Origin of the sequence: Arthrobacter sp. 'calajunan' (genome assembly GCF_046940185.1) — a bacterium.
Classification (GTDB): domain Bacteria; phylum Actinomycetota; class Actinomycetes; order Actinomycetales; family Micrococcaceae; genus Glutamicibacter; species Glutamicibacter soli.
Map to the genome: position 1 here is coordinate 1 of NZ_JBKZDY010000008.1, position 114,235 is coordinate 114,235.

Annotated in this window: 103 protein-coding genes, 1 tRNA gene and 1 riboswitch (1 of these 105 cut by a window edge); of the genes, 63 read left to right on the forward strand and 41 right to left on the reverse strand. The window is 65.6% G+C overall.

Features of this window, described 5'->3' with window-relative positions; all coding sequences use genetic code 11:
- The 5 genes from glyA to RF641_RS12885 all read left to right on the forward strand — a co-directional run.
- On the forward strand, positions 1–989 hold a 989-nt coding region (glyA, locus tag RF641_RS12865; protein WP_424573343.1), incomplete at its 5' end, for a serine hydroxymethyltransferase.
- Positions 990–1,166: 177 nt separating this feature from the next.
- Positions 1,167–2,576, forward strand: a complete 1,410-nt coding sequence (locus tag RF641_RS12870) for an L-serine ammonia-lyase (protein ID WP_424573344.1) — start codon at positions 1,167–1,169, stop codon at positions 2,574–2,576.
- A 419-nt stretch (positions 2,577–2,995) separates the two neighbouring features.
- A complete protein-coding gene (gene mgtE / locus RF641_RS12875) occupies positions 2,996–4,351 on the forward strand; it encodes a magnesium transporter (protein WP_424573345.1) in 1,356 nt (451 codons plus the stop codon).
- An 82-nt stretch (positions 4,352–4,433) separates the two neighbouring features.
- Complete coding sequence (locus RF641_RS12880) at positions 4,434–5,543, forward strand: NADH:flavin oxidoreductase/NADH oxidase (protein WP_113607540.1); 1,110 nt, start codon at positions 4,434–4,436, stop codon at positions 5,541–5,543.
- A 139-nt stretch (positions 5,544–5,682) separates the two neighbouring features.
- On the forward strand, positions 5,683–6,813 hold the full coding sequence (locus RF641_RS12885) for a baeRF2 domain-containing protein (protein WP_047119942.1): 1,131 nt from the start codon (positions 5,683–5,685) through the stop codon (positions 6,811–6,813).
- An 86-nt stretch (positions 6,814–6,899) separates the two neighbouring features.
- On the opposite strand, the gene RF641_RS12890 is transcribed toward RF641_RS12885, so the two are convergent.
- Positions 6,900–8,078, reverse strand: coding sequence for a CPBP family glutamic-type intramembrane protease (locus RF641_RS12890; RefSeq protein ID WP_181728125.1), 1,179 nt, complete (start codon positions 8,076–8,078; stop codon positions 6,900–6,902).
- Positions 8,079–8,229: 151 nt separating this feature from the next.
- On the opposite strand from RF641_RS12890, the gene RF641_RS12895 reads away from it, so the two are divergent.
- From RF641_RS12895 to RF641_RS12905, 3 genes are read left to right on the forward strand one after another with little or no spacing between them, the layout of a single operon-like run.
- Positions 8,230–9,507, forward strand: coding sequence for a YibE/F family protein (locus RF641_RS12895; protein ID WP_424573346.1), 1,278 nt, complete (start codon positions 8,230–8,232; stop codon positions 9,505–9,507).
- Between the two features lie 45 nt (positions 9,508–9,552).
- A complete protein-coding gene (locus RF641_RS12900; RefSeq protein ID WP_053798669.1) occupies positions 9,553–10,533 on the forward strand; it encodes a metal ABC transporter solute-binding protein, Zn/Mn family in 981 nt (326 codons plus the stop codon).
- 20 nt (positions 10,534–10,553) lie between these two features.
- Positions 10,554–11,672, forward strand: coding sequence for a CDP-glycerol glycerophosphotransferase family protein (locus tag RF641_RS12905; RefSeq protein WP_052772472.1), 1,119 nt, complete (start codon positions 10,554–10,556; stop codon positions 11,670–11,672).
- Positions 11,673–11,681: 9 nt separating this feature from the next.
- On the opposite strand, the gene RF641_RS12910 is transcribed toward RF641_RS12905, so the two are convergent.
- The 4 genes from RF641_RS12910 to RF641_RS12925 all read right to left on the reverse strand — a co-directional run bounded on the left by RF641_RS12910 (position 11,682) and on the right by RF641_RS12925 (position 17,378).
- Entirely contained in the window at positions 11,682–13,172 is a 1,491-nt protein-coding gene (locus tag RF641_RS12910) for an aminobutyraldehyde dehydrogenase (RefSeq protein WP_424573347.1), read from the reverse strand.
- Positions 13,173–13,209: 37 nt separating this feature from the next.
- Positions 13,210–14,655 (reverse strand): NAD(P)/FAD-dependent oxidoreductase, encoded by a 1,446-nt coding sequence (locus tag RF641_RS12915; protein WP_047119938.1) that lies wholly within the window; start codon positions 14,653–14,655, stop codon positions 13,210–13,212.
- 358 nt (positions 14,656–15,013) lie between these two features.
- Complete coding sequence (locus RF641_RS12920; RefSeq protein WP_424573348.1) at positions 15,014–15,481, reverse strand: hypothetical protein; 468 nt, start codon at positions 15,479–15,481, stop codon at positions 15,014–15,016.
- Entirely contained in the window at positions 15,456–17,378 is a 1,923-nt protein-coding gene (locus RF641_RS12925; RefSeq protein ID WP_424573349.1) for a primary-amine oxidase, read from the reverse strand. The genes RF641_RS12920 and RF641_RS12925 overlap by 26 nt, the downstream gene beginning before the upstream one ends.
- 129 nt (positions 17,379–17,507) lie before the next feature.
- Between RF641_RS12925 and RF641_RS12930 the strand changes: the two genes are divergently transcribed.
- The 4 genes from RF641_RS12930 (at position 17,508) to RF641_RS12945 (ending at position 22,121) form a co-directional block, all read left to right on the forward strand.
- Positions 17,508–18,101: a TetR/AcrR family transcriptional regulator gene (locus RF641_RS12930; protein ID WP_047119935.1), complete on the forward strand. Its 594-nt coding sequence runs from the start codon at positions 17,508–17,510 to the stop codon at positions 18,099–18,101.
- 105 nt (positions 18,102–18,206) lie between these two features.
- Entirely contained in the window at positions 18,207–19,136 is a 930-nt protein-coding gene (locus tag RF641_RS12935; RefSeq protein WP_424573350.1) for a helix-turn-helix domain-containing protein, read from the forward strand.
- 111 nt (positions 19,137–19,247) lie between these two features.
- Positions 19,248–20,678 carry an APC family permease gene (locus tag RF641_RS12940; RefSeq protein WP_424573351.1) on the forward strand — a complete coding sequence of 477 codons (1,431 nt, stop codon included), beginning with the start codon at positions 19,248–19,250 and terminating at the stop codon, positions 20,676–20,678.
- A 30-nt stretch (positions 20,679–20,708) separates the two neighbouring features.
- Complete coding sequence (locus RF641_RS12945; protein ID WP_053798663.1) at positions 20,709–22,121, forward strand: aldehyde dehydrogenase family protein; 1,413 nt, start codon at positions 20,709–20,711, stop codon at positions 22,119–22,121.
- 57 nt (positions 22,122–22,178) lie between these two features.
- Here the strand turns inward: RF641_RS12945 and RF641_RS12950 are convergent, their stop codons facing one another.
- Entirely contained in the window at positions 22,179–22,637 is a 459-nt protein-coding gene (locus RF641_RS12950) for a hypothetical protein (RefSeq protein WP_424573352.1), read from the reverse strand.
- A gap of 167 nt (positions 22,638–22,804) precedes the next feature.
- Positions 22,805–23,023 carry a DUF2188 domain-containing protein gene (locus tag RF641_RS12955; protein WP_053798661.1) on the reverse strand — a complete coding sequence of 73 codons (219 nt, stop codon included), beginning with the start codon at positions 23,021–23,023 and terminating at the stop codon, positions 22,805–22,807.
- A gap of 328 nt (positions 23,024–23,351) precedes the next feature.
- Between RF641_RS12955 and RF641_RS12960 the strand changes: the two genes are divergently transcribed.
- Entirely contained in the window at positions 23,352–23,798 is a 447-nt protein-coding gene (locus RF641_RS12960) for a transporter substrate-binding domain-containing protein (RefSeq protein ID WP_424573353.1), read from the forward strand.
- On the forward strand, positions 23,795–24,769 hold the full coding sequence (locus tag RF641_RS12965) for a cation diffusion facilitator family transporter (RefSeq protein WP_424573354.1): 975 nt from the start codon (positions 23,795–23,797) through the stop codon (positions 24,767–24,769). The genes RF641_RS12960 and RF641_RS12965 overlap by 4 nt, the downstream gene beginning before the upstream one ends.
- 7 nt (positions 24,770–24,776) lie before the next feature.
- On the opposite strand, the gene RF641_RS12970 is transcribed toward RF641_RS12965, so the two are convergent.
- A complete protein-coding gene (locus RF641_RS12970; protein ID WP_424573355.1) occupies positions 24,777–26,216 on the reverse strand; it encodes a phytoene desaturase family protein in 1,440 nt (479 codons plus the stop codon).
- A gap of 33 nt (positions 26,217–26,249) precedes the next feature.
- Positions 26,250–26,741 carry a hypothetical protein gene (locus RF641_RS12975; RefSeq protein WP_047119927.1) on the reverse strand — a complete coding sequence of 164 codons (492 nt, stop codon included), beginning with the start codon at positions 26,739–26,741 and terminating at the stop codon, positions 26,250–26,252.
- Between the two features lie 304 nt (positions 26,742–27,045).
- Here RF641_RS12975 and RF641_RS12980 point away from each other — a divergent pair, with 304 nt between their 5' ends.
- From RF641_RS12980 to RF641_RS12995, 4 genes are all read left to right on the forward strand, one after another.
- Entirely contained in the window at positions 27,046–28,158 is a 1,113-nt protein-coding gene (locus tag RF641_RS12980) for a carboxylate-amine ligase (RefSeq protein ID WP_424573356.1), read from the forward strand.
- A gap of 136 nt (positions 28,159–28,294) precedes the next feature.
- On the forward strand, positions 28,295–29,323 hold the full coding sequence (locus RF641_RS12985) for an iron-containing redox enzyme family protein (RefSeq protein ID WP_424573357.1): 1,029 nt from the start codon (positions 28,295–28,297) through the stop codon (positions 29,321–29,323).
- A complete protein-coding gene (locus tag RF641_RS12990; protein ID WP_047119925.1) occupies positions 29,320–29,523 on the forward strand; it encodes a CDGSH iron-sulfur domain-containing protein in 204 nt (67 codons plus the stop codon). The genes RF641_RS12985 and RF641_RS12990 overlap by 4 nt, the downstream gene beginning before the upstream one ends.
- Before the next feature lie 156 nt (positions 29,524–29,679).
- Entirely contained in the window at positions 29,680–30,492 is an 813-nt protein-coding gene (locus RF641_RS12995) for a shikimate 5-dehydrogenase (protein WP_424573358.1), read from the forward strand.
- A gap of 58 nt (positions 30,493–30,550) precedes the next feature.
- Here the strand turns inward: RF641_RS12995 and RF641_RS13000 are convergent, their stop codons facing one another.
- The 3 genes from RF641_RS13000 to RF641_RS13010 form a co-directional block, all read right to left on the reverse strand.
- Positions 30,551–31,009 (reverse strand): HtaA domain-containing protein, encoded by a 459-nt coding sequence (locus tag RF641_RS13000; RefSeq protein ID WP_052772469.1) that lies wholly within the window; start codon positions 31,007–31,009, stop codon positions 30,551–30,553.
- A 148-nt stretch (positions 31,010–31,157) separates the two neighbouring features.
- Entirely contained in the window at positions 31,158–32,522 is a 1,365-nt protein-coding gene (locus RF641_RS13005; RefSeq protein ID WP_424573359.1) for an aspartate aminotransferase family protein, read from the reverse strand.
- Positions 32,523–32,527: 5 nt separating this feature from the next.
- Complete coding sequence (locus RF641_RS13010) at positions 32,528–34,030, reverse strand: CoA-acylating methylmalonate-semialdehyde dehydrogenase (RefSeq protein ID WP_424573360.1); 1,503 nt, start codon at positions 34,028–34,030, stop codon at positions 32,528–32,530.
- A gap of 122 nt (positions 34,031–34,152) precedes the next feature.
- On the opposite strand from RF641_RS13010, the gene RF641_RS13015 reads away from it, so the two are divergent.
- Positions 34,153–35,682: a PucR family transcriptional regulator gene (locus tag RF641_RS13015; RefSeq protein ID WP_053798656.1), complete on the forward strand. Its 1,530-nt coding sequence runs from the start codon at positions 34,153–34,155 to the stop codon at positions 35,680–35,682.
- 126 nt (positions 35,683–35,808) lie between these two features.
- Complete coding sequence (locus RF641_RS13020) at positions 35,809–37,665, forward strand: HNH endonuclease signature motif containing protein (RefSeq protein ID WP_424573361.1); 1,857 nt, start codon at positions 35,809–35,811, stop codon at positions 37,663–37,665.
- A 752-nt stretch (positions 37,666–38,417) separates the two neighbouring features.
- Here RF641_RS13020 and RF641_RS13025 read toward each other — a convergent pair.
- Positions 38,418–39,056 carry a TetR/AcrR family transcriptional regulator gene (locus tag RF641_RS13025; protein WP_424573362.1) on the reverse strand — a complete coding sequence of 213 codons (639 nt, stop codon included), beginning with the start codon at positions 39,054–39,056 and terminating at the stop codon, positions 38,418–38,420.
- Positions 39,057–39,291: 235 nt separating this feature from the next.
- Between RF641_RS13025 and RF641_RS13030 the strand changes: the two genes are divergently transcribed.
- Complete coding sequence (locus RF641_RS13030) at positions 39,292–40,032, forward strand: glucose 1-dehydrogenase (protein ID WP_047119920.1); 741 nt, start codon at positions 39,292–39,294, stop codon at positions 40,030–40,032.
- A gap of 19 nt (positions 40,033–40,051) precedes the next feature.
- On the opposite strand, the gene RF641_RS13035 is transcribed toward RF641_RS13030, so the two are convergent.
- From RF641_RS13035 to RF641_RS13050, 4 genes are all read right to left on the reverse strand, one after another.
- Entirely contained in the window at positions 40,052–41,980 is a 1,929-nt protein-coding gene (locus RF641_RS13035; RefSeq protein WP_424573363.1) for an acyl-CoA dehydrogenase family protein, read from the reverse strand.
- A gap of 91 nt (positions 41,981–42,071) precedes the next feature.
- Positions 42,072–43,130 (reverse strand): ImmA/IrrE family metallo-endopeptidase, encoded by a 1,059-nt coding sequence (locus RF641_RS13040; RefSeq protein WP_424573364.1) that lies wholly within the window; start codon positions 43,128–43,130, stop codon positions 42,072–42,074.
- A 108-nt stretch (positions 43,131–43,238) separates the two neighbouring features.
- A complete protein-coding gene (locus RF641_RS13045) occupies positions 43,239–44,618 on the reverse strand; it encodes an aspartate aminotransferase family protein (RefSeq protein ID WP_113607533.1) in 1,380 nt (459 codons plus the stop codon).
- The gene (locus RF641_RS13050) at positions 44,615–45,082 is read right to left on the reverse strand and encodes an Lrp/AsnC family transcriptional regulator (RefSeq protein WP_053799458.1); all 468 of its coding nucleotides are present in this window, start codon (positions 45,080–45,082) and stop codon (positions 44,615–44,617) included. Before RF641_RS13050 ends, RF641_RS13045 begins: the two co-directional genes overlap by 4 nt.
- A 220-nt stretch (positions 45,083–45,302) precedes the next feature.
- Between RF641_RS13050 and RF641_RS13055 the strand changes: the two genes are divergently transcribed.
- From RF641_RS13055 to rpsN, 9 genes are all read left to right on the forward strand, one after another.
- Positions 45,303–46,532, forward strand: a complete 1,230-nt coding sequence (locus RF641_RS13055; protein ID WP_113607532.1) for an ABC transporter substrate-binding protein — start codon at positions 45,303–45,305, stop codon at positions 46,530–46,532.
- Between the two features lie 16 nt (positions 46,533–46,548).
- Positions 46,549–47,772: an ABC transporter substrate-binding protein gene (locus tag RF641_RS13060; protein WP_424573365.1), complete on the forward strand. Its 1,224-nt coding sequence runs from the start codon at positions 46,549–46,551 to the stop codon at positions 47,770–47,772.
- On the forward strand, positions 47,769–48,908 hold the full coding sequence (locus tag RF641_RS13065) for an ABC transporter ATP-binding protein (RefSeq protein WP_113607530.1): 1,140 nt from the start codon (positions 47,769–47,771) through the stop codon (positions 48,906–48,908). Before RF641_RS13060 ends, RF641_RS13065 begins: the two co-directional genes overlap by 4 nt.
- Entirely contained in the window at positions 48,905–49,831 is a 927-nt protein-coding gene (locus RF641_RS13070; RefSeq protein ID WP_113607529.1) for an ABC transporter permease, read from the forward strand. Before RF641_RS13065 ends, RF641_RS13070 begins: the two co-directional genes overlap by 4 nt.
- Complete coding sequence (locus RF641_RS13075) at positions 49,832–50,623, forward strand: ABC transporter permease (RefSeq protein WP_047119911.1); 792 nt, start codon at positions 49,832–49,834, stop codon at positions 50,621–50,623.
- A 287-nt stretch (positions 50,624–50,910) separates the two neighbouring features.
- The gene (locus RF641_RS13080) at positions 50,911–51,411 is read left to right on the forward strand and encodes a MarR family winged helix-turn-helix transcriptional regulator (RefSeq protein WP_053799457.1); all 501 of its coding nucleotides are present in this window, start codon (positions 50,911–50,913) and stop codon (positions 51,409–51,411) included.
- A gap of 330 nt (positions 51,412–51,741) precedes the next feature.
- Positions 51,742–51,978 (forward strand): 50S ribosomal protein L28, encoded by a 237-nt coding sequence (gene rpmB / locus RF641_RS13085; protein WP_047119910.1) that lies wholly within the window; start codon positions 51,742–51,744, stop codon positions 51,976–51,978.
- 2 nt (positions 51,979–51,980) lie between these two features.
- The gene (gene rpmG, locus RF641_RS13090; RefSeq protein ID WP_022874359.1) at positions 51,981–52,151 is read left to right on the forward strand and encodes a 50S ribosomal protein L33; all 171 of its coding nucleotides are present in this window, start codon (positions 51,981–51,983) and stop codon (positions 52,149–52,151) included.
- Between the two features lie 3 nt (positions 52,152–52,154).
- Positions 52,155–52,460, forward strand: coding sequence for a 30S ribosomal protein S14 (gene rpsN, locus RF641_RS13095; protein WP_047119909.1), 306 nt, complete (start codon positions 52,155–52,157; stop codon positions 52,458–52,460).
- A gap of 60 nt (positions 52,461–52,520) precedes the next feature.
- On the opposite strand, the gene RF641_RS13100 is transcribed toward rpsN, so the two are convergent.
- Positions 52,521–53,132 carry a DnaJ family domain-containing protein gene (locus RF641_RS13100; RefSeq protein ID WP_424573366.1) on the reverse strand — a complete coding sequence of 204 codons (612 nt, stop codon included), beginning with the start codon at positions 53,130–53,132 and terminating at the stop codon, positions 52,521–52,523.
- 134 nt (positions 53,133–53,266) lie between these two features.
- On the opposite strand from RF641_RS13100, the gene RF641_RS13105 reads away from it, so the two are divergent.
- The 11 genes from RF641_RS13105 (at position 53,267) to RF641_RS13155 (ending at position 64,928) form a co-directional block, all read left to right on the forward strand.
- A complete protein-coding gene (locus RF641_RS13105; protein ID WP_424573367.1) occupies positions 53,267–54,259 on the forward strand; it encodes an SDR family NAD(P)-dependent oxidoreductase in 993 nt (330 codons plus the stop codon).
- A 169-nt stretch (positions 54,260–54,428) separates the two neighbouring features.
- Positions 54,429–54,713 carry an HU family DNA-binding protein gene (locus RF641_RS13110; RefSeq protein WP_047119907.1) on the forward strand — a complete coding sequence of 95 codons (285 nt, stop codon included), beginning with the start codon at positions 54,429–54,431 and terminating at the stop codon, positions 54,711–54,713.
- A 271-nt stretch (positions 54,714–54,984) separates the two neighbouring features.
- Entirely contained in the window at positions 54,985–55,269 is a 285-nt protein-coding gene (locus tag RF641_RS13115) for an HU family DNA-binding protein (RefSeq protein WP_047119907.1), read from the forward strand.
- A gap of 141 nt (positions 55,270–55,410) precedes the next feature.
- Positions 55,411–56,019 (forward strand): hypothetical protein, encoded by a 609-nt coding sequence (locus tag RF641_RS13120; protein ID WP_183043069.1) that lies wholly within the window; start codon positions 55,411–55,413, stop codon positions 56,017–56,019.
- A 50-nt stretch (positions 56,020–56,069) separates the two neighbouring features.
- Complete coding sequence (locus RF641_RS13125; RefSeq protein ID WP_161447463.1) at positions 56,070–56,654, forward strand: copper resistance CopC family protein; 585 nt, start codon at positions 56,070–56,072, stop codon at positions 56,652–56,654.
- A 94-nt stretch (positions 56,655–56,748) separates the two neighbouring features.
- Positions 56,749–57,318 carry a copper chaperone PCu(A)C gene (locus RF641_RS13130; protein ID WP_047119904.1) on the forward strand — a complete coding sequence of 190 codons (570 nt, stop codon included), beginning with the start codon at positions 56,749–56,751 and terminating at the stop codon, positions 57,316–57,318.
- Entirely contained in the window at positions 57,311–58,477 is a 1,167-nt protein-coding gene (locus RF641_RS13135) for a Dyp-type peroxidase (RefSeq protein ID WP_424573368.1), read from the forward strand. Before RF641_RS13130 ends, RF641_RS13135 begins: the two co-directional genes overlap by 8 nt.
- A gap of 98 nt (positions 58,478–58,575) precedes the next feature.
- Complete coding sequence (locus RF641_RS13140; RefSeq protein ID WP_424573369.1) at positions 58,576–60,660, forward strand: cytochrome c oxidase assembly protein; 2,085 nt, start codon at positions 58,576–58,578, stop codon at positions 60,658–60,660.
- On the forward strand, positions 60,653–61,393 hold the full coding sequence (locus RF641_RS13145; protein WP_424573370.1) for a hypothetical protein: 741 nt from the start codon (positions 60,653–60,655) through the stop codon (positions 61,391–61,393). Before RF641_RS13140 ends, RF641_RS13145 begins: the two co-directional genes overlap by 8 nt.
- A 176-nt stretch (positions 61,394–61,569) precedes the next feature.
- Positions 61,570–63,477 carry an NHL domain-containing thioredoxin family protein gene (locus RF641_RS13150; RefSeq protein ID WP_424573371.1) on the forward strand — a complete coding sequence of 636 codons (1,908 nt, stop codon included), beginning with the start codon at positions 61,570–61,572 and terminating at the stop codon, positions 63,475–63,477.
- A 197-nt stretch (positions 63,478–63,674) separates the two neighbouring features.
- Positions 63,675–64,928 (forward strand): MFS transporter, encoded by a 1,254-nt coding sequence (locus tag RF641_RS13155; protein ID WP_244910892.1) that lies wholly within the window; start codon positions 63,675–63,677, stop codon positions 64,926–64,928.
- 33 nt (positions 64,929–64,961) lie between these two features.
- Here RF641_RS13155 and RF641_RS13160 read toward each other — a convergent pair whose 3' ends face one another.
- The 8 genes from RF641_RS13160 to RF641_RS13195 all read right to left on the reverse strand — a co-directional run bounded on the left by RF641_RS13160 (position 64,962) and on the right by RF641_RS13195 (position 71,909).
- On the reverse strand, positions 64,962–65,984 hold the full coding sequence (locus tag RF641_RS13160; RefSeq protein WP_424573372.1) for a hypothetical protein: 1,023 nt from the start codon (positions 65,982–65,984) through the stop codon (positions 64,962–64,964).
- Between the two features lie 61 nt (positions 65,985–66,045).
- A complete protein-coding gene (locus RF641_RS13165; protein WP_424573373.1) occupies positions 66,046–67,782 on the reverse strand; it encodes a helicase HerA-like domain-containing protein in 1,737 nt (578 codons plus the stop codon).
- Between the two features lie 46 nt (positions 67,783–67,828).
- Positions 67,829–68,602 (reverse strand): amino acid ABC transporter ATP-binding protein, encoded by a 774-nt coding sequence (locus RF641_RS13170; RefSeq protein ID WP_424573374.1) that lies wholly within the window; start codon positions 68,600–68,602, stop codon positions 67,829–67,831.
- Positions 68,589–69,254 (reverse strand): amino acid ABC transporter permease, encoded by a 666-nt coding sequence (locus tag RF641_RS13175; RefSeq protein ID WP_047119895.1) that lies wholly within the window; start codon positions 69,252–69,254, stop codon positions 68,589–68,591. Before RF641_RS13175 ends, RF641_RS13170 begins: the two co-directional genes overlap by 14 nt.
- A gap of 75 nt (positions 69,255–69,329) precedes the next feature.
- On the reverse strand, positions 69,330–70,136 hold the full coding sequence (locus RF641_RS13180) for an amino acid ABC transporter substrate-binding protein (protein ID WP_424573375.1): 807 nt from the start codon (positions 70,134–70,136) through the stop codon (positions 69,330–69,332).
- A gap of 130 nt (positions 70,137–70,266) precedes the next feature.
- The gene (locus tag RF641_RS13185; protein WP_047119893.1) at positions 70,267–71,196 is read right to left on the reverse strand and encodes an AEC family transporter; all 930 of its coding nucleotides are present in this window, start codon (positions 71,194–71,196) and stop codon (positions 70,267–70,269) included.
- 64 nt (positions 71,197–71,260) lie between these two features.
- Positions 71,261–71,331: transfer RNA gene (locus RF641_RS13190), tRNA-Gly, on the reverse strand.
- A gap of 92 nt (positions 71,332–71,423) precedes the next feature.
- The gene (locus RF641_RS13195) at positions 71,424–71,909 is read right to left on the reverse strand and encodes an SseB family protein (RefSeq protein WP_424573376.1); all 486 of its coding nucleotides are present in this window, start codon (positions 71,907–71,909) and stop codon (positions 71,424–71,426) included.
- A gap of 110 nt (positions 71,910–72,019) precedes the next feature.
- Between RF641_RS13195 and RF641_RS13200 the strand changes: the two genes are divergently transcribed.
- Together RF641_RS13200 and RF641_RS13205 are read left to right on the forward strand one after the other, a co-directional pair.
- Positions 72,020–73,726 (forward strand): fumarate hydratase, encoded by a 1,707-nt coding sequence (locus RF641_RS13200; RefSeq protein WP_113607518.1) that lies wholly within the window; start codon positions 72,020–72,022, stop codon positions 73,724–73,726.
- A gap of 238 nt (positions 73,727–73,964) precedes the next feature.
- Positions 73,965–74,303: a hypothetical protein gene (locus RF641_RS13205; protein ID WP_053798634.1), complete on the forward strand. Its 339-nt coding sequence runs from the start codon at positions 73,965–73,967 to the stop codon at positions 74,301–74,303.
- A 3-nt stretch (positions 74,304–74,306) separates the two neighbouring features.
- Here RF641_RS13205 and RF641_RS13210 read toward each other — a convergent pair whose 3' ends face one another.
- Complete coding sequence (locus RF641_RS13210; RefSeq protein WP_053798633.1) at positions 74,307–75,176, reverse strand: M15 family metallopeptidase; 870 nt, start codon at positions 75,174–75,176, stop codon at positions 74,307–74,309.
- A gap of 177 nt (positions 75,177–75,353) precedes the next feature.
- On the opposite strand from RF641_RS13210, the gene dcd reads away from it, so the two are divergent.
- On the forward strand, positions 75,354–75,935 hold the full coding sequence (gene dcd, locus RF641_RS13215; protein WP_047119889.1) for a dCTP deaminase: 582 nt from the start codon (positions 75,354–75,356) through the stop codon (positions 75,933–75,935).
- Positions 75,936–75,995: 60 nt separating this feature from the next.
- Here the strand turns inward: dcd and RF641_RS13220 are convergent, their stop codons facing one another.
- Complete coding sequence (locus tag RF641_RS13220) at positions 75,996–77,333, reverse strand: MFS transporter (protein ID WP_424573377.1); 1,338 nt, start codon at positions 77,331–77,333, stop codon at positions 75,996–75,998.
- A 224-nt stretch (positions 77,334–77,557) separates the two neighbouring features.
- Between RF641_RS13220 and RF641_RS13225 the strand changes: the two genes are divergently transcribed.
- Genes RF641_RS13225 through mnhG form a run of 6 tightly spaced genes read left to right on the forward strand, consistent with a single transcriptional unit; the run spans position 77,558 to position 83,893 of the window.
- Positions 77,558–80,533, forward strand: a complete 2,976-nt coding sequence (locus RF641_RS13225; RefSeq protein WP_424573378.1) for a Na+/H+ antiporter subunit A — start codon at positions 77,558–77,560, stop codon at positions 80,531–80,533.
- Positions 80,530–80,979 (forward strand): Na(+)/H(+) antiporter subunit C, encoded by a 450-nt coding sequence (locus RF641_RS13230; protein ID WP_047119886.1) that lies wholly within the window; start codon positions 80,530–80,532, stop codon positions 80,977–80,979. The genes RF641_RS13225 and RF641_RS13230 overlap by 4 nt, the downstream gene beginning before the upstream one ends.
- Complete coding sequence (locus tag RF641_RS13235; protein ID WP_424573379.1) at positions 80,976–82,577, forward strand: Na+/H+ antiporter subunit D; 1,602 nt, start codon at positions 80,976–80,978, stop codon at positions 82,575–82,577. The genes RF641_RS13230 and RF641_RS13235 overlap by 4 nt, the downstream gene beginning before the upstream one ends.
- A 13-nt stretch (positions 82,578–82,590) precedes the next feature.
- Entirely contained in the window at positions 82,591–83,223 is a 633-nt protein-coding gene (locus tag RF641_RS13240) for a Na+/H+ antiporter subunit E (protein ID WP_082123963.1), read from the forward strand.
- Positions 83,220–83,486, forward strand: a complete 267-nt coding sequence (locus RF641_RS13245) for a monovalent cation/H+ antiporter complex subunit F (protein WP_047119884.1) — start codon at positions 83,220–83,222, stop codon at positions 83,484–83,486. Before RF641_RS13240 ends, RF641_RS13245 begins: the two co-directional genes overlap by 4 nt.
- The gene (gene mnhG / locus RF641_RS13250; RefSeq protein WP_047119883.1) at positions 83,486–83,893 is read left to right on the forward strand and encodes a monovalent cation/H(+) antiporter subunit G; all 408 of its coding nucleotides are present in this window, start codon (positions 83,486–83,488) and stop codon (positions 83,891–83,893) included. The genes RF641_RS13245 and mnhG overlap by 1 nt, the downstream gene beginning before the upstream one ends.
- Before the next feature lie 65 nt (positions 83,894–83,958).
- Here the strand turns inward: mnhG and RF641_RS13255 are convergent, their stop codons facing one another.
- Positions 83,959–84,210 (reverse strand): DUF4235 domain-containing protein, encoded by a 252-nt coding sequence (locus tag RF641_RS13255; protein ID WP_047119882.1) that lies wholly within the window; start codon positions 84,208–84,210, stop codon positions 83,959–83,961.
- 74 nt (positions 84,211–84,284) lie between these two features.
- Positions 84,285–84,403: riboswitch (TPP riboswitch) on the forward strand.
- Positions 84,404–84,467: 64 nt separating this feature from the next.
- Here RF641_RS13255 and RF641_RS13260 point away from each other — a divergent pair.
- Entirely contained in the window at positions 84,468–85,088 is a 621-nt protein-coding gene (locus tag RF641_RS13260; RefSeq protein WP_047119881.1) for an ECF transporter S component, read from the forward strand.
- On the forward strand, positions 85,085–87,409 hold the full coding sequence (locus RF641_RS13265) for an ATP-binding cassette domain-containing protein (protein WP_424573380.1): 2,325 nt from the start codon (positions 85,085–85,087) through the stop codon (positions 87,407–87,409). Before RF641_RS13260 ends, RF641_RS13265 begins: the two co-directional genes overlap by 4 nt.
- A gap of 6 nt (positions 87,410–87,415) precedes the next feature.
- On the opposite strand, the gene RF641_RS13270 is transcribed toward RF641_RS13265, so the two are convergent.
- Positions 87,416–88,291 (reverse strand): aminodeoxychorismate lyase, encoded by an 876-nt coding sequence (locus RF641_RS13270; protein WP_113607509.1) that lies wholly within the window; start codon positions 88,289–88,291, stop codon positions 87,416–87,418.
- Positions 88,292–88,482: 191 nt separating this feature from the next.
- On the opposite strand from RF641_RS13270, the gene cls reads away from it, so the two are divergent.
- The gene (gene cls / locus RF641_RS13275; RefSeq protein ID WP_047119878.1) at positions 88,483–89,979 is read left to right on the forward strand and encodes a cardiolipin synthase; all 1,497 of its coding nucleotides are present in this window, start codon (positions 88,483–88,485) and stop codon (positions 89,977–89,979) included.
- A 447-nt stretch (positions 89,980–90,426) separates the two neighbouring features.
- On the opposite strand, the gene RF641_RS13280 is transcribed toward cls, so the two are convergent.
- The 5 genes from RF641_RS13280 to RF641_RS13300 all read right to left on the reverse strand — a co-directional run bounded on the left by RF641_RS13280 (position 90,427) and on the right by RF641_RS13300 (position 96,777).
- Complete coding sequence (locus RF641_RS13280; RefSeq protein WP_424573381.1) at positions 90,427–92,298, reverse strand: alpha/beta hydrolase; 1,872 nt, start codon at positions 92,296–92,298, stop codon at positions 90,427–90,429.
- Positions 92,299–92,981: 683 nt separating this feature from the next.
- Complete coding sequence (locus RF641_RS13285; protein WP_424573382.1) at positions 92,982–95,009, reverse strand: chorismate-binding protein; 2,028 nt, start codon at positions 95,007–95,009, stop codon at positions 92,982–92,984.
- Positions 94,996–95,505, reverse strand: a complete 510-nt coding sequence (locus tag RF641_RS13290; protein WP_424573383.1) for a low molecular weight protein-tyrosine-phosphatase — start codon at positions 95,503–95,505, stop codon at positions 94,996–94,998. The genes RF641_RS13285 and RF641_RS13290 overlap by 14 nt, the downstream gene beginning before the upstream one ends.
- 103 nt (positions 95,506–95,608) lie before the next feature.
- Positions 95,609–96,232 (reverse strand): LysE family transporter, encoded by a 624-nt coding sequence (locus RF641_RS13295; RefSeq protein ID WP_047119874.1) that lies wholly within the window; start codon positions 96,230–96,232, stop codon positions 95,609–95,611.
- Positions 96,233–96,306: 74 nt separating this feature from the next.
- Positions 96,307–96,777 (reverse strand): MarR family winged helix-turn-helix transcriptional regulator, encoded by a 471-nt coding sequence (locus RF641_RS13300; protein WP_047119873.1) that lies wholly within the window; start codon positions 96,775–96,777, stop codon positions 96,307–96,309.
- 110 nt (positions 96,778–96,887) lie between these two features.
- On the opposite strand from RF641_RS13300, the gene RF641_RS13305 reads away from it, so the two are divergent.
- From RF641_RS13305 to RF641_RS13315, 3 genes are all read left to right on the forward strand, one after another.
- The gene (locus tag RF641_RS13305) at positions 96,888–99,047 is read left to right on the forward strand and encodes an MMPL family transporter (protein ID WP_424573384.1); all 2,160 of its coding nucleotides are present in this window, start codon (positions 96,888–96,890) and stop codon (positions 99,045–99,047) included.
- 340 nt (positions 99,048–99,387) lie between these two features.
- Positions 99,388–100,914 carry a DEAD/DEAH box helicase gene (locus RF641_RS13310; RefSeq protein WP_424573385.1) on the forward strand — a complete coding sequence of 509 codons (1,527 nt, stop codon included), beginning with the start codon at positions 99,388–99,390 and terminating at the stop codon, positions 100,912–100,914.
- Between the two features lie 216 nt (positions 100,915–101,130).
- Complete coding sequence (locus RF641_RS13315; RefSeq protein WP_053798622.1) at positions 101,131–101,601, forward strand: small multi-drug export protein; 471 nt, start codon at positions 101,131–101,133, stop codon at positions 101,599–101,601.
- A 98-nt stretch (positions 101,602–101,699) separates the two neighbouring features.
- Here the strand turns inward: RF641_RS13315 and RF641_RS13320 are convergent, their stop codons facing one another.
- Complete coding sequence (locus RF641_RS13320; RefSeq protein ID WP_047119869.1) at positions 101,700–101,930, reverse strand: PLDc N-terminal domain-containing protein; 231 nt, start codon at positions 101,928–101,930, stop codon at positions 101,700–101,702.
- 251 nt (positions 101,931–102,181) lie between these two features.
- Between RF641_RS13320 and dnaK the strand changes: the two genes are divergently transcribed.
- From dnaK to RF641_RS13340, 4 genes are all read left to right on the forward strand, one after another.
- Positions 102,182–104,032, forward strand: coding sequence for a molecular chaperone DnaK (dnaK, locus tag RF641_RS13325; RefSeq protein WP_113607499.1), 1,851 nt, complete (start codon positions 102,182–102,184; stop codon positions 104,030–104,032).
- A 13-nt stretch (positions 104,033–104,045) separates the two neighbouring features.
- Positions 104,046–104,618 carry a nucleotide exchange factor GrpE gene (locus tag RF641_RS13330; protein WP_047119867.1) on the forward strand — a complete coding sequence of 191 codons (573 nt, stop codon included), beginning with the start codon at positions 104,046–104,048 and terminating at the stop codon, positions 104,616–104,618.
- Positions 104,619–104,704: 86 nt separating this feature from the next.
- The gene (locus tag RF641_RS13335; RefSeq protein WP_047119866.1) at positions 104,705–105,673 is read left to right on the forward strand and encodes a DnaJ C-terminal domain-containing protein; all 969 of its coding nucleotides are present in this window, start codon (positions 104,705–104,707) and stop codon (positions 105,671–105,673) included.
- 107 nt (positions 105,674–105,780) lie between these two features.
- Positions 105,781–106,209, forward strand: coding sequence for a heat shock protein transcriptional repressor HspR (locus RF641_RS13340; protein WP_047119865.1), 429 nt, complete (start codon positions 105,781–105,783; stop codon positions 106,207–106,209).
- A 66-nt stretch (positions 106,210–106,275) separates the two neighbouring features.
- On the opposite strand, the gene RF641_RS13345 is transcribed toward RF641_RS13340, so the two are convergent.
- A complete protein-coding gene (locus RF641_RS13345) occupies positions 106,276–106,908 on the reverse strand; it encodes a GNAT family N-acetyltransferase (RefSeq protein WP_342352854.1) in 633 nt (210 codons plus the stop codon).
- 56 nt (positions 106,909–106,964) lie between these two features.
- Complete coding sequence (trmB, locus tag RF641_RS13350; protein ID WP_047120874.1) at positions 106,965–107,822, reverse strand: tRNA (guanosine(46)-N7)-methyltransferase TrmB; 858 nt, start codon at positions 107,820–107,822, stop codon at positions 106,965–106,967.
- A gap of 130 nt (positions 107,823–107,952) precedes the next feature.
- Here trmB and RF641_RS13355 point away from each other — a divergent pair, with 130 nt between their 5' ends.
- Entirely contained in the window at positions 107,953–108,363 is a 411-nt protein-coding gene (locus RF641_RS13355; protein ID WP_047119864.1) for a YccF domain-containing protein, read from the forward strand.
- 94 nt (positions 108,364–108,457) lie between these two features.
- Here the strand turns inward: RF641_RS13355 and RF641_RS13360 are convergent, their stop codons facing one another.
- Together RF641_RS13360 and RF641_RS13365 are read right to left on the reverse strand one after the other, a co-directional pair.
- Positions 108,458–109,642: a TerC family protein gene (locus RF641_RS13360; protein ID WP_047119863.1), complete on the reverse strand. Its 1,185-nt coding sequence runs from the start codon at positions 109,640–109,642 to the stop codon at positions 108,458–108,460.
- A 246-nt stretch (positions 109,643–109,888) separates the two neighbouring features.
- Positions 109,889–110,392, reverse strand: a complete 504-nt coding sequence (locus RF641_RS13365) for a DinB family protein (RefSeq protein WP_424573386.1) — start codon at positions 110,390–110,392, stop codon at positions 109,889–109,891.
- Positions 110,393–110,538: 146 nt separating this feature from the next.
- Between RF641_RS13365 and clpB the strand changes: the two genes are divergently transcribed.
- Positions 110,539–113,130, forward strand: a complete 2,592-nt coding sequence (clpB, locus tag RF641_RS13370; protein WP_047119861.1) for an ATP-dependent chaperone ClpB — start codon at positions 110,539–110,541, stop codon at positions 113,128–113,130.
- Between the two features lie 104 nt (positions 113,131–113,234).
- On the opposite strand, the gene RF641_RS13375 is transcribed toward clpB, so the two are convergent.
- Positions 113,235–113,885, reverse strand: a complete 651-nt coding sequence (locus tag RF641_RS13375; RefSeq protein ID WP_147407163.1) for a septum formation family protein — start codon at positions 113,883–113,885, stop codon at positions 113,235–113,237.
- A gap of 224 nt (positions 113,886–114,109) precedes the next feature.
- Between RF641_RS13375 and RF641_RS13380 the strand changes: the two genes are divergently transcribed.
- Positions 114,110–114,235, forward strand: partial view of a DUF3073 domain-containing protein gene (locus RF641_RS13380; protein WP_082123962.1) — the 5' portion only. It continues 93 nt past the right edge of the window; only the first 126 of its 219 coding nucleotides appear in the window; the start codon lies at positions 114,110–114,112; the stop codon falls past the right edge of the window.

Here is a 114,235-nt window from a genome sequence, read left to right on the forward strand (position 1 = left end):
ACGCGTCGGTTTACCACGCGCTGGTGCGTCCGGGCGATACCGTGCTGGGCTTGAACCTGGCCCACGGCGGGCATTTGACCCACGGCATGAAGATCAACTTCTCCGGCCGCCTGTTCAACATCGTCCCGTACGGCGTGGACGAGGAGACGAACCTGGTGGACATGGACGAGGTCGAGCGCCTGGCCATCGAGCACCAGCCGAAGATGATCGTGGCCGGCTGGTCGGCCTACCCTCGCCAGTTGGACTTCGTCCGCTTCCGCGAAATCGCGGACAAGGTCGGTGCGTACCTGTTCGTGGACATGGCGCATTTCGCCGGCCTGGTCGCGACCGGGCTGCACCCGTCGCCGGTGCCGCATGCGCATGTGGTCACCTCGACCACGCACAAGACCCTGGCAGGCCCTCGCGGCGGTATCATCCTGTCGAATGATGCGGAGATCGCCAAGAAGCTGAACTCGGCGGTGTTCCCTGGCCAGCAGGGTGGCCCGCTGGAGCATGTGATCGCGGGCAAGGCGGTGGCGTTCAAGATCGCCGCGTCGCCGGAGTTCAAGGAGCGCCAGCACCGCACCTTGGCCGGTTCGCGGATCCTGGCCGAGCGGTTGACCCAGGCCGATGTGGCCGCCAAGGGCATCAGCGTGTTGACCGGCGGCACGGATGTGCACCTGGTGCTGGTGGACCTGCGCCACAGCGAGCTGGATGGGCAGCAGGCCGAGGATCTGCTGGCGCAGGTGGAGATCACGGTGAACCGCAATTCGGTGCCGTTCGACCCGCGTCCGCCGATGACTACCAGCGGGTTGCGGATTGGCACCCCGGCGTTGGCGACCCGAGGGTTCTCCGAGGAGGCGTTTGCCGAGGTTGCGGAGATCATTGCGCAGACCCTGATTGCCGGGGCCGAGGGCAACACCGGGGTGTTGCCGGAGTTGAAGGCCCGGGTTCTGGAGCTGGCCGCAGCCCACCCACTGTACCCGGAGCTGGCCAAGGTTTCCGAGTAGCATCTTCAAACGAAGATGAGGGCCCGGAAAGCGGCGAAAAAGCGCTTTTCGGGCCCTCAGTCTCTCTACTGCCGAAAATACGCGGCACAAGAAGGACGGCAGGGGGAAGAACCCTGCATGACAGACAAGCCGATCCGGGTTTCACCCGGATCCCAAGATCTAAGGATGTGATCCGCTATGGCGGTAAGCGTATTCGATCTCTTCTCGGTAGGCATCGGACCATCGTCCAGCCACACCGTGGGACCAATGCGTGCGGCCCACGCTTTCATTGCGCATCTGGTGCGCGAGGGGGAGCTCCCCGCGGTGGAGAGCATCCGCGTTGACGTCTACGGTTCGCTGGCCGCCACCGGCCGCGGGCACGGAACCTTCACCGCCATCATGCTGGGGCTGGAAGGCTTCGAGCCGGAAAGCATCCTGCCGACCCAGGTTGATTCCCGCCTGGCGGACATGGACGCCAGCGGCGTGCTGCGCCTGGCCGAGCAGCTGGGGCACCGCAAGGACCTGGACTACCGGGTCGAGGACATGATCCAGCACCCGCTGACCGTGCTGCCCCGCCATACCAATGGCGTGAAGTTCATCGCCTTCGACGCCCAGGGCGCCGAACTGTCCAATGAGACCTTCTTCTCCGTCGGAGGCGGCTTCATTGTGCGTGAAGGCGCCGAGGAACGCATCGAAAAGAGCCTGGAAAAGAAGCTCAAGCAGCAGCCCTATCCGTTCACCACCGCGTCCAAGCTGCTGGAGCACTGCCGCGAAACGGGCAAGTCGATCGCTGAAATCATGATGGCCAACGAGGAAACCTACCGCACCCGCGAAGAAATCCGCTCCGGCCTGATCCACATCTACGAGGTCATGGAGGAGTGCAAGAACTCCGCCCTCGAGCGAACCGGCGTGCTGCCCGGCGGCCTGAAGGTCCGCCGACGCGCGCCTGAATGGCACAAGCGCCTGCGCAAGGAAGACAAGGACCGCGATCCGGTGTTCTGGCAGGAGTGGATCAACCTCGTGGCCCTGGCCGTCAACGAGGAAAACGCTTCGGGCGGCCGGGTGGTGACCGCCCCGACCAACGGCGCCGCCGGCATCATCCCCGCCGTCCTGTTCTACGCAACCCACTACGCCCCGGGGGCCAAGTACTGGAACGCGGAAGAAAAGCACGACGCCGTCGTGAACTTCCTGCTCACCGCCGGCGCGGTCGGCGTGCTCTACAAGGAACAGGCCTCGATCTCCGGCGCCGAGGTCGGATGCCAGGGCGAAGTCGGTTCGGCCTCCTCCATGGCCGCCGGCGGGCTGGCCGAAATCCTGGGCGGAACCCCTGCACAGGTGGAGAACGCCGCGGAGATCGCCATGGAACACAATCTCGGACTGACCTGCGACCCTATCGGAGGACTGGTGCAGATCCCATGCATCGAACGCAACGCGATCGCCGCTTCCAAGGCAGTGAACGCCGCGAAGATGGCGCTGATGGGCGACGGCGAACACCACGTCACCCTCGACGAAGTCATCATCACCATGCGGGAAACCGGCAAGGACATGAGCGACAAGTACAAGGAAACCGCGATGGGCGGACTGGCCGTCAACGTCGTCGAATGCTGACGCACTGACAATCGTGCACCATGCGCCGGCAGGGCGGAGCTTCATCGAAGCTCCGCCCTGCCGGGCTTCCGGACCCTATGAGCTCAGGCACCATGGCGGGACATCAGCAGGCAAGGATGATAGAACTGGAGATAGACGGTGGCCCACGCGCCACCCTGTCCGCAAGGAGGTGATCACATGGACGACGGCCCTAGCCGATCTATGTTCACGCGATCTCTCCGGGACGATTCGTAGCGCCCAAGCCTCTTTCGGCTTCCCTGCGTGCACGTCTGCGAGTTCGCGACCGGCTCTCATTCACGTGCGCAGAACACCAGCCAAATCAGGAGATTTATCTCCTCTTTTTTGATGCTTCCGGCCTTCGGCTTACGGGGCAGAATGCTGATGTTTCCGCGCCAAACAACACGTTTGGACGACTTGCCATGTACACCACTCCAAAAGTAGACTTCTCAACTAATTCTCGGGAACTGCACGCAGCCTTGAAAGCGGAGGAGCTCGGCGCATTGGCCGCGCAGCTTCGCCGGCTGGAACCGGCGGAAATCATCGAACACCTGGACACGCTCAGCCTCTCCGAAGCCGCCATCGCCTTCCGCCTGCTGGACAAGCCGCGGGCGTTGAGGGTGTTCGAAAAGCTCGACGCCCCGCTGCAGGCCGACCTCATCAAGGGCCTCCAGCAGGACGCGGTTGCCCAGACGCTGGCCGGTATCGGAGCCACCGAGCGGGCGGCGCTGCTCGACGAGCTTCCTGCCACGGTGGCTTCCAGCCTGCTGCAGGCACTGGACTCCACGACCCGCGAAGAAACCCGCGTGCTCCTGGGCTACTCCGCGGCCTCCACGGGACGCTTCGTTTCGACGCGCTACATCAAGACCTACCCGGAGTTGACCGCAGAGCAGACCCTTGAGCGCGTCCGCCAGCAGTTGGCCGAGCGCACCAGCGCAAACCTAGTGCTCGTGGTGGACCACGAGCGCCGCCTGCTCGGCGGAGTGGAGCTCAGCCAGCTCATCGCCGCTGATCCGCAGTGCCTCGTCGGGGACCTGCTCACCCCGATGTTCACCGCGACGGTCGCGGATCCCGCGGTGCAGACCGCGCGCCGCGTGGTCAACCGCCAGCTCGAAATCGGCGCGGTGCTCGACCAGGAAGAAAAGCTGGTCGGGGTCCTGAGCTGGGCTCAGGCGCTGGAGATCCTGGACGACGCCGACGAGGCGCGGACCGCACGCACCGCCGGTTCCGAACCGCTGAACCGGCCGTACCTGAGCACCCCGATCGGCGGCATGGTCCGCTCGCGCATCCTCTGGCTGCTTGTGCTGGCCATCGGCGCCACGCTGACCGTGCAGGTGCTTTCCAGCTTCGAAGAAACCCTCGAATCCATGGTGGTGCTCAGCCTGTTCATTCCGCTGATCGTGGGTATCGGCGGCAACACCGGCAACCAGGCGGCGACCACCGTCACCCGCGCCCTGGCCATGGGGGAGGTGCGGATCTCCGACATCGGCCGCGTGCTGCTGCGCGAGGTCCGCGTGGGCTTCGTGCTGGGGCTCAGCCTCGGGCTGCTTGGCTTCCTGCTGACGCGGGTGATCTTTGATGAACAGGTCGCCTGGGTGATTGGTCTGACCCTGATGGTGCTGTGCACCGTGGCGGCAGGGGTCGGCGGCATCATGCCGATCATCGGCAAGTCGATCAAGGCCGATCCGGCGGTGTTCTCCAACCCGTTCATCTCGACCTTCGTCGACGCCGCGGGGCTGGTTGTCTACCTGAGCATCGCGGTGCTGGTCCTGGGCTGAGGCTCCGGCCCGCGCCGGGGCGAAATGTTACGCCGCATCTCGGCGGCGGAATAAGCGGCCGGGCCGGAACGTCATACCTAGCATGCCTCAAAGTAAACTCTTCGCTCCCACGACCATCCCTACCCGCGCCGGAGAAGGCCTGGCGCTGCGCAACCGCGCGGTGCTGCCGCCGATGTGCCAGTACTCCATCGAGCAGCGCGACGGGATCCCGACCGCCTGGCAGCTGGTCCATCTGGGCGCCCACGCCCAGGGCGGATTCGGGCTGGTCATCGCCGAGGCCACGGCGGTGGCGCCCGAAGGCAGGATCTCCGACTTGGACGTCGGTTTGTGGAACGAGCAGCAGGCCGAAGCCTGGAAGCCGGTCACCGAGTTCATCCATTCCCAGGGGGCCGCCGCCGGCGTGCAGCTGGCCCACGCCGGAGCCAAGGCCTCAACCTACGGCTGGCTCAAGGAATACGAGGACGCCGGGAAGACCGGAAGCCTCGCCCCGGAGGACGGCGGCTGGCAGACCCTGACCTCGACCCCGAGCGACCTGCACGGACTGGCTCCGGCAGCCCAGATGTCCGGGCAGCAGATCGCCGACTCGGTGCAGGACTGGGCCGAGGCCGCGAAGCGCGCGGACCAAGCTGGATTCGACCTGATCCAGATCCATGCAGCGCATGGCTACCTGATCCACCAGTTCCTCTCCCCGCTGGTGAACCAGCGCACCGACCAATACGGCGGCAGCTGGGAGAACCGCACCCGCTACCTGCGTGAGATCGTGCAGGCAGTCGCAGCCGTGTGGCCGCAGGAGAAGGCCCTGGGCATCAGGTTCTCCGGAGACGACTGGGTCGAGGGCGGCTGGCGCATCGATGACACGGTGCGGCTGGCCACGGAACTCTACGCGGCGGGCGTGCGGGCCTTCGACCTGTCCAGCGCGGGGATCGGGCCCTTCCGCGGTCCCAGCGGACCGGGATACCAGGTGCCGCTGGCCCAAGCTGTCAAGCAGGCGCTGCCCGAGGACGCGTTCGTCACGGCCGTCGGCGGGATCACCGATCCAGTGCAGGCCGAGCAGATCCTGGTGACCGGCCAGGCCGACGGCGTGAGCGTGGGACGCGCCGCCCTGGGCGACCCGCAGTGGCCTAACCGGGCTGCCAAGAAGCTGGGCGCGGCCACGGCATCCCCGGCGCAGTACTGGCGCGGCCGCTGGTAGATTCAGGGGGCCATGCTCATTTGCGCGGATCCGCGGCTTACTTTGCGCTTACCTCTTCCTGCATCTGAATAGTGATGTTAGGTTAGTGCCACGGATCAAGTCGCATCGCGGCGAGAGTCGCGTGCGGAAGGGAGTCAGCATGGCACTACGCGCGGATTCTAATGGAATCGACGCTTCGCTCTACCGAAAGCCCGGCCCGTGGAGCACCGCACTGGTCGATGCTTCGCTGGGAAACACATCCGCCCAAGAGGCAGCAGATAATCTTCCCGACAAGGTGGCGAAGCTACTCAAAAGCCAGCAGGCAAGCGCTGGGGATATCAGCGCCGTCACCGGTGCACTTGAGCCAGCGCAGGGAATGCGCGCACCGGTAGCCCGTTTCATCGCAGTGCATGACGGCGAGGTGCTGTTGAACGAACTGCTCCCCGGGCTGAAGGTTGAATCGCCGTCGGTCGACGTCGGACCGTTCCCGAACTTCACTGCGCTGGCGCGATCCCGCGGCGGCTCGTTCTCCTACCTCGTGGCAGAGGTCGGACGCGACGGCGGAGAAGTCCATCTCTACAACACCACTTCACCCGAACGCATCGCCAGCCGCGGCATCGTCGGCGCACCGGAGGAAGTCCGCCACGCGCGCAAGGTGCCCGGGGAATACGACCAGCCCAAGGCCCAGGCCGCTGCGGATGAAATGATTCGGCGGAACACGGAGGAAGTCGCCGAGCTGATTGAGGACATGTGCCGCGACAACTACGTACGGCTGATCGTCCTCTCCGGGGACATCAAGGCCCGCGAAGCGGTCGCCAGCGCGCTGCCGGCCAACCTGCAGGACTATGTGGAAGTCATCGACGCCCACACGCGCACCGGCGGCGCGGATACCAAGCAGGTGCAGCAGCATATTTCGAAACTCGTGGACGAGGTGAAATCGGCGGCCGTCGCGGACCTGGAGGCCAAGGTCACGGCGCAGGCAGGCAACGGGAGGTCGCTGCTGGCCGTGGGGCTTGACGAAGTCGTCACCGCGCTGCAGTCGGCCCAGGCCGAAGTGGTGCTGGTCGGCCAATACCAGGACGAGCACACCCTGCGCGCGCTGAGCGCCGAACCATGGGTCGCACACCAAGAAGGAGATGATCACGCAGACCTGGTAGTCGGCGAATGGCCGGCCCCGGAAGTCCTGCTGCGGGCCACTGCCCTGACCGACGCAACGATCCGCTACGTCCCGGACATGGCCATGCCCGACGGTGCCGGCATCGCCGCGCTGCTTCGGTGGGCCAAGTCCTAGGAACCAACCGCACTTAACCAACCAAGCGTGGGAACGCCTCGGCGATCCCACGCTTGCCTATGCCTGCCGTCGCGCATGCGGGGCGGCTACCGGTAGTTCCGGTCCGGTTCCTGTCCGGCTGGTCCGTCCGGCCCCTGCGCTCCGGGCTGCCCCGGTTCCATCGGCGTCTGCGGGAATCCGTCCGGCCCGGGCTGGTGCTGTCCGGCGAAGTTCCCGTTCTCCTGCGGCGCCCAGTAGGCCTGCTGCTGCGGGCCCATCGGGTAGGCGATGGGCCACGGCTGCAGCAGGTGCTGCTCGGCGCGGCGGCGCGGCGCCGGCCCGACGCTGCGCTGGATGTCCTTCTTCTGCGCGAGCTTGACCAGCAGAACCGTCAGGATTGCGGTCATCGCGCCGGAGATGAGCAGCGAAACCAGGTCCGAGCCCTTGGCGTTCAGGTCCACCAGGCCGACCGAACCGAGCAGGAACAGCGAGGTGTTGTTCACGACGTGGATCGCGATCGCGGCTTCCAAGCCGCCGGTGCGCCAGGTCAGGTAGCCGGCGGCGATGGCGAAGATCGCCACGTCCAGCAGGCCGTAGACGTCGTACAGGTGCCCGGCGGTGAACAGCGGCACCGGCAGCAGGATCGCGAAGAGCGGGTGCTTGAGCCAGCTGCCGATGACCTGCATGAACGCCCCGCGGAAAACAAGTTCCTCGGCTGCGCACTGCAGCGGGGTGAGCAGGATGACCAGCAGGGCGTAGAACAAGGGGCTCGGCGGGATGCTGCTGGCAGGCACCTCGACGCCGCCGCCCGCATCCAAGGCGTCCAGGATGAACGTCAGCGCGAAGTAGGCGGCGTACACGATGCCGCTGACCGCGAACGCGGTGCCCATCCAGCCCCAGCGGATCTTCCCGGCGACCGAGACCAGCAGGCAGACCGGCTTGGCTCCGAGCAGCAGGTAGGCGAACCACACCGAGGGGATCATCACGATCAGCGAGATCATCACGATGGAGAACATCATCGGGTCGGCCATGTTCATCACCGTGAGCTGCTCCAGCGCCGCGGTGTCGCCGCTCCAGAACGCCGGATTGGACATCATCATCACGAAGGCGATGACGCCAACCACGATGGAGAGCACCGCGAAGAATCCGGAGGCAGTGCCCAGCAGCGCCAGCGGACGCCACCAGCGGTAGTTCTCGTCGCGCCGCAGGAGCCTGTGGAACTCGTAGCGCGGTTCATCAACGTTTTCCGTCGGGGCCGGAAGCCCCGCATTTGATGTCATGCTCATGCTTCCATTCTCCCGGTGAGGCCCACCCAAACGCATGAACCTTCCGGAGGATCTCTGCGCTCATTCCGAAGGGGCAGGCATCCGGGCTTGCCACTGGCTGATTAGACTTGGGGACGACAACTTCGACTCGAGCGATGCGGAGAACGCACCCGTGGGCCACCACCATCACGACGAACCCATCCTGCAGGACCCCAAGCGGCGCCGCCGTGCCTCGATCATCCTCTGGGCCCTGCTCGCACCGGTCGGCGCCCTGGCGCTGGTCATGGTCATCGCGCTGTGGCCGCAGGGGAACTACGACAAGTTCGCCCTGTCGGGATCCACTGACACCACCGGCGGCGCGGTGATGGCCACCGGCACCGTGACCCGTTCGGTATTCCAGGAATGCCCGTCTTCGCAGGGCCTGGAGGACGTGGGCGGCAAGGTGCTCGAATGCACCGTCACCTACGTGATGCCCGATGACGGCGGCGCCGAGATCCAGCTGGAGATCCCGCAGGAGACGCTGCAGTCGCGCGAAGCGCGGGCGGGGGATTCGCTGCGCTACCTGGACCTGTCCAAGGTGGGCTCCAACTCCGGGACGGATTTCGTGTTCGTTGACTTCGTGCGCACCTTCCCGATGGCCCTGCTGGCGATCGCCTACGGCCTGGTGGTCGTGCTCGTGGCAGGATGGCGCGGGGCCCGCGCCATGATCGGGCTGGTCGGCGGCATCGCCTTCATGATCGTGTTCATGGTCCCGGCGCTGCTGGAAGGCGGCAATCCGATTGTGGTGGGCCTGACCGGTTCGACTGCCATCATGTTCGTGGCGTTGTATTTCGCGCACGGGCTGAATGCCAAGACCTCCACCGCGCTGCTGGGTACGCTGTTCGGCTTGGGGGTGACGGCCGGACTGGCGCTGTGGCTGACCGACGCGGCGGCGCTGACCGGGGCGCACGACGAGGCCGCCATGACGCTGTCCACCGTGGCTCCGCAGATCTCGCTGCCGGGCCTGCTGATCTGCGGCGTGCTGATCGGCGGCATGGGTGTGCTCAACGACGTGACCATCACCCAGTCGGCCACGGTCTGGGAGCTGGCAGAGTCCGCGCCGAAGGCCAGCGCCACCGAGCTCTTCCTGCGCGGCATGCGCATCGGGCGCGACCACATCGCCTCCACGGTCTACACCATCGCCTTCGCCTATGCCGGCGCGGCGCTGCCGGTGCTGGCCATCGCCGCGCTGAGCAACCAGGGCTTCGGCACCACGCTCAGCTCCGGGGAAATGGCCGAGGAAGTCATCCGGATCCTGATCGGCTCCATCGGCCTGGTGCTGGCGATTCCGGTGACGACCGCCATCGCGGTGCTGGTGGTCAAGGCCACCGGAACCGGGGGAGCACACGGCAAATCGCTGGGCGGCAGCGGCCGCCGAGCGGCGCTAAGTGCGAATCATTCTCACGAGTAATGTAGAATAGTTCTCAATAGCGAACCTGAACTAGAAAGCTTCCTCGTGAAAAACCGCTCAATTCTCGCCTCACTTGCCCTCGTTCCCGTCGCCGGCCTGCTGCTGTCGGGATGCTCCTCCGATGCGCAGAGCGCGCCGGGAGACTCGGGTGTGAGCATCGTGGCCACCACGAACGTCTACGCGCAAATCGCCCAGACGGTAGCCGGCGAGCATGCGGAGGTCAGCGAGATCATCGCCTCCACCGCGCAGGACCCGCATTCCTACGAGCCGACGGCCCGCGACAAGCTCGCCGTCTCCCAGGCCAGCATCGTGCTGGCCAACGGCGGGGGATACGACTCCTTCATGGACACCCTGGTCCAGTCGCTGCCCCAGGAGCAGCGCGACAACCTCTCGCTGCTGCATGTGGTCGACTCCTCGCCGGTCGCCGCCGAGGAAGCCCAGGGCCACGGGGACGAAGCCGAGGAGCACGCCCACGACGAGGGCGGGGAGCACGGGCACGAGCACGCCGAGTACAACGAGCATGTCTGGTACGACCTGGACTCCATGAGCGCGCTGGCCGATGCCCTCGCCGCCGAGCTGGGCAAGCAGGACGCCGCCAACGCCGCCGACTACACGCGCAACGCCCGGGAATTCGACGCCGGCATCGATCAGCTGGCCGGCGAGCTGTCCGCCGCCGGGCTGGAGGGCAAGAGCTACCTGATGACCGAACCGGTGCCGTTCCACCTGCTGGAGGACGCCGGCATGGTCAACAAGACCCCCGCCGGGCTGAGCGAAGCCATCGAGGAAGGCGAGGGCATCGCCCCGCTGACCCTCAAGAACGCCGAGGACCTGCTGGCCGGCAAGGGCGCGGACGTGATGGTCTACAACGTGCAGACCGAAGGCACCGAAACCAAGGCCCTGAGCTCGGTGGCGAAAGACGCCGGGGTGCCCGTGGTGGAACTGACCGAGACGATCACCGACGGCTCGACCTACCTGGAATGGATGCAGGGAAACATCGAATCCCTTGCCTCCGCGCTGAAGGGCTAGCGCTTACGTAGACTTAACGCATGCCGTTGATTCCATCCCCAATCAATCAAGCCGCTGGAAAAGCCAAGTCCCTGCTGGCCGAGCGCTCGGTGCGAGCCCAGATCGCCGAAGCCTCCCGTGGACTGGAACAGGCGGATGTGGTCCTGTTCTTCGCTGAAGGCCCGGGCCAGATCTACCAGCTGGACACCTGGCTGGAGACCTTCGAACGGCTGGCCGACCAGGGGATGAGCACCGGGGTGGTGCTCATGGACGCGCTCAGCGCGCGGCAGGCGCTGGACTCGACCAGCCTGCCGCTGCTGTTCACCCGCTCCATGGAGCAGATCGAGAAGCAGCTGGCCGCGATGGGCACCAAGGCCATCTGCTACGTGAACAATTCGCAGCGCAACTTCACCATGCTGCGCTTCAACGGCCCGGCGCACATCCACCTGAACCACGGCGAGAGCGAAAAGGCCTCCATGGTCTCCAACCAGCTCAAGGCCTACGACTACGCCTGCGTCGCCGGCCCGGCGGCGGTCGAGCGCATCCGCGAGGCCATCCCGCGCTTCGACCTCGCCCACCTGGTGCAGATCGGCCGCCCGCAGCTTGATGCGCTGACGCCCAGCGGCCCGAGCGCCAGGATCCGGGTGCTCTATGCGCCGACCTGGGAAGGCGATTCCCAGGCCATGGCCTATTCCTCCATCACCGCGCTGGGGGAGCGGATCCTCGCCCAACTGCAGGCCGACGACCGCTTCGAGGTCCGCTTCCGCCCGCACCCCAAGACCGGTGACGTGTCGGGCGAAGCCCGCAAGTCCATCACCGCATTGAAGTCCAACTACACCTCGCTGCTGGATCCCACCGCGGACGCCGGCCAGTCGCTGGTCTGGGCCGACGTGGCGATTTGCGACATCTCGGCCATGTCCTACGACGCGGTGGCACTGAATGTGCCGCTGCTGCTGGCCGGGGACCGGGACTGCAAGCTGCGCCAGGGCCTGCCGGCGGACCAATTGCTCGGCCACGCCAACGGGCTGGCCGACCGCGTGGCCGCGCTGGCGGCCTCCGGGGTGTCCGGACGGCAAAAGCAGCTGGCCCAGTATTTCTTCGCCACCACCGAACCGGGGGGCGCGACGGAAAAACTGGGCCAGCTGCTGCGCAGTGTCTGACGCTTCGGGCTAGCGCTGCTTGAACACCGTGTCCTGCCATTCGCGGTGGGCCGCGGTGTCATGGGCGATCAGCACGTGTTTGACGTTCGTGTACTCGTCGAAGGAGTACTGACTCATGTCCTTGCCCATGCCCGAGGCCTTGTAGCCGCCGTGCGGCATGTCCGAGACGATGATGATGTGCTCGTTGATCCACACGCAGCCGGCCTGGATCTCGGCGCTGGCGCGCATGGCGCGGTTCACGTCCTTGGTCCAGGCGCTGGCGGCCAGGCCGTAGGGGGTGTCGTTGGCCAGCTCGATGGCCTGCTCGTCGGTGTCGAACGGCAGCGCCACCAGCACCGGGCCGAACACCTCGTCCTGCACGATCTCCGAATCCTGCGCCGCCCCGGTGATCAGGGTCGGGCGGTAGAAGTTGCCCGGACGGTCAACGCGCACGCCTCCGGCCAGGGCGGTGGCCCCGGCGGCGACGGCGCGCTCGACCATGGCCGCGACCTTGGCCGCATGCTGCTCGCTGATCAGCGCGCCCATGTCGGTGTCCTCGTCGGTCGGACCCCCGACCACCATGGCGTCCATCAGCTCGGCCACGCAGGAGGTGAACTTCTCGAACACCGAGGAGTGCACGTAGGCGCGAGTGGCGGCGGTGCAGTCCTGGCCTGCGTTGATGGTGGAACCGGCCACCGCGCCGTGAGCTGCTGCCTCGATATCCGCGTCGTCGAAAACCACGAACGGCGCCTTGCCGCCCAGTTCCAGATGCACGCGCTTGCCGCTCTCGGCGGCCATGGACATGATCTTCAGGCCCACCGCGGTGGACCCGGTGAAGGAGGTCATCTTCACCAACCGGTGGCGCACCAGCGGCTCGCCGACCTCCACGCCGCCGCCGACCACCACGTTGATGACGCCGTCGGGCAGTCCCGCGTCCTTGGCGGCCTGCGCGAACAGCAAGGTGGTGCCAGGGGTGAGCTCGCTGGGCTTGAGCACGATGGTGTTGCCCGCGGCGATCGCCGGCAGCACCTTCCATGCGGCCATCTGCAGCGGGTAGTTCCACGGGCTGATCGAGCCGATCACGCCGATGGCCTCGCGGCGCACCATCGAGGTGGTGTTTCCGGCGTAGTCCCCGGCGGCCAGGCCCTGCAGGTTGCGGGCCGCTCCGGCGAAGAAGTTCACGTTGTCGATCGAGCCCGGCACATCGAATTCGGTGGACATGCGGATGGTCTTGCCGGTCTGCGCGGTTTCCACCTGTGCCAGCAGGTCGGCCTTGCCCTGCAGCTCGCGGGCCAGGGCCAGCAGGTGGTCGGAGCGCTCGCCCGGGGTGAGCTTGGACCAGCTGGAGAACGCGGCGGCCGCTGCCTGCACTGCCTGGTCGACCTGGGCGGCGGTGGCGGTGTCCACGTCCATCAGCTTCTGGCCGGTGGCAGGGCTGGTGCGGGTGATGGCAGGGCCTTCGCCGCGCACGAACGCGCCGTTGATGAACTGGTGGCCCTCGGTGAATTCAAAGGTAGTCATAGGTGGTTCCTTGGATAGGTAGTGGCTGGCGGCGGGCTCAGGAATCGAAGCCCATGCCGATCTTGTCCATGAGCTTCAGGAAGGGCGAGCGCTTGCCTTCGTTGCGGTCGGCCTTCACCAGGTGGCTGGTCATCAGCTTCACGCCGACCCAGGCGGCAGGCTCCGGCGGGAACGGGATCGGCTTGGTGCGCACCAGTTCCAGCTCGGTCAGCTCGGTCTTCGCGCCGGAGAGCAGGTCCAGCATGACCTTGCCGCCGAAGCGGGTGGCGCCCACGCCCAGCCCGGTGAAGCCGGCGCAGTAGGCGACCTTGCCGCCGTAGGCCAGGTCGAAGAAGGAGAAGAAGCGCGAGCAGGTGTCGATTGCCCCGCCCCAGGCGTGGGAGAACTTCACCTCGCGCAGCTGAGGGAAGCTGCCGAAGAAGTGCGAGGCGAGCTTCTCGAAGGTTTCCTGGTTGGTGTCGTAGCTGGAACGCACCTTGCCGCCAAAGTGGTAAACCGCGTCGTAGCCGCCGTACAGGATGCGGAATCCGCCCTGCTCGTCGATGGTCGGGCGGGAGTAGTGGAAACGGTTGTTCATGTCAGCCAGTCCCACCATCGGATCCCAGCCGATGGCGGCACGCTGTTCTTCGGTCAGCGGCTCGGTCATCAATGCGTAGTCGTAGACCGGGATGACGTGGGCGCGGTGGCGCTTGAGCAGCGAGGGGAAGACGTTGGTGGCCAGTGCGACGTGCTTCGCGGTCACCTGTCCGTCGGCAGTCAGCGCGCGCATGGTGGCGCCGTCCTCGACCAGCTCGGTGACTTGGGTGTGCTCGTAGATCTTCACGCCAAGCTCGGTGCAAACCCGGGCAAGTTCCCAGACCAGCTTGGCGGGGTGGACCAGCGCGGAGCTGTCCTTGTCCCAGGCGCCGGCCAGGAAATCGGGGGAGTTGATGAGCGTGCGGGTACCGGCGGCATCCAGGACCTCGACGCCCTCGGATCCGGCTTCCTCGGTGACCCATTCGATCTGGTGGGGTTCGGTGGCAACGTTCAGCACGCCGTCGCGGGTGAAGTCAACGTCCATGGTGTAGCGTTCGACGGTTGCCTGCAGCTCGTCGAGGTTCTGCGCGCCAAGCTTTGCCAGCAGCGCGTTCTCCCTGGGCAGGTGGTTCTCGCCGTTGGTTTCGCCGTGGACCAGCGAGGCTTCGCAGAAGCCGCCGTTGCGTCCTGAGGCGGCCCAGCCGATGCGCTGGCCCTCGAGCAGCACGACCTCGCGTTGCGGGTCGCGCTCCTTGGCCTGCAGCGCAGTCCACAGGCCGGTGTAGCCGCCTCCGACCACCAGCAGGTCGGTGTCGACGCTGCCGTGCAGCGCGGACTTCGGCGCCGGGCGCTTGTCCGTGTCCAGCCAGTAGCTGGTGTGCTTGGCGTCGGCCAGCGAGGCGGAGATGTGCGCGCGCGAGGCCTTGGCCTCGTGGCGGTCGAATGAAATCGGGTTGGTGATAGCCATGGATGGTCCTTGGTCTGAAAGGTATGGGGTCGGGAAGGAATGCGGGTTCAGGCGCGGTGCGTGGCGCATTCCAGTGGTACGACCAGGGGACCTTGGGCCTTCGCGGTGAACTGAGCGCGGGTGATCTCGGAAGATTGCCAAGGGGCAGTCAAGGGTATCCCTCTTCTCAAGGTCAAGATCACGAATAGAATGTGATTCATTACATATTCAATCGTTCCGCGGTAGCGGTGTCAAGCCAAACCCGACCAACTGGTCGGTTTGTGACGAGCCAGTCTTTTAGCGACTTCAGATGTGCCCTGTTGCAGGCAGGCAAAAGCCCCCGGGCTGTTTCGAATGAAACAGCTCGGGGGCTTGGGTATCAAGGTCGGCTGAGCGCGGCGGGAACCGGAAGATTCGCCGCGTTGGCCGCCCCGGCATGCCGGCGGCGGACCACTAGCGCCGAGGCGAACATGAGCGCGAACTCCATGAGCGCGATCAGCAGCATCGGGACCGCATGGCTGGCTGGGTGCCCCGAGTGCCCATCGTGATGCCCGGTGAACCAAGGCATCCCGACAACCATCGCGATATGCGCCGCTCCCATGGCCGCGCACATGCCCAGCAGTTCCAGCGCGTTCCCGCCGCGCAGCACGCACCAGGCGCACTTAAGGCACCAGGCGGTCATGGCCAGCAACAGCGCCGTCCACAGCGGCGCGTGCGGGATGAGCGCCAGTACCGCCAGATGCACTACGGCCGAGCCGAGCACGGCCGCGCCCAGCACGCGGTTCCCGAGCTGCACCCGGGCCGGTGCTGCCGGGGCGGCGCTAGCCGTTAGAACCGCAGCAGCCATCGGCTTCGGTGGTGGCGCAGCAGCCGTGCTTGGCAGGCTCCGGGACATCCAGCACCGGCGAGCGGTCGAAGAAGCCCTCGGGGCGGATCTTGAAGCCGACGGTGTCCACCGGCATGATCGGCCAGTCCTCGGTGCGCGGGAAGTGGGTCAGCGCGAAGGTGTGCCACAGGCTGATCTTCTCGCCGTCGATGCTCTTGTCGTCCTCGATCCAGGAGCCGATGCCGTCCACGCCCGGGTTCTGGTTCACGAAGTCGCCGGTCGGGTAGCGGTGGGCGGCGTTGCGCTGGGTGACCCACAGGGCCTTGGAGGCGAACTGCGCGCGCTGATGCACCGAGGAGCCTTCGGCGGCCAGCAGGGTTGGCAGGCCCTGGGGCAGCAGCTTGAAGCCCACCGGCTTGCCCAGGTAGTTCTTCTTCTCCGGGTTGGTGACCACCCAGGTGCGCCCGGCGGCCTGGTTCGCGTCGCGCACCGCCTGCTTCTCGGTGGCCAGCACGGTGTGGCTGCGGGTGAAGGCGTTGCCGCGCGGGTTCTCCTCGCTGATCGGCAGGCGCACCGCTTCTTCCTCGATGACCTGGCTCGGCCCGCCGTCCAGCGAAAAGTCGAGGCGGGCGCCGAACAGGTGCTGGTGGAACGGCGCACCCAGGCCCGGGGCCATCTCCGAGGCGAAGCGCTCGTCACGCATCGCGGAGGTGAACACGATACCGGTGGCCTTGGCCTCGAACTCGATGGTGCCGTCCAGGTACAGGTACCAGTAGAAGCCGTAGTCGTAGTTGCCCACGGTAGTGAAGAAGCTGATCACCAGGCGGCGGTTGCGGCGGGTGTACTTCACGCCCGACCAGTCGTCCGAGTGCTTGGAGAGGATCGAGGCGTCTTCCTCGTGCATGCAGATGCCGTTGGTGATTCTCTGCGCGTTGCCGTCGGCGTCGGTGATCACCGGGGAGATGTAGTGGATCTCGCCCAGGCAGTCGCAGCCCAGTTCCAGGGAGTTGGCGAAGCGGCCGACCAGGTACTCGCCGGTGTCGAAGTAGTTCTGCCAGCTGCGCACCGGCGACGGATCGCCGTAGGGGACCACCATCTCGGCGATGGACGCGCGGTCAAGGATGCGGCGGCGCTCGCCCGCATCGTCGAAGCCGATGTTGTAGAGCACCAGGCCTTCGCGCATGTCGAAGCCGATGTCCAGCGACCACTTCTCCCACTCGACGTGGTTGCCCTCGGTCACGGTGAAGCTGGCGCCCTGCGGCTGGGTGATCTCGATCGGCTTCTGGGAGGTGCGGGCCGGACCGGTCAGCTCGGGATCGGTGTAGTTGCCGTGGGTGGCAGGGATCTCGACATTGCCGAAGTCCAGCAGCTGGTCGACCTTCGCGGCGATGGTGTCGATGTAGACGACCAGGCCGTCGATCGGGTGCGCCCAGGCGGAGTCCTCGGCGAAGTCCTGGCGGAAGGCCAGGCCGCGCAGGATGCGGCGCCCGGATTCCTCCGGGTACTCGAACACGCCGGCGGACAGCGGGGCGACGCGCACCTGGTCGGTGCGCAGCCCGCGCTTGGCCAGCGCGGCGGCCCACTGCTCGTCCTCGGCCAGGATGGCTTCCACCATCTCGAATTCCTCGACCAGCACCGGCAGCTGCCCCACCGCGGCCGGGTCGAGGTTGATGACCGAAGCGACCTCGCCCCGGGTCAAGTCCAGCACCACGTCCTTGGGTTCGTTGCGCAGCTTGTCCATGAGCATGACGCGCACCAGGCGGTCGGCGTTCTGCTCGCTTGGGTCCTCAAGGCCCATGTAGGCGATGCGGGTGTGCTCGGTGAACAGCCGGTTCTCGACCAGCAGCGCCTTGGCTGCGGCGATTTCCTGCTCGGCGAGCAGGGTGAAGTTGGTGTCCACGGAGGTGGTTTCAGTCATGATGCTGGAGCCCTTCGGTGATGGGATGTGATCCACAACATTTTTGTTCTCTGGGTGTAGAGAATACGGCGCTGTGACCCACGACGCAAGCCCTGCGGTGAAACGCGTCATTTCGCCTAGGCTTAAGCCATGCCGAAAATCGTCGACCATGACCAGCGCCGTCGCGAGATCGTAGAAGTCACGTGGAGGTTCATCGCCCGCGAGGGCATCGCGAAGCTGAATTTGCGCGACCTGGCCGCGGCCGCGGGCTACGCCAACGGCGGGCTGAAAATCTATTTCCCGACCAAGGATGCGATTCTTGCGGCCACCTTCACCTACGTCGCCGAGTCCACCGATGCGCGGATCGAGCGCAGCGCCGGCTCGCTGGAAGGGCTGGCGGCCATCGAGGCCTTCGCCCACGAGGTGCTGCCGCTGGACGAGCTGCGCCGCGACGAAGCCCGGGTTGCCGTGCACTTCTGGCACCTGGCGCTGGGTGATCCGGCGCTGGCCGAGGCCAATGCCCGAACCATGCAGGGCTGGCGCGACGCCCTGGATGCCTGGCTGGAGCAGCTGCTGGGCGCCGGGCACCCGGAGGCTTCGGCGGCGCGCGATGCGCTGATCAACTTCCTGATGGGCGCCCAGGCCGGAAGCGTGCTCGACGAGCAGGCCAATACCGTGCAATCGCTGCTTGAGCAGCTCGAACACCATCTGGCCGGGCTGTCGCGGCTGGCCGAAGCCCGCTGATCTTTCCTCTACGTAGGAAGAAAAACCGTGACTTTTCGGTCTTTGTGGGCTACCCTCGAACGTGTCGCCCGGCACATTCGCGGGCGCAGAGCACAGGGGGCGTGGATGTATCAGGTGCAGCATGTTGACTCGTTTTCCGCATGGTCGGCGCTGATCTCCGACGCCTTCGTGCAGCTGCGCAGCGAACAGGTCTCCCGCGGCCACTTCGCCGCCACGCTCGGGGCCAACATGCTCGGGGACATCGGCCTGATGCGCATCACCGCCAAGCCGCACGCCGTGCTGCGCACCGAGGACCTGAGCACCAGCGGGGACGGGGACTACTACAAGGTCTCCTACCAGCTCGACGGGCACGGCCTGCTCATCCAGGACGGGCGCGAAACCGTGCTGTCCCCGGGGGATCTGGCCATCTACGACACCCAGCGCCCCTACACCCTGTCCTTCGACAAGCCTGCCTCCGTCATGGTTGCGCTGGTGCCGCACGACCAGTTCAGGCTCTCCCCGCAGCAGGTCGGGCAGATCACCGCTGTCGCGCTGAAGGACGAGCACCCGCTGGCCGGCACCGTCACCCCGCTGCTGCGCCACCTGGGCAACAACCTGGCCGCCTGGGACGAATTCGGCGGCTACTCGCTGGCCCGCAACACCGTTGACCTGATTGCCACCGCCCTGGCCGGCGCGCTGGGCGGGGAAAACCAGGCCGACTCCAAGGCCGCGCAGCGCCAGCGCATCACCGCCTACATCGACGCGCACCTGGACGAACCCGAACTGGACCCGGCGCGCATCGCCGCCGCGCATTTCATTTCGGTGCGTTCGCTGCACGCGCTGTTCGAGCACGAACCGCGTACCGTCGCCGCGCTGATCCGGCACCGCCGGCTGCAGCAGGCACGCACGCTGCTGCGCGATCCGCTGCTCGGGCAGGTCTCCGTGCAGCGCATTGGCGCGAAGGTGGGCATCCCCGACGCGGCGGGCTTCAGCCGCATGTTCTCCCGTGAATTCGGCCTCACCCCGGGCCGCTTCCGCCAGCAGCAGGCCGCCTGAACGCACAGGCGGCGAACCTGCGCCCAAGCGCAAGAGCGCTGCACGCAATGCCAAGGTGATCCACGCCATACCGGGGGATCCTAGAGTTACCTACTCGTAATGGGGGATCCAATGGGACTCGAACAACGCAAACTGGGCGTGCCGGCCCTGGTCGTGATGATCATCGCGGCCAGTGCACCGCTCACCGCCGTCGCCGGCGGCGTCACCACCAACTATGCGGTCACCGGCATGCAGTCCGTGCCGCTGTCATTCCTCGTGGTCGGCGCGATCCTGTTGGTCTTCAGCATCGGCTACACCGCCATGAGCCGCCACATTCCCAACGCCGGCGCGTTCTATGCCTACATCGCCCAGGGCCTGGGCCGGGCCTCCGGCGTGGGCGCCGCGATGATCGCGGTTGTCAGCTACAACCTGATGCAGATCGGCATCTACGGCATGTTCGGCTTTGCCGCTTCCTCCTTCGCGAATTCCATGATGGGCACGCAGATCCCCTGGTGGGTCATGGCCTTGGCGGCCTGGGTGCTGATCGGCCTGCTGGGCGTGAACCGCGTGGACTTCTCGGTCAAGGTGCTGGGCATCGTGGTGGCCGCCGAGTTCCTGGTGGTTGTCATCTACAACGTAATGGCCTTCGTCATCTCCCCGGAGGCCCCGGCCCCGGGTGCCGCCTTCGACCTCTCGGACGCGATCGCACCCGGCATGGGCGCTGTCATGGCGTTCACCATCGCCGCGTTCATGGGCTTCGAATCCGGCACCATCTACAACGAAGAAGTCAAGGACCCCAAGCGCACCGCCCGCACCGCCACGATCATCGCAGTCATCGTGATCGCCTGCTTCTACGCCTTCTCCGCCTTCGCGATCTCCGTGGGCGAGGGCGCCTCGAACGTGCTCGGCGCCTCGGCCGAATTCGGCCCGGATCTGATCTTCGTCTTCTTCGCCACCCACGGCCCGGCCTGGTTCGTGGACCTGGCCAACCTGCTGTTCATCACCAGCCTGTTCGCCGCGCTGCTGGCGTTCCATAACGTGGTTGCCCGCTACTTCTACTCCATGGGCCGCGGCGGCGCACTGCCCGCCTTCCTGGCCGGCACCTCCCGCCGCACCCACGCCCCGGTCGCCGGCTCGCTGGCCCAGTCGATGCTGGCGCTGATCGTGATCGCGGTCTTCGCTGTCATCTCCACCGGCGAAGACCCGATGTTCATCGTGTTCACCATGTTCACCTGGCTGACCAATTCCGCGGCCTTCGGCCTGGTGCTGCTCATGGCGCTGACCTCCTTCGCGATCATCGGATACTTCGCCACGCACCGCACCAGCGATTCGCTGCTCACCCGGGTCATCGCCCCGCTGCTCTCCGGAGCCGCACTGGTCTTCATCTTCATCCAGATCGTCATCAACTTCGACGTTTTGCTCGGCATGGAAGAACCGGGCATGCTGGGGTACATCCTGATGGCCATCGTCATCGTGCCGGGCATCATCGGATTCCTGGTGACCACCGCGGCCCGATCCAAGGCCGTCATCAAGACCGACGCCGACCAAGTCCCAGTCCTCTAACCACACCACCCACGTAAAGGAGCCAAATCAATGGCCTACGCAAATGCCCAGGAACTGCTCGCGGCAATCTCGCCGGCGACCGGCGGCACCGAAGTCCTCGACCCGGCCACCGGCGAGCTTGTCGGCCGCGTGGCGGAGAAGTCCGTCGCCGACCTGGACTCCGCCGTCGCCGCGGCCCGCGCCGCCCAGCCGGCCTGGGACGCGCTGGGGCACGATGAGCGCAAGCGCCTGCTGAACGCCGCCGCGGACAACATCGAGGCCAACGCCGAGGCCCTGGCCGAACTGCTCTCCCGCGAGCAGGGCAAGCCGTTGAACGGCCCGAACGCCCGCTTCGAGGTCGGGGGAGCAGCCGCCTGGCTGCGCGCCGCCACCGCCTACGACGTGGACCCGGAAGTCGTGGTCGACGACGGTGAAACCTACGCCGCCAAGCACTACCGCGCCCTGGGCGTGGTCGGCGCCATCGGCCCGTGGAACTGGCCGATGATGATCTCGATCTGGCAGCTGGCCCCGTCCCTGCGCATGGGCAACACCGTGGTGATGAAGCCCAGCGAATACACTCCGCTGTCGGTTATCGCCCTGGGCCACATCCTCAACGAGGTCCTGCCGGCCGACGTGCTGCACGTGGTGGCCGGCGGGCGCGAGGTCGGCGAGAAGCTCTCCGCCCACCCGGACATCGACAAGATCATGTTCACCGGCTCCACCCGTACCGGCAAGGCGATCATCCGCTCCTCGGCCGACACCGTGAAGCGCCTGACCCTTGAGCTCGGTGGCAACGACGCCGGCGTGGTCATGGAGGACGCCGATCCGCAGGCCATCGCCCAGGACCTGTTCTGGGGCGCCTTCATCAACACCGGCCAGACCTGCGCCGCCCTCAAGCGCCTCTACGTGCCGGAATCCATCTACGACCAGGTCTGCTCCGCGTTGACCGAGGTCGCCAAGGCCATGCCGATGGGCGTGGGACTGGACGAGAACAACGTGCTCGGCCCGCTGCAGAACAAGGCGCAGTACGACATCGTCGCCGACCTGGTGAAGGACGCCGTGGACTCCGGCGCCACCGTGCTGCTCGGCGCCAACCCGGATGATTCGGCGGCCGGCTACTTCTACCCGACCACCCTGATCTCCGACATCGACCCCGGCAACCGCCTGGTCACCGAGGAGCAGTTCGGCCCGGCGCTGCCGATCATCAAGGTCAAGGACAGCGCCGAGGCCATCAAGCACGCCAATGCCCTGGAGGTCGGCCTGGGAGCCTCGGTCTGGGGCTCGGACCGTGCCAAGGCGTTGGAAGTCGCCGCCCAGCTGCAGGCAGGCACCGTGTGGATCAACTCCCACGGCACCATCGACCCGCGCATCCCGTTCGGCGGTGCGAAGCAGTCCGGCTACGGCCTGGAATTCGGTCTCGACGGCCTGAAGTCCCTGGCCCAGCCGCAGGTCATCAAGGGCTAGCAACCGCATGCCAGGGCGCCGCACCGCAAGGTTCGGCGACCTGGTATTTTTAACGCGTCATCCCCGGGGTTTCGGGTGGTAGTGGTACCAGAGGTCCTCGATGAATGGCTCGTTGCCTGCGCGGACGTCCACCCGCGCATTGCTGAAGCTCGTGCCGTCATCCAGCGTGATGTCCGCACTCATCCACGAGCCGTTGAACGTGCCGAGCTCGAGTTTCGCCGGATTGTAGAGCTGCTCGATGTTCGACTGCAGATTCCGGGCCGATGAGGTGTAGCCGAGCACCGCAAAAATGCCGAGTGCCGCCATCAGTGACAGCACCAACCCGCCAGCGACGAGTTCGGCACGGATGGAAGAGCGCAACTTGTAGGTCTGGTAGCCATCTGCCAGCTGCTCGAACTTCTTCCGACGGTACCAGCCGTGCAGCAGCAGCGGCACGCATCCGATGAGCAGCACGGCGGCTACCCCGAAGCCCAGCACCGGGGTGATGAAATCCACGTTCAGGTATTGCTCCTCCATAACCCCACGTTATGACGGTACTTTCCCTTGTGCGACCTCATTTCGGATGATTTCTCCGCTGGCATCGAAAGTGCCCGGAGGCGATCGGACCTTTCCGGCGCGTGCCGAGCATGCCGAACAGCTGCCGTTTCTCGGTGCCAGGCGCAGACAGCCGAGCAGCATCCGGGTTATCGGTCTTCGCGCCGTGGGGTATGGATGTTCTCACGGAATTCGAGTTCCCCGGTCGCGTCATGGACGAAGATTTCGCCCGAACCGAGCTCCTCGGCTTTTTTGCAGGCAATGTCATAGGCTTCGGCTCGTGAGCGGCAAGTTGCCAGGTGCTTCCCGCTGAGAGTCACGACCCAGGCCTCGCTGTTGGCCAGAATTTGGAAGTGGTTGGCGCTCATGCTCTTTCCTTTCTCGGGGGCTATGGGGAAGCGTTTGCTTCGATGTGAGATCTGGTCACTGGGTGGGACGCCGGAAAAGATCGGCCTTGCCTCCACCATTCCATGCTGATTTCCGGGCTTCCAGATGGTTCAGGGAATATCCAGAGTAGACCCCTCGCGCGATGATCGAGGATTCTGGATATTTCCTCTGATATCCAGATCGGGCATGAACTGTCTCGCTTTCCGTCCTACATTGAGCACATCACCGTTCGGTCGCCACTGGACGGCACGAGAAGGAGAGAAAGTAGTGCGGGTTAAGGCAAGGACATTGCAGAAACTCCTACCGGGCATGGCCGTGCTGCCCTTGCTGGCCGGCTGCGGCGCACAGATTCCCGTGGATCCCGAGGGAACGCTTGAGGACGTCAGATCGGGGACCATCAGCGTCGGAGTATCACCGAATGCGGACTTCGTGGAGGTTTCGAACGGGCCGTTGCAAGGTTCCGAAATCCAGATCATCCAGAATTTCGCCGAAAATCTCGATGCTGAGGTGGAATGGACGGTGGGAGGCGAGGAACAACTCGTCTCGGCTTTGGAAAACGGTGATCTGGACCTCGTGGCCGGAGGGATCAGTTCCAAGACTCCGTGGGCCGAACAAGTCGGGATGACACGGCCCTATACGACTCACGTGGATGTTGATGGCAAGGAAAGCAAAATCGTGCTGCTGGTGCCGCCCGGCGAGAATGCTTTCCTCTTTGAAGTGGAACGCTTTCTCGACCGGACACAGGAGATGCCATGAATAGCTCGCCCGGAACCCATTTGCCCGAGGAACAGAAGCGACTGATGCGCCGCGCCGCCAAGCTGGAGTGGATCAGCGTTGGATACGCGGTTTGCACGATCACAGTCGTCGCCCTGGTTGTTGGGAATTCGCAGGCTATGAGGACGGCTTGGGTTGAGGACATGCTCTCGGTGCTTCCGCAGCTTGCCTTCCTCATCGCTCTGCGCTGGACGCGCAAGCCACGCAGGCCACGCCAGCCGTACGGCTATCACCGTTCCATGGGTGCCGGACATCTCGTCGCAGGCGTGGCGTTGCTGGTGGTAGGCGCCATGCTGGCCTACGAATCGATTACCGCGTTGGTTAAGACGGAACATCCCACCATCGGAACGGTCAATCTGTTCGGCCACACAATCTGGCAGGGGTGGCCGATGATTGCGGTGATGACGGTTATTGTCATCCCCGCGCTCATCCTCGGTCGGCTGAAGATCAAGGTTGCCAAGCCACTGCACAACAAGCTGCTGTACGCAGATTCAAAGATGGCCAAGGCCGACTGGCAGACCAACGCAGCTTCCATCGTGGGTGTTGCCGGAATTGGTCTGGGAATCTGGTGGCTGGATGCCGTGGCCGCATTGGTCATCTCGCTCGGAATTCTCAAGGACGGCTGGGACAGCACCCGCTCATCGACCTCCGACCTGCTCGACAGCCGAGCATCCGACCTTGACGGCACCGATCCGCATCCGCTGGTGTCGCGGATCGAGGAGCAGCTGGCCCGAATGAATTGGGTCGAGGAATCAGCGGTCAGGGCTCGTGAACTAGGCCAGGTTCAGCACATCGAGGTTTTCGTGGTTCCGCATTCGGGGCAGGTCGGTGTCAAGCAGGTCGCTGAGGCCTGTGCTGAGCTGGAGGAGCTCGATTGGCCGGCCTACGACGTAGTGATGATCCCCGTGAGTTCGATCCCGGACTATTTAAGCAAGGTTCCGGCCAGGGTGTGAAGCCCTGCTAATGGGCACCCGTGGCACGAATGCCGTGGTCCTGCAGGGCGGCGTACGCGGCATGCCAACCGCCCATGCCGTGAACGCCCCCTCCTGGGGGCGTGGACGAGGAACAAAGATACAAGCCGTCCGGGGCCAGACGATAGGGATTCAGGGAGACGGTAGGACGCAGGAACTGCTGCAGTCCGCGCAGCGAGCCTCCGCCGATATCGCCGCCGACGAGGTTCGGATTCCAGCGCTCCAAATCCGCTGGGCTGCTCTCGCGGCGCGAAATGACGCGGTCGGTAAATCCCGGGGCGAAGCGTTCGATCTGCGCATCGATAAGAGCACCGGCACGGCCTGCATAGCCATTGGGCACGTGCGCGTACGACCAGACGACGTGCTTGCCCTCGGGAGCGCGGGTGGCATCCGCGCTGGAAGGCTGGACAACCATCACGAACGGCTTGTCCGGCATGCGTCCCCGGTTGACCTCTCCCTCCGCCCGGGCGATCTCGGGTGCATCGCCGCCGACGTGCACCGTGCAGGCTTTTTGTGCGCGCTGATCGGTCCACGGAATTGGTCCGTCCAGCAGATAGTCGACCTTGTATACGGCAGTTCCGTATCGCCATCGGGACAACTGTTGGGCATAACGCGTCGGCAACCTGTCGCGTGCGATCGACAGGATCTGTCGCGGTGTCAGGTCCATGATCGTGATGTCCGCGGGCGGAAGCTCGCCGAGGTTCCTGACTTCATGACCGGTATGGATGCGTACCGAGCGGGATTTCGCGGCGCGGCCCAGGGCTTGGATAATCGATCCGGTGCCGCCATGCGCTACCGGCCAGCCCCAACTTGAGCCCAGCGACCCGAAGATGATCCCGAACCCCGAGGTGAATGGATGGGATTGGGGAAGCATGGAGTGCGCACTGGTTCCGGAGAAGAGGGCCCGGGCTTGTCGGCTGCGCAAGACGCTGGAGGCCATGACGGCCGTTGGAGGTAGTGAGCGCAGACCGAAGCGTGCCATCAGCACAGGGTTCGGTGGCACGCGCAATAGCGGGCCGGTCACGTTGTCCAGCAGCTGCTGCGCACGCTTGACGAAGGGGCCGTGCAGGGCCGTCCAGATTTTCCGATCCGCTGCGAATTGGGCGGTGGTAGCCGCAAGCGTTTGGTGCAGGAACACGCTCGGTGCGTCATCGAGCGGATGGGCCAGCGGCATGTCGTGGAAATCCCAGCTCAGGCCGTGGCTTTGCAAGTCCAAGTGCCGGAACGCCTTGCTGCCGTAGGCAAAAGGATGGGCCGCCGCACCCAGATCGATCAAGGCCTCGCCATCAAATGCCCGGGCGCTTGCGGCCGCACCCCCGATCTCCTCGTTCCGTTCGTAGACATCCACTTCGATTCCGTTTTCGGCAAGGATCGCAGCGGCGGTCAGGCCATTGGGGCCGGAGCCAATAACATGGGCGCGCAGTGTCATATAATTTGTTTCCGTATCTCAGTTCGGTCAAACTCAGCGAAAGCGCTCGGCCCATGAACTGTCGCTGAACTCCGATAGTTGGCGAATCTGCGATTCGGCACGCAACTTCAGATCGCTCAGCAAGGCTTGGTCCAGCGTCGGCTCTTCACCAACCATGAGCAGCAGGGTGCGCCACATGCTGTGCTTGGCATTCAGCAGGCCGGTCAGCACATCGAGCTGTGTCTGAGCCAGCGTCTTGCGGCGCTGCCGCAGGGGATTGAGCAAGTTGATCTTGCCCAGTAGCTTAGCCCATGGCTCGGCAAGCAATGCAAGGCCGTGGGGCTCACGGCCCAGCTTTTGCAAGATGCGCTCGAGATCCTGCTGGTCTTCCTTAACCTGCAACCAGAGGGAGTGGAAGACGTCCGCATGTTGAGTATCGGCCCACATCCGTTTGGCGCTGGCGAAATGTTCCAGCCCGGCAGCGGAACCCAAATGGTGTTCACTGAGGTATTTATGCAATTTCTCGTGATCAATTGGCTTCTTCACTACGTGGCATCCTCAAGAAACTAGGCGATTTCATCCACCCGGAAAGCTATTAATCCGGTTCCTTGTGCACCAGCGTAGGGAGAGTCCGGTGGCGATGTTATGCATGCGACGCGAACTCATGGGAAATCACCAGAAACCCGTGGCAGCTCTGGTGGAATTCGGGCGATGTGGAGGAAGACGCAGTTCGCGGAAATGTTGCGTTCTTCTTTGCGTTTCCTGTGATTCGGAGCCGGCATGCCGAGCCGAGCCGCAAGCCCGCATAAACTCCAGCTGAAGCAGAATCGACATCCCGGAAGGATAGTGCATGCCCAGAACTTTCGGGATCGAGGAAGAGTTTTTCCTCGTGAATCCCCAGACCGCGACTTTGGCCACGGTCCCGCCCGGCTTACTGGGGGATCTGCAGGGCGAGAACCTGGCTGGGGCAACGCTTGTCCCGGAGCTCCTCCGTCCCCAGGTGGAACTCGTATCCGGAATTTGCACCAGGGCATCCGATGCCTTGGAAAGCTTGCTGTTGGGTCGACAGAAGCTGCAGGAAGCGTGTGCGGGTGCAGGCCTGGCGGCAGTAGCAACTGGCACGCCGCCCTTCCTTCCCGGAGCGACGGAGGTGTCCGAGGGGCGACGTTACGAGGATATCCGCCAGTTCGTGCCGGGGATCGTGCGCGAGCATTACATCAACGGGCTGCATATCCATGTGCATATCCCTGACGCTCCAACCGGGCTGCAGGCCATGAACGTGCTGCGCCCGTGGCTTCCAGCACTGACTGCCATTGGGGCGAACTCGCCGGTCTGGAACGGTGAGCTTTCCGGATTCGAGTCCTGGAGGATGGTGCATTACCGCCGTTGGTCCGTGATAGGCGTTCCTCCGGCGTTCGACTCCATGGAGCACTACCAGCGGATGCGCCGGATAATGCTCGATTCCGGCGCCCTGCTCGACGCTGGACATATCGGCTGGGCCGTGCGCCTGTCCGAGCGCAACCCCACCATAGAGGTGCGCACGGCCGACGGGCAGTTGACGGCCGACGAATCGGTGGCCATGGCCATGCTGGTTAGGGCTCTGGTGGATACCGGTCTCGCGCAGGGAGGCGTGGCCAAGACCGTGGAGGACCGGCTGCTGGATCTCGGTCTGTGGCATGCCTCCAAAATGGGCCTGTCAGGACCGCTATTCGATGCGGGAACCGAAACCAGACTGGAGCCGGAGCAAGTGCTGGGGCAATTGCTCGACTATGCCGGCGAACATCTGGCGGACAACGGCGATCTCGATTTCGTGCAGAACTACTTCGCGCGGATCACCTCTGTCGGGAACGGCGCGCAACGGCAGCGCGCAAGCTGGGCACGCGGGGGAGGCACGGCACTCGTCCACGACGCCCAGCAGGAATTCGCCCGGGAAACGATTTCGGAACTCCGCAGCAACCCATGACTGGCTGGCGCGTTTCGAGCTGGCTCGAATGCCTCGTGTGAATTCTCTGGTAATCCGTACCCCGGCCCGGTCAACCGGTTGGCCATTGCCTATAGTCGTTTTTTCAGTATGTGTGCATTAAGGAGCAGGTGGAGAAGTGGAGCTTCCAGAAGACCGCGGCCGGATCAGCGAATCTCTTTTCGAGGTGCTGAGAACTTACGACCCCGATGTCGATCTGTCAGGTTTGGAACATGAGGCCTTCAAAGTCCTGGACTCGGAAGACATCCTCCATAGCGAGGACATCCAGATTGTCCTATTCGTCCTCTACGAACTGCACTACCGCGGGTTCGATGGCATCGATGCACGCTGGGAATGGAACCCGCCTCTGCTGGGCCTTCGGGCAAAGATCGAAGAACAGTTTGAGGCACGATTGCGGCAGATCGCCGGGGATCCAAGTTTCTCGCTCGGATCTGCCCAGGATACGGCTCGACAACTTTTCGCCCTTGCCAGTGCGGACGACGGACCATCGGTCTCGACCTACATATCCCGGCATGCGACGGTTGAGCAGGCGCGTGAATTCCTCATGCACAAGTCCATCTACCAGCTCAAGGAAGCCGACCCGCATTCGTGGGCGATTCCACGCCTGACAGGGCGCGGAAAGTCCGCATTGATGGAGATCCAGTTCGACGAGTACGGGGCAGGCAGGCCCGGCGCCATGCACTCCGAGCTGTTCGAGACCACCATGCGGGGGCTGGGGCTCGACTCCGAGTTCGGAGCCTACATCGAGTCGCTGCCTGCCATCACGCTGGCGTCGGTCAACATGATGTCGTTCTTCGGCCTGCATCGTCGATTGCGCGGCAGCATCGCCGGCCACCTTGCCATCTACGAGATGACATCGTCGATCCCCAATGCCAGGTATGCACGCGGATTCCGGCGACTGGGCTTCGACTCCCCAGTGACCGACTACTTCGATGAGCATGTGGAAGCCGATGCGGTCCACGAGCAGATCGCCGGGCGCGATCTGGCGGGCGGATTGATCGAGCAGGATCCCAGCATCGCCGAAGCGGTGTTCTTCGGCGCGCAGGCGGCTTGCGCCATCGACGCGCTGGTGGGAGCCCACCAGCTTGAGGCGTGGGGCCAGGGCCGTTCGTCCCTGCGCCAGCCGAAAGTAAAGGTCGAGGCATGAGCGCGGAGGGAGCGCAGATCGTGGTCTGCCCGCAGGGGCCGCTGATTCTCCGTGGCGACTTCGAGATTCTCGACGCGGAGGGCGAAGCTGTTCCGACAAGCCGTGAAACCGTGGCGCTGTGCCGTTGCGGAAGCTCGGCCATCAAACCGTTCTGCGACGGTACGCACAAACTCAAGAAGTTCGAAATGCCACGTGACTGACGGCGAGTCCCCTCCAAGCCCGACGGAGCTGATGCGGCCAGATCGATGGAGCCGGAGGACTCGGAGCGCAAAAATCATCTTTAATGCCCCGGGGTCGCTTGCAGCCGCCGTATATTAGGTGGAGACCTCGTCCCCCCGACTCCGGAAGAGCTCTGCATGCCCATCCTGAATAAAGACATGACCCTGTGCATCTCGCTGTCCGGCCGGCCGTCGAATATCGGCACCCGCTTCCACAACTACCTGTACGAGGAACTGGGGCTGAACTTCATCTACAAGGCGTTCTCCACCGACGACTTGGCCGGTGCGATTGCCGGCGTCCGCGCCCTGGGCATCCGCGGCTGCTCGGTGTCCATGCCTTTCAAGGAGGACGTCATGGCGCTGGTGGACACCATCGAGCCTTCGGCGGCGGCCATCGACTCGGTGAATACCATAGTGAACACCGACGGCCACCTCAGCGCCTCCAACACCGACTTCGAGGCGATCGCCACGCTGATCGGGCGCCACGAGCTGGACCCGTCGGCGAACGTGCTGGTCCGCGGATCCGGCGGCATGGCCAAGGCGGTGGTCGCGGCATTCCGCGATGCCGGCTTCGAGAATCTTACGGTGCTCGCGCGCAACACCGCCGCGGGAGGCGCGCTGGCGCAGAAGTACGGCTACGCATTCATCGATGCCGATCCGGAACCGGGCCACCAAGTGCTGGTCAACGTCACGCCGCTGGGCATGGACGGAGAACAGGCCGCTATCCAGTCATTCAGCGATGCGCAGATCGCCGCGGCGGAAACGGTGTTCGACATGGTCGCGTTCCCCAGCGAGACCCCGCTGGTCGCCGCCGCGCGGAAGCAGGGCAAACAGGTCATCACCGGGGCTGAGGTGATTGCCCTGCAGGCCGCCGCGCAGTTCGAGAAGTACACGGGACATGCGCTCAGCGAGGATCAGGTCGTCCGCGCCTCCGAGTTCTCCCGCCAGTAGGAACTGAAAAACCCTCCACCGCGCTTGCGGTGCAGGGTTTCCCTGTGATAGGCGTTTTCTAGCCGCGCAGGGTGACTTCGACTTCTTCCATCGCCTGCCCGGCAGGGTACTGCCCGTTGAACATCTTGGAGCCGTCTTCAGTCACCACGGCCGAGAACCGGGTTCGGGTCATGCCCATGGCGTGCGAAACTCCGGTCTCGGTCAGTTCCGCGATGGCGGTGCGGCCCTCGGGGGTGTCGATGGTCAGGAAGATCGACTCGCCCTGGTTCTCGATGCGCGGTTCGTTCAGCTCGAGCTTCATCATCCCGCCGTGGCCCGAGAAAGACACGCGCCCGTTGAACCAGATCTCGTTGTCGGGAACGTCCACCGCCGGGTGCACGGGGAAGGCCAGCGCGTTGCCGACCTGCCACACGCCATTCGAGGCCTCGATGCGGCCGTCAGCCAGCGATGCAATGTATCCAACGAACGAGGCCTTGACACCCCACTGAAGATGCGGCTGGAAAGCGTCGCCTGCCATGAGTTCCTCCATAAAGATTTGCGGTTGACCCCAGTATTTCACAGCACCAGCGGGAGCCTGCGGCCCATTCATCTGCCAGCGAATTGTTAATACCGAATATTAAAAAGCACAGCTGGCAGGGGGATTCCTGCCAGCTGTGCGGGGTCGGCTACTTGACGAAGCCGTCGGCGACGACGAGCGCCTGTTCCAGCTTGTCCAGCGCCTCGATGAGCACGTCGTCCGGGATGTTCAGCGCCGGCACCACGTGCAGGCGGTTGAAGTTCGCGAACGGCAGCAGGCCTGTGGCGCGGGCCGCGGCGATGACCTGGTTCATTTCCGGCGAGCTGCCGCCGTAGGCGGCCAGCGGTTCGCGGGTTTCGCGGTTGGTGACCAGTTCGATCGCCCAGAACACGCCGGTTCCGCGCACGTCGCCCACCGACGGGTGGTCGACCTTGAACTGCGCCAGGCGCGGGCCGATGATCTCATCGCCCAAGCGCTTGGCGTTGGCAACCAGGTCCTCTTCCTCCATCGCTTCGATGGTGGCAACCGCCGCCGCGCAAGCCAGCGGGTGGCCCGAGTAGGTCAGCCCGCCCGGGTAGACGCGCTCGCGGAAGGTCTCGAAGATCTGCGGGGAGATCGCCACGCCGCCCAGCGGCACGTAGCCGGAGTTCACGCCCTTGGCAAAGGTCATCAGATCCGGAACAACGTTCCAGTGGTTCACCGCGAACCATTCGCCCGAACGGCCGAAGCCCGCCATGACCTCATCGGCGATGAACACGATGCCGTACTTGCGGGTCAGCTCGCGCACGCCTTCCATGTAGCCTGCCGGCGGCACGTAGATGCCTGCGCTGCCCGGGATCGACTCCAGGACCAAGGCGGCGATGTTCGATGCACCCTCGAGGATGATCGTGTCTTCCAGGTGCTTCAGCGCGCGCTGGGTCTCTTCGGCCTCCGTGGTGGAGTTGAAGTAGGAGCGGTACGGGTAGGCGGGGAAGAAATGCACGACGCCGTCGGAGGCGTTGTCCGAGGCCACGCGGCGTGGATCGCCGGTGACGTTCACCGCCAGGTGGGTGCCGCCGTGGTAGCTGCGGTACGCGGAGAGCACCTTGTGCTTGCCGGTGTGCACGCGGGCCATGCGGATGGCGTGCTCGTTGGCGTCGGCGCCGCCGTTGGTGAAGAAGATCTTGTTCAGGTCGCCCGGGGTGTGCGAGGCGATCAGCCGCGCCGCCTCGGAGCGAGCGTCGTTCACGTGCTGCGGGGCGATCGTGGCGATCTTGCCCGCCTGCTCGATGATCGCCGCGACGACCTTCGGGTGCTGGTGGCCGACGTTCGTGTTCACCAGTTGGCTGGAGAGGTCGATGAGCTTGTTGCCCTCGCCGTCCCACACGTACGAACCCTCGGTCTTCAGGATCGTCATCGGGTTGAACGGGCCCTGCGCCTGCCAGGAGTGGAAAACGTGCTTGCGGTCAAGCTCGTGGGCACGCTGGCCGGCTGCGATCTGCTCGCTGGTGATGTCGCTGATTTCGGTAGTCATTGGTCCTAGTCGTTCTGTGGGAAGCCGAGGTTGATGCCGCCGTGGCTCGGGTCCAGCCAGCGCTTGGTGACAACCTTGTTGCGGGTGAAGAACTTGAAGCCCTCCGGGCCGTAGGCGTGCTGGTCGCCGAACAGCGAGGCCTTCCAGCCGCCGAAGGAGTGGTAGCCCACCGGTACCGGGATCGGCACGTTGACGCCGACCATGCCCACCTGGATGCGGTTCTCGAAGCGGCGGGCGGCGCCGCCGTCGTTGGTGAAGATCGCGGTGCCGTTGCCGTACTTCGAGGAGTTGATCAGCTCGACGCCCTCGTCGAATGACTCCACGCGGACCACGGACAGGACCGGGCCGAAGATCTCGTCCGTGTAGATGCTCATGTCGGTGGTGACGTTGTCGAACATGGTCGGGTGCAGGAAGAAGCCTTCGCCGTCGGCGTCCACCGTACCGGTGCGGCCGTCCAGGGCCAGGGTGGCGCCGGCGGCGATGCCGGCGTCGATGTAGCCTGCGACCTTGTCGCGGTGCTCGCCGGTGATCAGCGGGCCCATGTCGCAGCCGCGGGTGCCATCGCCCACGCGCAGGGTCTTGGCGCGCTCGACGATCTTGGCGACCAGCTGATCGGCGATGCCCTCCAGCGCAACGACCACGGAGATCGCCATGCAGCGCTCGCCGGCGGCGCCGAAGCCGGCGTTCACCGCCATGTCGGCTGCCAGGTCAAGGTCTGCGTCGGGAAGCACCAGCATGTGGTTCTTCGCTCCGCCGAAGGCCTGCACGCGCTTGCCGTTGGCAGTGCCGGTGGAGTAGACGTACTGGGCGATCGGGGTCGAGCCCACGAAGGAGACCGAGGAAATGCGCTCGTCGTTCAGCAGGGTGTCGACCGACTCCTTGTCGCCGTGCACGACGTTCAGCACGCCGGCAGGCAGGCCTGCCTCGGCGAACAGCTCGGCCATCCAGTTGGCGGCCGACGGGTCCTTCTCCGAAGGCTTGAGCACCACGGTGTTGCCCGAGGCGATGGCCACCGGGAAGAACCACAGCGGCACCATGGCCGGGAAGTTGAACGGGGAGATGATGGCCGAGACGCCCAGCGGCTGGCGCATGGACTGCACGTCGACGCCGGTCGAGGCGTTCTCCGAGTACTCGCCCTTGAGCAGGTACGGCGCGTTGCAGGCGAGCTCCACGACCTCCAGGCCGCGGGCGACCTCGCCCAGCGCGTCGTCGAGCACCTTGCCGTGCTCGGCGGTGATGATCGCCGCCAGCTCGCCCTTGCGCTCGGTGAGCAGCTCGCGGTAGCGGAACATGATGGCGGTGCGCCGTGCCAGGGAGGTGTCGCGCCAGCCCGGGAAGGCTGCGTGCGCGGAGGCGATCGCTGCCTCGGTGGTTGCCTTGGAGGCCAGTGCCACCTCGCGGGCGACCTCGCCGGTGGCAGGGTTGTAGACCTTGCCGGTGCGGTCGTCTGCAACGTAGTTGGTGTTGTCGATCCAGTGCTGCAGGGTTGATGTCAGCGTCGTGTTCATCGTGGCTCCTTGTTGTCCTTGAATGGATTCCTGAATTCATCATCGGGCACGAACATGGCCTGCGACACAGGCAGTATGTAATGATTTATCGTGACGCTGCGACGATGTGTAAAGGTGCGAGGATGCTGACTGTCAACGACGTGCTGGCCCTGCCGGTGGTGCAGGAGGCCGATCCGCAGCTGCTGTGCGCCGACGGGTTGGACGCGGAGCTGCGCTGGGTGCACGTCACCGAGTCGGAATCCAACGTTGATCTGCTCTTCGGCCGCGAGCTGGTGCTCACCACGCTGCGCAACGTGACCGACGTTCGCGGCTTTTTGGAGCAACTGCGCGACGCCGGCGCGGCGGGCGTGATCATCGAGGCACCGGGCGAAGCAGAACTGCAGGTGGCAGGGCTCGGGTTCCCCGTCATCAGGCTGCGCCGCAAGGTCCGTTTCGTGGCCATCACCGAGGTCATCCACCAGAAGCTGGTCGCCCAGCAGCTGGCAGACCTGCAGTTCTCGCGCAGCGTGCACGAGATCTACACCGAACTCTCGCTCTCGGAGGCCGACGAGCAGGCCATCGTCGAGCGCACCGCCGGGCTGCTTGACGCTCCGGTGGTGCTCGAGGACGTGCGCCACCTGGTCCTCGCCCACGCGAACGCGGATCTCGACGACTGGATTTCCCGCTCCCGCTTCGTCGGCTACCTGGAGCACACCGGGCGCTCCGCGGGCGCCGAGAACTGGCTGCAAACCCCGGTGGGGGCGGCCCGCCGCCGCTGGGGCCGGCTCATCGTCCCGGCCGCGCTGGAGGACGATGCCAACGCCGCGCTGGTGCTGGAGCGCGCCGGCCAGGCGCTGACCATCGCCCGGCTTTCCGGGCGCGACGACCGCGAACTGCTCTACCAGGCGCGAACCTCGATGCTGCACGAGCTGCAGGCCGCGCACGGCTACGGCGACAAGGAGATCGCGGTGCGCGCCCAGTCCCTGGGCTTGGACGCCGCGCCCTACTACGTTCCGCTGGTGCTCTCGCTGGCTGCCGGGGAGCGCACCCCCACGGAGACCCAGCTGGCCGAGCGCGCCGCGCTGGAAGTCATCGAGCAGCTGGCCGACACCCTGCACCTGGGGGTGCTCGCCGGGTCGCTGAAACCCGGCTACCTGGCGGTCATCCTGCCGGTGCGCGCCCGCGAGCTGGTGGATTCCGCGTTGCAGGGCTTCACCCGCCGGCTGGCCGAGCAGCTGGCCGAGCCGGTGGCGATCGGCGTCGCCGCCGAGGGACCGCTGGCCGCCTGCCTGGCCCGGCTGGACGAGGCCGCCCATGTCGCGCACATCGTCCCGCACCTGCCCACCCGCGCCCAGCCCTACTACCGCTTCGCCGACCTGCGCCTGCGCGGGGTGCTCTCCGCGATGGGCGCCGATGCCAGGCTGCGCGCCTTCGCGCACACCGAGCTGGACGGCCTGCTTTCCCCGCTCGACGAGGACGGGCTGCAGCTGCTGGAGCTCTACCTGGCCCACGGCGGCAACAAGTCCGCCCTGGCCAAGGCCGGCTATTTCTCGCGCCCCACGCTCTACGCCCGGCTGGCCAAGCTGGAGGACAAGCTCGGGGTCTCGCTGGAATCCGCCGAGTCCCGCGCCAGCTTGCAGGTGGCGCTGCTCTGGTACCGCATGCACGGCTAAGCGTACGTGTCCAAGCCCGCACGCCTGTTACAGGGCCAGGCACGCCGGCAATCACCGAGCACCGGGTTATCCCCACCGTGCAGTACTGTCGCCCCGAGCCTGCCGCCGCCCGGGCACGCTGGATCCATGAGCACCAGCAGCGAAGCACTGATGAACCTGTCCCAGGCAGACAGGCTGCTCGGATCGGCGGTGAGCGCCCTGTCCGACCCCGACGTCCCCGCAGGGCACGCCGCCTATGCGGCGCTGCTCATCGAGCACCTCGCGCAGCAGCTCAGCCGCGCCCAGCTGCGCGCCGCGGAAGCCGTGCGCCGCACCGGCGCCCACAAGCTCGACACGGACTCGCTGCAGGCCATCGCCGACGGGGGCCTGGAGCCCACGCCCCAGGACGTCGAGGCCGCCGCCGGCCGCACCACCGTCGCACGCACCCACTTCAAGAAGGCGCTGGACCTGCTGGCCGGCTGGCTGAACGTGCCGGTCTCCACCGCCCGCGACCGCCTGGCCGCCGCCGACAGCCTGATCGCACAGGTCACCGACGCCGGCGAGCCGGCCGGCCCCGCGCTGCCAGTGCTGGCCGCAGCCTTCGACGATCCGGACACCGACCCACGCCTGGTCATCTCCGCTGCCCGCAAGATCAGGGCCGCGGACAAGGACCTGGGGACCGGGCCCGAGGCGGAGCAGACCCGGGCCGAACTCCAGGAGCTCTCGCTGGAACTCATCCGCAGCCAGCCGGCCACCGCGCGCAAGCACATCTCCGCGCTGGTCGCCCAGGCGGTGGGGGAGCGGCGCCCGCCCGAGGCCCTGCTCTCGCAGATCGGTGTCTACCCGCTGGGCATCCGCAACGGGCTGGAGCGCTTCCTGGTCAAGCTGCTGCCCTCGCAGGGCGAAACCATGCACGCCATCTTCCGCGCCGTCGACAACCCTAAAACCATGGCCGGCAACCGCGACGCGCTCGCCGAGCAGGCCGCCGCGCTCACCGACGACGACTCCGCCCCCGGCTGGGACGACGAGTCCACCATGCCGGACTGGGCCAAGGCCGGCTCCGCAGCCGACGACTCCGCTGACGACGACCCCACCGGCGACCACTCCGCCGGCGACCACTTCACCGACGGCACCGGAGACGAAACGCCCGACGACGACTGCCCCAGCGGCTTCGATGCGGATATCTGCCCCGAGGATGACGACAACGAGTGCGGAAACCGCCGGGAAGCAGACCGCGAACCCGGCACGGACGCCGAGGCACCTTCCGGAACCCCGCCCGGCGCAGTTGGCGGCACGGCGCGAACGGCTGCGAATGACGCGGCGGTTCCCGGTCCCTTCGAGGATCTGCGCCCTGAATTGCGGCATCTGCTGGGTCTGATGGCGGTGCTGCAGGCCAACGGACCGGGCGCCCTGGCGGCCGACGGCCACGCGGTGATCACCCCGCAGATCGGTGTGCTGCTGGACTACGACAAGATGCTCGAAACCGGCCGGGACTTCGCGGTCAGCACCTCAGGCATCCCGATTCCGGCGGGCCAGGCACGCGCCATGGTGTGCAACGCCGGGCTGTACCCGGTGGTGCTCAACGGCAAGAGCCGCATCCTGGATCTCGGGCGCACCCAAAGGCTGTTTTCCAAATCCCAGGCCCGGGCGATCCGCGCCGCCTACCGCGGCTGCGCCTATCCGGGGTGCAGCATGCCGGCGCACCGCTGCGAGCTGGACCATCTGGACAAGTGGGAGCTCGGCGGCCGCACCGACATCGAGACCAGCGATCTGTATTGCGAAATCCACCATATCGCCCGGCATTGCGGGCTGTTCCACGCGGTGAAGGTCAAGGGCTCGCGTCCCATGGTGCTGCTGCCCAGGGAGCTGGACCCAGAGCAGCGCCTGCAGTTCAACACCTACTTCTTCTCGCCCTCTGAAGCCGTGCGGTTGGCCGAGTGGGCGCGGCAGGCCACGGTGCTGTGGCGGGCGGGCAGACTGGACGCCAGCATCGCTGACCCGTAGGTCCTGCAAGGATCGCTGACGTTGGCCCCGCAACGGAACCGGGGTTGCACGGCCGGACTCGGAAAATCCCGGATCAACTTTTCAGAAGGGGCCCGGCGCTCGTGGTCATGCCGGTGCCCTCGAACCCGTCCAGCCATTCGGGGGAATGCCCGTGCACGTCGTCCGGGGGTAAATTGGTCCGACGTCGCGGCAGTGAATCGGTGCACGAACACATCGCGCCCAGCTACCGCCCCGGCCGAGCAAAGTCGAAGGCGCAAAGCTTGACCGGCTTCGAAGGGCACAACAGCCCGCATGGCAGTGGGTGTGGATACCATCGACGGTGCGACCCCAAACGCCGTCTGGAAGCCCGAAGCGGTAGAAGCTGCCGATTCGGTGAGTGCGGTGCTAGTCGGCCGCAAGACGCGCTCAGTCAGTGCAAACCTTGCTACGGAGCGGGCATCCCGAATAGATCGCTCGATTGCCGGACACGGGCATATGCTCCTGAAGACGGGACGATGGCAGTGATCCGAGGCGCCCCCGGGAGAACGTGACAACTCTGGCGAGAACCGAATCATCCAGTGAAGCAATGACGATCAAGGAAAGTCGCGCGAGCGGAGAACCGCTAACCTGCCTATTCCCGCCGGTAGCTCGCACAAATGGATATGGACACCGACCCACTATCTTGTTTTTCTGAAAAGTTTACTATTCCGATCAGATGGCGGCTGGTTAGAACTACGGGGTGACCGCGTCCCAGGCAGTGGCCAAGGCATTCGTTAGTGGTTCGCCGAGCCCGGCCGAAGATGTTCCACGGCCATGGCGGTCCAGCTTTGCGCGGTGAGAACCGCCAGCCGTTCCTCATTGACCGGCGTGCCGAACGCCCGTCGCCGGAAAGCAATGAACAGCGGCGCCATGAAAACCATGGCCATGGCGTCGGCGGTCGATTCATCGGGGCACACCTCGGCATCGACCAGGGCCCGGGCCAGCGGCTTCGAGCCGGGAAGAGTCTCCGGCAGCAGCTGTTTGGCCAGCATCCGGTCCTGGTCTGCGGCGTCGAAGACCGGGCGCATCAGCACCGCTGCTTCGGCCCAGCGGGACAATCCCCGGAGCAGCCACTGCTGGATTTCTTCAACCCGGGGATCGCGCAGCAGCGAAACAAGTTTCCGGTAGTCAGGTTCGAAATCTTGTTCCGCTCGGTGTCTCAGCTCGAAAAGCAGATCGCTCTTGCGGCGGAAGTGCAGGTAGAAAGTCGCCCGGCTTGTTCCGGCGCAGGAAGCCACCTCGTCGATCCGGCTGTTCTCATAGCCCCTGGCAGCGAAAACCACCACTGCCGCGTCGATGATCAGCTCACGGGTCGCTGCCTTCTGGCGTGCGCGCAGGGACGGAGTCGCAACGGCATTTCGGTACGGTGACATGACCCCATGCTAGACAAATTCCGGTTTTCGTCTAGTCACTCGACGCCGCGCCGGGTGGATTGACCGTGTCTCAGGTGGATGGTTTGGTGGAACACACCACGTGCCCGGACGTGCGGAACCGGAAAGACGGCGGGCGTCCTTCCCGCTGCAGGGTTTTCCGGTGCCGCCAAGGACCGGACGGGCGCCGGGCCTTCCCGCCGGAACGACGGCAACTCCACACGGAAAGAAGCAACACATGAGACTTGCAGGGAAACGCGCGCTGATTACCGGAGCGGCTTCGGGGATGGGTGCCGCGCACGCACGCGCCTTCATCGCGGAAGGCGCCACCGTGCTGCTCGCTGACATCAACGACGAAGCAGGACGTGCGCTGGCGGCCGAGCTCGGAGACCGCGCCAGCTACGCGCACCTGAACGTGGCGGACGCCGGGGACTGGGAGGCCGCGGTTGCGCAAGCCGTGGCGGAATTCGGCGGGCTGGACGTGCTGGTGAACAACGCCGGTATCCACGACGACGCGCCGCTGGAAGACACCACGCTGGAAAGCTGGAACCGGGTCATGGACATCAACCTGACCGGCGCCTTCCTGGGCATGCGCGCGGCGGTTCGCGAGCTGAAGAAGTCCGGCGCTTCCTCGATCGTGAACGTGTCATCCACCGCCGGACTGGAAGGCTACCCGAACCGGCACGCCTACTGCGCGTCGAAGTGGGGCCTGCGCGGGCTGACCAAGTCCGCGGCGCTGGAACTGGCCGACTTCGGTATCCGGGTCAACTCGGTGCACCCCGGCGCGGTCGCGACGGCGCTGACCCAGGCGCTGCGCCCGCTCACCGAGGAGGACCTGGCCGGCAACTCGCTGGAGCGCTTCGCCCGGCCGGAAGAGGTCAGCGGCCTGATCCTCTTTTTGGCCAGCGACGAATCGAGCTTCTGCACCGGCGGAGAGTACGCGGTCGACGGAGGCATCTCCGCCGGGACCAGGTACTAGCCGGCCAGGGGCGTGGCAGCTAGTCCGCCGTTCCGTAGAGACGGCGGACGTCCGCGCGCCCGGACTCGGACCACGGCGCAATCCATGGGCCGGTGCCCTCGGACACGTCGCGCACACCCTCCTCAAGCCAGAGGTAGGCCCCGTCGAGCAGGTCCTCGGCGACCTTGTCGTCGTGCGAGGTGCCGTCCCACAGGTGCTCGAAATGGTCCTCGCAGCGCCGGGTGGCCTGTTCGCAGAACGCCTGCGCCAGGGTCTCGGCGGAGAAGCGCTCGGGGGCGGTGGAATCCAGCAGAGCTGAGGTCTTGGCGATCACCGCTGCCATGGCGAACAGCTCCGCGCCGATGTCCACGATGTGCCCCAGGAACACCTGCTGCTTCTCCAGCCCTGCCTGCCAGCGCGCCATGCCGGCGAAGGTCTGCCGGGCCAGCTTGCGGCTGGTGCGCTCGATGTAGCGCAGATGCTTGGCCAGCGGGCCGTGCTCCGAGTAGGTGCCGGGCAGGCTGCCGGCGCCGGCGACGAGCTTGGGTAGCCAGCGGGCGTAGAATCCGGAGGCCTCGCGCGCCGCGGCGGCCTTTTCCGCCAGCGTGGAGTCGGCCACCGCCAGCGCGCCGGCGGCCTGCAGGTGCGCGTCGACGGCTTCGCGGGCGATGAGCAGGTGCATGATCTCGGTGGAGCCCTCGAAGATGCGGTTGATGCGCAGATCGCGCAGCAGCTGCTCGACCGGGACCGCGCGCTCCCCGCGGGCGGCCTGGGAGGCGGCGGTCTCGTAGCCGCGCCCGCCGCGGATCTGCACGAGCTCGTCAGCGATCCGGCAGGAGACCTCGGAGGAATACAGCTTGGCCAGCGCCGCCTCGATGCGCACGTCCTTCATGCCCGCGTCCGCCAGCAGCGCGCTGACCTCGAACACCGCCTCCAGCGCGTAGGTGCTGGCGGCGATGTAGGCCAGCTTGGAGGAGACGGCCTGGTGCTCGCCGATCGGGTGGCCCCACTGCACGCGGGCGGCGGACCATTCGCGCGCGATCTTCGTCGCCCACTTGCCGGCGCCGGCGCACATCGCGGGGATGGACAGGCGCCCGGTGTTCAGGGTGCTCAGCGCGATTTTCAGGCCAGTGCCCTCGCGCGAGAGCCGGTTGGCGGCCGGGACGCGCACCTGCGCGAAGCGGGTCACGCCGTTCTCGATCCCGCGCAGGCCCATGAACGCGTTGCGGTTCTCCACGGTGATGCCCGGCGCGTCGGCCTCCACGATGAACGCGGTGATCCCGCCCTTGCCGGCCGGGACCTCGCCGCAGGCCTCGTGGGGTTCGACGGCGGCCATCACCACCAGCAGCTCGGCGACCACCCCGTTGGTGGTCCACAGCTTCGCGCCCTCCAGGGTGTAGTAGGCGCCGTCCGCGCTCAGCGTCGCGCGCGTGCCCAGCCGCGCGGGGTCCGAGCCCACGTCGTTCTCGGTGAGCAGGAAGGCGCTGATCGCCCCGGCGGCGCAGCGCGGCAGGTACTCGCGCTTCTGCGCCTCGGTGCCGAAGGACTTGACTGGCTCGGGCACGCCGATGGACTGGTGGGCGGAGAGCAGGGCGCCGATCGCGGGGCTGACCGAGCCCACCCGCATCAGTGCGCGGCCGTAGTCCAGCAGGCTCAGCCCCAGCCCGCCGTACTCGGTGGGGATCTTCATGCCGAACGCGCCCACCTCGCGCAGCTGGGCGATGTATTCGTCGGGCACCCGGGAATCCGCCTCGATGCGCCCGGGGTCGAACCCGTCCAGCACCGTCTCCAGCTCGGCGATGAAGGCCGCGCCGCGGGCGGCGGCTTCCGGATCGGGGGCGGGCAGCGGTTCGATGAGCGAGAAGTCGACCTCGCCCATGTAGATGCCCTTGGCGAAGCTCGGCCGCTGCCAGCCCTGTTCGCGGGATTCTTCGGCCAGTTCGCGGGCCTTGGCGGCGTTGATGTCCATGGCAGTACCCTTTCGAGACCGGGCGGCAGGCCACCGCCTGGAATGCCCAGCCTAGTCCGGGCAGGCGTGCACCGCTAGGGTGGCGCCCGCGCTAGGACAGCGCGCGCAGGTGACCGGGCATGCCCCGCGGCGCGGCGTCCCGCAGCCCCGGCAGCACCATGAAGGCGTGTCCGAAGGTCAGCTCGTGCAGGGTGCGGGCAGGCACCCCCAGGGTGTCGGCGATCCGCGCGGTATCCAGCCGGTCTTCGCCGCGCAGCGACGGGAACACCAGGGAGAACACCCGCGAGGCCAGCGGGGCGCGGCGCGGCGCCGGTTCCAGCGCCAGTTCCTGCACCAGCCAGCTGTAGCTGGCGTCGCCGAGCATGCCGCATTCGCGGGCGTGGGACAGGATGATCCGGGCCGGGACGCCGAACAGCTCCTGCAGGTCAAGCAGCTGCGGCAGTTGCAGGGTGTCGCCCATGCGCGCCTGCAGCGACAGCGCCGGCAGCAGCAGGCGCGCGGCGAACTGCTCCGCCTCCGCCTCGGCTTCGGCCGCCGCATGCCCGTCGGCTCCCAGCGCGCTGTGCAGCAGCAGGTGGCCCAGCTCGTGCGCCAGCTGGTGGCGCTGTTCGGCGCGGTCCCCGGCGGCCAGGAAGATGAACGCCTGCCCCTCTTCCCAGAAGCTGAAGCTGGTCCCGGAGGCTAGGCTGAGCACCCGCACGCCGCGCGATTCGAGCACGTAGATCAGGTCGGGCACCGGCCCGCAGCCCAGGTTCCAGTCCAGGCGCAACTGCGCGGCGGCGGCCTCCGGGTCGAACCCGGTGTAGTCGGGCACCTCGGTGTCCGGCAGCGTGTAGTCGGCGGTGATCAGGTTGTAGAGTTCGACCCCGGTGCGACCCAGCGCCGAGCAGGCGGTTTTCTGCGCCCGGCTGATGCGCCGCGGGGTGCGGAAGAAGATGCGTTCGACATCGATCCCGGCAGTCGGCGGGCGGTGGAAGTAGCCCGGGGCGCAGCCCAGCGCGCCGGCCAGCTGCCCGGCCAGGGCCTCGGGGGCGCCGCAGGTTTCGTAGCGGCGGACGGTGGATTCGCCGACCTGAACCAGGCGGGCGAGATCCAGGGTGCTATACCCCGCCGCGTGGCGGGCGAGCGTGATTCGGGTCGGTTCCAGCATGACGTTCCTGCTTCCATGGCTGCTTAATCCACACAGTAGTGTCACAGGCCACAAAGCACCAATCGGGCGCAGCCAGGTTACACCGGCCGCGCCCGAAGGGTGTGGAAACTAGATCTTGCTGGACGCCTCGGAGAGCACCGAGCGCAGGATCGACTCGATCTGGTCGAACTCGGGCTGGCCGATGGTGATCGGCGGCGCGAGCTGGATGACCGGGTCGCCGCGGTCGTCGGCGCGGCAGTACAGGCCTGCCTCCCACAGCGCCGGGGTGAGGTAGTCGCGCAGCAGCCGCTCGGATTCCTCGTCGTTGAAGGTTTCCTTGGTGGACTTGTCCTTCACCAGCTCGATGCCGTAGAAGTAGCCGGCGCCGCGCACGTCGCCCACGATGTCGATGTCCTTGAGCTTCTCCAAGGTGGACTTGAAGGCGTCGGCGTTGCGATGCACGTTGCCGTTCAGGTCCTCGCGTTCGAAGATGTCGAGGTTCGCCATCGCCACCGCCGCGGCCACCGGGTGACCGCCGAAGGTGTAGCCGTGGTAGAAGGTGGTGTCGCCCTTGGTGAACGGCTCGAACAGCTTCTCGGAGGCGATCATCACGCCCAGCGGGACGTAGCCGCTGGTCAGCGCCTTGGCGGAGGTGATGATGTCAGGGGTGTAGCCGAAGTCGTTGCAGGCGAACATGTCCCCGATGCGGCCGAAGGCGCAGATGGTCTCATCGGAGACCAGCAGCACGTCGTACTCGTCGCAGATCTCGCGCACCCGGTCGAAGTAGCCCGGGGGAGGCGGGAAGCAGCCGCCGGAGTTCTGCACCGGCTCCAGGAAGACCGCGGCGACCGAGTCGGCGCCCTCGAATTCGATGGCCTCGCGGATGCGCTCGGCGGCCCACAGCCCGAAGTCCTTCTCGTTCTCGGAGAACATCTCCGGCGCGCGGTAGAAGTTGGTGTTCGGCACGCGGAAGGTGCCGGGAACCAGCGGCTCAAACGGGGTCTTCATCCCCGGCAGCGAGGTGATCGCCAGCGCGCCTTGCGGGGTGCCGTGGTAGGCCAGCGCGCGGGAGATGACCTTGGTCTTGCCCGGCTGGCCCTTGAGCTTGAAGTACTGCTTGGCTAGCTTGAACGCGGATTCCACCGCCTCGCCGCCGCCGGTGGTGAAGAAGACGCGGTTCAAATCGCCCGGGGCGTAGCCTGCCAGGCGCTCGGCCAGGTCGATGGCCGGCTCGTGGGCGTAGGACCACAGCGGCATGAACGCCAGCTTCTCCGCCTGCTTGGCCATGACCTCGGCCAGCTCGGCGCGGCCGTGGCCCGCGTTGACGACGAACAGCCCTGCCAGGCCGTCGATGTAGCCGCGGCCGGCGTCGTCGTAGATCATGTGTCCCTCGCCGCGCGAAATGATCGGCACCTTGCCCCCGTTGTGCAGGCCGGAGTGCCGGGCCATGTGCATCCAGAGGTGGTCGCGGGCGGCTTGCTGGCGGTCGGTGCCAAGTGGAGTATTCATCGTGTTCCCCAGTTGTATTCCTGTTTTTTGAGTGAAAGGTAGGTGAAGGTGTTGGTGCTGAGCACACCCTCGATGCCGCGGATGGTGCTGATAACCCGCAGAAGGTCTTCGTCGCTGGAGCAGATCACCTCGGCCAGGATGTCCGCATTGCCGGCGGTGACCACGCAGTAGTCGACCTCGGGCAGTTCGGCGATCCTGTCGGCGGTGGAGCTGATGTCCGATGCGGCGACGATGCTGATCATCGCCTGCCGGGTGAAACCCAGCTCCAGCGGGTTGGTGACGGCCACGATCTGCATGATCTGGCTGTCGGCGAGCTTCTGCACACGCTGGCGGACGGCCGCCTCGCTCAGGCCCACCGCCTTGCCGATGGCGGCGTAGGAGCGGCGTCCGTCTTCCTGCAGCTGCTCGATGATCTCCTTGGAAATCTCGTCGATGCCGGCGCTCGCCGGTGGCGGCAGTGTCATGATCATCCTCGTCTCAACAGCGTTAGCCACGACACTACCGCCACCGAATCAGTTGCGAAAGGGGTTTATCAATAAAGTTTTCGACGCTATGGGGAGGATTTTAATGTGGAATCTTTTGCCGGAGTCTTGTCAGCGCCACCTCGACCTGACAGGATGTTCCTCAACACGAATCGTGTGATCGATCGCACATGCAGCGATGAGAAATGGGGGAGATGGTCCGATGTCGCACTCGCACAAGACGCCGCAGGATCCACAAATTCGAGCACTGGTCAACGCCATGAGCCAGCGCAGCCTCAGCCGCCGTTCGGTGCTCGGCGCCGCCGGCGCACTGGGCCTAGGCGGGCTGCTTGCCGCCTGCGGCACCGGTGGCGGCGGAGGTGCCACGGCGGGCCCTGCTCCGGCCGTGACCGACGTATCCGCATCGGATCCGACGCTGAACTGGGCCAACTGGACGCTCTATCTGGACTACGACGACAAATCCAAGACCTATCCGACGCTCGAAGCCTTCAGCAAGCAGAGCGGCATTACGGTGAACTACTCCGAGGACGTCGACGGCAACGACACCTACTACGGCAAGGTGCAGGCCCAGCTGAAGGCGGGGCAGGACATCGGCCAGGACATCTTCACGTTGACCGACTGGATGGCCGGGCGCGTGATCCGCCAGGGCTACACTCAGGCGCTGGATCTGGCGAACATCCCCAACAGCTCCAACCTGCTGCCGAGCCTGCAGGGCGTGGACTTCGATCCGGGCCGCGAGCACTCGCTGACCTGGCAGTCCGGCTACGCGGGCATCGCCTGGAACAAAGCGAAGTACCCCAAGGGACTGAAGAGCGTCTCGGATCTGTGGGATCCGGCGCTGAAAGGCCGGATCACGGTGCTCGACGAAATGCGCGACACCATGGGCCTGCTGATGCTGCAAGACGGCGTGGACATCTCCGGCCAGTGGGGCCAGGACGAGTTCCAGAAGGCGCTGGAGGTGCTGCGCGCGAACATCGACAGCGGCCAGATCCGACAGGTCAAGGGCAACTCCTACAAGGAGGACTTCATCTCAGGAGACGCCATCGCCGGCATCGTATGGTCAGGGGATCTGGTCCAGATGAACTTCGAGAACGACGACCAGTGGGAATTCGTGATCCCCGAGGCCGGCGGCACGCTGTGGAGCGACAACCTGATGGTTCCCGTCGGCTCCCCGCGCAAGGCGAACGCGGAGAAGCTGATGGACTACTACTTCCAGCCGGAGATCGCCGCCCAGGTGGCGGCCTATGTGAACTTCATCTGCCCGGTCACCGGGGCCAAGGAGGCGATGGAGAAGATCGATCCGTCGCTGATGAAGAACCCGCTCATCTTCCCGGCCGAGGAGGATCTGGCCAAGGCCCACGTCTTCCGGTCGCTGGAGGCGGACGAGGAATCGAGTTTCGCCGCAGATTTCCAAAGTGCCATCGGCGCATGATTCATAGGAGCATGGCATGACGCGCCAACGCGCTATCAATAACCAGCGCCGACGGCTGTTGCAGGGCATCGAGCAGGCGCAGGCTTCGCGCCGCTCGGTGTTGGCAGGAGCGGCGGGCCTGGCCCTGGCCGGGCTGCTGTCCGCCTGCGGGACCAAGGGCACCAGCTCGGGCAACGCCGCGGCGCTGGCCCCGGCCACCGACCTGTCGGACAGCGAAGCCGTGGTGAACTGGGCCAACTGGACCCTGTACCTTGACTACGACGAGAAGGCCAAGAACTACCCGACGCTGCAGCGCTTCATGAAGGAAAGCGGGCTGAAAGCAAAGTACGCGGAGGACATCGACTCGAACGACTCCTACTACGGCAAGGTGCAGGCCCAGCTGGCCGCCGGGCAGGACATCGGCCAGGACCTGATGGTCTTCAGCGACTGGATGACCGAACGCATCATCCGCCAGGGCTACGCCCAGGAGCTGGACCACAACAACATCCCGAACATCAAGAACCTGCTGCCGGCGCTGCAGGAGGTGCGCTTCGATCCGGGGCGCAAGAAGTCCCTGACCTGGCAGTCCGGCTACACCGGCCTGGTCTGGAACAAGGAGGCGTTCCCCAAGGGGCTGCGCAACGTCGAGGACCTGTGGGATCCGGAGCTCAAGGGACGCATCTTCATGCTCGACGAGATGCGCGACACGATGCCGATGCTGATGCTCGACGACGGCGTGGACATCGCCGGGTCCTGGGGACAGGTCGAGTTCGGCCGCAGCCTGGAAGTGCTTGACCGTAATATCCGGAACGGGCAGATCCGCCAGGTCAAGGGCAATGCCTACAAGCAGGATTTGATCAGCGGCGACGCGATCGCCGGCCTGGCCTATTCGGGGGACATCACGCAGCTGAACTTCGAGGAGGGCGGCAAGTGGGAGTTCGCGCTGTCCGAGCGCGGCGGCCTGCTGTGGAGCGACAACTTCCAGGTGCCCATGGGCTCGCCGCACAAGAAGAACGCGGAGAAGCTCATGGACTTCTACTACCAGCCCGACGTGGCCGCGGAGGTCGCCGCCTACGTGAACTACCTCTGCCCGGTTCTCGGCGCCCAAGAGGAGATGGAGAAGTTCGATCCCGAGCTCGTGGAGGATCCGCTGATCTTCCCGACCGAGGAATTCCTTTCCAACACCAGCTCCGAGCGCGAGCTGTCGGTGGAGGAAGAAACAGATTTCCAGAACCAATTCCAGGAAGTGATCGGGGTATGAACGCCAATCTTGCACCCACCCTGCCAGAAACCCGCACCTCGGGGGCGGACCTTGAGCTGCGCGGCATCACGAAGCGCTTCGCCGAGTTCGTCGCCGTCAAGGACCTGGACCTGCTGGTCCCCTCCGGCACGTTCTTCGCGCTGCTGGGCCCCTCGGGCTGCGGCAAGTCCACCACGCTGCGCATGATCGCCGGCCTGGAGGCACCCAGCGAGGGCAGCATCTCGATCGGCGGCGAGGACGTCACCTCGCTGCCCAGCCACAAGCGGCCGGTGAATACCGTCTTCCAGTCCTACGCGCTGTTCCCACACATGAGCGTGCTGGAGAACGTCGCGTTCGGGCTGAAGCGCAAGAAGGACCCCGAAGCGATGGCCAAGGCGCAGGCCGGGCTGGAAATGGTGGAGCTGGCGCATCTTGCCAACCGCAAGCCGGCCCAGCTCTCCGGCGGCCAGCAGCAGCGAGTGGCCCTCGCCCGCGCGCTGGTCAACCGCCCGCAGGTGCTGCTGCTCGACGAGCCGCTGGGCGCGCTGGACATGAAGCTGCGCCGGCAGATGCAGCTGGAGCTGAAGACCATCCAGACCGAGGTGGGCCTGACCTTCATCCACGTGACCCACGACCAGGAGGAGGCCATGACCATGGCCGACACCGTCGCGGTCATGAACGAGGGACGGATCGAGCAGATGGGCCCGCCGCGCGAGCTCTACGAGCTGCCGCGCACCGCGTTCGTCGCGAACTTCCTGGGCAAGTCGAACCTGATGCGCGGCGAGGTCACCGGCAAGCGCGCCGGGCTGCTGGAGGTCGACGTCGCCGGGCACAGCGTGCTGCTGCCCGAGGACCGCGCGGTGCAGACCAGCGGGCAGGTGGTCGTGGGCGTGCGCCCGGAGAAGATCACCATCGACCGCACCTCCTCCGGGGCGGCGCACAACGAGCTGTCGGGCACCGTGATCGACGTGTCCTTCACCGGCACCACCACCGAATACCTGGTGGACGTGCCGGGCATCGGGCGCATCGGCACCTTCTCGCAGAACCGCGGGCAGCAGCCGGCGGCCGTGGGGGACACCGTCTACCTGTACTGGGAGGCCGACTACTCGTTCGGCCTGGCCGGCGACGAGCGCATGGACGCGGGGGTGGAGCAATGACGCAGACCATCAGCAAGTCGGGCCTGAGCGACCTGCGCAGCAAGGACGAGATCCGCGCCGAGCGCCGCAAGGGCCGCACCGGCATCTATCTGGTGGCCCCGGGGCTGCTGGTGCTGGCGCTGTTCTTCGCGCTGCCGGTGGTGGTGCTGCTGGCGATGAGCCTGTACGTGAAGCCGCCGGGAGCTGAGATCGGCGAATTCGTGCCGGGCTTCGAGATCGGCAACTACATGACGGTGCTCTCGGCCTACTGGCCCGAGCTGCTGCGCTCCTTCTGGTTCGCGCTGATCGCCACCGTGCTGGCGCTGCTGATCGGCTTCCCGATGGCCTACCTGGTGGCGGTGCGGCTGCGCGAGAAGCCGCTGCTGCAGGGCATCCTGCTGGTGCTGCTGATCGCCCCGTTCTTCTCCAGCTTCATCCTGCGCACGCAGGCGTGGAAGCAGATCCTGGCCGACGAGGGCTTCATCGCCCAGGCGCTGAAGTTCGTGGCGATCCTGCCAGCCGACGGGCACCTGACCGCGACGCCCTTCGCCGTCGTCGCCGGACTGACCTACAACTTCCTGCCGTTCATGGTGCTGCCGATCTACGCGAACCTGGGCCGGTTGGACACCCGATTGCTGGAGGCCGCGGGCGACCTGTACGCCAGCCCGATGAACTCCTTCTTCAGGATCACGCTGCCGATGAGCGCCCCGGGCATCTTCGCCGGCACGCTGCTGACCTTCATCCCGGCGGCCGGCGACTACGTGAACTCCGCACTGCTGGGCAACAACCGCAATACGACGATGATCGGCCAGGTGATCGATTCCAGGTTCTTCAAGGTCATCGACTACCCCGGGGCGGCGGCGCTGAGCTTCGTGCTCATGGTCTCCATCCTGGTCCTGGTCACGATCTATATCCGGCGTTTCGGCACCAAGGAGCTGATGTAAATGAAATTGGGACGCTGGTTTGTTCCCGTCGTCGGAGGCCTGGCCTTCGTCTACCTGCTGGTGCCGATCGTCTACATCTTCGTGTTCTCGTTCAACGATGCGGGCCGCACCAACCTCGAATGGCGCGGTTTCACCTGGGATAATTGGGCGAACCCGTGCGGCGCCCCGGCGGTGTGCGAGTCGCTGGCCAACTCGCTGCAGGTCGGCATCGTCGCCACCCTGATCGCCACCGCGCTGGGCACCTGCATCGCGCTGGGCCTGGTGCGCTACAAGTTCCGCTTCCGCAAGCTGACCGACGTGCTGATCATCCTGCCGCTGGCCACCCCGGAAGTAGTGCTCGGCGCCTCGCTGCTGGCGCAGTTCCTGAACCTTGGATGGGAGCTGGGCTACTGGACCATCGTGATCGCGCATACCGTGTTCTGCATGTCCTTCGTGATCGTCACGGTCCGCGCCCGGGTGTCCTCGCTGGATCCGCGGCTTGAGGAAGCCGCCGCCGACCTCTACGCCTCGCCGCGGCTGGCGTTCTGGAAGGTGACCTTCCCGCTGCTGCTTCCGGGCATCGTGGCCGCCGCGCTGCTGAGCTTCGCGATGAGCTTCGACGACTTCATCATCACGAACTTCAACTCCGGCAACTTCCAGACCTTCCCGAAGTTCATCTACGTTTCGGCCACCCGCGGCATCCCCGCCCAGGCCAACGTGATCGGCTCGGCGATGTTCATCGTCGCCCTGCTGGTGGTGATCATCGGGCAGATCATCAGCTACCGCAAGAAGAAGCAACTGGAAAAGGTCTAAACACGCCTGCTACAGAGGGAACCTGGCACGCCCGGGTTCCCTCTGTGGCGTCCCGGCGAGAATCTGTCGTTGTTCTGCGCTGTCACCCGAAGAGAAATTCGCATACTATGGAGCCCTCAGCACCGTTCTTTCCAAGAGAGTGACAAAATGCTTCCCCCTTAGTGTGAGGTGCTTCGCATCCTTGGAATGTTGGAAGGGCTGCTGTGGGTCGCTGGCGGCCCGCAAATTAATACCGTCGCACCGCTGATGCTGCGGGAGCGATGCACGACCAAAGATGGGACAACTTCATGGGCGAGACGCCGGTTTGGCTTTCGGAGCAGGAGCGCGAAGCATGGCTGGGGCTGAATGCGGTGTTGACGCTGCTGCCTGCCGCCCTCGATTCGGACCTGCAGGTTCTGGATGGCATTACCCTTTTCGACTACCACATGCTCGCGATGCTCTCGGAGTCCACGGGGCGAAAGATGAGCATGACCAAGCTGGCATCGCGCACCAGCGCTTCGCTCTCGCGCTTGTCGCACGTGGTGAAGAAACTGGAGGTCCGCGGTTGGGTGGCACGCGAGCAGTCCGAAGAAGACGCCCGTGTGAAAATCGCCTCATTAACCGACGCTGGTTGGCAGGCTGTGGTGCGCATGGCACCCCACCATGTGGCAACTGTCCGTGCGCTGCTCTTCGAATCCCTGAGTGACAAGGACATTAACGATCTTCGACGAATTACCCGCAAGTTGACCGCGGGGATGGACCCGGAGCATTGGATCCTGCAGGACCCTTCCAAGGATTTGGAACCCTGAGAAATTCTCGATAAGCTTATCTGGCGTTAATCGCGCATGCCGTAATGCCATCTTTTGGGATCTTGGCATGCACGAATAGCCCGTAATACCGAATGTCGCAACCCACTGAGTACGGGGAAAATGCTCGATCGGCTGCGAAGTTCACCGTCTTACATACTTTAAGGCTCTTCGGTTGGTTCTCACCCAGCCTGGTTTCTTCCTAGTGTGCAGTAATAACGGTGTTTCACTGGTTGGCGGGACTCATAACGCAGATGTGCTGTCGATATTCACTTATGGGCAGCACGCGCGAGTACCGTCGAATTTTTACTACTAACTAACTGAGGAGTGATCATGGCAGCTGTTTGCCAGGTAACCGGTACTACTCCGGCCTTCGGACATAGCATCTCCCACTCGCACCGTCGCAACAAGCGTCGTTTCGATCCGAACATCCAGAAGAAGACCTACTACGTGCCTTCGCTGCGCCGTAAGGTGACCCTGACCCTGTCGGTCAAGGGCATCAAGGTCATCGATGCCCGCGGTATCGACGCTGTTGTTGCAGACCTGATTGCGAAGGGTGTGAAGCTCTAAAAATGGCAAAGAAGGATAAGGACGTACGTCCGATCATCAAGCTGAAGTCCACCGCCGGCACCGGTTTCACTTACGTAACCCGTAAGAACCGTCGTAACGACCCAGACCGCATGGTTCTGAAGAAGTACGACCCGGTAGTCCGCAAGCACGTAGAATTCCGAGAGGAGCGCTAAGACATGGCCAAGAAGTCCAAGATCGCAAAGAACGAACAGCGCAAGGTCATCGTCGAGCGTTACGCTGAAAAGCGCCTCGAACTGAAGAAGACCCTGATCGATCCAAACGCCACCGACGAGGCTCGCGAAGCAGCCCGCGTTGGCCTGCAGAAGCTGCCACGCAACGCTTCCCCAGTGCGCGTTCGCAACCGCGACGCCATTGACGGCCGCCCACGCGGTACCTTCCAGAAGTTCGGTATCTCCCGTGTTCGCTTCCGCGACATGGCACACCGTGGTGAGCTCCCGGGCATCACCAAGTCTTCCTGGTAAGACCTGCAAGTCTTCTGACTTAGCGAAAGCCGCACTCCTTCGGGAGGGCGGCTTTCGCCGTTAAGCCCGCTTCCTGCGTTGCCACCAGCGGCGCGTGGCCTGGTCGGGCTGTTCCTCATGGGCCGGGGCGGCGGCGCGACGTCGCTGCTGCCAGGCAAGGACCTCGGCGGTGGCATCGCGCAGGGCGGTGATCACCGGAGGGCCGCCCAGCAGCTGGCGCCGGGCCTCGATAACACGGTGGTTGAAGTCCTCGATATGTTCGCGCACCGCCGCCTCGGTAGGCAGCTGGTCCAGCGTCTGGTCCATATGCTCGTCCTCCACTCGTAGCGTCAGCGCCGGCGGGCCGAGACCGGAGATCTTCTCGCGGTGCATCATCGACTTCAGCCACCAGTCCGGATCGGTGGTGTTGGTGATGTGGTCGATATTCTTTCCCGCCAAGGCGAGGTTGTCGAAGTCGCCGCGAGCAAAGGCCTCGTCCAGCACGGAGTTCGCGACCTCCCAGGCCTCGTCCTCGGCGTAGAACTGCAGGGGAGTGCTCGGAGCCTTGGCCACCGGGGCCATGCCGGTGGCCTCGGCGTATTCGTCCACCGGCAACTGTTCGCCAGCCGATTGGCTCAACTTGTAACGGGCGGCGTTCAGTGCCGCATTCTCGTCAGGTTTCGGGGCACCCATGGCTCTATTTTCCCACCGTGCCACCGCGTGTTCAAGGATGACCCCTGCGCCGTGCGGGCGGGCATGGCGTATTCACAGCCGAACCGGCCCGAGCCTTCCGGAACCCGCAGCGGGCGCATAGTAGCGTGGAAGCCATGCAGCAAGCCACCGGTAGACATTCAGCACCCCAGTACACGCAACCGCTGGGCGACGTCCATGCAAACCGCGGCCGCTGGGCCGGCCTGGGCCGAGGCAGGACCGCGGTAGTCACCGGGGCCAACGCCGGGCTGGGCTTCTTCACCGCGCTGGCCCTGGCCGAGAGCGGGGCCACCGTGCTCATGGCCTGCCGCAACCAGGCGCGGGCCGAACACGCCGCCGCGCAGATCCGCCGACGCGTGCCGCAGGCGCAACTCGAATTCATGCAGTTCGACGCGGACTCCATGGCCTCCGCGGTGGGTCTGGCCGCCGAACTGCGCGGCCGCACCATCGACGTGCTGGTCGCCAACGCCGGCATCATCCACACCCCGCGCACGCGCCAGCCCGGGCTGCTCGGCTACGAGCAGGTGATGACGACCAACGTGCTCGGCCATGCGCGGCTCGTGGGGGAGCTCGCCGCAACTTTCGCGTCCCACCCGCTGCGCTTCATCGCGCTGGGCTCGATGTCCACCCTGATGCTGCAGGCCGACCCGCAGAACCTGAAACTCGAGCGGGACTACCACCCCTACCGGGCCTATGCGCAGTCCAAGGCCGTGCTGCAGGGGTTCGGCTTGGCTCTGGACCGGCGCCTGCGCCAGCTGTCCTGGCCGGCACGCTCCATCACCGTGCACCCAGGTTATTCGGTGTCCGGGCTGACTCCGCAGATCGCCGGCGTCAACGAGCCCGGCTACGCCAAACGCCTGCAGGGGCAGCTGCAGGCCGGTTTCGCGCAGGGCAAACACGAAGGCGCGGTCGCCATCGTCGAGGCGGCGCTGAACCCGGACCTCGGCTCCGCACCGACCGGCGTGTACCTGGGGCCCAAATACGTCTCGAAGGGCCCGATTACACTGGCCAGCCCCGCAAAGAGCACCCGCAGCAAGCAACTGCAGCAGCGCGCCTGGCAACTGTTCGCGGCGGCTAACGACGGATTCGACCCGTTCGCACACGGCTGATTTCGTGAACTTTCACACCTCGAATGGCAGGAGAAACTCCATGCAATCCGCGGATTGATGCAGGAATTGACGGTTATTGCTGGTAAGTTCATCTCTGATAAGTCCGTGCGACCGCGCGGCGTTCGAGGTCTGAACCGGGCCTTGGACCACTAGTCCAGGAGGACATACATTGGCTATGAACCGTAGCGAACTTGTTGCCGCTGTTGCAGCGAAGACCGAAAACTCCCAGGTTGCCGTCAACGGTGTTCTGGATGCTGTTTTCGACGTTTTCGTTGAGCAGATCTCGCAGGGCGAGAAGGTTTCGATCCCAGGCTGGCTGGCAGTGGAGCGCACCGACCGTGCAGCTCGCACCGGCCGCAACCCGCAGACCGGCGAAGCCATCGAGATTCCTGCCGGCCACTCGGTGAAGCTGACCGCTGGTTCGAAGCTGAAGGCCGCTGTCGCCAAGAAGTAGTACCCCGATCCTTCCCGCAGCCGCCCGCCGGAACGAAGCTCCGCTTCGGCCCGGCGGGCGGCTTCGTTAAGCGTTTTAACGCCGTTCGGGTCAAGAATTGCCGCCTTTGGGCCCAAAAATGGGCAATAGCTGAAAAAATCCCGGAGAATACGCTGTTTTCGGGCGTTTCTCTCCCTCAGGTTTGGTATGTTCTTGACTGATAAGTCCGTGCGACCGCGCGGCGTTCGAGGTCTGAACCGGGCCTTGGACCACTAGTCCAGGAGGACATACATTGGCTATGAACCGTAGCGAACTTGTTGCCGCTGTTGCAGCGAAGACCGAAAACTCCCAGGTTGCCGTCAACGGTGTTCTGGATGCTGTTTTCGACGTTTTCGTTGAGCAGATCTCGCAGGGCGAGAAGGTTTCGATCCCAGGCTGGCTGGCAGTGGAGCGCACCGACCGTGCAGCTCGCACCGGCCGCAACCCGCAGACCGGCGAAGCCATCGAGATTCCTGCCGGCCACTCGGTGAAGCTGACCGCTGGTTCGAAGCTGAAGGCCGCTGTCGCCAAGAAGTAAGCACCGCAAGCTTTCCTGAAGGCCCGGTTCCACGCGATGTCGCGGACCCGGGCCTTTGGCATGCCCCGGACTTTGAGGCAATCTTCTACTTCGCGTAGAATCAGCGGTGATCACCTACCCGTCGACGAACGGCTGAACCACGTGCCCAAGAACCCAGCGATCCGCGTTGTGCGCGGTTGGCTCGCGGCTTCAGTGTGCACCTGGACCGCGTTCGCCGCCCACGCGCACCAGGCACCGACCAAGATGTCGCTGATGGTAATGCTGCTGATCACCTGCGTCTCGGCCGTGATCGCCATGGCTATGCTGGGACGCAAATTCTCGCTGTGGGCCACCAGCCTGGTGGTTGTGCTCAGCCAAGGGCTGTTCCACTTGTCGCTGTCGGTGATGAGCCATGGCGAGACCGGGCCGCTGGCCGCAATGGAACACGCGGCCCATCACGGTCCCGTGGATCTCTCGGGCCAGATCGTCGAACAATACGCCCAGGTGCAGAGCGAATCGATGCTCTACGCCCACGTGCTGGCCGCCGCAACCAGCATCCTCGTGCTGAACGGCGCCGAGCGGTTGCTCGTTCCGCTGCGCGGGGTGCTTACCCTGGGATCAGCCCGACTGCTCCTGTCCTTGATCCGCATTCCGGTCCCGGAACTGCGCCCGATTCCCGGCTACTACCCGCTGCGTTTCCAACTCAAGCTTGCGCAGCTGGGCAGGTTGCCCGAACGGCGCGGACCGCCTTCCTTCGTATTGAGCGCCTGAACCCCATCAATACGTACTTCCCCGGACCCCGGGGACCTGGAAGGACCACTGTGAAACTGCGTAACAACATCTCCCGACTGATCGCCGGCGCGGCGGTCGCACTGCTGGCGGCCTTGGGAACCGTCGGGGCGGCCAACGCCCACGACTTCCTCACCGGCTCCAGCCCGGAGAACGGCGCGAGCGTGAAGAGCTCGCCGAAGGAAATTACGATGACCTTCTCCGCGGAACTGCAGCAGCTCTCGGGCACCGACTCGACCGTCGTCGCCTTGAGCCAAGCGGGCAAGAAGGTCGCGACCACCGCCAGCACCAAGGGCACCACCGTCACCGTGGTGCCGGACGCCGAGCTTGCCTCCGGCGAATACACCCTGGCCGTGCGGGTGATCTCCTCCGATGGGCACCCGGTGGAGGACTCCATCAACTTCACCGTCGACGCACCTGCCTCTGCCGTGCCGAGCGCAACCGCTTCGGAAAGCGCTCCAGCGTCGCCGAGCGCGGATCAGCCCACCGTGCAGCCGGTCCAGCCGGTGCAGGACCTGGGCGCCGGGATGAACCCGGTCGTCTGGATCATTGCTGGCGTCGTGGTGCTGGGCGGCGTCATCGCCGTACTGGTCAAGTTCATGCGCAACACCAAATAATCTTCCCCATTCCTAACCGGCGCGCCCGACGTGCCGTGATTGCGCACGCCGGAAAATCGTGCCGCCGGTTGCACACCGAAAGCTTGAGAAACCCATGAACACCAAGAACACCCTGAAGACCACCGCCGCCCTGCTCGGACTGGGACTGCTGCTCACCGGCTGCGCCCAGGACGGCGCGAACGCCACCGGGGCGGCGGCTTCCGAAAGCCCGGCCACCCAGGCATCCTCCCTGCAGGCCAGCGAAACCTGGGCCAAGGCAGCCCAGACGGGCATGACCGCCGCCTTCGGCGTGCTGCACAACGCCGGCAGCACCGACATCGAACTGGCCAAGGTCGAGGATCAGGCAGGCAACGTCATCCAGATCCACGAAACCACCGGTACCGGCACCGACGCGAAGATGTCGCAGCTGGACGGCGCGCTGAAGATCGAAGCCGGCAAGGACGCAGTCCTTGAGCCCGGCGGAACCCACCTGATGTACATGGACTTGAAGGCCCCGCTGGTCGCCTCGGAAACCGCGTCGCTGACCCTGAGCTTCAGCGACGGATCGAGTACCGAGGTGCCGTTCGAAGTCCGCAACTTCACGGGCGCCAAGGAGAGCTACGAGAATCACGGCGGCATGGACCACGGCTCCATGGATCATGAATCGATGAACCACGATGGCTAATGCACCAACCCGCCGGATGCTGCTGGGCACCTCGGCGGCCGCGGCGCTGGGCGGCGTGCTCGCCGGCTTCGGCACCTCGCAGGCCGTGGCCGGGCCAGCCACTGCCGCGGCGCCCGCGCAGCAGGGCCCGCAGTACCTCCCGTTCCACGGGAAGTACCAGTCCGGGATCCTGGACGCGCCGCAGGCCCACGCGGTCTTCGTCGGCTGGAACCTCAACTGGCGAGACGGAGGCAAGAAGGACCAGCTGCGCTCGCTGCTGAAGATGATCACCGACGACGCGCAGCGGCTGACCGCCGGGCGCGGAGTGCTGGCTGACACCGAGGCCGAAATGGCAGCCGGCCCCAGCGACCTGACCCTCACGGTCGGGGTCGGCCAGAGCCTGCTGGATGTCATGGGCGGCGCAAAGGTCGGCACGCTGCCGGGCTTCGCGGGGGACAAGCTGCACAAGCGGTACGGGCAGAGCGATCTGCTCATCCAGTTCTGCGGCCAGGACCCCACGGTGCTGGCTCACGCGGTGCGCGCGGTGTCCAAGAACCTGCGCGGGCTGGCGGACAAGCAGTTCATCCAGCGCGGATTCATGCACCAGCGCGGCTCCGGCAACACCTTCCGCAACCTGTTCGGACAGGTCGACGGGGTCAACAACCCCCAGGGGGAGACCCGCGAGCTGGCAGTGTTCGGCACGCCGGATCAGCCCAGCTGGATCGCCAATGGCACCACGCTGGCGCTGCGCCGGTTCGAGATGGACCTGGAAGGCTGGGACGAGGTCGCCACCTCGGGGCGCGACTTCGCGCTGGGGCGCCGGCAGTCCGACGGCTCGCCGTTGACCGGCAGCGTGCCGGAGGATCCGGTGGACCTGGATGCCGTGAACGAGGTGGGGCTGCCGGTGATCGGTGCGAACTCCCACGTGGCGCTCGCGATGCCGCGCAGCGCGCAGGAGGCGATCCACCGCCGCGGCTATAACTTCGTCGACGGCGAGGCCTCCGGGCTGCTGTTCGCCAGCTACCAGCGTGATCCGGCGACCAGCTTCATCCCGCTGCAGCGTCGGCTGGCCGAGGCGGACTTGCTGAACACCTGGCTGACCCCGAGAGGATCGGCGCTGTACGCGATCCTGCCGGGCATCGAGCCGGGCATGTACCTGGGCCAGCAGCTGCTGGGCTAGGCCGCTGCCGGCCGGCGGTGTGAGATGCACCGCCGACCGGCAGAAAACCGCCCAGCGGCCTCCGCTCCGGCGCGGGCAAGTGAGATGATGGAAAGGTTATGGCCATAGATACTGCACAGCGCGAGAGCGCGCCAAAAGTCACCCGCTTCATCCTGCCGGGGATCCTGGCGATGGCACTCACCTTCGTGGTGGCGGTGCTCCTCGCCGGAATCGCCGCGCCGAGCCTGCTGGGAGACCCCGGGCCGTTCGTGCGTTGGGCGCTGCCCGCCACCCGAGCCATCCACCACACCTCCATGGCGCTGGCCGTGGCGGCGCTGGTCTTCGCGGCGGCCATTGTGCCGCGCGCGGTGAAGACCAAACGCGCGGCCGCCGGCGAGGCCGAGGACCAGACCCACGACCACCCGGCCTTCACCCGCTGCATGAACATCGCCGCGGGCGCCGGCGTGGTGTGGACGCTGTCCGCCGCCGGGGTGCTGATGCTGACCTTCTGGGACCTGGCCGGCATCCCGATCAACCTGCGCCCGGAGTACTCCGTGGCGATGCTGGACTACATCATGGGCATCACCACCGGCCGCGCCTGGGCGTGGATGGTCGTGATTTCCGCGATCACCACCTCGCTGGCGCTGGCAGTGCGCTCCAAGACCGGGGTGGGGCTCGCCGCGGTCTTCTCGATGTCCGGCATCATCCCGCTGGCGTTCATCGGCCACGCCTCCGGGGGCGACGACCACTTCGCCGCGGTGAACTCCATCGGCCTGCACCTGCTGGCCGTGGTCCTGTGGTTCGGCGGCATCATGATGCTCGGCCTGCTTGCCCCTGCCATGGGTGGCGAAGCCCCGGGCCGGCAGCGCGGCCAGCTGCTGGCTGGCGTGGTGCTCAAGCGCTTCTCTGCGGTCGCCACCGGCGCGATCTTCCTGATGATCGGCTCCGGCGTGGCCTCCGCGGTCATCCGTGTGACCGAGGTCGGCCAGCTGTTTTCCACCTACGGCTACCTGCTGATGGGCAAGGCGCTGCTCACGCTGATGCTCGGCGCGCTGGGCCTGATGCACCGCAGCCGGGTGATCCCGAAGCTGCTGGCGGGCGACTACAGCGTCCTGAAGGCCGCCTGGAGCGTGATCGCCGCAGAGGTCGCCATCATGGCCGCGGTGATGTCACTGGCCACCGTGCTGGCCCGCACCGCGCCGCCGACCAGCGACGAGGCCCCACCGGTGGTGTCCCCGGCGCGGCTGCTGACCGGGTACGACCTGCCCGAGGCGCCGACCATGTCCAGCTGGTTCACCGTCTGGCGCATGGACTGGATCTGGGTGGCGGTGTGCCTGTTCGGCCTGGCCTTCTACCTCTGGGCGTTCATCACGCTGCGCCGCCGCGGCGACAAGCCGAGCATCCTGCGCCTGGTCAGCTGGATCGTCGGCCTGGCCGCGCTGTTCTACGTGACCAGCGGCGCCGTCGCGGTCTACGGCAAGGTGCAGTTCTCCACGCACATGATCGACCACATGTCGCTGACCATGATCGTGCCGATCTTCCTGGTGCTGGGCATGCCGGTGACGCTGCTGCTGCAGGCGCTCACCCCGCGCACCGACGGCACCCGCGGGCCGCGCGAATGGATCAACTACGTCATCCACTCGCGCTACTCGAAGGTGATCACCCACCCGATCTTCGCTGCGGTGAACTTCGCCGGGTCGATCGTGATCTTCTACTTCTCCCCGGTGCTGGAACCTGCCATGGTCTACCACGCAGGCCACGAGCTGATGAACCTGCACTTCCTGCTCACCGGCTACCTGTTCGCGCTCTCGCTGATCGATGCGGACCCGGTCCCGAAGCGCTACCCGTACCCGATCCGCTTGGTGGCGCTGCTGGCCACCGTCGCCTTCCACGCCTTCGTGGGCGTCGCGCTGATGAGCACCACCCAGTTGCTGGCCTCGGACTACTTCGGCAACATGGGCCGCACCTGGGGCGGCAGCGCCATCGCCGATCAGGAGCTGGGCGCCGGTTACATGTGGGCGATCGGCGAGGTCCCGACCCTGGTGCTTGCCATCATGGTCGCGGTCTCCTGGCTGCGCCAGGACAACAAGGACACCAAACGCTACGACCGCAAGGCCGACCGCGACGGCGATGCCGAGCTGGAAGCATACAACCAGATGTTCGAGCGCTACAAGAAGATCGATGAGAAGGAAACCCGTGGCTAAGAAGTTCACCGCACTGATGGCAGCGGGTTTGCTGCTCACCCTCAGCGCCTGCGCGGCCGAACCGGCCGAGATGCCGCAGGACCAGACGCACAAGATCGCCTCGGGGGAGTCGGCCACCCCGAGCCCGGAGGTGCCGGACCTGAGCACCGCCGAGGTCGCCGCCACCGCAGGCGCCGTGATCGCCGCCAAGCTGGGCTTCCCGAACTCCGCGAAGATCCAGGGCGAGGACCTCAAGGCGCTGGCCGAAAAGCCGACTGATACGCTCAAGGACATCGTGGTGCTGCCGGGCAGCTGCGCGGCCCCGGTCGACGACTTGAACTGGTCCCCGGTGCAGCTGGGCACCGAGGCGGCCCGCACCGACTTCACCAACGAGTCGCAGAACATCACCGGTTCCATCGAGGTCGCCAAGCTGGAGAACGACCAGGACCGCCAGGAGCTCAAGGAGCACTTCGCGAACGTGTCGGCCATCCTGGCTGACTGCCGGAGCGTGAAGATCAACGGGCTTGACTACTCCGAGACCCTGAAGTTCTCCGACCCGAAGGTGGACTCGGTGGATTCGGCGCTGTACTACACGCGCAACGGGAAGTACCCGCAGGATTCGCTGGTGCTGATCTCCGCCACCGGGAACTACGCCGGCATGGTCTCCTTCGTCTCCTCCCAGCCGCTGGACGACAAGACCTTCAACCAGGTGGCTACCAGCATCCTGGACACCACGATGACCCAGGTGCAGTAGCGCCGCAGGCGCGCGGGGAATACCGCCAGGCGCGCGCGGGTTGCACTGCGCAGGAGTCGAATCCGGCGCCTGCCGGGGCGGCACTCAACGTTGCTTAACACCTTTAGTCCCCACCGGTGCGGTGGCGGATAATTGAAGACAATCTGCCACACCCAGGCAACTGCGAAAGGATGCCCATGAGCGCCACTTCCGATTCGGTCCGAGCCAACTACAAGGTCCGCGCCAGCGAACTGCTGGGCCGCAACTGGCTGAATACCGGCGGCAAGCAGCTGGACCTCGAAGCCCTGCGCGGAAAGATCGTGATCCTGGACTTCTGGACCTTCTGCTGCATCAACTGCCTGCACGTGCTCGACGAGCTGCGACCGCTGGAGGCGCAGTACTCCGACGTGCTGGTCACCGTGGGTGTGCACTCCCCGAAGTTCGAGCACGAAGCCGACCCGGAGGCGCTGGCCGCCGCCGTCGAGCGCTACGAGATCCACCACCCGGTGCTGGACGACCCGGAGCTGGTGACCTGGCAGGCCTACGGCGCGCGCGCTTGGCCGACCCTGGTGGTGCTGGATCCCGAGGGCTACATCGTCGCGCACCTTTCCGGCGAGGGCCACGCCCAGGGCCTGGGCTCGCTGATCGAGGAACTGATCGCCGAGCACGAGGCCAAGGGCACCCTGCACCGCGGCGACGGACCCTACGTGGCGCCCGAGGCCCGCGAAGGCGACCTGCGCTTCCCGGGCAAGGCCATCGCGCTGGGCAACGGCAACTTCCTGGTGGGCGATTCGGGCCACCACCGCCTGGTGGAGCTGACCGCCGACCTGCAGCTGGTGCGCACCATCGGCGCCGGCGTGAAGGGCTACGCGGACGGCGACGCGGACACCGCGCAGTTCAACGAGCTGCAGGGGCTGACCGCGCTGCCGGCGGAGCTTGCCGCAGAAGTTGGCTACGACGTGATCGTCGCCGACACCGTCAACCACCGCCTGCGCTCGGTCAACCTGTCCACCGGCGCGGTGGGCACGCTGGCCGGCAACGGCGTGCAGCGCCTGCTGGATGCGGACACCGCGCGCAGCGCGCAGCAGCCCACGCAGCTGGGCACCGACGTGCTGAACATTTCGCTCTCCTCCCCGTGGGACGTGCTCTACCACCCATCGGGCCTGGTGGTCATCGCGATGGCCGGCACCCACCAGATCTTCGCCTTCGACCCGCGCACGTGCGCCGTGTCGGTCTTCGCCGGCAGCGGCCTGGAGGGCCTGGCCGACGGCGAGCCCACCGAGGCGTGGTTCGCCCAGCCTTCGGGCCTGGCCCTGGCAGGGGCGGACGTGTGGGTGGCCGACTCGGAGACCAGCGCGCTGCGCCGCATCGAGATTTCCGAAGGGCACGCCGTGGCCGTGCACACCGCGATCGGCGCGGGTCTGTTCGACTTCGGCTTCCGCGACGGCGCAGCCGAGCAGGCGCGCCTGCAGCACCCGCTGGGCGTGGCGGTGCTGCCGGACGGCTCGATCGCGATCGCCGACTCCTACAACGGCGCGGTGCGCCGCTTCGACCCGTCGACCAACACCGTCTCCACTCTGGCCAAAGGCTTGAAGGAGCCGGCCGACGTGCTGGTGGACGCTTCCGTGGACGGCGACCCGGTGCTGCTGGTGGTGGAGACCAACACCCACCAGCTGGTGCGCATCCCGATCCCCGCCGAGGCGCTGGTCATCGACGAGGGCGCCAGCCAGACCCAGCGCCCCAAGACCCGGGTGCAGGCAGGGGCCCACGCGATCCAGGTACGCTTCGCCGCGCCGAAGGGCCAGAAGCTCGATGACCGCTGGGGAGATCCGACCCAGTTGAAGATCTCCGCCAGCCCCGAGGAGCTGATCCTCGACGGCGCGGGCACCTCCACCGGCCTGACCCGCACGCTGAGCCTGAACCCGCAGGTTGCCGAGGGCGTCCTGCACATCACCGCCCGCGCGGCCGCCTGCGACGGCGAGCCCGGCGGCGAGATCCCGGACCACGCGGCCTGCCACCTGTACCAGCAGGACTGGGGCATCCCGGTGCTGCTGGACGCCGAGGGCGAGAACGAGCTGCAGCTTGACCTGCGCGGCGTGAACTAGCCTGCCGCCAGGCTCCCAGGCCCGTCCCGATGCCGGCCCCGCTCACCGCGAGCGGGGCCGGCATCGGGCATTAAACGGGGTCCCGGTGGTTGCCCCGCAAGCGCCCCGGAAGAGAAATATGAGGAAACCTCAGCAAGTCCGGCGCACGCATGGCTAGACTGGATGCGGGAGGCGCCGGAGGGATCCGGCAGATACTGATGGCATCGCAAATGTTCCGGGCTCTGGAAATACCCAACTACCGCAACTGGGTGGCGGGCGCGCTGGTCTCCAACATCGGCACCTGGATGCAGCGCGTGGCGCAGGACTGGCTGGTGCTCACGGTCCTCACCGACAACGACGGCACTGCCACCGGCATCACCACCGGCCTGCAGTTCCTGCCGATCCTGCTGCTCGGTCCCTATGCGGGGCTGGTCGCCGACCGCTTCAACAAGCGTCGGCTGCTGATCATGACCCAGGCGTTCATGGGCCTGTGCGCGATCGTGCTGGGCCTGCTGGTGGTCACCGAGACCGCGGCGCTGTGGCACGTGTACATCCTGGCCACCCTGCTGGGCATCGGTTCAGCGTTCGACGCCCCGGCCCGCCAGGCCTTCGTCTCCGAGATCGTCCCGGGCACCCATCTGGCCAACGCGGTGGCGCTGAACAGCGCGAACTTCAACCTGGCCCGGCTTGCCGGCCCCGGCGTGGCCGGCGCGGTGATCGCCACCTTCGGCACCGGCCCGGCGTTCTTAGTCAACGGCGCCTCGTTCCTGGCGGTGATCTCCTCGCTGGTGTTCATGCGCAAGGGCCAGCTGCACCCGGCCAAGCCGGTCAAGCGCGAGCGCGGGCAGGTGCGCGAGGGATTCCGCTACGTGAAGGGCCGGCGCGACCTGCTGCTGATCTTCGGGCTCGCGTTCGTGATCGGCACCTTCGGGCTGAACTTCCAGATGACCAACGCGATGATGGCCACCGAGGCCTTCGGGGTGGGCGCCGGCGAATTCGGCATCCTGGGCAGCATCATGGCGGTGGGCACCTTCGGCGGCGCGCTGCTGGCCGCCCGGCGCTCCAGCCCGCGCTGGCGCTACCTGATCGGCGGCGGCATCGCCTTCGGCATTTCCGCGCTGGCCAGCGCCTGGATGCCGAACTACGTGCTCTTCGGCATCATGCTGGTGCCGGTGGGGCTGGCGTCGCTGACCTTCCTGAACAGCTGCAACACCATGGTGCAGACCTCGGTGCCGGCCCAATACCGGGCGCGCGTGCTGGCGCTGTACCTGATGGTGGTCATGGGCGGCACCCCGATCGGCTCGCCGCTGATCGGCTGGCTGGCCGAGGAGCTGGGGGTGCGGGTGGCGGTGTCCATCGGTGCCGGGCTGTCGCTGGCCGCGAGCATCGCGGCGCTGGTTGCCTGGCAGAAGTTCCGCCACGACGCGGTGCCGCTGCGCGCGCAGATCCGCGAAATGCTGAACCTGCGCTAGCTGCCGCGCGCTGGCCGCCGGCCGGGCCGCAGGCTAGCGGGCGGCCTGCTCGCCGCCGGCCACCGGGGACACGGAGACCTCGGTGGTGCTGGTGGTCAGGTGCGCGGTGAAGGAGAACTTCTCGGTGACCTTCTTCGCTTCCTTGGCGCCGGTGCGCAGGTCCTGCTCCACCAGATTCACGCTGGCCTTGACCTCCAGCGGGGCCAGGATCCAGGCGCCGTTGTAGTAGCTGACGTCGATGGTCGGGTATTTGTCGATGGACCACTTGATCGAGGAGGAATCCACCCGGGCGGTGGTGTTGTAGGCGAACGGGCAGCCCGAGGGCATGAGCACCTGCTGCGTGGCGCAGCCGTCGAGGTACTTCTTGACCTTGGCGCTGATGGAGGCGATGAATTCCTTGGTCGGCTGGGTCTTCAGCGCGATCTGCACCGGCTGCTTGCCGACCCCGGTGACCACCACGCCGCGGGTGTCCGCCTCGAAGTTCTTGGTGCTGAAGCTGGCGTCGAGCACCGCCGGGTAGAACACCGGCAGCGTGCTGGTGCCGGCCTTCAGCGGGATGGCCTGCTGGTTGACGTTGACCTCGTTGACAGTGTTCGCCTTGATCTGCACCGTCGGCAGCGTGGATGGCTCGAAGGCCCAGGTGTCGAAGAACAGCCAGTTCTTGCCGGTGTGGCGCAGCATGTAGGTGGACTCCTTGTCCACCCCGGCGGCCTTGTAGTGCGCGGTGACCTGGCGCAGATCCGGATCCTGCTCGCTGGGCACGGCGGCGTCGACGGTGAAGTCGGTGATGCCTTCCTGGGTGCGCTTGAGCACCTCGCCGTCCAGCGCGACCGCGTCGCCCTGGGGCACCGTGGCCTGCATGAGGCCCAGCGCATGGGCGCCGTCGCCCGCGGCCAGGTACTGCTGCAGCGAGGCGACCTGCTTTTGCGGGGAGAAGAGCAGGCGGTTGGCGGCCAGCGCGCCGCCGACCAGCAGGGCTATGACGACAACGGCGGCAATGGCCCACCGCACGGCGATGCGCGAAGCGGTGACGGGCGCTGAGGTACGAGAATTCATCACGTCTCAGGCTATCGGTTTTCACCGCCGACCCTGAAACCGGGCTACTTATTGCGGTGTTTCACCGCCGTTTGCGCTTGCGGGTGCCGAACATGCCGCGCAGCACCTCGCGCCCGAGCATGTTCGCCGCATCCAACGCGAAATCCATCAGCTCGCTGGTCTGCGTGCGCTCGGCAGGGCGCCGCGAGGAGGTCGAGTCCTGCGGTGTCGAATCCTTGCGGCGGGAGCGCGGGGCAGGTTCGGGCTCCGGGCCCTGCTGGTAGTCCGGCATCGGGAAGTCGCTGGCCGGCACCGTGGTGGGTTTGCCCAGGATGGACTCGGCGATGCGCCGGGCTTCCTCGTCGATGTCAGCGCTGGTCGCCGGCCCGTCCTGCGAGCTCGCGGACGCCGGCTCCGGGGTGCCGGGCTGGTTGGCGGGCTGCGCGGCAGGCTGCGCTTGGGCCGGTTGGGCGGCAGCGGGCTGCCCGGTGAGCATTTCATGGGCCGAATCGCGGTCCAGCGCGGTGGAGTACCTGGCCGCCAGGGCGGAAGCGGCGATGATGCCGGAGACCACCGAGGCGTCGGCCGGGCCGATGCGCGAGCCCGGGGAAGACAGCCGCGTCCACGCGGCGGGGGTCGGCACGCCCTTCTCGCCGAGCACCGTGATCACGGCCTCGCCCACGCCTGCCTGGGTGAGCGCGGTCTTCAAATCCAGTTCGCCGGCTGGGAAGGTGCCCATGACCTTCTTGAGCGCCTCGGCGTCCTTGGGAGTGAACACGCGCACCGCGTGCTGCACCCGGGTACCCAGCTGCGCCAGCACCTCGTCGGGCAGGTCGGCGGGGGACTGCGAGATGAAGAACAGGCCCACGCCCTTGGAACGGATCAGCCGGACGGTGGAGATGATTGCCTCGGTGAAGGCCTTGGACGCTCCCTTGAACAGCAGGTGCGCCTCGTCCAGGAAGAACACCAGCTTGGGTTTATCCAGGTCCCCGGCTTCGGGCAGCTCGTCGAACAGGTCAGCGAGCAGCCACATGAGGAAGGTGGAGAACAGCAGCGGCTGGCGGTTAAGCGCGGGGAGCTCCAGCACGCTGATGATCCCGGTGCCCTCGCTGCGCAGCAGGTCTGCGGTGTCGAATTCGGGCTGCCCGAAAAACGGGTCCATGCCCTGGGCCTGCAGGATGGTCAGCCCGCGCAGGATCACCGAGGCGCTGGCTGGGGAGACCCCGCCCAGCGAGCGCAGGTCTTCCTTGCCTTCGGGACCGAGCAGGAATTCCAGCACCGACTTCAGGTCCTTGAGGTCATCCAGCGGCAGCTTGCGGGTGTCGGCGTAGTGGAACACCAGTTGCAGGACCTGCTCCTGGGTCTCGTTCAGCTCCAGCACGCGGGCCAGCAGGATGGGGCCGAAGGAGTCCACAGTGGCGCGCACCGGGATGCCGCCGGGGCCTTGGCCCAGGACCAGGAATTCGACCTTGTTGGACCGGGCGGTGAAGCGGTGCCCGATGCCGGCCAGGCGCTCGTCGAGCTTCGCGCTGGGTTCGGCCGGCTGGGCCAGGCCGCTGAGGTCGCCCTTGAGGTCGGCCAGGAACACCGGTACGCCGGCGACCGCCAGCTGCTCTGCCATCACCTGCAGGGTCACGGTCTTGCCGGTGCCGGTGGCTCCGGCGATCAGGCCGTGGCGGTTGAGCATCGACAGCGGCACGCGGACCTGTGCCTCGGGGCGCGCGGCCCCGTCGACGATCGCAGCGCCCAGCTCCAGGCAGTCGGTGGTGAAGGCGTACCCGTTGATCAGGTTTGTCAGCAGCGTGGATTCCATAGCCATAGCCTAATGCAGAAATTCCGCGGCTGGCATGGGAACCGGTGAGCCTCTAAAAGGGGTGCAGCAGACGCTGGACGAAGGCCTGGGTGCGCGGGTTCTGCGGCGCGGCGAGCACCTGGGAGGCGGGCCCGGTTTCCACCACGACCCCGCCGTCCATGAACACCACGGTGTCCGCGACGTCCCGGGCGAAGGTCAGCTCGTGGGTCACCAGCACCATCGACCAGCCTTCCTGGGCCAGCTCCTTGATGACCACCAGCACCTCGCCGACCAGCTCCGGGTCCAGCGCGCTGGTCGGCTCGTCGAAGAGCAGCAGATCCGGCTTGAGCATCAGCGCGCGCACGATGCCCACGCGCTGCTGCTGGCCGCCGGAGAGGGAATTCGGATAGGCCTGGGCCTTGTCCGCCAGCCCGACGCGGGCCAGCAGCGCCGTGGCTTGCTCCATGACCTCGGCGCGCGGGCGCTTCTGCACCTCCAGCGGGCCGACGGTTACGTTCTGCAGCACGCTCAGGTGCGGGAAGAGATGGTGGCCCTGGAAAACCATGGCCGAGCGCTGGCGCAGGATCTGCGCCTGCTTCGGCTTGAAGCCCGCGCTGAAGGCGACCTCGGGGCCGCCGGCGAAGGCGACGGTGCCGGCATCCGGGATCTCCAGTCCGTTCAGGCAGCGTAGCGCGGTGGTCTTGCCGGATCCCGAGGGCCCGATCAGCGCCACCACCTCGCCGGTGTGCACCGTGAAGTCGATGCCCTTGAGCACCTGGTTCGCCCCGAAGGACTTGTGCAGGCCGGTGACGGTTAGCAGGCTTGCGGCAGGGTTACTTGGCGACATGCTTTTCAAGCCTTCCTTCCAGTGAATTCTGCAGGGCGGAGAGCAGCAGGCAGATGACCCAGTAGATGCCGGCCGCGGTGCAGTACAGCAGCATGAATTCGAAGGTCACTGCGGTGATTTCCTGCGCCTTGCGGAACATCTCGCCGACCAGGATGATCGAGGCCAGCGAGGTGTCCTTGACCAGGGAGATGAACGAGTTGGATAGCGGCGGCACCGCGACCCGGGCGGCCTGGGGCAGGATGATGCGGTACAGCGTGCGGGTGCGTGACATGCCGACGGTGTAGCCTGCCTCCCACTGCCCGGCCGGGACCGAGAGGATTGCGGCGCGCAGGATCTCGGCGCAGTAGCCGCCGGTGTTCAGGCTGAACACGATGATGGCGCTGGGCCACGGGTCGATGGTCAGCCCGATCGAGGGCATGCCGTAGAAGATCACGAACAGCTGCACCAGCAGGGGAGTGCCGCGGATGATCGAGATGTAGACGCGGGCGACCGAGGAGAGCACCTTGCTGCCGCTGATCCGCATCAGCGCCATGAGCAGCGCCACGGCCAGGCCGATGGCGAAGCTGATGACGGCCAGCGGAATGCTGGCGGTGATCGCGGCCTGGGTCAGCGGCCAGAGCGAGTCGAGGAACAACTGCCAATTCGAGTCCATGGGTCACCTTTTGCGAAAAATGAAACCGGCTCCACGCGTGCTACGTGTGGAGCCAGTCTACTGGGAAGCCGGTCGCTACTTGCTGACGTCCTCGCCGAAGTATTTCTCGGAGATCTTCGCCAGTTCGCCGTCGGCGCGCAGGGAGTCCAGAGCCGTGTTGATGGCCTCCTGCAGGTCGGTGGCGTCCTTGCGCAGCGCGACGGCCGAATCGGTCTTGTCCTCGGCCTCGGCGGCGATCTTGATGCTGTCATCCGGGTGCGTCTTCTGCGCGTCCAGGAAGGTCAGCTTGTCGTTGACGGTGGCATCCACGCGGCCCTGCTTGAGCAGGGTGACCGCCTGGGCCCAGCCCTCCACCGGTTCCACGGTGGCGCCGGCGGCCTTCGCGGTCTCGTAGTAGTTGCTGGTCAGCGACTGCGCGGTCTTCTTGCCCTTGAGCGACTCGAAGGAGGTGATGTCCGTGTTGCCGCTCTTGGTGACGATCACGCCGGTGGAGACCGTGTAGGGCTCGGAGAACAGGTACTTGGCTTCGCGTTCGGGATTGATGGCGACCTGGTTGGCGATCACGTCGAAGCGCCCGGCGTCCAGCCCGGCGAAGATCGCATCCCACTGGGTCTGCTGGAACTTGACCTCGACACCCATCTTCTCGCCGACCGCCTTGATGACCTCCACGTCGTAGCCGGTCAGCTCGGAGCCCTCGTTGTAGGAGAAGGGGCGATAGGTGCCTTCGGTGCCCACGGTCAGCACGCCGGCGTCCTTGACCTTCTGCAGCGCGGAGGCGCCCGCTTCATCGGGGGTGCCGCCGCTGTCCGGGGATCCGCCGCAGGCGCTCAGCGTCAGGGCAAGGGCGGCGGCGGTGGCCAGCAGGGGAGCGATGCGTTTCACGATGACCTCACAAGGATGCTAGGGAACGGATAACCGTACACAACGGCCGGCGGCCGCGGGCTATTCCCCGATCATAGACCCGGGTGCCGGGTCTTTTCCGTACCCAAGTCATGTAAAGAAATACGACGGTTCAGATGCCCAGCAGCAGCGCCAGCGCCATCATCAGCGGGATGGCGCAGATGGTGGTCATCAGCACGGTGTCCTTGGCGATCACGACCCCGTGCTCGTAGCGCGAGGCGGTGACGAAGATGTTCTGCGCGGTGGGAAGCCCGGCCATGATGACCGAGGCGACCAGCAGCTCGCCGCGCAGGTCGAACAGGTAGTAGGCCAGCACCCAGGCCAGCAGCGGATGGACCACCAGCTTGGCGACCGAGCCGATGAGCACGTCGGCCCGGCGGCCGGAAGCTTTCTCCAGCGGCTTGGAGCCAACCAGCGAGATGCCGAAGGCCAGCAGCATGGCGGGGATCGAGGCGCCGGCGATCAGGTTGACCGGTTCGAGCACGATCTGCGGGACCTGGACACCGGTCAGCGCGACGACCAGGCCCAGCAGCGAGCCGATGATCATCGGGTTCTTCGCGGTGGCCAGGACCATGGCCATGGGGGTCGTGCGGTGCTTGGAGGTGGTGGCGTCGAGCATCGCCAGGTTCACCGGCTGGTACAGGGCCAGCTGGAACAGGATGATCGGCGCCGCGTAGGACATGTCGCCGAGCACGTACAGCGCGATGGGAAGCCCCAGATTGGCGGAGTTCACCGTGGAGGCGGCCATGGCCGCGACGATCCGTTCCGAGGCTGGGCGCTTGAGCCAGCGGGCGGTGGCCAGATGGTAGACGACGGCGGTGAGCACCGCGGACAGGCCTGCCACCCAGAGCAGCGGGCCGAGCACGGCGACGGGGTCGGAATCGGCCAGGGTGGTGAACAGCAGCGCCGGGCTGGCGACGAAAAACGTGACGCGGTTGAGCACGTAGCGGGCCTGCTCCCCGAGCACCCCGGTGCGCCCCACCAGGTAGCCCACGGCGATGACCACCCAGATGATCGAGAAGCCTTCAAGAACTCCGGTCATGAAACTCCTCGCGGTGGAACAGAAAATTGCCGGGGCACCCATGGGTGTCCCGGCAATCTGTGCGAGCGGGCGACGGGAATCGAACCCGCGTATCGAGCTTGGGAAGCTAGCGCTCTACCATTGAGCTACGCCCGCATGCTCCGAGCGGCCTAATGACGGCCCGGGCGAAAAACAGCATATCGCACGATCAGGCTCCGGAAAAATCCGGGTCCCGCTGCGGTGGATTGCTAGGCTTCGGGATCCTGCTTGAGCATCTGCTCCTTGAGGATGTCCACGCCCTCGGCGGGAATCTCGAAGCTCAGCTCGTCGCCGGGGTTCACTACGAAACCGGTGCCCTGCAGCGCGCGCACGATCGTCGCGCCCTGCACCTTCACGCCGTAGCCTGCCTGGTCGATGTAGCTGGAGGGGATGCGCTCGATGGAGGTGAACACGGCGACCATCGGAGCGCCGGCCGGGTTGGTCAGCAGCAGCGGCTGGGCGTTCTTGTTCTCGCCGGTGACCTCTTCGCGGGAGAGGAAGAAGACCTCCGCGCTCATGAACGCGCTGAGCACCGAACCGGAAAGCTCCGGTTTGTTAAGCCCTGCCTGCAGCATCATTTCGAAGTGGGTTTTCGGCCGGGCCTGTTCCTTGTCCATCGGGGTTTCGATGATCATATCCGGGCGCTCGTTAGGATCTTGTCCGTCCAGCGGGGCGGAGGTGTTCTCGGTGCTCATACCCCAAGCATGTCGCGATCACCGCCCGGGCGCAAACGCCGAATAAGCCAAATCCGGTTACAAGGCCTAAACTGGATAGCGAGCACCCACCATAGATTCAAGGAACGAGCATGCCTGAATTTCGTTATGAGGATCTTCTGCCCATCGGCGAAGACACCACCGAATATCGCAAGATTTCCACCGAGGGCGTCGAGGTTGTCGCCGGTCCCGATGGCAAGAACTTCCTGAAGGTCGCCCCCGAAGCACTGGAGCTTCTGGCAGAGACCGCCCTGCACGACATCTCGCACTACCTGCGCCCGGCACACCTGCAGCAGCTGCGCAACATCCTCGACGACGAGGACGCCAGCCCGAACGACAAGTTCGTGGCGCTGGACCTGCTGAAGAACGCGAACATCGCCGCCGGCGGCATCCTGCCGATGTGCCAGGACACCGGCACCGCGATCGTGATGGGCAAGCGCGGCCAGCGTGTGCTCACCGAGGAGCAGGACGAGATCTCGCTCTCCCGCGGCATCTATGACGCCTACACCCGCCTGAACCTGCGCTACTCGCAGCTGGCCCCGATCACCACCTGGGAAGAGAAGGCCACTGGAAACAACCTCCCGGCCCAGATCGACCTGTACGCCAACACCAAGCCGGGCGCGGACACCAGCTACAAGTTCCTGTTCATGGCCAAGGGCGGCGGATCGGCCAACAAGTCCTTCCTGTACCAGGAGACCAAGGCGATCCTGAACGAGAACGCCATGCTGACCTTCCTTGATGAGAAGCTGCGCTCGCTGGGCACCGCCGCGTGCCCTCCGTACCACCTGTCCATCGTCATTGGCGGCACCAGCGCCGAAATGGCGCTGAAGACCGCCAAGTACGGTTCCGCCAAGTACCTGGACTCGCTGCCGACCGAGGGCGCCATGACCGGCCGCGGCTTCCGCGACACCGATCTGGAAGAGAAGGTCCTCGAGCTGACCCGCCACTTCGGCATCGGCGCGCAGTTCGGCGGCAAGTACTTCTGCCACGATGTGCGCGTGGTGCGCCTGCCGCGCCACGGCGCCTCGCTGCCGGTGGCCATCGCCGTGTCCTGCTCGGCCGACCGCCAGATGCTGGCGAAGATTACCGAAGAAGGCCTGTTCGTCGAGCAGCTGGAAACCGATCCGGCGCGCTTCATGCCGGACGAGTCCCACCCGGCCATCGCCGCCCACGACGACGAGACCTCGGGCGTCTCCGGCACCGGCGGCTCCTCGGTGGTCAAGATCGACCTGAACAAGCCGATGGACGAGATCCTGGCCGAGCTGACCAAGTTCCCGGTCAAGACCCGCCTGTCGCTGACCGGCCCGCTGGTCGTGGCCCGCGATATCGCGCACGCCAAGATCAAGGAACGCCTGGACGCCGGCGAAGAGATGCCGCAGTACCTGAAGGACCACCCGGTCTACTACGCAGGTCCTGCCAAGACCCCTGAGGGCATGGCTTCGGGCTCCTTCGGCCCGACCACCGCAGGCCGCATGGACTCCTACGTGGACCAGTTCCAGGCAGCCGGCGGCTCCATGGTGATGCTGGCCAAGGGCAACCGCTCGCAGCAGGTCACCGATGCGTGCGACACCCACGGCGGCTTCTATCTGGGCTCCATCGGCGGCCCTGCCGCCCGCCTGGCGCTTGACTGCATTAAGAAGGTCGACGTCATCGAGTACGAAGAACTCGGCATGGAAGCCATCTGGAAGATCGAGGTTGAGGACTTCCCGGCCTTCATCGTCGTGGATGACAAGGGCAACGACTTCTTCGCCTCCACCATGAAGCCGACCTTCACCGGCATCCCGGTACGCTCCAAGTAGCCCCGGATAGCGCCGCTGACAGGCGCAAACACCTGCGCTCCGTCGCCGTTCCCCTCAGGGGAGCGGCGGCGGACAGCTTGTTTAAGCGCGGATTTTCACAGCTGATGCACACCGGCCGGGTGCGCGAAAAGCCCCGGAATTCCCAGGAGGCGGGGGTAGACTCGGAGCAACCGATACGCAGGCATCGCCTGTCGCCTGCGGTGCACAGCGCATCCGGGCACCGCTTGGAGGCAACCGCATGACTCGGCTTTTTGTCGTCAATGTCCTGCTTGGAATCCCCGGCATCATCTATTTCTGGATGCTGTACATGTACGTCAGCCAAGGGCCGATGATCTCCCTGGGCGCAGAGTCCCTCGCCCACAACGTGGAGGGCTACTTCTCGTCCAACCTCGTGCTCGGGCCGCCGCTGGCCATCGGAGCGATCGTCTGGATCCTGGTAAACGTGTATCTGGTGAGCCGCCGCAAGCGCAGCGGAGCCTGCCAGAACGCCACCGGCAAGACCGCGCACTGGCTCACAGCCTTGGGTTCGACCCTAGTGCCGCCGATGGTGCTGCTTTCGGTGGCGGCGATCTTCTAGCCGCTACTTGGTGAAGCCGAAGCTCCAGTCGCGGTAGGGCGGCAGGAAACGCAGCACCATGAGGTCGTCCTCGCGCAGCACGCCGGAGCCTTCGACCTTCTGGTTCTCCTTCTCGGTGGTTGGCTCAACGGGCGTGGACGGCACGGAGCCCGGTTCATCACTCGGCTTCGCCGCCGGGGTGGCTTGGGCCTGCATGGACGCGTCCTGCAGCATGTCGAAGTATTCCTCAAAGGTCTCGGCGCCGGATTCCTGCATGGCCTTGGCCTGCTCCTTGCCGATATAGCGCACATGCCACGGCTCGTACTTGTAGCCGGTGATCTCTTCCTTGCCCACCGGATAGCGCACGATCAGCCCGTAGTCGACCGCGTACTCGGCGATCCACTGGCCTGCCGGGGTCTGCCCGAAGGCTTCCTTCAACTCGGCGCGGCTGTTGGTATAGCCGAGATCGGCGGCCAAGCCCAGCTGGTGCTCGCTGGTTCCCGGACGGGCCGAGATGCGCTCGGCGTACTCGGTGCCGTACTGCGCCTGGTACTTGTTGAACAGGGCGGCTTGGCGCTGGTAGGAGCGGAAGGCACTGAGTACCTTGATGCTGTGGCCCGCGGCGCGGGCGTCTGCGACCAAGTCCTCCACCGCGTCGGCGGCCTGCTTGCGCAGCTGGAAGGAGGTCCCGGATAGGGTGACCAGGTCCTTCGGGGTGTAGTCCTCGGGGGAGAGCTTGGTGCTCGGGTTGATCAGCGCCAGCAGGCTCGACGCAGAAGCCAGCTCCGCGGCCTCGACGGCCGGAATATCCTCGGGCGCGGCAACGGCGGCCGTGCCGGAGAACACGAGCACTCCGACGAGTACGGAGCTGGTCAGGGCGGAAGCCAAGCGCATGAATGGAAATCCCTCGGTGGTGCGGTGGGGACACTGCGTCCCGCTCCCAGAATATCCGGATTTTCTGGACAGCACATGAGAATCCGCCCACTTCGAAACCTCCGGAAGCGCGAATCGCGCGTACATATAGGGGTGCGGTATTCACCGTTGCGCCGCAGACACGATAAATTTAAAGGCGTGTTGTATTCAGATGGTGATATTCGCAGAGAAATTGAGTCCGGAGAGATCGGCCTGGAGCCGTTTAATGCCGAGATGATCCAGCCCGCATCGGTGGACGTTCGAATCGACCGGTTCTTCCGGCTGTTCGACAACCACAAGTACGCGCACATCGACCCGGCCCAGGACCAGAGCGAATTGACCCGTCTGGTCGAGGTCGATCCCGAGGAACCGTTCATCCTGCATCCGGGAGAGTTCGTGCTCGGCTCCACCTATGAAGTGGTCACCCTGGGCAACTCCATCGCCGCGCGCCTGGAGGGCAAGAGCTCCCTGGGGCGCCTGGGCCTGCTGACCCACTCGACCGCCGGCTTCATCGACCCTGGCTTCTCCGGCCACGTAACCCTGGAGCTGTCGAACATGGCCACCTTGCCGATCAAGCTGTGGCCCGGCTCCAAGATCGGCCAGCTGTGCTTCTTCAAGCTGACCTCGGAAACCGAGAACCCCTACGGTTCGGGCCGCTACGGCAACCGCTACCAGGGCCAGCGCGGCCCGACGGCCTCACGCAGCCACCTGAACTTCCACCGCACCATCATCGAGAACTAGCACCCTCGCGAATCGCTTCGCCTCGTCCCGGCAGCCCGAACGGCTGCCGGGACGAGGCGCTTAAGCAGAGGCTTCGTTGGAGGACTTCTTCGGCGCGCGGATCGGAAGCAGCAGGGCCAAGCCGACCGCCAAGACCACCAGGATGCCCAGAATGCCGTAGCGCTGGGCCTCGCCGGCGGCCACCAACGGGGTGGCAATCGCAATCGCGGCGCCGAACAACGCCGGAGCCAGGAAGGACACCGCGCGGCCGGTGGTCGCGTACAGCCCGAACATCTCGCCCTCGCGGCCGGCGGGAATGAGCCGGGCCAGGTAGGACCGGGCGGCGGCCTGGGCCGGGCCGACGAATAGGCACAGCAGCAGGCCGAAGATCCAGAATCCGGTGGCGGCGGGGGAGAAGAACACCCCGGCCCCGGCCAGCAGCAGGCCGACCAGGGAGCCGGTGATCACGGCTTTGGGGCCGAGTACGTCGTCAAGCCGTCCGCCGATGATCGCGCCGACCGCAGCCACCACGTTGCCCACGATGGCGAAGATGATGACCTCGCTCAATGCGAACCCGAAGGTGCCGGCGGCGATGACGCCGCCGAAGGTGAAGATCGCCGCCAGGCCGTCGCGGAACACCGCGGAGGAGAGCAGGAAGAAGATCAGGTTCTTGTCCTCGCGCCACAGGCTTGCGATGCGCCGGAACAGCACCGCGTAGGAGCTACGCAGCGGGATCTTCTCGTTCATCGCGGCGCGGGATTCGGGGATGAGGAAGAACAGCGGCAGCGCGAACACCAGGCACCACAGCGCGGAGAACACCGCGACCAGCCGCAGGTTCAGCGAGTTCTCCGTGGAGGCTCCGGGCCATTGGAAGATCGGATCCACGAAGCCGAAGAGCACCAGGGCCAGCGCCAGGATGCCGCCCACGTAGCCCATGCCCCAGCCGAAGCCCGAGACCTTGCCGACCGTGGCGGGGGTGGAGATCTGGTTGAGCACCGCGTTGTAGTTCACCCCGGCGAACTCGCTGGCCACCGACATCGCCGCGATCAGCAGCGCGCCGAACCACAGGAAACCGGGATCGGGGTAGACGAAGAAGCCGGCGGCGCAGATGAGCACCAGCGCGATGGTGTTGACCATGATCCACAGCTTGCGGCGCCCGGCGGCGTCGGCTCGCATGCCGGTGACCGGTACCAGCAGGGCGATGAGTACCCCGCCGATGGCCAGCGCCTGCGAGAGCACGAGCGAAGCATGGTCCTTGTCGCCGAAAAGTTCGCTGGTCAGGTACACAGTGAACACGAAGGTGATCATCACCGCGTTGATCGCGGCCTGGCCCCAGTCCCAGCTGGCCCACGCCCAGGTGTACTTGGTCAGCCATTTCTCTGCTGGAGGAACCGGCTGCGTTCGCTGATTGAAACTCATGCTCGCATAGTACCCGTTTGCGGTAATCAGCAGATGAATTCGAGAGAAGCGGCGGAGGGCTGGCGTAGGGCCGGGCGCGATAGATGTGCCGTCCGAACCGCCGAGATGACGGCATGGAAACGCTCTGACATGAAGGAAGTCTGAGCCCAGACTGATAAAATTACAAGTGCCGGCTATTTTTGGTCGTCGAACTCTGCCCCATTTCCAGTCGACAGAGGAGACGCGTGCTCATCATTCTCAGTGCACTGTTTGCCACAGCACTGCTGTGCCCACTGCTTTTCCGGGTGCTGAAGCGCAACGCGTTCTACGTCGTCGCGACGGTTCCTGCCGCGGGATTCATCTGGCTGCTCACCAAGCTGCCCGCCGTGCTGGCCTCCGACCAGTCGCTGGCCTCCGGGGCCCCGAACGCCCCGCCCTCGATCCGCATCGACTGGATCCCCGGGCTGAACATCGGGCTGAACTTCCGCATGGACACCCTGTCCGCCACGATCCTGCTGCTGATCCTGGGCGTGGGCGCGCTGGTGCTGTTCTACTGCGCGCGCTACTTCAAGAACGACGACCCGCAGATCGGCGGCTTCGCAGCCAAGATGGTCGCGTTCGCCGGCGCCATGACCGGTTTGGTGACCGCAGATGACGTGATCATCATGTTCATCTTCTGGGAAATCACCAGCGTGCTGTCCTACCTGCTGATCGGCTTCAGCCAGGCCCTGATCACCGCGCGCCGCTCGGCCATGAACGCGCTGATCATTACGACCTTCGGCGGCCTGGTGATGCTCGCCGGCATCCTGATGCTGGGCACCCAGACCGGCAGCTACCAGCTCTCCGAGATCATCGCAGCCTCCGGCGAACTGGTCGCGCTGGGAACCTACACCGACGTGGCAGTGGCGCTGATCATCGTCGGCGCGCTGTCCAAGTCCGCACTGGTGCCCTTCCACTTCTGGCTTCCCGGGGCGATGGCGGCGCCCACCCCGGTCTCCGCCTACCTGCACGCCGCCGCGATGGTCAAGGCAGGCGTCTACCTGATCGCCCGACTGGCTCCCGGATTCGCCGAGACAGGCCTGTGGGTGCCGATGACCGTCGGCATCGGCCTGCTCACCATGCTCATCGGCGGGTTCCGCGCGCTGAAGCAGTACGACCTGAAGCTGATCCTGGCTTTCGGCACCGTCTCCCAGCTGGGTTTCATCATCGCCGTCTTCGGCCTGGGCACACCGGACGCCGCCTTCGCGGCGCTGGCGCTGACCCTGGCCCACGGCCTGTTCAAGGCCACCTTGTTCCTGTCGGTGGGCATCATCGACCACAACACCGGTACCCGCGACATCCGCAAGCTCACCGGGCTGCGCCATGCGATGCCGATCCTGACCACCGCGGCCGGCATCGCCGCGGCCTCCATGGCGGGGCTGCCACTGCTGCTCGGCTTCGTGGCCAAGGAAGCTGTCTACGAATCGGCGCTGCACCTGGACACCAGGTGGGGCCCGTACGCGCTGATCGGCATGGTGCTGGGCGCCGCGCTGACCATGGCCTACTCCTTGCGTTTCTTCTTCGGCGCGTTCGGCGTGAAGAAGTACAAGGTCGACCCGCTGGTCTGCAAGCCGCCGACGCTGATCTTCCTGACCCCGCTGCTGGTGCTGAGCACCCTGACCCTGGGGTTCGGGCTGTTCCCGTACCCGGTGGAGCTGCTCTCCAAGCATTGGTCCGCGCTGCAGGGCGGGGCCCCGGACATGCACCTGGCGGCCTTCGCCGGGTTCAACGCGGCCCTGGGCTTGAGCGCGATCTCGGTGGGGCTTGGCCTGTTCTTCTACTGGATCCGCCGGCGCACCGATACCGGCGCGCCGCTGCGCCGCATGGTCACCTCCGCCGAGGAGCTGTACCGCATGTCGGTGAACGTGCTGGACATGGCGGCCATCTGGATCACCGGCCGCACCCAGCGCGGTTCGCTGTCCTTCTACCTGGGTGTGATCCTGTCCGTGGTGCTGGTTCTGCCGCTGGGCATCGCGCTGGCGGTGGAAACCCCGTGGCCGACCAATTGGGTCATTGCCGACCATCCGGCGCAGCTGATCATCGGGGCGATCATCATCGCCGGCTGCGTGATCGCGATCGCCGCGCCCAAGCGCTTCATGGCGGTGCTGATGGTCTCGGTGACCGGCTACGGCATGGTCGCGATCTTCGCCCTGCAGGGCGCCCCGGACCTGGCGCTGACCCAGCTGCTGGTGGAAACCATCGTGCTGGTCTCTTTCGTGCTGGCGCTGCGCGCGCTGCCCAAGCGCCTGTGGGTTGGGCTGACCCGCATCAAGTGGGGCCGCGCGATCCTGGCGATCGCGCTGTCGATCATGGTCGTGTACATCGCGATCGCGATGATGGCAGCCCGCGGGCAGGCGCCGATCTCTCTGGAATGGCCGGAACTTGCCTATTACGAGGGCTTCGGCAAAAACGTCGTGAACGTGGCCCTGGTGGACATGCGCGTATGGGACACCTTCGGGGAAATCACCGTGCTGGCCGCTGCGGCCACCGGCGTGGCCTCGCTGATCTTCGCCGGCCGCGGCTTCGGCCGAAGGGTGCGCGCCCACCAGGTGGCCCCGGGCAGCATCGACTCCGGCTCCGAGGCCATGGGCTCCCAGGCGGAGAAGGAGGTCGAGCTGCGCATCGCCCGGCGCTTCGCCGCCAGCTCCAACCAGGACTGGCTGATGGCCGGCAACACCCTGGTGGCCGAACGCCGCTCGATCATCTTCGAAGTGGTCACCCGCCTGATGTTCCACTCGGTGCTGATCATGTCCGTGTACACGCTGCTGGCCGGGCACAACACCCCCGGCGGCGGGTTCGCCGGCGGCCTGATCGCCGGCCTGGCGCTGACCATCCGCTACCTGGCCGGCGGGCGCATCGAGCTGTCCGAGTCCATGCGCATCGCTCCGGGCATGCTGATCGGCGGCGGCATCGCGCTGGCGGGGCTGTCCGGGATCATGCCGCTGTTCGCGGGGGACGAGATCTTCACGACCTACGCGTGGGAGTTCTGGCTTCCGGTCTTCGGCGAGCACAAGTTCGTGACCTCCACGATCTTCGACATCGGCGTGTACCTGGTGGTGCTCGGCCTGGTGCAGGACGTGCTGCGCTCGCTGGGCAGCGAGATCGACCTGCTCTCCGAGGGCCGCAGCCCCATCGAACAGCATGACCCAATCCAAGCGTCGCAGACGGGAGTCGGCCGATGAGCGTGAACATCACTTTCCTGGTCATCACCGGGGTGCTGCTGGCCACCGGGTTCTACCTGGTGCTCGAACGCACCCTGACCCGCGTGCTGCTGGGCATCATGCTGCTGGGCAACGGGGTGAACCTGCTGATCCTGACGGCCGGCGGGCGCAAGGGCGCGGCGCCGCTGTTCAAGCCCGACCTGCCCGCCGATCAGTACTCCGACCCGCTGCCGCAGGCGCTGATCCTGACCGCGATCGTGATCACCTTCGCGGTGACCGCGTTCCTGCTCGCGATGATCTACCGCTCCTGGACGCTGACCAGCGCCGACGTGCTGGCCGACGACACCGAAGACATCAAGGTGTCGCAGTCCACCGCCTATGACGAAGAGGAAGATTCGCCGGTGGCCGAGGACACGACCGAGTTCGTTGACGAAGAAGGCCGACCGATTCGCGAGGGGGAAGAGTGAATTTCCTGGATCTTGCTCCGCTGGCGGTGGTACTGCCGATCTTCGGCGCCGGCGCCGCCTTCCTGGTCCGCCGCCGCATCAAGCTGCAGCGCCTGATCACCATCGGCATCCTGTGCGTGACCCTGCTCCTGGAAGCCGGCATGCTGGCCGCCGTGTGGGGCGGGGAGAGCTACGCGGTGCATATCGGCGGCTGGCAGTCGCCGTGGGGCATCTCGCTGATGGTCGACGGCTTCAGCGCCTTCATGCTGCTGATCTCCACCCTGGTGTCGCTGGCGGTGCTGTTCTACGCGACCAGCCAGGGCCTGGCCGACGGGGACGAACCCGGGCCGGTGTCGGTGTTCCACCCGGCCTACCTGATCCTGCTGGCCGGCGTGTCCAACGCGTTCCTGGCAGCTGACCTGTTCAACCTGTATGTCGGCTTCGAGATCCTGCTGACCGCCAGCTACGTGCTGCTGACCCTGGGCGCCACTGCCGAGCGCATCCGCGCGGGCACCACCTATGTGGTGGTCTCCGTGGTCTCCTCGGTGATCTTCCTGATGGGCATCGCGATGACCTACGCGGCGACCGGCACCGTGAACATGGCGGACCTGGCAGGGAAGCTGCCGCAGCTTGACCAGGGACCGCAGCTGATCCTGCATGTGCTGCTGCTGATCGCCTTCGGCATCAAGGCGGCGGTCTTCCCGCTGTCGCTGTGGCTTCCGGACTCCTATCCGACGGCCCCGGCCCCGGTGACCGCGGTGTTCGCCGGCCTGCTGACCAAGGTGGGGGTGTACGCGATCGTGCGCACCGAGACGCTGCTGTTCCCGGGAGGCGCGGTGAACGCCGGGCTGCTGGTGGTCGCGGCGCTGACCATGGTCATCGGTATCCTCGGCGCGATCGCGCAGACCGACTTCAAGCGTATGCTGTCCTTCACGCTGACCAGCCACATCGGCTACCTGATCTTCGGCGTGGCCGTGGGCGGCGAGCTGGCCATCGCGGCGACCATCTACTACGTCGGCCACCACATCATCGTGCAGACCTCGCTGTTCATGGTGGCGGGGCTGATCGAGCGCCGCGCCGGCAGCGCGAACGTGACCCGGCTGGGATCGCTGGCCAAGCTGTCCCCGGCGCTGTCGCTGCTGTTCTTCATCCCGGCCATCAACTTGGGCGGCATCCCGCCGTTCTCCGGCTTCCTGGGTAAGTTCGGGCTGCTGCATGCGGCCGCGCAGGATGCAGACGCGTTGACCTGGGTGGTCATCGCCGCCGGCCTGCTGACCAGCCTGCTGACCCTGCTGGCGATCATCCGCGTGTGGGCCCGCATGTTCTGGCGCCGCGCGGCGGACGCCGAGATCCCCAACCCGGACCTGGTGGACGAGGCGGCGAAGGTCGCGGACCAGACCGCCGCCGGCGGCGCCCAGGCGCCGCACCTGGGCCTGAAGCTGGCCCGCGAACTCGAATCCGAGGCGCTGCCCTGGGGCATGCGCTACGCCACCGGCTCGCTGGTGGTGGCGGGCATCGCGCTGACGGTGTTCGCCGGGCCGATCTTCGAGTTCTGCCAGCGAGTGGCGGCGCAGCTGATCGCCCACGAACCGTACATCAACGCCATCCTGAGTTACTGAGCGGAGGGACAACATGCCGAACAAGAACCTGGCCCCGCGCGACCAGCGCATCGACGACGCGCTGGACACCGCCGGCGTCCGCCACCGCGCCACGCTCAAGCAGGAGTGGCCGCTGCTGCTCCTGCTGGTTTTCGTCTGGGGAGCGCTCTGGCAGGACTTCTCCCCGGGCAACCTGATCTTTGGCGCCGTCATCGCGCTGGTCATCGTGAACCTGTTCCCGCTGCCGCCGGTGGTGCTCTCCGGGCGGCTGAACCTCTGGTACTGCGTCAAGCTGTTCGGATGGTTCCTGGGCCAGGTCGTCGCCGCCAGCGTCCACGTCGCCTGGCTGGCGGTGGTGCGCGGGAAGAAGACGCGCAGCTCGGTGATCGCGGTGCCGCTGCGCACCGACTCGGACCTGATCGTGATGACCGTGGGCCATGTGCTGACGCTGATTCCCGGGTCCTTCGTGCTCGACGTGGACCGCAGCTCCTCGACCCTGTATCTGCACTACATCGACGTCGACTCGGCCCAGGAGGTCGCGAAGGCGCGGGAGAACATCCGCGACATCGAACGCCGCCTGATCATGGCCATCGGCAGCCAGGACGAGTACGAAGCCATCAAGAACGAATGCAGCCCCCGCGTGAGAAGGACAAAGGAGAAGCCATGATCGAAGTTGTCGTCTGGATCTGCGGCAGCCTGCTCGGGCTGGGCGCCATCGCCTGCCTGGTCCGTGTGGCGAAAGGCCCCTCAATCCTCGACCGGGTGCTGGCCCTGGATGTCATGCTGCTGATCATCTCCGCGGCCCTGTGCCTGGAGATGGCGTTGAACAGGCACACCGACTACGTGCTGTTCGTGGTCGCCGCCTGCACCATCGGGTTCATCGGCTCGGTGACCGTCTCGCGCTATGTCTCGGATCAGAGGAACGCGTAATGGACCTTTTCCTCGACATCCTCGTCGCCGTGCTGCTGATTCTGGGCTGCCTGATGTCCCTGATTGCCGGCATCGGCCTGCTGACCTTTCCCGACATGCTCACCCGCATGCATGCGGCCACCAAACCCCAGGTGCTGGGCTTCCTGCTGATCTTCGCCGGACTGGCCATCCACCTGCGCAGCTGGACCGTCATCCCGGTCCTCGTCCTTGCCTGGGCGATGCAGCTGCTGACCGCCCCGGTGTCTGCGCACATGATCGGCCGCGCCGGCTACCGCACCAAGCACGCGGCCAAGGAGACCCTGTACTCCGACGAGCTGCGCCAGGTCGTGGAGAAGGTGACCTCCGCCCCGCACACCGGGACCGTGCCGGAAATTGATCCGCAGGAGACCGGGCCGGACGCGAAATAACTTCAACCAACAGCAGCGGGCCATTCCCTGAGCAGGCAATGCCCCGCTGCTGTTGCGCTGGAGTGCTACTTGGTGAACTTGGCGATGGCCTTGGTGGTGCCGCGATCAGCCAGCACTTGGATGACCGCTGCGACCACGGCGGAGAACACGGCGAAGCCCAGCGCCTGGCGCATGGAAGCCTCGGCGGCTTCCTCGCTGCCCTTGCGCGGGGCGGTGTTGCCGGTGAAACCCTTCCAGACCTGATCGACCAGCTTGCTGCCGAGGAAGCCCGCACCCAGGGAAATGCCGGTTGCGATGAGCTTTTGTACTGCGTTCATGTGGACCTCACGTTCAACGTTGTGACTTATCGTTCCGTTGCCAGCTTACCTGCGGTATGGTGGGTGGGCAGTAATTATTCCGACAGGGGAGCGTCAAGCCGTTCGCGGCGAAAGGCGCTGAGAGTGCGATAGATCGCAGACCCTCGAACCTGCTCCGGTTAGTACCGGCGAAGGAAGTCGAGCATCTCGGATGCGGACCGGCGCTGGACAGCGCCCCGATTCCGTTCATCCCCCCTCCTGATCAAGGAGGACACCTCATGAGCACAACCCGCACGACGCAGCGCAGCACCTGGCGCGTAGTCGATATCGTCATCGCCTCGGTCATCGCCGTCGCTTCCGGCGTGGTCTTCTGGGCCTGGTCCGCGAGCTACGGCCTGTTCTCGCTGGCCTTCACCGCCTTCCCACCCGGCACTGCCCTGCTTACCGGCCTGTGGCTGTTCCCGGCGGTGCTCGGCGCGCTGATCATCCGCAAGCCCGGCGCCGCACTGTTCTGCGAGGTGCTGGCCGCCGTGGTCGAGGCGCTGCTGGGCACGCACTGGGGCATGCCGGTGCTGATTTCCGGCCTGGTCCAGGGCCTGGGCGCCGAGCTGGTGTTCGCGCTGTTCCGCTACCGTCGCTGGAACCTGCCGGTGGCGTTGCTTGCAGGCCTGGGCTCGGGCCTGTTTGCCGGCCTCAGCGAAGCCTACGTCGTGGGCAGCGTGGCCGAATACACCGAGTTCATGAAGCTGTTCCACGTGGGAGCCACCGCCGTGTCTGGCCTGGTCGTCGCCGGCCTGCTGTCCTGGTGGATTACCCGGGCGCTGGCCCGCACCGGCGCGCTGAGCAACCTCGCCAGCCGCCGCGCGCACCTGGAACCGGCGCTTGCGGTGCGCAAATGAGCGCCGCCGCCAACGGGCGTACGGCCCCGCTGACCCGGCAGGGTGTGGAGATCAGCGCGCGCGGCTTCACCTGGCAGCATGCCGAGCGCGACCGCCCGGCCATCGCCGGACTTGACGTGCAGATCCCTGCAGGTCAGAAGGTGCTCCTGCTGGGCCCCTCGGGGGCCGGCAAATCCACCTTCTTGCATGCGCTGGCCGGCGTGCTCGAAGTCGACCAGGACGCCGGTCCCACCGGCGAGCTGCTGGTCGGCGGGCAGGACGCGTTCGCGCGCAGCTTCCCGGTGGGCCTGATGCAGCAGGATCCGGAAACCCAGGTGGTGCAGAGCCGGGTGGGTGACGACGTCGCCTTCGGCGCCGAGAACCTGGGCGTCGACCCGCAGGAGATCCGCGAGCGGATCCCGCAGGCGCTTGACGCCGTGGGGCTCGGCGCACTGGGCTACGAACATCGCACGCAGGAACTGTCCGGCGGGCAGAAGCAGCGCCTGGCCCTGGCCGGGATCCTGGCCATGCGCCCCGGGCTGATGCTGCTTGACGAGCCGACCGCGAATATCGACCCGGGCAGCATCCCGCCGTTGCGCGATGCAGTGATCGGCGCCGTGGAGTCCACCGGGGCGACGCTGATCGTGGTGGAGCACCGGCTGGAGGCGTGGGCCCGGCAGGTGGATCGGGTGCTGGTGCTGGCCCCCGGCGGGGGGATCGCCCACGACCTGCACCCCGAGGCGCTGGCCGGGGACGCGGCGGTGCGCGCCGAATTGGCGCAGGCAGGGGTCTGGATTCCGGGCTATGTTCCGCAGACCTCGCCGGCGCCGAGGGCCGGCGGCGCCCCGATGCTGCACGCCGAGGAGCTGGTTTGCGCGCGGGGCGAGCATGCTGTGCGCACCGCCCCGGCCAGCTTCGAGGTCACCGGCGGCAGGGCCCTGGTGATCCGCGGGGAGAACGGGGCAGGGAAGTCCACGCTGGCACTGACCCTGGGCGGGCTGCTGCAACCTGTGTCAGGCCAGTTCGCCGCCAGCCCCCAGCTGGCCGACGGGTTGCCGCCCTCGCCGTTCAGCTGGAAGGCCGGAGCGCTGGTCGCCCGCATCGGCTCGGTGTTCCAGGAACCCGAGCACCAGTTCGTCACCCAGTCCGTGCGCGAGGAGCTGGCTTTCGCGCCGCTGCGCGCCAGGCACGGCGCGGCCGAGGAGCAGAAGTACGATCCGCGGCAGGTCGAGGCCCGGGTGCAGGAGTTGCTGGAGCGGCTTGGCCTGCAGGACTTGGCCGAAGCCAACCCGTTCACGCTTTCCGGAGGGGAGAAGCGCCGGTTGTCGGTGGCCACAGTGCTGGCCGCCTCGCCGGACGTGGTGATCCTTGACGAGCCGACCTTCGGGCAGGACGCGAACACCTGGCGCGAGCTGGCGCAACTGCTCATCGAGGAACTCGCCGAATCCACCGCGATCATCGCGGTGACCCATGACGAGCATTTCGCCGCGGCGCTGGGGGCCGACGAGCTGGTGCTGGCGCCGGCCGAGGTGGCCGCCGCGAGGACCTCGTCGGGGCCGATGCTGGACGCCCCGGTGGGGGACAGCTGGCTGGCGAAGATCAATCCGCTGGCCAAGTTCGGCGCGATCGCCGGGGCCACTTTGCCGCTGATCAGCACGGTGGACTGGGTTTCGGCGGCGGTGGTCATCGCGGCCACGCTGCTGATGCTGCCGCTGGCGGGGCTGGGCATCGGCGGGTTCTTCCGCCGCGGCTGGCCGCTGCTGGCGGCCGGCGTCCTGGCGGCCTGGGGCATCGCCCTGGTGGGCCAGGATTCGGGACGGGTGCTGCTGGATCTGGGGATCTTCGACATCACCGAGGGCTCGGTGGCCGGAGGCGTCGCCACGGGGCTGCGCGCATTGGCCATGGCGGTGCCGATGGTGCTGCTGCTGTCCACCACGAACCCCAGCGACCTGGGCGGCGCGCTGTCCCAGCAGCTGAAGGTGCCGCACCGTTTTGTGCTCGGTGCCTTGGCGGGCATGCGCCTGCTGGGCTTGATGGTGGAGGAATTCACCACGCTGACCCTGGCGCGGCGGGCCCGCGGCATCGGCAACCTGGGCACCGTGCGCCAGCGCGTGGGTGCGAAGCTCGGCCAGCTACTGGCGCTGCTGGTGCAGGCGATCCGCCGGGCCGGGCGCCTGGCCACCACCATGGAGGCCAAGGGCTTCGGCACCGGGCAGCGCACCTGGATCCGCACCGCCACCTTCACCCGGAGCGACGGTGCGGTGCTGGCCGCCGGCGTCCTGCTGGGCGCCGCGGCCATCGCGGCCGCTATCTGGGCCGGGACCTACAACCTGATCTGGTAGCCGGGGCTAGCGGATCGAATCCGCCAGGGCGGACAGCTGTTCGTGCAGCTCGGCGTCCATCCGGATCGGCTTGGCATCCAGGGTGCGCACCGGGGTGAGCAGGCGGACCGAGGACACCAGCCACACGCCGTCGGCCTGGTACAGGTCCTCCGGGCGCAGCGGGCCGTAGCCCAGCTCCCAGCCGTCCTGCTGCGCGGCGTCGAAGATGGCGCTCTGGGTGGTGCCGGGCAGGATGCCGGTTTCCAGCATCGGGGTCAGCAGGCGGCGAGTTTCCCCGTCGCGCTGGGCCAGCAGCACGGTGGCGGTGGGTGCTTCGAGCACTACGCCGTCGGCGGAGGTGAAGATGACCTCGTGGGCGCCGTGCTTGCGGGCGTAGCGCAGCGCCGCCATGTTCACCGCGTAGGACAGGGTCTTGGCGCCCATCAGCAGCCACGGTGCGCGTTCGGCGAGCTTCGAATCGTAGCCGCGGTCCAGGAAGAGCACATCCACGCCGGTTTCCCGCTGCTCCATGCCCACGCGCGGGGCGGGGGTGACGGTCACCCAGCACACGGCCGGGTCCTGGTCCAGTTCGCCGCGCATGGCCACCAGCTTGACTACTGCTTCCTCGGCGCCGCCGGTGGCGTCGAAGTCGGCGACAGCGGTGTCGACCGCTGCACGCCAGCTGCGCTCGTCCGGGATCGGCAGGTCGGAGGCCTCGGCGGAGACCGCCAGGCGAGCCAGGTGTGCCTCGATCTTGCGGACTGCCTGCTGGGTGTACAGCATCGACTCGAAGACCCCGTCGCCGCGGTTCACGCCCTGCAAGGTGACCGGGAGCTGGGGCGCGTTGATGTCGGCAAGGCGTCCGGCGGGATAGGCCGGATCGAGGAATACAAGAGAACTCATTCTCCAAGGTTATCGAATTTCCCGCCAAGCCCGCGCGCGAAGCCCCTGCGGAGGCTCATCTTGGACTGCATTCCGAGAAGAGGCAGGGGATTCGATAGGCTAGGCAAAGATGTTTTTCCCGCTTCTCTAACTGCGGGATGCGGCGCACACGCCGCAGACGCCCACGGGCGCTGACGTGAGGGGGTGCCGCGATGTGGCCGAGTAACGAAGTGATGCTGCAGATCGGCGGCGTTGTGTGGAGCATCCTTGTCGCGGCCGAGCTGGTGGTGCGCTACTTCATGATCGGCATCGTCCCCGGAAACCGGCGTCCCACCACGGCCATGGCCTGGCTGCTGGCCATCTTCTTCCTCCCGGTGGTCGGCCTGGTCGCCTACTGGCTGTTCGCCAACCCGAGGCTCTCGCGCCGCCGGCTGGAGAAGCAGAAGCGGGCGCACGACGAGATCATGCGCGGCACGGCCCACATGCAGCTGCCCGAGGAATTCCACTCCACGGAGGAATGGGTCGAATCGGCGGTCATCCTCAACCGCAACCTCGGCGCCATGCCGCTGGAAGGCGGGAACACCGTGCAGGTGCTCTCCGACTACCGCGGCTCGCTGGAAGCCATGCGCGAGGAGATCGACAAGGCCAAGCGCTACGTGCACATCCAGTTCTACATCATGGGCGACGACCCGGACTACGTGGATCCGGTGCTGGATTCCCTGGAAGCGGCCGTGCAGCGCGGGGTCAATGTGCGCCTGCTCTTCGACCATCTGGGCACGCTGCGCGTGAAAGGCTACCGCAACTTCAAGAAGCGCCTGAAAAGCTCCGGCATCATCTGGCGCCCAATGCTGCCCATCGACCTGATCGGCCGGCGCTGGCGCCGCCCGGACCTGCGCAACCACCGCAAGATCCTGGTGGTCGACGGCGAAGTCGCGTTCACCGGAAGCCAGAACCTCATCGAGCCCGGCTACAAGCGCGAATCCGCGCACAAGGTGGGGCGCGAATGGGTGGAGATGATGCTCCGCGTGGAAGGCCCGCTGGTGCGCAGCCTGGATGTCACCTTCGCCACCGACTGGTGGCAGGAGGATGACGGCCAAGAGGTGCTGATGGACATCACCGAGGCCAGGCACCCGCTGCCCTACGACGACCGGCCCGGCAGCACGCTGGCCCAGCTGCTGCCCAGCGGCCCCGGTTTCGGCGGGGAGAACAACCTGCGCCTGTTCAACACCCTGATCTATTCCGCCTCCGAACGGCTGATGATCACCAGCCCCTACTTCGTGCCGGACGACTCGTTGCTCTACGCCATCACCACCGCCGCCCAACGCGGGGTGGAAGTGCACCTGTTCGTCTGCGAGGAGGGGGACCAGTTCCTGGTGCACCACGCGCAGCAGTCCTACTACCAGCAGCTGCTGGAAGCCGGGGTGCGGATCCACCGCTACCCGGCGCCGATGGTGCTGCACACCAAGTGCTTCACCGTGGACAACGAGGTCGCGGTGGTCGGATCCTCCAACATGGACATGCGCTCGTTCAGCCTGAACATGGAAATCTCGGTCATGCTGCTTGGGCAAGAAATGGTCGATGCAGTGAACAAGGTGCAGAACGACTACCTGGAGATCTCCTCGGAGATCACTCTGGCCCAGTGGCGACGCCGTCCGCGCATGCAGCGCTGGATCGACAACGTGGCACGTCTGACCGCCACGCTGCAATAGCAATGGCTCCGGCGCACCATGCCTGGGCGCTCTGGATGCTGGATGTCTTTTCCTTGATTCCCTCGCCCGCCTTTCGTGCACCCATTGGCCGGGCTCACCATAGGAGCCTCCCGCGATGACCGCGGGAGGCTCCAGCGCGAGTGGTGATGAGCTGCAAACACGCTTGATCGGCTCTGGGATGGGATTGGCCATCGCATGGGTTCCGAGATGGCCCGATGCGCGCCGGCCCTCAAGCAGGCTGCCAGAAATTACCGCTGGCCATATCCATGCAGCAAGCCAGATGCGGCTGTCATGGACGGCATCGCGGACGCCAAAGCACTGGCGAGCCACCTTAGCTTACTGCGTCGGTGCTCTGTGCGCGAAGCAGGATTTCGGGGTTGACAACCGTATGGGCGGTAGAACCGGAAGCCCGGTTCCACCGCCCATACTCTTCGGCCTATTTGCTACTCAGCTTCGTGGAAGTGCGCCTGGAAGCGGTGGCACCACCGGAGGCAGCTGGCGTTCCGGAGCGGCCTTGCGGCGTTGGCTGTTCAGGTCCTCCAATTTTTCGGTGAACGGTTGCGCGTCTCCGGTGCAGAGCGTTCCGGTGGCAGGCAACTGCACGGTGAGCAGGTAGCGGTCCATGGCATTGGTGACACACTTCGAGGTACCGTACGCAGTGTGGCCCCAACTGTTGCTGCTCAGAAGCCGGGCCTTGGGCATCAACTTCGAGACTTTTTGGGCCCCGGCGTAGTTCGTGGCCGGGTCATAGAAGTTTCCAACCACCAGCATCGGGTTCACGGTTCGTTTGGTGAACGGTCCCCTGTAGGTGTCCTCGTCCTTGGCCTTCCAAGTGGTGCTGGCGCACGGAGCTGAGCTCCAGGTCCACAGCTGACCGAATCCCGGAGCGCTCCTGCCTGCGTTCTCCGCGTAGCGGGCCCAGTTTTCGGCCTTGGCCGGGTTGCGCGAGTCGGTGCACAGCACGGCCTGGAAAGCCTCGAAGGAATTGTCATACGGGAAGGCGAAACCGGTGGCTGCGGCCTTGCCGGCGATGTCCTTCGCCGCGGCATTTTGCTCGGCCTCGATCGCACGCAGGCTTTGGGCCAGCGCCTTATGGGCCACCTTCATCTTGGCCTTGGTCGGAGCCTTGGCCTTGCCAGCCGACGTCGGGAACGTGGTTCCGTTCGAGGCGGCACGGTCCTGAAGCGCCAGCAAGGTATAGGTCAGCTCGGAGTCCACCATGGAGGATCCCTGCGGGTCATACAGGTAGTCAAGCAGGATCGACCACATCATCGCCGCGGTAACGGAATAGTCGAAGTCAGGGTACTCGGGATCTGAGAACACCAAGGGGGAGCGCTTCAACTCGGCCATGATCTCGCGATAGAGCTTCTGCGGATCCCCTTGTTCAGCCAGCATGCAGTACTCCGGACCGGCGGTCTTACAGCGGCTCAGAATGCCGCGCATGGCCTTTTCGGCGCCTTCGCCTGATTTGATGCGTTGGGTCTGCGGCATCCACATGTTGGCTAAGGTTCCGGCCCAGGCCACCGGATCGAGTACTCCGTCGATGGCCACCGCGCGGACCCGGTCGGGGAACATGTTTGCATAGACAGTGCCAAGGTAGCTGCCATAAGAGAAACCCAGGTAGCTCAGCTGCTTGTCGCCTACCATGCGACGCAAGACATCCATGTCACGTGCGACCTCCGCGGTGGACATCGACGTGGAGAGGGGTTTGCCGGTCGTGGAGCAAGCCTTGCCGAAGGCCTTGGAGGAATTCACATAGGCACGTATTTCCTTGGATGTGACCGGATAGGGGACGTACATTGCTTCCAAGGCTTCGCTCTGGGCGCCGAAATTCTTCCAGCAACGCACGTTGTCGCTGAAGTTCGTGCCGCGTGGATCAAACCCGACGATGTCGAAACGCTCAAGGACACTTGGAGAAAGGAACTCAGGGGCCGCTGCGGCAATCTGAATCCCTGAACCACCCGGTCCGCCGGGATTCACAAACAGGGTTCCAATGCGCTTCGACTGGTTTGTCGCCTTGATACGCAGCAACGCGACCTCGGTGGTGGCCCCGCGCGGCTTGTCATAATCCAAGGGCAAGTTCACCGTCGTGCATTGGGCGCCAAAAGCCAGCTCCTTGCAGTTGAACCATTTCGGTCGCGGTGTCTTGATCCCGTCGACACGTTTGCGTTCGGCCTTGCTCGTTTGGTCGTAGGTGTTCTTCGCAGCCATTTGCATCGTAGATGCGCCTAATGTGGCATTTTCCCTGGTTTGCGGAGGTGCTGAATTGGCAGGAGAGGCTAAGCCCAGTCCTGCCGAGAGTCCCACCGCCATCGCCATGCCCAGGGCACGACCCCATCGTTTGTTTGTCATGTCAGTTCCTTCCCAAGTAGGTACTCTGCATGGCGTCTTGGACGGTCGGTCACCTGGCCATTATTGAATTATCTTGGCCCGGATGGATAAATCAAGCGTTTGAATTCTAACGATTTGGAGAAGACTGTTCCAAACACTGGAAAAAAGGGAGCAACTTCGGGGGTCCTTCGGCTGATGCTTCAAGTTCCCGTGCACTGCTTCCACGCTCCGGCTAGGTGAATTCACGTTGTGGCGCAGGCTTCCCCGCACGATGCCGCATCCCGCGTGAGCAGAGTTGCACCGACAGTCCCTGAATGCAGGTACGGTGCTTGTGTTACGTCGTTTCCACCGCACGTTGCGGATCGGGAAGTGTCGTCTGCCCCATGAGGGCCTCGCTGGGCTACAGCGAAGCCGCACTTACCGCGGTCGACCTTTTCATGCCAGCATGCCCACGACGAATTCCCCACCTGTGGTTTTCGATATTTCGGGTCATTACGAGGCCGGCGTCCGGGCTATGCTGCTCGTCATGGACCAGAGATGTGCGCCGAACCGGGAACATGCTCAGACGCGGGCAGCGCCGTCATGGTCTTTCAGAGCAGCCACGCGCGCATTGCACGCTCGGAGGATGGCCGCCGTCGAGCCGTGGCGAACGACTGGGGCACTGAGTGCTTCTAGCGCCGCTGTTTGCCGGCGGTGACGGCAGGGTGCGGGAACTTCGAGCCCAACGCGGAGAGCACGCCCACGGACTTGGTAATGACCTCGTCCCATTCATCCTGCGCCACCGAATCGGCGGTGATCGCACCGCCCAGACCCAGGCACAGCTTCCATCCGCCGTCCGGGGTGCGGTCGCAGACCAAAGTGCGGATGACCACCGAAAAATCGGCGGACCCGTCTGCGCCCAGATAGCCCACGGCTCCGGAATACAGTCCGCGCTCACGCCGGTCTTCCAGCTCGTCCAGGATCTGCATGGTCGACAGCTTGGGCGCGCCGGTCATGGAGCCCGGAGGGAATGCCTCGCGCAGCGCCTGCGCCGACAATGCCGGATCGCGAAGCTGCGCGTCGATGGTGGAGACCATCTGATGCACGGTGGCGTAGCTTTCCACCGCGCACAGTCGGGCCACGCGCACCGAGCCGGGGACCGCATGGTGCGAGAGGTCGTTGCGCAGCAGGTCGACGATCATGATGTTTTCCGCGCGGTCCTTGGGGCTGGTGGCCAAATCCTGCTTCAGCGCCTGGTCCTCCTGCACGCTGGTCCCGCGCGGGCGAGTGCCCTTGATCGGTTCGGCGCGCAGCACCCCGGTGGCCCCGAGGCTCAGGAAGCGTTCGGGGGAAATGCTGGCGACTTCGGTGCCGCCCATACGCAGGTAGTGGGCGAACGGTGCCGGGCTGGAGGTGCGCATTCGGCAGTAGGCCTCGAAGGGGCTGTACTGCGCGGCGGTTGCGGTCAGCTCGGTGGTCAGGCAGACCTCGTAGGTGTTGCCTTCGTAGATCTGGCGCTGGGCGCGGGCGATCTTGTCCTTGTAGCCCTGCTCGGTGTCGGCGCAAACGAATTCCACCGGCGGCAGGTCCAGCGCGGTGCGGTGCTGAACGCCGGCTTCGGCCAGATGCTCGGTGATCCATTGGCGCAGGCGCGCGGGCGCGTGGATTGCCATCTGACCGGTGCGGTGGTTGATGACCAGCACGATATTAGGGGAGAAGAACCCCGCATCGGGGCGCGCTGCCTCGGCTCCGGATGCGGTTCCGGCTGAGACCTCCCGCTTGAGCTCGTAGCCCAGGTAGCCGACCCAGGCAGGCAGCGGGTAGTTGTCCGGCTCGGTCCCGGCCGCGGGCCACAAGCCCTGCAAGGATTCGAAGAATCCTGGCTGCAGGCGCAGGCTGGCCCCGCCGCGCTGCACGGTGGCGCCGGAAGCGCTTGCCTGCAACAGGGGATAGGCATCGCCGACGGCCAGGGCGATCAGCGAGTACTTGTTCCGATCCAGCGGGTCGGTGAGGTGGTGGCTGGTGGACTCCAGCAGGGCTGCATGCTCCAGGCCTTCGGCCAGCGCTTCGAACAAGGTGGCGGCATCCGCGGGGGCTGCATGGTGTCCGGCCAGCGGCGGCGCGGCAGAGGCAGGCGTGGTCGCCGGCAGCAGGCCGCGCAGGCCAGCTGGCAGGAAAGCGCTGAGCCCCAGCAGCTGCTCGAGCGGCGAGCGCTGGCTGTCGGCGTCGAGGACCACGTCCGCGGCGCGGGGCACGTCGTCTCTGGACAGGTACGCGTCTTCCTGGGCGGCCCAGCGCTCCCAGTGCGGGGCGTAGGTCTGGCCGTCGCGCTGCAGGGCGCGCTGCTTGCGGACCCCGGCTGGAGCTTGGAGCCAGATGCTCAGATCGAGCAGGCCGCGGACCTGGCGGTGCGCGGCGCCCACGCCCTCCACGATGACGACCTGCGCCGGGTCGAGGCTGGCGGTGTCGCCTGGCGCATCGGCGTCCCAGTCCCACAGCGGCCAGCTGGCGGTGCGGCCGTGGGCGAGCTGTTCGAGCAGAGCGGAATAGAGGTCCTGGGCGGCCTGCAGCCCGTCCCAGCCGTGGTAGAGATCTTCCAGACGCAGGACAGCCACCGAGGCGGTTTTCGACAACTGGTTCGCTAGCAACGCTGCGAGGCTGCTCTTTCCCGAGCCGGAGCGTCCATCGAGAGCAATGAGGTAGGGTCTAGCGGTTTCCACGAGAGGCTATATTACTCCGGACGTAGTCAACGAGCGCAGGCAGGGCTGCGGAGACGAGCTTCCAGGTTTCGCGGAAATCTCCTGCGTCACCGTACCAGGGATCGTAGACACCCTGGCGGTCGTGCGGCTCGCTGGCGGCGACGGGGTCGAAGGACCTGAACATGCGCAGCATGGGGCGCTCGCTGGGATCGATCTCCGTGAGTGCAGGAACGAGGTCTTCGAAATGATCGGTGTCCATGGCCAGCACCAGGTCCATGGAACCCAGTTCGTCGGCATGAACCTGCGTTGCGACGTGGTCCGAGGCGTCCAGTCCGTGGGCGCGCAGGGCACTTGCGGCGCGCGGGTCGATCCCGTTGCCGACTTCGCCGTAGCTGATGGCCCGGGAGCAGACCTCGACTTCGGTGACGTCTGCCTCACGCAAGGCGTTTTTCAGCATGTACTCGGCCATAGGTGAGCGGCATATATTTCCCGTGCACACGATCATTATCCGGAACATGGCATCAGTCTATGGCCACATCACATTTCGATCGAGAGCTACGCGCAAGATAATCAGCAACAATACGGCAACGATTTAGAGCAACTCCAAAATCACGGGGTGATTAGTGGATTAGGAGCATCATTGCGGCGACGAGAATGAACAGGACGCCGAAGACGATATTGAGCAGCTTGGCCCCGCGTACGGTGGTGGTGAAGCGCTGGAAGCTGCGCGCGGTGCCTGCGAAGAAGAAGAACATCACCAGTACGTCGACTGCGACGATGGTGCCGATATAGATCAGGTATTGCGGCAACAGCGGCTGGTCGGTGCGGATGAACTGCGGGGTGAATGCCAGGAAGAAGACAATCGCCTTCGGGTTCAGCAGATTGACCAGGATGCCGCGGCGCAGCATGGCGCCACGGGTGAGCGTGCCGCCGGTGCTGGTTCCGTCCGAGGCGACATCCGGTTTGGACAGCATCATCCGGATGCCCAGGTAGACCAGATAGGCGGCGCCGGCATAGCGGATGCCCGCGAAGAGCAGCGGGGAGCTGGAGACCAGCAGGCCCACTCCGGCGGCGACGATGACCACGTGGATCAGCAGGGCGATCTGCTGGCCGATCACTCCCCAGATGGAAGCGCCCCAGCCTTGGCGCATCGAGTTGTTCATCGTGTTGATGGCCCCGGCGCCCGGGGTGAAGCTGATGACGATGGTTGCGCCGAGAAGTGAAAGCCAGAGAGAAAGTGCCACCTGTCTAGGGTAGTGGCACTGCAGGAGTTCTCTTGACTCGAAGACTGGTCATGACGGGGCGTTCGGCAGGAGGCTTAGTTCGGCGGCGCGAGGACTTCCAGCCGGGCTTCATCCACGCCGGCGACGGCCCGGGCCATGAAGTCGCTGAGCAGTGCGACCTGCTGCTCGTCGTAGGAGGAGATCAGCTCCATCATTTTCGCTCCGAGCGGTCGGAACATCTCCCGCGCCTCGGCCATTGCCTTCTCGGTCAGGGCGATGTGCACGCTGCGGCGGTCCTGCTCGCTTCGCTGGCGGATGATGTAGCCCAGCCGGTCCAGCCGGTCGAGCATGGCCGTGGTGGCGGGGGAGCTGAGCTGCAGTTCCCTGCTCAAGTCCCGGGGCGAGGGCGAGGTTCCGGCGCGCTGGTATTTCATGATCACTGTCAGGCCGTTCATGTCGGTCCGGTGCGTGCCGTAGTGCCCGCCGGTGGATTCCACGTAGCGGTCCGAGGCCTGTCCGAAATCCTGCAGCAGCTGCAGCAGCCGGTGGTGTGTGCTCGCGTCCATGACACAATTATAAACTAAGTAAACATTTCCATCATCAAACTAAATGTTGGTACGCTGTAGCGGTAGGCCACAGCGGTCGCAACTATTCGAATCAACGTGAGGACAGCCCCATGTCGCACATAGCGAAAGTCGATGAGCCCGCCGACCCCGCCGCGCGCTCAGTCAGCGGAAAGGGCATCGCCATCCGGGCGGTGGTGTATTCCCTGCTGATCGTGCTCTGGATCGGCATCGCGGGGGTCGGCGGACCAACCTTCGGCAAACTCTCGGACGTGCAGACCAACGACCAGACAGCTTTCCTCCCGGCCAGCGCGGAAGCGACGCAGGCCCTTGAATGGCAGAACAAGTTCCGCACGAGCGACGCAATTCCCGCGGTGGTGCTGGTGACCTCCGAAAGCGGCGTCGACCAGAAGCAGGCCGCCGCGCTCGCCGAGAAGCTTTCCGATTTCGAGTTCCTCGACGGGCAGGTGACGGGGCCGTTTTTGGCCGAGGATGGCAAGGCTGCCGAATTCATCATGCCGATCTCCTCGACCGTCAAGGCCGATGAGGGCGTGACCGCACTGCGCACCCTGCTGGCAGACATCCAGTCGGAGGGCATGAGCAGCTATGTCACCGGTCCCGCCGGGTTCTCCGCGGACCTGATCGAGGCATTCGGCGGCATCGACGGGGTGCTGCTAGGTGTCGCGCTGGTCGCGGTGCTGGTGATCCTGCTGCTGGTCTACCGTTCGCTGCTGCTTCCGCTGACCGTGCTGATGACCTCCATGGTGGCGCTGTGCGCCGCCATCCTGGTGGTCTACTTCATGGCCAAGGAGGGGATCATCCGGCTGGACGGCCAGGCCCAGGGCATTCTCTCGATCCTGGTGATCGGTGCGGCCACCGACTACTCGCTGCTGTTCGTTGCCCGCCACAAGGAAGCCCTGTCCACGGGGCTGAACCGCTGGCAGGCAGTGGCCAAGGCCTGGAAGCGCTCGCTGGAGCCGATCATCGCCTCCGGCGGCACCGTGACCGTGGGCCTGCTGTGCCTGCTCTTCTCCGACCTGAACTCCAACAAGGCGCTGGGCCCGATCGGCGCGGCGGGCATCGTCTTCTCGATCATTGCCGCCCTCTCCTTCCTGCCGGCCGTGCTCGGACTGCTGGGCCGGGCCGCCTACTGGCCGTTCATGCCCAAAACGCAGGACGCGGAAACGCAGGCGGCGGCCAAGCCTGGACTGTGGGCCCGCATCGCCGCCTTCGTCGCTTCCCACCCCCGCCCGATCTGGATGGTGACGGCACTGGTGCTGGCCGTCGGCGCGGCGTTCTCGCTGCAGCTCAAGGCCAGCGGCGTGCCGCAAAGCGAACTGGTGATCGGCGGCTCCGAGGCCCGCGACGGGCAGGTGGCGCTCGGCGAGCACTTCCCGGGCGGCAGCGGCTCGCCGGCCACCGTGATCGTCAACGAGGCCGAGGCGAACACCACCCTGGACGCGGTCCTTGACGTGCCCGGTGTCGACTCCGCCTACCTGCAGGCCGAAGACGGCGGTCCGGCCATGGCCCAGCGCGGCGCCCCGGCGTACACCGTCGAAGGACGGAACCTGATTTCCGTCACCCTGAGCGATGCGGCGGACTCGGATGCGGCCGCGAACACTGTCACGCAGCTGCGCGAGACGGTGCACGAGATCGATGCGACGACCCTGGTCGGCGGAACCACCGCGACCCAGATGGACAAGAACTCCACCGCCGAGGCCGACCTGTTCAAGATCATTCCGATCACCCTGGTCGCGATCCTGGTCATCCTGATGCTTCTGCTGCGCTCGATCCTGGCTCCGGTCCTGCTGATTCTGACCACGGTGCTCTCTTACGGCACGGCGATGGGCGTCAGCGCGCTGGTGTTCAACCACGTCCTGGACTACGTGGGCGCCGACCCCTCGGTGCCGCTGTTCGGATTCGTGTTCCTGGTGGCCCTTGGCGTGGACTACAACATCTTCCTGATGACCCGGGTGCGCGAGGAGACGCTGCTGCACGGCACGCGGGACGGGATGCGCCGCGGCCTGACCGTCACCGGCGGCGTGATCACCTCTGCCGGCATCGTGCTGGCGGCGACCTTCGCAGCGCTGGGGGTCGTGCCGATCATGTTCCTGGGGCAGCTGGGCTTCATCGTGGCCTTCGGCGTGCTGCTCGATACCTTTATCGTGCGAAGCCTGCTGGTGCCGGCGCTGGTCGAGGACATCGGCCCTGCGGTGTGGTGGCCCTCGAAATTGGCGCAGGAAAAGATGTCGGCGGGTGTGCACCGGGCCTGAGCGCCAGGCTTCAGACGTGGCGGAAATCTCCTGTGATTCGCCCCGTTGGCAGGCTCCGGGACTGCTAAGTCCCGGAGCCTGCCTGTAGAATTGAAATCTGTACGCATCGATGGTTCAACGCCTGGAACACCCGGCCCGCCTCGGTGCGTAGTCGTCGACAGACTTGATTTCCTTCGAGCGGAAACTCCCGGATTCCCGGTGTTTTCGCGCGGGCGTCGGGCACTTTTCTTGCCGCCCCGCATCGGACTTCCTCCTGGATCGGCGAACCCGAGCGTCGAAAACGACGCGCGAATTCAGAGAGAAAGTTTGAGCATTGACTTCTACTTTTAGCGCCCTTGGCGTGCCCGCAAACCTGGTTGACGTGCTGACCGAGCGCGGCATCGACACCCCGTTCCCGATCCAGGAAGCAACCCTTCCCTCCACCCTTGCCGGCGGAGACGTGCTGGGGCGCGGCCAGACCGGCTCGGGCAAGACCCTGGCCTTCTCGCTGCCGCTGGTGGCCCGCCTGAGCGAGCGCCCGCAGCGCCGCAAGGCCCGTTTCCCGCGCGCACTGATCATGGCGCCGACCCGCGAACTGGCGACCCAGATCGCCAAGACCGTTGATCCGCTGGCCGCCGCCTCCGGCCTGCGCACCACCGTGATCTACGGCGGCGTCGCGCAGAGTCGACAGGAAAAGGCCATGAACGAGGGCGTCGACATCGTCATCGCCTGCCCCGGCCGCCTGGACGACCTGATCAAGCAGAAGATCGTTGACCTGTCGCAGCTTGAGATCTCGGTGCTGGATGAAGCCGACCACATGGCAGACATGGGTTTCCTCCCGGTCGTGCGCCGCATCATGGACCGCATGCCGACCGGCATCCAGCACATGCTGTTCTCCGCCACCCTGGACAACGGCGTGGACAAGGTCGTCAAGCGCTACCTGAGCAGCCCGACCATCCATTCGGTGGATGCGCCCGAGGCCGCAGTGAACACCATGGAGCACCACGTCTTCGTGGTCAGCAACGACGACAAGAAGGACCTGGTCCGTGTGCTGGCGCAGGGCACCTCGCGCCGCATCATGTTCATGCGCACCAAGCACCACGCCAAGAAGATGGCTGTAGTGCTGTCCAAGGCCGGCGTGCCAACCGTTGACCTGCACGGCAACCTGTCGCAGAACGCCCGCGACCGCAACCTGGCCGCCTTCGCCTCGGGCGAGGCAAAGGTCCTGGTCGCCACCGACGTAGCAGCCCGCGGCGTGCACGTCGACGGCGTGGAACTGGTGGTCCACATCGATCCGCCGGCAGAGCACAAGGCCTACACCCACCGGTCAGGCCGCACGGCCCGCGCCGGCTCCAGCGGAACCGTGGTGACCATCTGCACCCCGGACCAGCAGGGCGACGTCGCGACCCTGATGAAGCAGGCAGGCCTGAAGAAGGTCCCATTCGAAAAGGTCTCCTTGGACTCGCAGGTCGTCAAGGACGTCGTGGGCGAAGTGGCCGAACTGGTGCCGTACACCGCCCCGGTGAAGCAGCAGAGCAACCCTGCCAAGCGCAAGCCTGCCGGCGAATCCGGCGGTTCGCGCGGCGGGCGCGGCCAACGCGGTTCACGCGGCGGCCGTTCGGCCGGCGAGGGCCAGAACCAGCAGCTCAGCGAGTCGGGCCGCCGCAATGAACGCAGTCCGAAGGCCTCGGGCGAGCGTCCAGCACGCGCTGGCCGCGGCGCAGGATCCGAGCGTCCGGCCGGTGCAGGCCGTGGTGCGAACTCGGAACGCCCATCGGGTGCAGGCCGCGGCTCGCGCCAGGGTGGCCGCGCCGCCCAAGGCGCCTCGACCGGGGGCCGCTCGCGTGGTCCGCGCCGCGCCACCAGCCCTGCCACCCGCAGCCGCTAGGCATTTCGGGCCAGCCGGAACAACGGCTGCCAACCTAGGAATCCTCCGCTCGTACGCCGAGCGGAGGATTTCTTTTGCCACCCTGCGCCCGGTGAGCGTCGAGCGCACTGACTAGACCGAAAGTTTAGCCCCGGCGGATGACCGGTCGGTGAAGTCCTCCAACCTAGTCTTGAAGTAGAGGAAATATCTATTTCGCCTAGCCAGGAGCACCTGACCATGATTGAATCACTGCAGAATTTTGTCGCTGCTTGCCCCGAGCCGCTGCAGTGGCTGGCGGTCGCGCTGGTTTCGGCTATTCCCTTCGTCGAGTCCTACTTCGGGTCCGTCATCGGAGTGCTGATGGGTCTGCCGCCGGCGGTCGGGATTCTTGTTGCGGTGCTCGGCAACGGCATTTCCATGCTCTTGTTCGTCAACAGCGCCCATGCCGTACGCTCCAAGGTGCGCCAAGGCAAGGAGAGCAAGAAGCCGAAATACGAAAAGATCCGCAGGGCTTTCGACAAGTTCGGCATTGCAGGGGTCAGCCTGGTTGGCCAGACCATGCTTCCCTCGCAGATCACCTCGGCGGCGCTGGTGTCCTTCGGCGCATCGAAGCAGAAAGTGATTTTCTGGCAGGTCATTTCCATCATCTTGTGGGGAGTGATCTTCGGAGTCCTGGCAGGGCTCGGCATGCCGCTGCTGACCAAATAATTCGTTCCCCTCGGCACGCTGCAAAGCAAAGCCGGAAGGAGCCCGCGCACCAGTAGTGCGTGGGCTCCTTCCGGCTTGTGCCATCTTGGAGGCGGAGATTAGTCCTGCGGCTTCTTGCGGCCGAACCTGAAATAGCTCAGCGGACCGAGAATGTTGATGAAGCACAACCCCACCCACAATCCCTTGCTTCCGTGAATCTGCTCGGGCCTGCGTCGGTAGATGTCGATCTGCGCGGCGGCGAATAAGGCAACCTCGATCACGCCCGCAACGATGGCAGCTGCCCGTGCAATGGGGGACAGCTCGGAGAATTTCTTTTTGGTTCGTGCCATTCTTCCGCCTTTGATCTGTAGTTTTCGCTTCGTGACCGGACTGTCAGGAGTGGTCTGAAAAAGTTTTCGGTTGATGGGAATTATTCTGCCACCCCACCCGTTGAATAAGACAGAGCGCAAAGTTGAGTCGAGTTCACTCAAGTTAATTTGACAGTCGAAACCGGCTGAGTAAACTTGAGTCCGAAGCGCTCAATGGGGGCCCAAGCCCCCAGCGTTGGGATTTTTTTCAGACAAGGCAAAGGAGAGCCATTATGTCGCGTGCCGTAGGTATTGACCTTGGAACCACCAACTCTGTCGTATCCGTGCTCGAAGGTGGTGAGCCAACCGTCATCGCTAACGCGGAAGGCAACCGCACGACCCCGTCCATCGTTGCTTTCTCGAAGGGCGGCGAAGTCCTGGTCGGCGATATCGCCAAGCGTCAGGCAGTCAACAACATCGATCGCACCATCGCATCGGTCAAGCGCCACATGGGCACCGACTGGTCCGTTGCCATCGATGACAAGAAGTACACCGCCCAGGAAATCTCGGCGCGTACCCTGATGAAGCTGAAGAACGACGCTGAGTCGTACCTGGGCGAGAAGGTCACCGACGCGGTGATCACCGTTCCTGCATACTTCAACGACGCCGAGCGCCAGGCCACCAAGGAGGCCGGCGAGATCGCGGGCCTGAACGTGCTGCGCATCGTCAACGAGCCAACTGCTGCTGCTCTGGCCTACGGCCTGGAGAAGGGCAACGAGGACGAGCTCATCCTGGTCTTCGACCTCGGTGGCGGTACCTTCGACGTCTCCCTGCTGGAAGTTGGCAAGGATGACGACGGCTTCTCGACCATCCAGGTCCGCGCGACCGCCGGTGACAACCGTCTGGGCGGCGACGACTGGGATCAGCGTGTTGTCGACTGGCTGCTGGCCCAGGCCAAGGCCAAGGGCGCAGACCTGTCCAAGGACAAGATCGCACTGCAGCGCCTGAAGGAAGCCGCAGAGCAGGCCAAGAAGGAACTGTCCTCGGCTACCAGCACCAACATCTCGCTGCAGTACCTGTCGGTCACCCCTGAGGGCCCGGTACACCTGGACGAGCACCTCTCGCGTGCGAAGTTCCAGGAACTGACCGCAGATCTGCTGGAGCGCACCAAGAAGCCATTCAAGGACGTCATCGCCGAAGCCGGCGTGAAGATCTCCGACATCGCCCACGTGATCCTCGTTGGCGGTTCGACCCGTATGCCAGCCGTTGCCGAACTGGTCAAGGACCTGGCCGGCAAGGAAGCCAACAAGGGCGTGAACCCGGATGAGGTTGTCGCCGTAGGCGCAGCCCTGCAGGCCGGCGTGCTGAAGGGCGAGCGCAAGGACGTGCTGCTGATCGACGTCACCCCACTGTCCCTGGGCATTGAGACCAAGGGCGGCGTGATGACCAAGCTGATCGAGCGCAACACCGCGATCCCGACCAAGCGTTCGGAGACCTTCACCACCGCCGAGGACAACCAGCCTTCGGTATCGATCCAGGTCTTCCAGGGCGAGCGCGAGTTCACCCGCGACAATAAGGCACTGGGCACCTTCGAGCTGACCGGCATCGCTCCGGCTCCTCGCGGCATCCCGCAGGTCGAGGTCACCTTCGACATCGATGCCAACGGCATCGTGCACGTGTCCGCCAAGGACAAGGGCACCGGCACCGAGCAGTCGATGACCATCACCGGCGGCTCCTCGCTGTCGAAGGAAGACATCGAGCGCATGGTGCAGGAAGCCGAAGCGCATGCGGAAGAGGACAAGGCACGCCGCGAGGCAGCCGAGACCCGCAACGCTGCCGAGCAGGCCGCCTACTCGGTGGACAAGCTGATCAAGGACAACGAGGACAAGCTGCCTGAAGAGGTCAAGTCCGAGGTCCAGGCCGACGTCGACGCCTTGAAGGCCGCCTTGGAGAAGCAGGACAACGACGACGAGGTCAAGGCCGCGTTCGAGAAGCTGCAGGCTTCGCAGTCCAAGCTGGGCGAGGCAATCTACGCCAACACCCAGGCCGAAGGCGCGGCTGCCGGCGAGCAGGATGCGCCGAACGCTGATGAAGACATCGTCGACGCCGAGGTCATCGACGAAGACGAAGCCGACAAGAAGTAGGGAGTTTAGGAATATGTCCGAGGCAAACAACCAGAACGAAAACTCCGGCCAGGAGCCGGAGAACCAGCCAGAGGCCGCTGACCAGCAGCCAACTGCTGACGCTTTGGGCCAGGCCGAGGCGATCCTGAACGAGGCCGGCGACTCCGTGGACGCGGAGCAGGACGAGGTCAGCGAGGTCGTCACCGAGCTGCGCAACGACCTGCTGCGCCTCCAGGCCGAGTACGTCAACTACCGCAAGCGCGTGGAGCGCGACCGTGCAGTGGCGCGTGAAAACGCCGTGCAGGGCATGCTTTCCACCTTGTTGCCCGTGCTTGACGACATCGACGCGGCACGCGCCCACGGCGACTTGGCCGATGGCCCCTTCGCATCGATCGCCAACAAGCTGGACTCGATCCTGGCCCAGCATGGCTTGGAGCGCATCAACGAGGCGGGGGTCGAATTCGACCCGAACGTCCACGAAGCGCTGCTGCGCCAGGCGGTGCCGGAGGTCCCGGCCGATCATGTGGGACAGGTGCTGCGTACCGGCTACCGCAAGGGAAGCAACATCCTGCGCGCTGCCCAGGTACTGGTCGCCACCGGCGAATAGCAACTAGCTAGCACAACTGAAACTGCCCACTGTCGAGTATTCGCCAGTGGGCAGTTTCGAATTGTCATAGAAAGGATGAGGCCCTGATGGCAAGTCAGGACTGGATAGACAAAGATTTTTACGCGATCCTCGGCGTCTCCAAGGACGCCTCGGACGCGGATATCAAGAAGGCGTACCGCAAGCTTGCGCGCAAGTACCACCCTGACACCAACGCCGGTGATGCAACCGCCGAACAGAAGTTCAAGGACATTACCGAAGCCAACTCGGTCCTCTCCGACAAGGAAGAGCGCGAGCAGTACGACGCCATCCGTGCCATGGGCTCGGGAGCACGTTTCTCAGCAGGAGGTCCGGGCGGAGCTCCGGGCGGCGGCGCAGGGTTCGAGGACATCTTCTCCAACCTGTTCGGCGGGGGAGGCGGGGCACGCCAGCGTGGCGGGCAGCCGGACTTCTCCGACCTGTTCGGGGGAGCGGGCGGCTTCGGCGGTTTCGGCGGCCAGGCCGCTCCGCCGCGCAAGGGCGCTGACCGCACCGCGAACACCTCGATCTCCTTCGCCGGCTCGATCAACGGCACGAAGATCGGGCTGCGCGAGCCGAGCGGCGAGGTCATCGACGTGCGCATCCCGGCCGGCATCAAGGACGGCCAGTCGGTGCGCGTGCGCGGACGCGGCCAAGCCGGCGCCGCCGGCAACGGAGACCTGATCGTCAAGGTCAAGGTCGCTGAGCACCCATTCTTCAAGCGCGAGGACAACAACATCCGCGTGCACGTCCCGGTGACCTTCGACGAGGCCGCACTGGGCGCGAAGATCCACGTCCCGACCCTCGACGGGGAACAGGTCGCGGTGAAGGTTCCGGCAGGTTCCAACTCGGGCCGCACGCTGCGCCTGAAGGGCCGCGGCGTGAAGACTTCCAAGGCCACCGGCGACCTGCTGATCGTGCTCGACGTGGTCATTCCGCAGAACCTCTCGGATGCCGCGAAGAAGGCGGTTGAGGACTTCGCCGCAGCCACCGAGGGCGAGGACCCGCGGGCGGACCTGGCCTCGAAGGCCAAGCTCTAGGATCGGCACCCGCCGATCACCCGTCGCCGGCGCCGGAGGAGCCAACATCCTCCGGCCCCGTCGATAGACTCAAGATACAACCAAGGCAGAAAGGTGGTTGAAGTACCGTGAACGGGGAGTACCTGCGACCTGTCTTCGTCATTTCCGTCGCCGCACAGCTTGCCGACATGCACCCCCAGACGCTGCGCCAGTACGACCGCATCGGCCTGGTTTCGCCCAGCCGGCAGTCGGGCAAGCAGCGCCGCTATTCCCAGCACGACGTGTCCCTGCTGCGCCAGGTTCAGGCGCTGAGCAAGGATGGCGTGTCGCTGGAAGGCATCAAGCGGATCCTTGAGTTGGAAAACCAAGTGGCTAGCCTTAAGGGCCAAGTGAACCAGTTGCGCGCGGAACTGGACTACGTGCGCCAAGGCCAATCGCGCATCTTCGCCGCCGGCACCGTCGCAGGCGACGTGGTGTCGCTGGCCCGCGGCATGCGCCCCTCGCGGCCCGAACCGACGGTATCGCTGTTCCCGGTGCGCCGCGCTATCGGCAGGTAGGCCTGCCGCCTGAAAGACATTAGAAATCCAGCCCGCCAGATCCCGGCGCGGCTGGATTTTCTGTCTCTATCCGAGCCGGCCGTGGCGGCGCAGCCGGGCTTCCAGCTGGGTGCGCACCGCCGGCCATTCGTGGGGCAGGATCGAGAAGACGACGGTGTCTCGCAGGGTTCCGGTCGCCGGATCGTACTTGTGGTTGCGCAGCACGCCGTCTTGCTTGGCGCCCAGCCGCGCAATGGCGGCGCGGGAAGCCTCATTGTGCCAATGCGTGCAAAACGCGACCGAGTAGCATCCGAGCACTTCGAATGCCCTGCGCAGCAGCAGGTATTTCGCTGCCGGATTGATGCCGGTGCCCTGCGCCGCAACGGCCAGGAAGGTCGATCCGATCTCCACCCGGCGGTTTGCGGCATCGATGTTCAGGTAGGCGGTGGCGCCGACGGCTTTGCCGGCGGAGGTGTCGATGATGGCGAAGGGGGCCATGGTTCCGGCTGCCTGGGAGTCCAGCCGCTGGGCGATATTGGCTTCCACCTGCTGTGCAGGGGGAGTTGTCGCGAACCAGTCCTCGTCGAGGCGTCCGGCGGCCACTACCTCGGCCAAGTCCGGCGCGTGCGAGGCGGCGAGCTGTTCCAGCCTCACCCCGGCGAATTCCATGGCGGGCGCGGTGGAGAACTCGGAGGCCGGGATTAATGACGAATGGCTCATGGCCACCAGTTTAGGGTGGACATGAGCCATTGCCGGACTTTATGTCAGGTCGTGCACTAGCCGACGCGAGTGTACGCCAAGTCGAAGACCAATCGGCCTGCCTTCAGCGCCTTGCCCTCGAAGCTGGTCAGGATGCGGCGTTCGAAGCGCGGGGCCCAGCCGCCGAGCTCGTCGGTGAACTCTGGTTCCTTCTCGAAGCCTTCCATGCCCTCGCGGCGGACCTTGGTCAGGTTGCTTTCCTCGCCGGCAAGGTTGCCCGGGAACTGGTTCTCGAAATCCGGGTGGGCGGTGAGCGCGTCACGCATCTGCTCGGCGTAGTTGGACCAGTCGGTGGCCAGGCGCAGGGTTCCGCCGGGCTTGAGCACCCGGGAAACCTTGTCCAGGAACGATGCCTTGATCAGGCGGCGCTTGTGGTGGCGCGGTTTGTGCCAGGGGTCGGAGAAGAAGATCCAGATTTCGTCGGCGCTGTTCTCTTCGAGCATCACGTCCAGCACCTCGGGGGCATTGGCCTGGACGGCGCGGACATTCTCGATACCGAAGGACTCGACCTTGAGCATCAGCTGGGCCAGCCCGGGGCGGTAGACCTCCACGGCGAGGTAGTTGCGCTCGGGGTCGTCCTTGGCGGCGTTGGCGATGCATTCGCCCAATCCGGTGCCGATCTCCACGATCAGCGGCGCCACGCGGCCGAATGCCTGGTCCGGGTCGAGGGTGAAATCATCGGCTACCGAGGTGTCGGCGATCTTGCGGGGAGGCTCGATGACGTACTGCTCGGCATTGCGCTCCCAGGCGCTGGCTCGGCGGCCCTGCAGGCGGTTGCCGCGGCGGACAAAGGAGACCGGTTCGGCCCGGAAAAGTGCTGGGTCTTTGGGGGTCGGGGCCGCGGCCTGACGCTGTTCTTCGCTCGAATCGCTCATGATCATTAATCCTAGCCGAGCGCACCGCATCGATTCTTCCCGGGAGAGTAGGGGATTGGCCACGGTTTCAGGGGAAAATCCGGGCTGTCACCCATGGCGCCCGGGGGAGTCGATGGGGAAGACTGGATCCATGACTGATCTATTGCGGGGAATCCTGAATATCATCTGGCTGCTCTTCGGCGGCCTGTGGCTGGCACTGGGGTATGTCCTGGCTGGCATCATCTGCTGCCTGCTGATCGTGACCATTCCGTTCGGCATCGCTTCATTCCGCATCGCGGGTTACGCGCTGTGGCCCTTCGGCCGCACCGTCGTGGATCGCGGCGCTGTGGGAGCCTTCTCCACGCTGGGTAACGTGATCTGGCTGGTTTTTGCCGGCATCTGGATCGCCATCGGCCACGTGCTTACCGCCATCCCGATGTTCGTGTCGATCATCGGCATCCCGCTGGGCATCGCGAACCTGAAGATGATCCCGGTGTCCCTGATGCCGCTGGGCAAGGTGGTGGTCGCTTCGGACTACTACATCGGGACCATGCGCCGCTAGCGCCTGCCGTTCGGCTCGCACGGATTAAAGGGACCGGGGCTGCCCTTCCACGTGGAAGGGCAGCCCCGGTCCGTATTGGCGGTAGATGCCGTTGCTAGCTCTTGAGGTACTCGTCGTGCTGGCGGTGCGCCTCGGTGATTTCGTCGCGGATCTTGTCGATGTCCTTGACCTTGTCGCGGTACTTCTTGTCCATGGACTTCACGTAGGCTTCCTCTTCCAGCAGCTCGGTGTAGATCCGCTCGCGCTCGGCCTGGTCCGCGGTGTAGGAGAGGTCGGTGTAGTTGTTCGCATGGCGGCGTACGTTGTTCACGGCGGTCTGCGCCTTGCCGGCCTTGCTGAACAGGGAGGCGAGGACCGTGACTACCAGGACGCCGATGATCACGCTCAGCGACAGGCCGGTGGTGATCTCGATGACCGACACGTGCTCGCCGCCGTTGATGAACGGCAGGTTGTTCTCATGCAGCGCGTGCAGGATCAGCTTGACGCCGATGAACGCCAGGATCGCAGCCAGGCCGTAGGACAGGTAGATCAGTCGATCCAGCAGGCCGTCAAGCAGGAAGTACAGCTGGCGCAGACCCATCAGGGAGAATGCGGTCGCGGTGAAGACGATGAAGACGTTCTGGGTCAGGCCGAAGATTGCCGGGATCGAGTCCAGGGCGAAGAGGATGTCGGTACCGCCGATGGCCACCATGACCAGCAGCATCGGGGTCAAGACCTTCTTGCCGTCGATCTTGGTGAACAGCTTATCGCCGTCGTACTCGTCGGTGGTGTGGAACAGTTTCTTGGCCAGACGGATGATGAAGTTGTTCGCCTCGTCGGACTCGTCGTCCTTCTTGAGCAGGTTGCCTGCGGTCAGCAGCAGGATCAGGCCGAAGATGTAGAAGACCCAGGCGAACTGGTTGATCAGCGCCGCACCGACGAAGATGAATGCGGTACGGGCAATCAGCGAGAACACGATGCCGAACAGCAGCACCTTCTGCTGGTCCTCGCGTGGCACCTTGAAGCTGGCCATGATGATCAGGAAGACAAACAGGTTGTCGACCGAGAGGGCCTTTTCGGTGATGTAGCCGGCGAAGTATTCGGCGCCCATGTCCACGCCGCCGAAAATGAATACGACGATGCCGAAGATTAAAGCGAGGCCGACGTAGATGCTCGACCAGATGGCCGCTTCACGCAACGACGGAACGTGCGCCTTGCGGATGTGGAAGAAGTAGTCGAATGCCAAAAGTGCGAGGATCACGACAATCGTGATGCCCCAGATCAAAGGAGAAACTCCCATGGGGATTCCTGCTTTCGTAAGTTGGGTACAAGCCATCCAAGTAAGTCTCTTCGCCAACGGAAAATGGTTGGCCGCAGAACCCGGCAAGACTCCTGTGTCTTACGTACTGACGGATCAAACGCTTGTGAATACTCCCTTACGTGGGATCAACTCTATCTTGAGTTTTGCCCTCAGGGAAAGTTCAGGCATGTGCGGTGCGTTGACCGGCGGTGGTTGTTCGACCGGTGGAGCCGCCCATCGCCGGGCCTAGGGAGAGGCATTTCGCGCGGCCAGGACTTGTTCGCGCAGGATGTCCGCGTGTCCGCAGTGCTGCGCCAGTTCACGCAGCATGTGAAGCTGGATCCAGCGCAGGGGCAGCGGCCCCCGCTTGTTCCCGGGGAAGACCGTTGCGCCGGTCGTCCCCTCCAGGACCTGGTGGGTGTGCGCTATTTCTTCGCGATACTCGGCAATGACGGTGGCAATGTTGTCGCCCTCTTCGAGCTTGAACGACTCATCGGGATTCGGGGCGATACCCAAGATGGAGCGGGAACTGCTGGTGGGAGCCTCCCGGAACCAGACCTTCTCGACGAATGTTCCGTGCTTGACCAGCCCGAGCAGCGTGGTGCGCGACGGCACGAGCTGCACTCTGGCCTCCTCTTCGGTGAGGCCGTCAAGGCAATCGAGCAGCATCGCCCGATGCTGGTCGATGAAGGCCTTGACCTGCTCATCGTGTTCGGCGAAGAAAAGCTCTGGTGAGTTCGGGTTAGCCATAGCTCCATTGTTCGCAGGTCGGCTCGGTGAATACAAGGAAAAACTTTTTTGAAATTGTTCGGCGGAAACGGAATAACCCCTGTCAAACAAGAGTTGAGTTAAGTACACTCAAGTTTAAAGGTTCACCCACAAACGAAAGGAAGCGCGTGGACACCAAACTCACTACCAAGAGCCAAGAGGCTCTCTCGGCCTCCGGGATGAACGCATCGACCGCAGGCAATCCCCAGATTGAACCTGCGCACCTGCTCAAGGCGCTGCTGGACCAGCGTGACTCGGTTGCGGTGGCACTGCTGAAGACTGCAGGGTTGGATGTCGACGCGCTTTCGGTGAAGGCGAGCTCGCTGATCAAGGCGCTGCCTTCCAGCTCCGGTTCCTCGGTGGCCCAGGCCCAGTTCTCCCGCCAGCTGTTGCAGGTGGTGAACAACGCCCAGGAGACTGCGACGGAAATGGGTGACACCTACGTCTCCACCGAGCACCTGCTGATCGCACTGGCCAGCGACCAGACCAAGACCGGCGAGGCGCTGCGCGAGATGGGAGTTACCCGCGACCTGCTGGTGGGAACCCTGCCCACCATCCGCGGCGACCGCAAGGTCGACAACCCGAACCCTGAGGCGACCTTCCAGTCCCTGGAGAAGTTCGGCACCGACATGACGGCGCTGGCCCGTGCGGGCAAGCTGGACCCCGTCATCGGACGCGACCGTGAAATCCGCCGTGTGGTGCAGGTGCTTTCGCGCCGCACCAAGAACAACCCGGTGCTGATCGGCGAGCCCGGTGTCGGCAAGACTGCCGTGGTCGAGGGCCTGGCCCAGCGCATGATTGCCGGGGACGTCCCGGAATCGCTGCGCGGCAAGACCCTGATCTCCCTTGACCTGGGTGCCATGGTTGCCGGTGCCAAGTATCGCGGCGAATTCGAGGAGCGCCTGAAGGCGGTTCTGGAAGAGATCAAGTCCTCTGACGGGCAGATCGTCACGTTCATCGACGAGATCCACACCGTGGTCGGTGCTGGCGCCTCCGAAGGCGCCATGGATGCCGGCAACATGCTCAAGCCGATGCTTGCCCGCGGCGAGTTGCGCCTGATCGGTGCTACCACCCTGGACGAGTACCGCGAGAACATCGAGAAAGACCCGGCGCTGGAGCGCCGCTTCGCCCAGGTGTACGTGGGGGAGCCGAGCGTGGATGACACCATTGCCATCCTGCGCGGCCTGAAGGAACGCTATGAAGCGCACCACAAGGTGTCCATCGCGGACTCCGCGCTGGTTGCCGCCGCCGCGCTGTCCAATCGGTACATCTCCGGGCGCCAGCTGCCGGACAAGGCCATCGACCTGGTCGACGAGGCAGCCAGCCGCCTGCGCATGGAGATCGACTCCGCCCCGGAGGAGATCGACGAGCTGCGCCGCGAAGTCGACCGGCTCACCATGGAGGAGCTGGCGCTGAGCGATGAAACCGATCCCGCATCGGTGGAACGCCTGGAGGCCCTGCGCAAGGACATGGCCGACAAGAAGGAGAAGCTCGACGCCCTGAACTCGCAGTGGGAAGCCGAAAAGGCAGGCCTGAACCGGGTGGGCGACCTGAAGGTCAAGCTGGATGAGCTGCGCTCCGAGGCAGAGAAGTACCAGCGCGAAGGCGACCTGGAGAAGGCCTCGCGCCTGCTCTACGGCGAGATCCCGACGCTCCAGCAGGAGCTGGACGCCGCCGCGGCCGCCGAAGCGCATGGCGCCAAGGAGCACACCATGGTGGCCGACGAGGTCACCGCGGATGACATTGCCGAGGTGATCTCCGCCTGGACCGGCATCCCTGCCGGGCGCATGCTGCAGGGCGAAAGCCAGAAGCTGCTGGACATGGAGGAGATCATCGGACAGCGCCTGATGGGCCAGAAGCAGGCAGTGGCTGCGGTCTCGGATGCGGTGCGCCGCACCCGTGCAGGCATCGCCGACCCGAACCGTCCGACCGGCTCCTTCCTGTTCCTCGGCCCCACCGGCGTGGGCAAGACGGAGCTGGCCAAGTCCCTGGCCGACTTCCTCTTCGACGACCCGCGCGCCATGGTGCGCATCGACATGTCCGAGTACTCGGAGAAGCACGCGGTCTCGCGACTGGTCGGTGCCCCTCCGGGCTACGTGGGCTACGAAGAGGGCGGCCAGCTGACCGAAGCGGTGCGCCGCCGGCCGTACTCGGTGATCCTGCTCGACGAAGTCGAGAAGGCCCACCCCGAGGTCTTCGACATCCTGCTGCAGGTGCTCGACGACGGACGGCTGACCGATGGGCAGGGACGTACGGTGGACTTCAGGAACACCATCCTGATCCTGACCTCCAACCTGGGCTCCCAGTTCCTGGTGGACCAGACCCTGGATGCCGAGACCAAGAAGGCGGCGGTGATGAACGTGGTCAACGCTTCGTTCAAGCCGGAGTTCCTGAACCGCCTGGACGAGGTCATCATGTTCGACCCGCTGAGCATCGACGAGCTGGGCAACATCGTCAAGCTGCAGATCGACCAGCTCTCCGAGCGCCTGTCCGAACGGCGACTGACCCTTGACGTGGATCCGGCCGCCAGCGAATGGCTCGCCTTGACCGGGTACGACCCGGCCTTCGGTGCCCGCCCGCTGCGCCGTCTGGTGCAGCGTGAGATTGGCGACCGGCTGGCCAAGGAAATCCTTGCCGGCGAGGTCCAGGACGGGGACACCGTTTCGGTCACGCTGGACGAGGGCAAGGACCGGCTGACCGTAGGACGCGCCGACAGCTAGCCTTCACGGGCCGTGAACAAAAGGGATGCGGTGTGAAGACCTCGTGGTCTTCACACCGCATTCCGGTATCCTGCGGCATCGGCCCAGCAGCGCCGAGAGCCGACTTAGGCGTTGGCGTTTTCCGTTTCCCTGGTCTTGTCCTCGGACGGGTTCGAAGCGGAGCTTCCCGGCTCATCCGAGGCAGGCAGCAGCGAACTGCGCACGTTGCCGTCGGTCAGGCTCAGGAAGCAGGAGACCAACCGGTCACCCTTTTCCCACGTGGCCTTCGACGGCCGCGAGAAGTGGTAAGTCCAGGTGGAGTCGATTCCCGCGCTTGGGTCCAAGGAGACCGACTTGCACAGGTCCTCGGACTGGGTCAGCAGCTCGTCCGCGCCGGGGTAGGGTGCCTCGGGGGCGCCCTCAAGCTCGAAGGTGCCGATCAGCTGCGCGTTATGGGAGGAATCGCAGGTTACTACGGTCTGCGGATCCAGCGGCGTGGTGAAACCCCGTAAGCAGTCGCCGAGCACCAGCTGCTCCGGCGGCATGCCCTCGGCGATGACGCCGTCCAGGCCGGGTGCCTCATTGCGCTGCACGTTGTTCGCCTCTGGCGAAGGCGGCGGATCAATGATTCTGAGCACTACGAAAACCACGGCAGCTGCTAAGGCGATGACGGCTGCGGCCAGCAGGAACCACTGCCCGATCTGACGCTTGGGTTTCTCCGGTTCCGGGCGCAACGGCGGCAGTGCGGCCTGCGGCTCCGGGAGATTCTTATCCACCACCTGATGAGCTCCTTTGTCAGCGGATCGGGCGAGAACTGCGACTAGTCATAAAATAGTCGTTGGACTAATCGCCAGTCTAGCGGTTCTGACCGGTGTTGCGTTCAGCGCTCGCCGTGGAATCGTGTTAACCTTTAATTACGAAAGAACTGATCACATATTCGGGGGCCTCCATCTATTAGGTGGACCACCTCCCGACTCTACTGAAAAGAGGGGGTCACGCCATGGGGCGCGGCCGTCAAAAGGCTAAAGCACAGCGTCAAGCGCGAGATATCAAGTACTACTCGCCCTCGACGGACCTTTCGGCACTCCAACGCGAGTTGGGTGTGCCCTCCGATCGTCATGCTCAG

Coding starts and splice junctions, on each gene's coding strand:
- RF641_RS12870 (WP_424573344.1), top strand. CDS start 1,167: ATGGCGGTAAGCGTATTCGATCTCTTCTCGGTAGGCATCGGACCATCG.
- mgtE (WP_424573345.1), top strand. CDS start 2,996: ATGTACACCACTCCAAAAGTAGACTTCTCAACTAATTCTCGGGAACTG.
- RF641_RS12880 (WP_113607540.1), top strand. CDS start 4,434: ATGCCTCAAAGTAAACTCTTCGCTCCCACGACCATCCCTACCCGCGCC.
- RF641_RS12885 (WP_047119942.1), top strand. CDS start 5,683: ATGGCACTACGCGCGGATTCTAATGGAATCGACGCTTCGCTCTACCGA.
- RF641_RS12890 (WP_181728125.1), bottom strand. CDS start 8,078: ATGAGCATGACATCAAATGCGGGGCTTCCGGCCCCGACGGAAAACGTT.
- RF641_RS12905 (WP_052772472.1), top strand. CDS start 10,554: ATGCCGTTGATTCCATCCCCAATCAATCAAGCCGCTGGAAAAGCCAAG.
- RF641_RS12910 (WP_424573347.1), bottom strand. CDS start 13,172: ATGACTACCTTTGAATTCACCGAGGGCCACCAGTTCATCAACGGCGCG.
- RF641_RS12915 (WP_047119938.1), bottom strand. CDS start 14,655: ATGGCTATCACCAACCCGATTTCATTCGACCGCCACGAGGCCAAGGCC.
- RF641_RS12920 (WP_424573348.1), bottom strand. CDS start 15,481: ATGGCTGCTGCGGTTCTAACGGCTAGCGCCGCCCCGGCAGCACCGGCC.
- RF641_RS12925 (WP_424573349.1), bottom strand. CDS start 17,378: ATGACTGAAACCACCTCCGTGGACACCAACTTCACCCTGCTCGCCGAG.
- RF641_RS12930 (WP_047119935.1), top strand. CDS start 17,508: ATGCCGAAAATCGTCGACCATGACCAGCGCCGTCGCGAGATCGTAGAA.
- RF641_RS12935 (WP_424573350.1), top strand. CDS start 18,207: ATGTATCAGGTGCAGCATGTTGACTCGTTTTCCGCATGGTCGGCGCTG.
- RF641_RS12940 (WP_424573351.1), top strand. CDS start 19,248: ATGGGACTCGAACAACGCAAACTGGGCGTGCCGGCCCTGGTCGTGATG.
- RF641_RS12945 (WP_053798663.1), top strand. CDS start 20,709: ATGGCCTACGCAAATGCCCAGGAACTGCTCGCGGCAATCTCGCCGGCG.
- RF641_RS12950 (WP_424573352.1), bottom strand. CDS start 22,637: ATGGAGGAGCAATACCTGAACGTGGATTTCATCACCCCGGTGCTGGGC.
- RF641_RS12955 (WP_053798661.1), bottom strand. CDS start 23,023: ATGAGCGCCAACCACTTCCAAATTCTGGCCAACAGCGAGGCCTGGGTC.
- RF641_RS12960 (WP_424573353.1), top strand. CDS start 23,352: ATGGCCGTGCTGCCCTTGCTGGCCGGCTGCGGCGCACAGATTCCCGTG.
- RF641_RS12965 (WP_424573354.1), top strand. CDS start 23,795: ATGAATAGCTCGCCCGGAACCCATTTGCCCGAGGAACAGAAGCGACTG.
- RF641_RS12970 (WP_424573355.1), bottom strand. CDS start 26,216: ATGACACTGCGCGCCCATGTTATTGGCTCCGGCCCCAATGGCCTGACC.
- RF641_RS12980 (WP_424573356.1), top strand. CDS start 27,046: ATGCCCAGAACTTTCGGGATCGAGGAAGAGTTTTTCCTCGTGAATCCC.
- RF641_RS12990 (WP_047119925.1), top strand. CDS start 29,320: ATGAGCGCGGAGGGAGCGCAGATCGTGGTCTGCCCGCAGGGGCCGCTG.
- RF641_RS12995 (WP_424573358.1), top strand. CDS start 29,680: ATGCCCATCCTGAATAAAGACATGACCCTGTGCATCTCGCTGTCCGGC.
- RF641_RS13000 (WP_052772469.1), bottom strand. CDS start 31,009: ATGGCAGGCGACGCTTTCCAGCCGCATCTTCAGTGGGGTGTCAAGGCC.
- RF641_RS13005 (WP_424573359.1), bottom strand. CDS start 32,522: ATGACTACCGAAATCAGCGACATCACCAGCGAGCAGATCGCAGCCGGC.
- RF641_RS13010 (WP_424573360.1), bottom strand. CDS start 34,030: ATGAACACGACGCTGACATCAACCCTGCAGCACTGGATCGACAACACC.
- RF641_RS13015 (WP_053798656.1), top strand. CDS start 34,153: ATGCTGACTGTCAACGACGTGCTGGCCCTGCCGGTGGTGCAGGAGGCC.
- RF641_RS13020 (WP_424573361.1), top strand. CDS start 35,809: ATGAGCACCAGCAGCGAAGCACTGATGAACCTGTCCCAGGCAGACAGG.
- RF641_RS13025 (WP_424573362.1), bottom strand. CDS start 39,056: ATGTCACCGTACCGAAATGCCGTTGCGACTCCGTCCCTGCGCGCACGC.
- RF641_RS13030 (WP_047119920.1), top strand. CDS start 39,292: ATGAGACTTGCAGGGAAACGCGCGCTGATTACCGGAGCGGCTTCGGGG.
- RF641_RS13035 (WP_424573363.1), bottom strand. CDS start 41,980: ATGGACATCAACGCCGCCAAGGCCCGCGAACTGGCCGAAGAATCCCGC.
- RF641_RS13040 (WP_424573364.1), bottom strand. CDS start 43,130: ATGCTGGAACCGACCCGAATCACGCTCGCCCGCCACGCGGCGGGGTAT.
- RF641_RS13045 (WP_113607533.1), bottom strand. CDS start 44,618: ATGAATACTCCACTTGGCACCGACCGCCAGCAAGCCGCCCGCGACCAC.
- RF641_RS13050 (WP_053799458.1), bottom strand. CDS start 45,082: ATGACACTGCCGCCACCGGCGAGCGCCGGCATCGACGAGATTTCCAAG.
- RF641_RS13055 (WP_113607532.1), top strand. CDS start 45,303: ATGTCGCACTCGCACAAGACGCCGCAGGATCCACAAATTCGAGCACTG.
- RF641_RS13060 (WP_424573365.1), top strand. CDS start 46,549: ATGACGCGCCAACGCGCTATCAATAACCAGCGCCGACGGCTGTTGCAG.
- RF641_RS13065 (WP_113607530.1), top strand. CDS start 47,769: ATGAACGCCAATCTTGCACCCACCCTGCCAGAAACCCGCACCTCGGGG.
- RF641_RS13070 (WP_113607529.1), top strand. CDS start 48,905: ATGACGCAGACCATCAGCAAGTCGGGCCTGAGCGACCTGCGCAGCAAG.
- RF641_RS13075 (WP_047119911.1), top strand. CDS start 49,832: ATGAAATTGGGACGCTGGTTTGTTCCCGTCGTCGGAGGCCTGGCCTTC.
- RF641_RS13080 (WP_053799457.1), top strand. CDS start 50,911: ATGGGCGAGACGCCGGTTTGGCTTTCGGAGCAGGAGCGCGAAGCATGG.
- rpmB (WP_047119910.1), top strand. CDS start 51,742: ATGGCAGCTGTTTGCCAGGTAACCGGTACTACTCCGGCCTTCGGACAT.
- rpmG (WP_022874359.1), top strand. CDS start 51,981: ATGGCAAAGAAGGATAAGGACGTACGTCCGATCATCAAGCTGAAGTCC.
- rpsN (WP_047119909.1), top strand. CDS start 52,155: ATGGCCAAGAAGTCCAAGATCGCAAAGAACGAACAGCGCAAGGTCATC.
- RF641_RS13100 (WP_424573366.1), bottom strand. CDS start 53,132: ATGGGTGCCCCGAAACCTGACGAGAATGCGGCACTGAACGCCGCCCGT.
- RF641_RS13105 (WP_424573367.1), top strand. CDS start 53,267: ATGCAGCAAGCCACCGGTAGACATTCAGCACCCCAGTACACGCAACCG.
- RF641_RS13130 (WP_047119904.1), top strand. CDS start 56,749: ATGAACACCAAGAACACCCTGAAGACCACCGCCGCCCTGCTCGGACTG.
- RF641_RS13135 (WP_424573368.1), top strand. CDS start 57,311: ATGGCTAATGCACCAACCCGCCGGATGCTGCTGGGCACCTCGGCGGCC.
- RF641_RS13140 (WP_424573369.1), top strand. CDS start 58,576: ATGGCCATAGATACTGCACAGCGCGAGAGCGCGCCAAAAGTCACCCGC.
- RF641_RS13150 (WP_424573371.1), top strand. CDS start 61,570: ATGAGCGCCACTTCCGATTCGGTCCGAGCCAACTACAAGGTCCGCGCC.
- RF641_RS13155 (WP_244910892.1), top strand. CDS start 63,675: ATGGCATCGCAAATGTTCCGGGCTCTGGAAATACCCAACTACCGCAAC.
- RF641_RS13160 (WP_424573372.1), bottom strand. CDS start 65,984: ATGAATTCTCGTACCTCAGCGCCCGTCACCGCTTCGCGCATCGCCGTG.
- RF641_RS13165 (WP_424573373.1), bottom strand. CDS start 67,782: ATGGCTATGGAATCCACGCTGCTGACAAACCTGATCAACGGGTACGCC.
- RF641_RS13170 (WP_424573374.1), bottom strand. CDS start 68,602: ATGTCGCCAAGTAACCCTGCCGCAAGCCTGCTAACCGTCACCGGCCTG.
- RF641_RS13175 (WP_047119895.1), bottom strand. CDS start 69,254: ATGGACTCGAATTGGCAGTTGTTCCTCGACTCGCTCTGGCCGCTGACC.
- RF641_RS13185 (WP_047119893.1), bottom strand. CDS start 71,196: ATGACCGGAGTTCTTGAAGGCTTCTCGATCATCTGGGTGGTCATCGCC.
- RF641_RS13195 (WP_424573376.1), bottom strand. CDS start 71,909: ATGAGCACCGAGAACACCTCCGCCCCGCTGGACGGACAAGATCCTAAC.
- RF641_RS13200 (WP_113607518.1), top strand. CDS start 72,020: ATGCCTGAATTTCGTTATGAGGATCTTCTGCCCATCGGCGAAGACACC.
- RF641_RS13205 (WP_053798634.1), top strand. CDS start 73,965: ATGACTCGGCTTTTTGTCGTCAATGTCCTGCTTGGAATCCCCGGCATC.
- RF641_RS13210 (WP_053798633.1), bottom strand. CDS start 75,176: ATGCGCTTGGCTTCCGCCCTGACCAGCTCCGTACTCGTCGGAGTGCTC.
- RF641_RS13220 (WP_424573377.1), bottom strand. CDS start 77,333: ATGAGTTTCAATCAGCGAACGCAGCCGGTTCCTCCAGCAGAGAAATGG.
- RF641_RS13230 (WP_047119886.1), top strand. CDS start 80,530: ATGAGCGTGAACATCACTTTCCTGGTCATCACCGGGGTGCTGCTGGCC.
- RF641_RS13240 (WP_082123963.1), top strand. CDS start 82,591: ATGCCGAACAAGAACCTGGCCCCGCGCGACCAGCGCATCGACGACGCG.
- RF641_RS13245 (WP_047119884.1), top strand. CDS start 83,220: ATGATCGAAGTTGTCGTCTGGATCTGCGGCAGCCTGCTCGGGCTGGGC.
- mnhG (WP_047119883.1), top strand. CDS start 83,486: ATGGACCTTTTCCTCGACATCCTCGTCGCCGTGCTGCTGATTCTGGGC.
- RF641_RS13255 (WP_047119882.1), bottom strand. CDS start 84,210: ATGAACGCAGTACAAAAGCTCATCGCAACCGGCATTTCCCTGGGTGCG.
- RF641_RS13260 (WP_047119881.1), top strand. CDS start 84,468: ATGAGCACAACCCGCACGACGCAGCGCAGCACCTGGCGCGTAGTCGAT.
- RF641_RS13265 (WP_424573380.1), top strand. CDS start 85,085: ATGAGCGCCGCCGCCAACGGGCGTACGGCCCCGCTGACCCGGCAGGGT.
- RF641_RS13270 (WP_113607509.1), bottom strand. CDS start 88,291: ATGAGTTCTCTTGTATTCCTCGATCCGGCCTATCCCGCCGGACGCCTT.
- cls (WP_047119878.1), top strand. CDS start 88,483: ATGTGGCCGAGTAACGAAGTGATGCTGCAGATCGGCGGCGTTGTGTGG.
- RF641_RS13280 (WP_424573381.1), bottom strand. CDS start 92,298: ATGGCGATGGCGGTGGGACTCTCGGCAGGACTGGGCTTAGCCTCTCCT.
- RF641_RS13290 (WP_424573383.1), bottom strand. CDS start 95,505: ATGTTCCGGATAATGATCGTGTGCACGGGAAATATATGCCGCTCACCT.
- RF641_RS13300 (WP_047119873.1), bottom strand. CDS start 96,777: ATGGACGCGAGCACACACCACCGGCTGCTGCAGCTGCTGCAGGATTTC.
- RF641_RS13305 (WP_424573384.1), top strand. CDS start 96,888: ATGTCGCACATAGCGAAAGTCGATGAGCCCGCCGACCCCGCCGCGCGC.
- RF641_RS13315 (WP_053798622.1), top strand. CDS start 101,131: ATGATTGAATCACTGCAGAATTTTGTCGCTGCTTGCCCCGAGCCGCTG.
- RF641_RS13320 (WP_047119869.1), bottom strand. CDS start 101,930: ATGGCACGAACCAAAAAGAAATTCTCCGAGCTGTCCCCCATTGCACGG.
- dnaK (WP_113607499.1), top strand. CDS start 102,182: ATGTCGCGTGCCGTAGGTATTGACCTTGGAACCACCAACTCTGTCGTA.
- RF641_RS13330 (WP_047119867.1), top strand. CDS start 104,046: ATGTCCGAGGCAAACAACCAGAACGAAAACTCCGGCCAGGAGCCGGAG.
- RF641_RS13335 (WP_047119866.1), top strand. CDS start 104,705: ATGGCAAGTCAGGACTGGATAGACAAAGATTTTTACGCGATCCTCGGC.
- RF641_RS13345 (WP_342352854.1), bottom strand. CDS start 106,908: ATGAGCCATTCGTCATTAATCCCGGCCTCCGAGTTCTCCACCGCGCCC.
- trmB (WP_047120874.1), bottom strand. CDS start 107,822: ATGAGCGATTCGAGCGAAGAACAGCGTCAGGCCGCGGCCCCGACCCCC.
- RF641_RS13355 (WP_047119864.1), top strand. CDS start 107,953: ATGACTGATCTATTGCGGGGAATCCTGAATATCATCTGGCTGCTCTTC.
- RF641_RS13360 (WP_047119863.1), bottom strand. CDS start 109,642: ATGGGAGTTTCTCCTTTGATCTGGGGCATCACGATTGTCGTGATCCTC.
- RF641_RS13365 (WP_424573386.1), bottom strand. CDS start 110,392: ATGGCTAACCCGAACTCACCAGAGCTTTTCTTCGCCGAACACGATGAG.